The 115,343-nt window shown below is 64.9% G+C and carries 83 protein-coding genes and 4 tRNA genes (2 of these 87 cut by a window edge); 60 read left to right on the top strand and 27 right to left on the bottom strand.

Annotated elements, in window-relative coordinates:
• The 17 genes from ABV408_RS11245 to ABV408_RS11165 all read left to right on the top strand — a co-directional run.
• Positions 1-1,751 carry the 3' portion of a glycosyltransferase gene (locus ABV408_RS11245; RefSeq protein WP_353979043.1) on the top strand. Its footprint begins 3,490 nt before the window's first position, so only the last 1,751 of its 5,241 coding nucleotides appear in the window; its start codon lies off the left edge, out of view; its stop codon occupies positions 1,749-1,751.
• 108 nt (positions 1,752-1,859) lie between these two features.
• Positions 1,860-3,089, top strand: coding sequence for a hypothetical protein (locus ABV408_RS11240; RefSeq protein WP_353979042.1), 1,230 nt, complete (start codon positions 1,860-1,862; stop codon positions 3,087-3,089).
• 120 nt (positions 3,090-3,209) lie between these two features.
• Complete coding sequence (gene glmM / locus ABV408_RS11235) at positions 3,210-4,559, top strand: phosphoglucosamine mutase (RefSeq protein WP_353979041.1); 1,350 nt, start codon at positions 3,210-3,212, stop codon at positions 4,557-4,559.
• A gap of 113 nt (positions 4,560-4,672) precedes the next feature.
• Positions 4,673-6,499 (top strand): hypothetical protein, encoded by a 1,827-nt coding sequence (locus ABV408_RS11230; RefSeq protein WP_353979040.1) that lies wholly within the window; start codon positions 4,673-4,675, stop codon positions 6,497-6,499.
• Entirely contained in the window at positions 6,499-9,624 is a 3,126-nt protein-coding gene (locus tag ABV408_RS11225) for a glycosyltransferase (RefSeq protein ID WP_353979039.1), read from the top strand. Before ABV408_RS11230 ends, ABV408_RS11225 begins: the two co-directional genes overlap by 1 nt.
• An 82-nt stretch (positions 9,625-9,706) precedes the next feature.
• A complete protein-coding gene (locus ABV408_RS11220) occupies positions 9,707-12,076 on the top strand; it encodes a glycosyltransferase family 2 protein (protein WP_353979038.1) in 2,370 nt (789 codons plus the stop codon).
• On the top strand, positions 12,073-14,403 hold the full coding sequence (locus ABV408_RS11215) for a glycosyltransferase family 2 protein (RefSeq protein WP_353979037.1): 2,331 nt from the start codon (positions 12,073-12,075) through the stop codon (positions 14,401-14,403). The genes ABV408_RS11220 and ABV408_RS11215 overlap by 4 nt, the downstream gene beginning before the upstream one ends.
• Entirely contained in the window at positions 14,381-15,559 is a 1,179-nt protein-coding gene (locus ABV408_RS11210) for a glycosyltransferase (protein WP_353979036.1), read from the top strand. Before ABV408_RS11215 ends, ABV408_RS11210 begins: the two co-directional genes overlap by 23 nt.
• A gap of 153 nt (positions 15,560-15,712) precedes the next feature.
• Entirely contained in the window at positions 15,713-16,729 is a 1,017-nt protein-coding gene (locus ABV408_RS11205) for a phytanoyl-CoA dioxygenase family protein (protein WP_353979035.1), read from the top strand.
• Positions 16,730-17,066: 337 nt separating this feature from the next.
• Positions 17,067-18,065 carry a UDP-N-acetylglucosamine 4,6-dehydratase (inverting) gene (gene pseB, locus ABV408_RS11200; protein ID WP_353979034.1) on the top strand — a complete coding sequence of 333 codons (999 nt, stop codon included), beginning with the start codon at positions 17,067-17,069 and terminating at the stop codon, positions 18,063-18,065.
• Positions 18,065-19,222: a UDP-4-amino-4,6-dideoxy-N-acetyl-beta-L-altrosamine transaminase gene (pseC, locus tag ABV408_RS11195; protein ID WP_353979033.1), complete on the top strand. Its 1,158-nt coding sequence runs from the start codon at positions 18,065-18,067 to the stop codon at positions 19,220-19,222. The genes pseB and pseC overlap by 1 nt, the downstream gene beginning before the upstream one ends.
• On the top strand, positions 19,222-19,926 hold the full coding sequence (gene pseF / locus ABV408_RS11190) for a pseudaminic acid cytidylyltransferase (protein WP_353979032.1): 705 nt from the start codon (positions 19,222-19,224) through the stop codon (positions 19,924-19,926). The genes pseC and pseF overlap by 1 nt, the downstream gene beginning before the upstream one ends.
• The gene (pseG, locus tag ABV408_RS11185; RefSeq protein WP_353979031.1) at positions 19,926-21,029 is read left to right on the top strand and encodes a UDP-2,4-diacetamido-2,4,6-trideoxy-beta-L-altropyranose hydrolase; all 1,104 of its coding nucleotides are present in this window, start codon (positions 19,926-19,928) and stop codon (positions 21,027-21,029) included. The genes pseF and pseG overlap by 1 nt, the downstream gene beginning before the upstream one ends.
• Positions 21,030-21,049: 20 nt before the next feature.
• Positions 21,050-21,694, top strand: a complete 645-nt coding sequence (locus tag ABV408_RS11180) for a formyltransferase family protein (RefSeq protein WP_353979030.1) — start codon at positions 21,050-21,052, stop codon at positions 21,692-21,694.
• A 1-nt stretch (position 21,695) separates the two neighbouring features.
• Positions 21,696-22,760 carry a pseudaminic acid synthase gene (gene pseI, locus ABV408_RS11175; protein WP_353979029.1) on the top strand — a complete coding sequence of 355 codons (1,065 nt, stop codon included), beginning with the start codon at positions 21,696-21,698 and terminating at the stop codon, positions 22,758-22,760.
• A 272-nt stretch (positions 22,761-23,032) separates the two neighbouring features.
• Positions 23,033-23,605 (top strand): hypothetical protein, encoded by a 573-nt coding sequence (locus tag ABV408_RS11170; protein WP_353979028.1) that lies wholly within the window; start codon positions 23,033-23,035, stop codon positions 23,603-23,605.
• Between the two features lie 23 nt (positions 23,606-23,628).
• Positions 23,629-25,026: a PLP-dependent aminotransferase family protein gene (locus tag ABV408_RS11165; protein ID WP_353979027.1), complete on the top strand. Its 1,398-nt coding sequence runs from the start codon at positions 23,629-23,631 to the stop codon at positions 25,024-25,026.
• 253 nt (positions 25,027-25,279) lie between these two features.
• Here ABV408_RS11165 and ABV408_RS11160 read toward each other — a convergent pair whose 3' ends face one another.
• The 7 genes from ABV408_RS11160 to ABV408_RS11130 all read right to left on the bottom strand — a co-directional run bounded on the left by ABV408_RS11160 (position 25,280) and on the right by ABV408_RS11130 (position 41,757).
• A complete protein-coding gene (locus tag ABV408_RS11160; RefSeq protein ID WP_353979026.1) occupies positions 25,280-26,782 on the bottom strand; it encodes an autotransporter outer membrane beta-barrel domain-containing protein in 1,503 nt (500 codons plus the stop codon).
• A gap of 290 nt (positions 26,783-27,072) precedes the next feature.
• A complete protein-coding gene (locus ABV408_RS11155) occupies positions 27,073-28,410 on the bottom strand; it encodes an aminotransferase class I/II-fold pyridoxal phosphate-dependent enzyme (protein WP_353979025.1) in 1,338 nt (445 codons plus the stop codon).
• Positions 28,407-35,939: an SDR family NAD(P)-dependent oxidoreductase gene (locus ABV408_RS11150; RefSeq protein WP_353979024.1), complete on the bottom strand. Its 7,533-nt coding sequence runs from the start codon at positions 35,937-35,939 to the stop codon at positions 28,407-28,409. The genes ABV408_RS11155 and ABV408_RS11150 overlap by 4 nt, the downstream gene beginning before the upstream one ends.
• A gap of 188 nt (positions 35,940-36,127) precedes the next feature.
• Entirely contained in the window at positions 36,128-37,657 is a 1,530-nt protein-coding gene (locus ABV408_RS11145) for an LTA synthase family protein (RefSeq protein WP_353979023.1), read from the bottom strand.
• The gene (locus ABV408_RS11140; RefSeq protein ID WP_353979022.1) at positions 37,654-38,433 is read right to left on the bottom strand and encodes an SDR family NAD(P)-dependent oxidoreductase; all 780 of its coding nucleotides are present in this window, start codon (positions 38,431-38,433) and stop codon (positions 37,654-37,656) included. Before ABV408_RS11140 ends, ABV408_RS11145 begins: the two co-directional genes overlap by 4 nt.
• A complete protein-coding gene (locus ABV408_RS11135) occupies positions 38,430-39,677 on the bottom strand; it encodes a capsular biosynthesis protein (RefSeq protein ID WP_353979021.1) in 1,248 nt (415 codons plus the stop codon). Before ABV408_RS11135 ends, ABV408_RS11140 begins: the two co-directional genes overlap by 4 nt.
• A gap of 1 nt (position 39,678) precedes the next feature.
• Positions 39,679-41,757: a capsular polysaccharide biosynthesis protein gene (locus tag ABV408_RS11130; protein ID WP_353979020.1), complete on the bottom strand. Its 2,079-nt coding sequence runs from the start codon at positions 41,755-41,757 to the stop codon at positions 39,679-39,681.
• 835 nt (positions 41,758-42,592) lie between these two features.
• Here ABV408_RS11130 and cysD point away from each other — a divergent pair.
• The 18 genes from cysD (at position 42,593) to ABV408_RS11040 (ending at position 66,880) form a co-directional block, all read left to right on the top strand.
• Complete coding sequence (cysD, locus tag ABV408_RS11125; protein WP_353979019.1) at positions 42,593-43,510, top strand: sulfate adenylyltransferase subunit CysD; 918 nt, start codon at positions 42,593-42,595, stop codon at positions 43,508-43,510.
• A 106-nt stretch (positions 43,511-43,616) separates the two neighbouring features.
• Positions 43,617-45,509, top strand: a complete 1,893-nt coding sequence (gene cysN, locus ABV408_RS11120) for a sulfate adenylyltransferase subunit CysN (RefSeq protein ID WP_353979018.1) — start codon at positions 43,617-43,619, stop codon at positions 45,507-45,509.
• Positions 45,510-45,580: 71 nt separating this feature from the next.
• The gene (locus tag ABV408_RS11115) at positions 45,581-46,018 is read left to right on the top strand and encodes a DVU3141 family protein (protein ID WP_353979017.1); all 438 of its coding nucleotides are present in this window, start codon (positions 45,581-45,583) and stop codon (positions 46,016-46,018) included.
• Between the two features lie 149 nt (positions 46,019-46,167).
• Positions 46,168-47,898 carry a polysaccharide biosynthesis/export family protein gene (locus ABV408_RS11110; RefSeq protein ID WP_353979016.1) on the top strand — a complete coding sequence of 577 codons (1,731 nt, stop codon included), beginning with the start codon at positions 46,168-46,170 and terminating at the stop codon, positions 47,896-47,898.
• A gap of 27 nt (positions 47,899-47,925) precedes the next feature.
• Positions 47,926-48,741: an ABC transporter permease gene (locus ABV408_RS11105; RefSeq protein ID WP_233076450.1), complete on the top strand. Its 816-nt coding sequence runs from the start codon at positions 47,926-47,928 to the stop codon at positions 48,739-48,741.
• Between the two features lie 16 nt (positions 48,742-48,757).
• Entirely contained in the window at positions 48,758-49,735 is a 978-nt protein-coding gene (locus ABV408_RS11100) for an ABC transporter ATP-binding protein (protein ID WP_353979015.1), read from the top strand.
• Positions 49,732-50,829 (top strand): chain-length determining protein, encoded by a 1,098-nt coding sequence (locus tag ABV408_RS11095; RefSeq protein ID WP_353979014.1) that lies wholly within the window; start codon positions 49,732-49,734, stop codon positions 50,827-50,829. The genes ABV408_RS11100 and ABV408_RS11095 overlap by 4 nt, the downstream gene beginning before the upstream one ends.
• Before the next feature lie 120 nt (positions 50,830-50,949).
• Positions 50,950-52,053, top strand: a complete 1,104-nt coding sequence (gene rfbB, locus ABV408_RS11090) for a dTDP-glucose 4,6-dehydratase (RefSeq protein ID WP_353979013.1) — start codon at positions 50,950-50,952, stop codon at positions 52,051-52,053.
• On the top strand, positions 52,050-52,934 hold the full coding sequence (rfbD, locus tag ABV408_RS11085; protein ID WP_353979012.1) for a dTDP-4-dehydrorhamnose reductase: 885 nt from the start codon (positions 52,050-52,052) through the stop codon (positions 52,932-52,934). The genes rfbB and rfbD overlap by 4 nt, the downstream gene beginning before the upstream one ends.
• Before the next feature lie 113 nt (positions 52,935-53,047).
• Positions 53,048-53,941, top strand: a complete 894-nt coding sequence (gene rfbA, locus ABV408_RS11080; RefSeq protein ID WP_353979011.1) for a glucose-1-phosphate thymidylyltransferase RfbA — start codon at positions 53,048-53,050, stop codon at positions 53,939-53,941.
• A 142-nt stretch (positions 53,942-54,083) separates the two neighbouring features.
• Positions 54,084-54,629, top strand: coding sequence for a dTDP-4-dehydrorhamnose 3,5-epimerase (rfbC, locus tag ABV408_RS11075; RefSeq protein ID WP_353979010.1), 546 nt, complete (start codon positions 54,084-54,086; stop codon positions 54,627-54,629).
• Between the two features lie 224 nt (positions 54,630-54,853).
• Complete coding sequence (locus ABV408_RS11070; protein ID WP_353979009.1) at positions 54,854-56,200, top strand: UDP-glucose/GDP-mannose dehydrogenase family protein; 1,347 nt, start codon at positions 54,854-54,856, stop codon at positions 56,198-56,200.
• Positions 56,201-57,270: 1,070 nt separating this feature from the next.
• The gene (locus ABV408_RS11065; RefSeq protein WP_035471538.1) at positions 57,271-58,317 is read left to right on the top strand and encodes a hypothetical protein; all 1,047 of its coding nucleotides are present in this window, start codon (positions 57,271-57,273) and stop codon (positions 58,315-58,317) included.
• Between the two features lie 20 nt (positions 58,318-58,337).
• The gene (locus tag ABV408_RS11060) at positions 58,338-60,509 is read left to right on the top strand and encodes a rhamnan synthesis F family protein (protein ID WP_353979008.1); all 2,172 of its coding nucleotides are present in this window, start codon (positions 58,338-58,340) and stop codon (positions 60,507-60,509) included.
• Between the two features lie 54 nt (positions 60,510-60,563).
• The gene (locus tag ABV408_RS11055) at positions 60,564-62,405 is read left to right on the top strand and encodes a glycosyltransferase family 2 protein (protein WP_353979007.1); all 1,842 of its coding nucleotides are present in this window, start codon (positions 60,564-60,566) and stop codon (positions 62,403-62,405) included.
• Positions 62,405-64,711: a glycosyltransferase family 2 protein gene (locus ABV408_RS11050; protein WP_353982232.1), complete on the top strand. Its 2,307-nt coding sequence runs from the start codon at positions 62,405-62,407 to the stop codon at positions 64,709-64,711. The genes ABV408_RS11055 and ABV408_RS11050 overlap by 1 nt, the downstream gene beginning before the upstream one ends.
• Before the next feature lie 119 nt (positions 64,712-64,830).
• On the top strand, positions 64,831-65,781 hold the full coding sequence (locus ABV408_RS11045; RefSeq protein WP_353979006.1) for a glycosyltransferase family 2 protein: 951 nt from the start codon (positions 64,831-64,833) through the stop codon (positions 65,779-65,781).
• A gap of 73 nt (positions 65,782-65,854) precedes the next feature.
• The gene (locus tag ABV408_RS11040) at positions 65,855-66,880 is read left to right on the top strand and encodes a glycosyltransferase (protein ID WP_353979005.1); all 1,026 of its coding nucleotides are present in this window, start codon (positions 65,855-65,857) and stop codon (positions 66,878-66,880) included.
• A 118-nt stretch (positions 66,881-66,998) separates the two neighbouring features.
• Here ABV408_RS11040 and ABV408_RS11035 read toward each other — a convergent pair whose 3' ends face one another.
• Both ABV408_RS11035 and ABV408_RS11030 read right to left on the bottom strand, forming a co-directional pair.
• Positions 66,999-68,165 carry a hypothetical protein gene (locus ABV408_RS11035; RefSeq protein WP_353979004.1) on the bottom strand — a complete coding sequence of 389 codons (1,167 nt, stop codon included), beginning with the start codon at positions 68,163-68,165 and terminating at the stop codon, positions 66,999-67,001.
• Positions 68,166-68,492: 327 nt separating this feature from the next.
• Entirely contained in the window at positions 68,493-70,601 is a 2,109-nt protein-coding gene (locus ABV408_RS11030; RefSeq protein ID WP_353979003.1) for a carboxy terminal-processing peptidase, read from the bottom strand.
• A 186-nt stretch (positions 70,602-70,787) separates the two neighbouring features.
• On the opposite strand from ABV408_RS11030, the gene ABV408_RS11025 reads away from it, so the two are divergent.
• Together ABV408_RS11025 and dgcA are read left to right on the top strand one after the other, a co-directional pair.
• Positions 70,788-72,128, top strand: coding sequence for a M18 family aminopeptidase (locus ABV408_RS11025; protein WP_353979002.1), 1,341 nt, complete (start codon positions 70,788-70,790; stop codon positions 72,126-72,128).
• Positions 72,129-72,358: 230 nt separating this feature from the next.
• A complete protein-coding gene (dgcA, locus tag ABV408_RS11020) occupies positions 72,359-73,339 on the top strand; it encodes an N-acetyl-D-Glu racemase DgcA (protein WP_353979001.1) in 981 nt (326 codons plus the stop codon).
• A gap of 104 nt (positions 73,340-73,443) precedes the next feature.
• Here dgcA and ABV408_RS11015 read toward each other — a convergent pair.
• From ABV408_RS11015 to ABV408_RS10975, 9 genes are all read right to left on the bottom strand, one after another.
• Positions 73,444-73,520: transfer RNA gene (locus ABV408_RS11015), tRNA-Met, on the bottom strand.
• 138 nt (positions 73,521-73,658) lie between these two features.
• Complete coding sequence (ychF, locus tag ABV408_RS11010) at positions 73,659-74,750, bottom strand: redox-regulated ATPase YchF (protein WP_353979000.1); 1,092 nt, start codon at positions 74,748-74,750, stop codon at positions 73,659-73,661.
• A 112-nt stretch (positions 74,751-74,862) separates the two neighbouring features.
• On the bottom strand, positions 74,863-75,447 hold the full coding sequence (gene pth, locus ABV408_RS11005; protein WP_353978999.1) for an aminoacyl-tRNA hydrolase: 585 nt from the start codon (positions 75,445-75,447) through the stop codon (positions 74,863-74,865).
• Between the two features lie 33 nt (positions 75,448-75,480).
• Positions 75,481-76,128 (bottom strand): 50S ribosomal protein L25/general stress protein Ctc, encoded by a 648-nt coding sequence (locus ABV408_RS11000; protein ID WP_353978998.1) that lies wholly within the window; start codon positions 76,126-76,128, stop codon positions 75,481-75,483.
• Positions 76,129-76,259: 131 nt separating this feature from the next.
• Positions 76,260-77,201 (bottom strand): ribose-phosphate pyrophosphokinase, encoded by a 942-nt coding sequence (locus tag ABV408_RS10995; protein ID WP_207036021.1) that lies wholly within the window; start codon positions 77,199-77,201, stop codon positions 76,260-76,262.
• A gap of 270 nt (positions 77,202-77,471) precedes the next feature.
• Positions 77,472-77,546: transfer RNA gene (locus ABV408_RS10990), tRNA-Gln, on the bottom strand.
• 123 nt (positions 77,547-77,669) lie between these two features.
• On the bottom strand, positions 77,670-78,533 hold the full coding sequence (ispE, locus tag ABV408_RS10985) for a 4-(cytidine 5'-diphospho)-2-C-methyl-D-erythritol kinase (RefSeq protein ID WP_353978997.1): 864 nt from the start codon (positions 78,531-78,533) through the stop codon (positions 77,670-77,672).
• Entirely contained in the window at positions 78,530-79,222 is a 693-nt protein-coding gene (lolB, locus tag ABV408_RS10980; RefSeq protein WP_353978996.1) for a lipoprotein insertase outer membrane protein LolB, read from the bottom strand. Before lolB ends, ispE begins: the two co-directional genes overlap by 4 nt.
• The gene (locus ABV408_RS10975) at positions 79,197-80,960 is read right to left on the bottom strand and encodes a tetratricopeptide repeat protein (RefSeq protein ID WP_353978995.1); all 1,764 of its coding nucleotides are present in this window, start codon (positions 80,958-80,960) and stop codon (positions 79,197-79,199) included. The genes lolB and ABV408_RS10975 overlap by 26 nt, the downstream gene beginning before the upstream one ends.
• 304 nt (positions 80,961-81,264) lie before the next feature.
• On the opposite strand from ABV408_RS10975, the gene hemA reads away from it, so the two are divergent.
• The 5 genes from hemA to ABV408_RS10950 all read left to right on the top strand — a co-directional run bounded on the left by hemA (position 81,265) and on the right by ABV408_RS10950 (position 86,184).
• Positions 81,265-82,539, top strand: a complete 1,275-nt coding sequence (gene hemA, locus ABV408_RS10970) for a glutamyl-tRNA reductase (RefSeq protein ID WP_353978994.1) — start codon at positions 81,265-81,267, stop codon at positions 82,537-82,539.
• The gene (gene prfA / locus ABV408_RS10965; protein WP_353978993.1) at positions 82,536-83,624 is read left to right on the top strand and encodes a peptide chain release factor 1; all 1,089 of its coding nucleotides are present in this window, start codon (positions 82,536-82,538) and stop codon (positions 83,622-83,624) included. Before hemA ends, prfA begins: the two co-directional genes overlap by 4 nt.
• The gene (gene prmC / locus ABV408_RS10960; protein WP_353978992.1) at positions 83,621-84,451 is read left to right on the top strand and encodes a peptide chain release factor N(5)-glutamine methyltransferase; all 831 of its coding nucleotides are present in this window, start codon (positions 83,621-83,623) and stop codon (positions 84,449-84,451) included. Before prfA ends, prmC begins: the two co-directional genes overlap by 4 nt.
• A 449-nt stretch (positions 84,452-84,900) precedes the next feature.
• Positions 84,901-85,401, top strand: a complete 501-nt coding sequence (locus ABV408_RS10955) for an Lrp/AsnC ligand binding domain-containing protein (protein ID WP_035471562.1) — start codon at positions 84,901-84,903, stop codon at positions 85,399-85,401.
• A gap of 39 nt (positions 85,402-85,440) precedes the next feature.
• A complete protein-coding gene (locus tag ABV408_RS10950) occupies positions 85,441-86,184 on the top strand; it encodes a HesA/MoeB/ThiF family protein (RefSeq protein ID WP_353978991.1) in 744 nt (247 codons plus the stop codon).
• Between the two features lie 11 nt (positions 86,185-86,195).
• Here the strand turns inward: ABV408_RS10950 and ABV408_RS10945 are convergent, their stop codons facing one another.
• Positions 86,196-86,957, bottom strand: coding sequence for a lipopolysaccharide kinase InaA family protein (locus ABV408_RS10945; protein WP_353978990.1), 762 nt, complete (start codon positions 86,955-86,957; stop codon positions 86,196-86,198).
• Positions 86,958-87,099: 142 nt separating this feature from the next.
• On the opposite strand from ABV408_RS10945, the gene ABV408_RS10940 reads away from it, so the two are divergent.
• Positions 87,100-88,467 carry an FAD-dependent oxidoreductase gene (locus ABV408_RS10940; protein WP_353978989.1) on the top strand — a complete coding sequence of 456 codons (1,368 nt, stop codon included), beginning with the start codon at positions 87,100-87,102 and terminating at the stop codon, positions 88,465-88,467.
• Positions 88,468-88,562: 95 nt separating this feature from the next.
• On the opposite strand, the gene ABV408_RS10935 is transcribed toward ABV408_RS10940, so the two are convergent.
• Positions 88,563-89,537, bottom strand: a complete 975-nt coding sequence (locus ABV408_RS10935; protein WP_353978988.1) for a LysR substrate-binding domain-containing protein — start codon at positions 89,535-89,537, stop codon at positions 88,563-88,565.
• 131 nt (positions 89,538-89,668) lie between these two features.
• Between ABV408_RS10935 and ABV408_RS10930 the strand changes: the two genes are divergently transcribed.
• The 5 genes from ABV408_RS10930 to ABV408_RS10910 all read left to right on the top strand — a co-directional run bounded on the left by ABV408_RS10930 (position 89,669) and on the right by ABV408_RS10910 (position 96,903).
• Positions 89,669-90,775, top strand: a complete 1,107-nt coding sequence (locus tag ABV408_RS10930; RefSeq protein ID WP_353978987.1) for an aldose epimerase family protein — start codon at positions 89,669-89,671, stop codon at positions 90,773-90,775.
• Between the two features lie 335 nt (positions 90,776-91,110).
• Complete coding sequence (locus ABV408_RS10925) at positions 91,111-92,100, top strand: arabinose ABC transporter substrate-binding protein (protein ID WP_353978986.1); 990 nt, start codon at positions 91,111-91,113, stop codon at positions 92,098-92,100.
• 110 nt (positions 92,101-92,210) lie between these two features.
• Complete coding sequence (araG, locus tag ABV408_RS10920) at positions 92,211-93,710, top strand: L-arabinose ABC transporter ATP-binding protein AraG (protein ID WP_353978985.1); 1,500 nt, start codon at positions 92,211-92,213, stop codon at positions 93,708-93,710.
• Between the two features lie 69 nt (positions 93,711-93,779).
• Positions 93,780-94,781 carry an L-arabinose ABC transporter permease AraH gene (gene araH / locus ABV408_RS10915; protein ID WP_353978984.1) on the top strand — a complete coding sequence of 334 codons (1,002 nt, stop codon included), beginning with the start codon at positions 93,780-93,782 and terminating at the stop codon, positions 94,779-94,781.
• 358 nt (positions 94,782-95,139) lie between these two features.
• The gene (locus tag ABV408_RS10910) at positions 95,140-96,903 is read left to right on the top strand and encodes an IlvD/Edd family dehydratase (RefSeq protein WP_353978983.1); all 1,764 of its coding nucleotides are present in this window, start codon (positions 95,140-95,142) and stop codon (positions 96,901-96,903) included.
• 18 nt (positions 96,904-96,921) lie between these two features.
• Here the strand turns inward: ABV408_RS10910 and ABV408_RS10905 are convergent, their stop codons facing one another.
• Positions 96,922-97,341 (bottom strand): secondary thiamine-phosphate synthase enzyme YjbQ, encoded by a 420-nt coding sequence (locus tag ABV408_RS10905; RefSeq protein WP_353978982.1) that lies wholly within the window; start codon positions 97,339-97,341, stop codon positions 96,922-96,924.
• Between the two features lie 186 nt (positions 97,342-97,527).
• Between ABV408_RS10905 and attM the strand changes: the two genes are divergently transcribed.
• From attM to ABV408_RS10890, 3 genes are all read left to right on the top strand, one after another.
• Positions 97,528-98,313 carry an N-acyl homoserine lactonase AttM gene (attM, locus tag ABV408_RS10900; RefSeq protein ID WP_353978981.1) on the top strand — a complete coding sequence of 262 codons (786 nt, stop codon included), beginning with the start codon at positions 97,528-97,530 and terminating at the stop codon, positions 98,311-98,313.
• Positions 98,314-98,461: 148 nt separating this feature from the next.
• Entirely contained in the window at positions 98,462-99,589 is a 1,128-nt protein-coding gene (locus ABV408_RS10895; RefSeq protein ID WP_353978980.1) for a zinc-dependent alcohol dehydrogenase family protein, read from the top strand.
• A gap of 234 nt (positions 99,590-99,823) precedes the next feature.
• Positions 99,824-101,203 (top strand): class II fumarate hydratase, encoded by a 1,380-nt coding sequence (locus tag ABV408_RS10890; protein WP_353978979.1) that lies wholly within the window; start codon positions 99,824-99,826, stop codon positions 101,201-101,203.
• Positions 101,204-101,276: 73 nt separating this feature from the next.
• On the opposite strand, the gene ABV408_RS10885 is transcribed toward ABV408_RS10890, so the two are convergent.
• The 3 genes from ABV408_RS10885 to ABV408_RS10875 all read right to left on the bottom strand — a co-directional run bounded on the left by ABV408_RS10885 (position 101,277) and on the right by ABV408_RS10875 (position 105,050).
• On the bottom strand, positions 101,277-102,350 hold the full coding sequence (locus ABV408_RS10885) for an endonuclease/exonuclease/phosphatase family protein (RefSeq protein ID WP_353978978.1): 1,074 nt from the start codon (positions 102,348-102,350) through the stop codon (positions 101,277-101,279).
• A 117-nt stretch (positions 102,351-102,467) separates the two neighbouring features.
• On the bottom strand, positions 102,468-104,000 hold the full coding sequence (gene glpD / locus ABV408_RS10880) for a glycerol-3-phosphate dehydrogenase (RefSeq protein WP_353978977.1): 1,533 nt from the start codon (positions 103,998-104,000) through the stop codon (positions 102,468-102,470).
• 258 nt (positions 104,001-104,258) lie between these two features.
• The gene (locus ABV408_RS10875; RefSeq protein WP_353978976.1) at positions 104,259-105,050 is read right to left on the bottom strand and encodes a DeoR/GlpR family transcriptional regulator; all 792 of its coding nucleotides are present in this window, start codon (positions 105,048-105,050) and stop codon (positions 104,259-104,261) included.
• A 664-nt stretch (positions 105,051-105,714) separates the two neighbouring features.
• Between ABV408_RS10875 and ABV408_RS10870 the strand changes: the two genes are divergently transcribed.
• The 9 genes from ABV408_RS10870 to ABV408_RS10830 all read left to right on the top strand — a co-directional run bounded on the left by ABV408_RS10870 (position 105,715) and on the right by ABV408_RS10830 (position 113,342).
• Positions 105,715-105,791, top strand: a tRNA-Val gene (locus ABV408_RS10870).
• A 25-nt stretch (positions 105,792-105,816) separates the two neighbouring features.
• Positions 105,817-105,893, top strand: a tRNA-Val gene (locus ABV408_RS10865).
• A gap of 357 nt (positions 105,894-106,250) precedes the next feature.
• Positions 106,251-107,348: an ABC transporter ATP-binding protein gene (locus ABV408_RS10860; protein ID WP_353978975.1), complete on the top strand. Its 1,098-nt coding sequence runs from the start codon at positions 106,251-106,253 to the stop codon at positions 107,346-107,348.
• A 10-nt stretch (positions 107,349-107,358) separates the two neighbouring features.
• Entirely contained in the window at positions 107,359-108,471 is a 1,113-nt protein-coding gene (locus ABV408_RS10855) for an ABC transporter ATP-binding protein (protein WP_353978974.1), read from the top strand.
• On the top strand, positions 108,458-109,321 hold the full coding sequence (locus tag ABV408_RS10850) for a carbohydrate ABC transporter permease (RefSeq protein WP_035471596.1): 864 nt from the start codon (positions 108,458-108,460) through the stop codon (positions 109,319-109,321). Before ABV408_RS10855 ends, ABV408_RS10850 begins: the two co-directional genes overlap by 14 nt.
• A gap of 6 nt (positions 109,322-109,327) precedes the next feature.
• Complete coding sequence (locus ABV408_RS10845) at positions 109,328-110,128, top strand: carbohydrate ABC transporter permease (protein ID WP_035471598.1); 801 nt, start codon at positions 109,328-109,330, stop codon at positions 110,126-110,128.
• A gap of 44 nt (positions 110,129-110,172) precedes the next feature.
• Positions 110,173-110,445 carry a DUF2160 domain-containing protein gene (locus ABV408_RS10840; RefSeq protein ID WP_035471599.1) on the top strand — a complete coding sequence of 91 codons (273 nt, stop codon included), beginning with the start codon at positions 110,173-110,175 and terminating at the stop codon, positions 110,443-110,445.
• A gap of 116 nt (positions 110,446-110,561) precedes the next feature.
• On the top strand, positions 110,562-112,295 hold the full coding sequence (locus ABV408_RS10835) for an ABC transporter substrate-binding protein (protein ID WP_353978973.1): 1,734 nt from the start codon (positions 110,562-110,564) through the stop codon (positions 112,293-112,295).
• A 207-nt stretch (positions 112,296-112,502) separates the two neighbouring features.
• Positions 112,503-113,342 carry an HDOD domain-containing protein gene (locus ABV408_RS10830; RefSeq protein ID WP_353978972.1) on the top strand — a complete coding sequence of 280 codons (840 nt, stop codon included), beginning with the start codon at positions 112,503-112,505 and terminating at the stop codon, positions 113,340-113,342.
• 16 nt (positions 113,343-113,358) lie between these two features.
• Here ABV408_RS10830 and ABV408_RS10825 read toward each other — a convergent pair whose 3' ends face one another.
• The 3 genes from ABV408_RS10825 to ABV408_RS10815 all read right to left on the bottom strand — a co-directional run.
• Positions 113,359-113,832 carry a GAF domain-containing protein gene (locus ABV408_RS10825; protein WP_353978971.1) on the bottom strand — a complete coding sequence of 158 codons (474 nt, stop codon included), beginning with the start codon at positions 113,830-113,832 and terminating at the stop codon, positions 113,359-113,361.
• 108 nt (positions 113,833-113,940) lie between these two features.
• Positions 113,941-114,741: a MetQ/NlpA family ABC transporter substrate-binding protein gene (locus ABV408_RS10820; RefSeq protein WP_353978970.1), complete on the bottom strand. Its 801-nt coding sequence runs from the start codon at positions 114,739-114,741 to the stop codon at positions 113,941-113,943.
• Positions 114,742-114,914: 173 nt separating this feature from the next.
• A protein-coding gene (locus ABV408_RS10815; RefSeq protein ID WP_353978969.1) for a methionine ABC transporter permease crosses the window boundary here: on the bottom strand, positions 114,915-115,343 show its 3' portion. Its footprint extends 225 nt past the window's final position; only the last 429 of its 654 coding nucleotides appear in the window; its start codon lies beyond the right edge, outside the window — the gene reads right to left on this strand; its stop codon occupies positions 114,915-114,917.

The following is a 115,343-nucleotide window of genomic DNA, read 5'->3' as shown; positions in this document are numbered from 1 at the left end:
TCAACGTCAATTCGGTGTTGGATTCTCCAACAATGTTTTCGAGGCGTGTTATCGAGGCTGCTGCCTGTGGTGCGCCGTTGATTTCCGGACCAGCGCTGGGTATGAACCGATATCTTGAGGGTGCTGGGCATATCGTGCGAACAGAAAGCGATGCTGCTCAAGCACTGGAGAACTTGCTTCAGCATCCTGCTTATCGATGGCGTAGCGCGCTTAAAGGGGCGCGTGCGGTGATGCGTTCCCACACGACTGAGTTGCGCCTATGCCAAATGCTACGTACTGCTGGGTTCGAAATTGAAGCCCCTCAGCCGCCTGAAGTAGGGGTGATAGCATCGAAAGTCACATTGGTTGCTGCGAAAGGAATCTTGACCCAAACGTTACGACCAACAATGGTGTTCGCTGAGCAGTGGGAACCCAATGCCAGAGAGCTTTTGCTAGAGATGGGTATCGAGTGTGCGACCTCTGCGGATCAAACCATTGACTATAATAGTTTGTGGGTTTTGAGTAAGACCCGAGAATTGGAATACTTAGAACCAGAAGATTTTGAAGACCTAGCATGGCCCACATTCTATGCGTCGCAAAAACGTATTGGCTTTATTCGCGATCCAATTTTGGCAGAAGGTCAGTGGCCAGGTGTGGCTTTGAAAGGAGGCGAGATTGATGATGGACTACAGTTGGTTGTTGCTCCTTCCAAAATCAGGATATTTGCGCTAAAACAATGGGCTGGAAAACAGAGCTCTTTTGCTATTCGTAAGCCTGATGCCTCACATGATACTCCTCCTAACGTTGTGCCAGTCAAAACAGTCGTCATCGCGGGGCACGATCTAAAATTTATCAGGCCATTTTACCCTTATTTTACCAATGCGGGGTTTAGACTTCTTTTAGATTTTTGGTCCGGCCACAACTATCATAACGAAATCAGTAGCAAACGTCTGGTTAAACAGGCCGATACGATCTTTTGCGAATGGATGCTGGGTAATGCGATTTGGTATGCTAAAAATAAACTCGACTCTCAAGCCCTGTTTGGAAGGCTGCATGCACAAGAGTTAAGGAGCCCTTTGTTCGAAAAGATTCAGTTTGATCGTTTTGATAAGGTGGTTTTTGTTGGTCCCCATATGCTACGGAATGCGCAGAAACGTAATGCCAGTTTAAGTAATAATGCTATATTAGTATATAATGGCGTGGATGTAGAGAAACTGAGATCTGTTCCAAGAAAAAAAATGGACGCTAAAGTGCTCGGTTTGGTAGGAATGGTTCCGCGCAGTAAACGTTTGGATCTTGCATTAGATGTCTTGAGGGAATTGCGTAGAGAAGATCGTGGGTATGTTTTGAAAGTCAAGGGTAAGCGTCCTGAAGACTATCCCTGGATGGCTAATAGATTAGATGAAATGGAGTGGTATAGGGAGCAGTACCGTCGTCTAAATGAGGATCCTTTGCTCAAGGACTCCGTGATTTTTGATCCTCATGGCGATGACATGCCTCAGTGGTATTCTGAAGTGGATTACATACTTTCTGTTAGCGACCATGAGAGCTTTCACCTTGCGATAGCTGAAGGTGCATCTGCTGGTTGTTATCCCTTAACTCTTCCTTGGGAGGGTGCTGATGAAATCTATCCGAAGAATTGGATATTTAAGAGCACTCAGGCAATGGTTTCGGCTATTTTGAACGCTGATCTCAGTAGCCCAGGAAATGAAGTTTCTATTTTTAGTATTGACGCGGTGGCAAATGATCTTATCGGGATTCTTGGCAGCTGATTGGCAGTGTGATATTTAATGTGTTGCCGTTGATTAGGTTTGTTGCTCTACTGTAAACTAGCTTGTCGGAATTGATTTTTGAACTTTCGGGACTCTTTAGGAGCGCATGTGAATAAAGCCAATATCCTTAATGATTTATTCTTGAAGTTGCAGTTGAGTGATATGCCTTGGAAGGAAGCTGCTCGTCTTGTTCAAGAGCACAAGGAGTGCTTGGAAAATGATAATATCGACGATGTTTATTTCTCTCTTTTTGTTGGTGGTAATGAGCTAAAGATACCTGAGTGGAAAAATAAAACCCTTCTGTCGTGCGTTCTTTTGTACTTGGTTTGGTATAGGCTTGCAAGAAGATCAGTTTCTTGGCATGAGGGCGGCGAGATTTTGATGCCCAAAATAGCTGCTGTTTCCAAATTGGAAGTAGTGGTGGGGAGGTGTGCAAGATGCTTCAGGGAGGGGGGCGACGCAGTCTACGAAATGGTTCTGGCTATTCTTTTTTTTGCCAAGGGTGACTATAAAGAAGCTTCTAAGGTTTGTGCTAGGGTCAGGCTTAAGGGGTATCCTGTTGATGCTCCGTTTCGTTCCTTTTTTTCTGGAGTTAATACGTTTTTTTATGACGATTTTTATTCTTCGGCTGCTGTTTCCAATGAGGAGTTCGCGTTTGATCGTGCAAGCCTTTTGGAAGTTGTGTCTTCGGTTTCGGTCTGCTTGGTTTCTTGTGATCAGGGTTATTTTGAGAAATTTTCCGGGGAGTTCTTGTCCACCATGAGGAGTACATCACTTCGTTTTCCTGTAATATTTTTTGTTATTGGTGAAAGAGATGGATGGGAAGAATTGGGTAATGGAGGTTATGTCTTCTATGTTCGACCTTCATACTCACTAGAGCCAGCATTATATGCATCGTTTAGGTATTTGGTTGCTCAGTTTATAATTGATAATTCCGAGGCCAATGTTTTTGTCTTTGATATTGACTTTTTGTTCACTGAGGAGATCTCTGACAACATGGAGCTGATGGTTTCCAATTCAGATTTGTCTTTAACAATGCATGGCTATGGTGTGAGGTCAATAACTCCTTGGACAAGAGTTTCCGCTCCGCTCTCTTATTTTTCAAATTCACTTTGCTCCAGCGTGTTTTTAAGCAACTATGTTGGTTATTGGAGATCGGCTTGGCTTAAGTCTGATTTTAAGTGGTGGATAGATCAGAATGCACTTTTTTCGTCTTATTTGTATGTCTCTCGTTGTTTTCCGTCGGCTAAGGTTATGAATGTTTTTGATGTCGCGAATCGTGGTGTTTCTAATAACAGGGATGGCGTCTTGGAATATAAATTAAAGCATAGGGTGTGATTTTTTTATTGCGTGTTTTTGTGTTGGTGTATTTATGTCTACCTCGGCTCTGTAAGCTCCTGCCTCGGATGGGTAGTTGTTCGTGGTGCTTGGGGGTGATTTTTATATGGAGTGGTGAAGATGCGCAGTTATTTTGGAACAGATGGTGTTCGAGGTCGGGTCGGTGAATTTCCTATGACCCCCAATTTTGCTATGAAATTGGGCTGGGCTGCTGGACAGGTGCTTGGTGCAGAAGGGGTTCGCGAGGTTTTGATTGGTAAAGATACCCGCGCCAGTGGATATCTGCTCGAGTCCTCTCTTGAGGCTGGTTTCTCTGCGGCGGGGGTTAATATTGCCTTGGTCGGGCCATTACCGACGCCCGCTATTGCCTATTTGACGTCGACATTCCGTGCGGATGCCGGCCTGGTCATCAGTGCATCGCATAATCCTTACTACGATAACGGCATCAAGATATTCGGTCGTGGTGGGCTCAAGCTCAATGACGCCCAAGAGCGCGAAATCGAACATTACCTGCAGGTGGCTCTCGACGGAGGAATGACCTGTGTATCCTCCGAGAAACTCGGCAAGGCACGGCGCATCGAAGATGCATCTGGCCGTTATACCGAATACTGCAAAGCGACCCTGCCGAGCCACTTGAGTCTGGATGGGCTCAAGATTGTCGTCGATTGCGCCAATGGTGCGGGCTATAAGGTCGCTCCTGCTGTTTATCGCGAGTTGGGTGCCTGCGTGGTGGCGATCCATGCAACACCAGATGGTTTCAATATTAACGAGCAGTGTGGCGCCACAGCCATGCACAGCTTGTGTGATGCTGTAAAAGCGGAAGGCGCAGACCTCGGTATCGCCCTCGACGGTGATGCAGACCGATTGATGATGGTAGATCACACTGGCGCTGTGGTGGACGGTGATGAACTGCTGTATTTGCTTACACGCCAAGCCAGAGCTGCCGGTTATCAGGGTGGAGTTGTAGGGACTCAAATGAGTAATCTAGGGTTGGCTCACGCGCTTGAATCGCTAGGTGTGCCTTTCATCCGTGCCAAGGTCGGCGACCGCTACGTCATGCAGCAGCTCGAAGAGCACGGCTGGCGCATCGGTGGGGAAACTTCCGGCCATTTGATCAATTTGGATCATGCCCCAACGGGCGATGCCATCGTGGCCTCCCTACAGGTGCTTGCCTGCTTGCTCGACCAGGGCGCTAGCTTGCATGAGGCCAAGCAGGGGCTGCACAAGCTACCACAGACCTTGATCAACGTTCGTTATCAGGCCCAGTCGGGGATAGACCCTGTCAAAGAGCCAGAAGTGCGAGATCTCGTCGAGAGTGTCACGAATGATTTGGGTCAAGAAGGGCGTGTATTACTGCGTAAATCCGGCACCGAGCCGCTCATCCGAGTGATGGTCGAAGCCATGGATGCAGCCACCGCCAAGAAGGCTGCAGAGCGTATCGCAGACAGCATCCGGCAGGTTGTCAATTGATCAGGTGCGCTCCCTCTGTCTTCATCTCTATCGAATTAGATGAACTTTCTTTTTGTCGCGCCACAAAGTGAATTTTTGAATCTGATGCGAGCAATAAGCACGGTAAAGGGATTATGTTAATTACTGGAAAGCGGCCCCGCGCAGTTGCCACTGCACCGCTGCAGAGCCTGGCTCAGGGGGCCATGTTTTGGCGGCCGGATCAAATCGAAGATTCGGCGTGGCTTGATCATTTGCCTTGGATTTTTTGGCTACTGGAAGCGTCACAACCGCAGCGCTGCGTCACGTTGGGCGCGCGGTTTGGTAGCCCGCATGCCGCGTTTTGCCAAGGCCTTGGTCGTTTGGGTTTGTCCGCCGAAAGCTTGCTTGTGGCTGAAGGCCCGCAGGCGGAAGAGCTCCAAGCCAAGGCGGATCGTCGCTATGGTGGTTTTGCGCGGCATCTGCAGATGCCCCCCCACCGCGCCGCGAAACAGATAGAAGCGGATAGCGTCGATATTTTGGCGCTGGACCTGGAGCCGACGGACCCGGACATGGATGAGCTGCTGGAGCGTTGGATACCCCGGCTTTCTCATCAAGGCGTCGTGTTGATTCCGGGCATCAGTCGTCACGAATCAGGGTGTCTCGCTCATCACTACTATGCGGGGCTTCAGAACCGCTATCGCTCCGTGACTTTCCACCATGGTGATGGCCTGGGTGTGTTGGTGGTGGGTGAGGCGCCGGCTGAGCTGGTAGAGACGCTGCTCAATCGTTGGGCTGCGCCCACGGCTGCGCGTACCGTGCGTGAGGTCTTCGCCAGGTTGGGGAGGGGATGCGTCGACCAGGCTTTGGCGGAAAAGCAGGCTCAACGGCTGCGCGAGACGGCCTCACGCTTGGATCATGTGGCTAGGGAGCGTGAAGAGCAGAGTGCCAATCTGAGCAACCTGCAACAAACCCTGCGCGAACGCGAAGAGGCGCTTGCTGAGCTGGAAGCCGATAAGCTGCATTTGGCCGAAAATGTGTCCGATACCCACGGCCAGCTTCAGGCGCTGCAGCTCGAGCTCACGCAGGCGCAAACAGATTTATACGATGTTGAGCAAAAACTGACGGCGTCCGAGGGGCAACGTCAAACACTCGAACGGACTCTGGCTCAGAAAGAGAATCAACTCCAGAAGCGCTTTGAAGAGTTAGCGGCGCTGACGGCTGTGGCGGAGAAGCGCGATGCCGAGTGTCAGGAGCTGAAAACGGCTTTGGAGCATGCCAAGCTCAAGGCAAATCATAAAACTGTCGATCAAACGGCTCGTATCACTGCGCTCGAAGCTGAGCTGCGCCAGAAAGACGAAAATATCGCGACGCGCTTCAACGAGCTGGCAATACTGACTCGGATGCTGGAATCTCGCGATAGTGAAATCGCCAGCCTCAATGCTGCACTAGCGGAAGCCAAGCGCGCTGCTAATCGGAATGCGCGCCCAGCTGAGGCTGCGCCAGCGGTCTCGTCAAGAGAGAAAGCTATTCCTAGTGTCGTTGAGCCTGTGGCTGTCAAGCCGGAACCTGAGCCCATGGCGTCAGCCAAACCGTCTCCGCAGCCGGGTGTCAGGGCGGCAAGCGCCGCCTCGCGATGGGCCATTGGCCACTTCCCCTTTGGTGCCGAGCGGGATAAGCGCAAAGAGCGCAGGAGACTACGCCGTAAGCGTCTTGAGGCAGTGGCGGAGATCGAGGCGAGTGAATGGTTCGATGCCCAGTGGTATCTCGAACGATATCCGGATATCGCTCGAGATCCAGATTATGGTAAGAACCCTGCGTTGCACTATCTGAAGTTTGGCGGTTTTGAAGGCCGAAACCCCTCGCCATATTTTGATAGCGCCGCCTATCTGGAAGTTTATCCAGACGTCGAGATGACGGGCATTAATCCGCTATTGCACTTCATCCGTGATGGCATCAAGGAAAACCGTGAGCCAATGCCCTGATGCCTAATCCGATCAAGCGGGCAGCGCTGCGATTGGGGCTTATGCGGCGCAGGTCAGAGCCTGAGCTGGCGCTGATTGTCGAGTCGTCGTGGTTCGATGCGGGGTGGTATCGAACGCAGACTGAAGCCCTTGGCGTATTTGACAGCGAAGAGAAAGCTGCCGCGCACTATCTCTCGAGTGGTTGGCATCAGGGGCTTTCTCCGGGCCCGCTGTTCGATAGTGCCTGGTATCTGTCCGCCTACCCGGATGTTGCGGCTGCCGGGCTCAACCCGCTGGTGCATTTCCTCAAGTTTGGCCGTCACGAAGGGCGCTTGCCCAGGCGCAACCGTGCACTGGCCAGAGATTTCCATCTCTGGCGCGGGGCCGGCGGCGCCATGGTCGCTCGACTAGAGGCGCTGATTGACGCGCCGGATGCGAGCGAAGAAGAGTGTGACCATGCCCGCTGGGCATTGGCGCGCTGGCACGCGGTCCATGCCGAGCCGGCTCGGGCCGCCAATTATCTGCTGCCCGAAGGTCGCTTGATCACTTGGCCTGATGGCCCGGCGCCGGGTTTGCTGGCGCAGGGGTGCCTTCATAAGGTTGGTGCAGCCGCGGAAACGCTCGATCATGTGCTGGATACGCTGGTCTCTCGTTGGCCCCGTGACTTCAATGTTGCGCTGGCCCAGGCCAATTTCTCTATCTGGCGTGGGGCGCCCGACGAGCAGGTGCTGGCGTCTCTCAATGCGGCTTGGCAGGCCAGAGGTTTGGCCACATTGATTGCCGAGCCCGGCGCTTTGCCGTTGATGGATCGTCTACGGCCGTCTGCGGAGAACCCTCCTGCCACTGAAAGCGCGGCACTCGCCAGTGTTATCCTGCCGATCTTCAACGCGTCGGCTAGCGTGGCGACTGCCATCCGCAGCCTGTTCGCCCAGCGCGGGTGCCGGCTTGAAATCATCGCGGTCGATGATGCCAGCAGTGATGACACCCTAGCGATTCTCGAGCGTTTAGCGGCTGAGTGCCCGCTGCACGTGACCTATCGAATTATCCCTCTGCCCTATAATCAGGGCACTTACGCGGCGCGTAACGCGGGGCTGGCAGCGGCAACGGGAGAGTTGATCACCACTCACGATGGTGATGATTGGTCTCATCCTGATAAATTGAGGCTTCAGATCGCGGCGCTGGAGCAGTCGCGACACGATGGAGGCTTGGCCGTGGCCTCCATCAGCCATTGGTCCCGTGCCACGCCGGCACTGGTCTGCCAACGATGGCTGGTAGAAGCAGAGGGATGGATTCATCGCAATATTTCATCGCTGATGTTTCGCCGTAGCGTGTTTGAGCGTTTGGGGTACTGGGATGAGTTGCGAGCCAATGCTGACTCCGAATACCTGGACCGTGTCCAAGCCGCGTTCGGAGCCGAGTTATTGGTCGATGTCGAACCTGGCATGCCTTTGGCGTTTGGGCGTTTCAGCGAGATGTCGTTGAGCCAACACAACGAAACTCACTTCCGTACGCAGTTCGTAGGCGTGCGGGCGTTGCACATACGTGCCGCGCGGCGTTGGTACGAGCGAGCTATAGGTCGTGGCGAGAGGTTCTTCTTACCCCGCGCTGCCTCGCCGCGGCCTTTTCCGGTGCCGGAAGCCTTGTTGAGGCAGGCGGTACCTGTAGTGGATCAGGATGAACGCGACCGAATCGAGATGTCGAGCTTGTTCGATGGCGGCTGGTATCTCCGGCGCTATCCGCAACTCCACGATACCCGGGTCGAGGCTTTTGACCATTACTGGCGTGAAGGCCGCTTTCTGGGGATGGACCCGGGGCCCAACTTCAGCCAGAGCGGCTACGGGCATCAGCTGGATGATGAGCTCTCCATCGCGCAGGCGCTTTCGCACTATCTAGAAATAGGGCGCGCGCAGGGTCTATCGCCATTGCCCGAGCTTTCTGGCCGGCAGGCGGCGCGCCCGGGCGCAAAAACGTTGCTGCTTTGCGGGCATCAGGCGGGGGAACGGATCTATGGGGCCGAGCGTAGTCTTATCGATGTCGCTAGCGGGTTGAATGAGCTGGGCTATCGGCTGATCCTCGCCTTGCCGGAAGCTATCAATACAGAGTACGTGGAGCGGCTTCGTGAGCTTTGTCACCGGCTGGTGATCATTCCCTATGGGTGGCTTCAGAGAGGGCGTGAGCCTGAAGAAGAGACCATTGGGCACTTCGTCGCGTTGATTCAGCGACTGGGCATCGATGCGGTGGCGACCAATAGCCTGGTTCTGCAGGAGCCCTTGAGCGCAGCCAGGAGCTGTGGCTTGCCGACCGCTATTCACCTTCGCGAGTTGCCGCGGGGTGATGCCGCCCTTTGCGAGACACTGAACGCCGATGCTGCCTGGATCATCGATAAGACCCAGGGGGCCGCGGATCTGCTGATCGCCAATTCCCGGTTTACCCGCGATGAATTCCTTACGTTATCGCTGAGTAGCGAAGGCGGGGGGGCTGTGGCAGAGGGTAACCAAACTTCGGTTGCCCTGGCGGTGGTTCCCAATACCATCGATATGGCGCCGTTGCTGGCAATGGCGCCGCCTGTGTTCGAGGCGGTGGCTGATGTTTCTCGCCCGCTGCGAGTGGGTATCCTCTCCAGCGGCCACGTCAAGAAAGGGCTGTCAGATCTCGAGGCGTTGGCGTCTGCTCTGGAGGCGCATGGGGTCGCTATGCACTTCGTTGTGTTCGGCACTGCGAGTGCGGAGTTCGAGGCGATGGCGCAGCGGATCGCTGAGCAGGCCGGGCGATGTCAGGTCGAGCTTGCGGGCTATGTACCATCGCCGCATGAGGCCTTGGCGCGGGTCTCGGTCGTATTGAGCCTTTCCCATTTTCAGGAGTCGTTCGGGAGAACGGCGCTGGAGGCGATGGCCGCCTCCAGGGCTTTTGTCGGCTATCGTCACGGCGCGCTGCCTGAAGTGGTGGAGGGCTGTGGTACCTTGGTCGAACTGGGTGATATCGAGGCCCTGGCGGATGCCCTAGGCACGCTTGCCGCTTCGCCAGAGCGGCTGGTGCGGTTGGGGGAGATGGGGCGAAAGCGCGCCATGGACCGTTTCGGCCGAGCATCTTTTGTGGCCTCATTGGGTGAGGCCTATTCAAGGCTTTTTGCCAGTTCGGCAGGTTGAGCGCTGGGCCGTGGCCGTTCGAGAGCATGAACGTGGCCTGGGGCTCCCGGAGTAGGCAAAAGCGACTGTATTGGAGTCTTTGGTGAAGCTGGCGATTGCGGCGATTGTAAAAGATGAGATGGATTCACTGGCGGAGTGGGTGGCTTATCACCGGGTCATCGGTGCCGACCACTTCCTGATTGCAGACAACGGCAGTACGGATGGAACGCGCGAGTGGTTGATGTCGCTCGATCAGGAAGCCTGGTTGCAGCACGTCGATGTCGCGACACCGCCGGAGACACCGCCTCAGTTGGTCGCCTACGACAAGCTGATGTCGATATGTCCTCCCGATGTGGATCTGGTCTGCTTCATAGATGCTGACGAGTACGTCATGCCCATGAACGAGCAGAGCACGGAACAGGATCCCAAGGCCTGCCTTCACGGCTGGCTGGAATCCAGATTCCAGAATAGTAGTGTGAGTGCTGTCGTCATCAACTGGGCCTGTTTTGGCTCTTCTGGGCATAAGTTCAGGCAGGAAGGCCTGGTCATCGAGCGCTTCCAGATGCGGGCCAAGAAGGAATTTCCCCCCAATCATCACTACAAGACGATTGTCAGACGTTCGGCTTTCTCGAGAATGGTCAATCCACATCACCCTGAGGTGACCAGTGGCGATATCGTCGACGCCAACGGCGAAGCGTTCGATTTCTACCAATTTCGGAATGGTTCCCGCAAGCCGGGGCTGTCCCAGAAGGTGATTTGGGAACCTGTCAGAATCAATCACTACCTGACAAAATCTGTCGAAGAGTTCGTGCTAAAGAAGTCGCGTCGCGGTAGTGCTGCCCGAGTAGGATATGAGAAGAGCAGGAAGTATTTCGAGAGCCATGACCGTAACGATGAGCGTTGCGATTTGTCCTTGGCCTTGGCGTCGGCGGTCAGCGAAGAGATGCGCGAGCTGGCGCGTAGGTTCGAGATGGCCCAAGTGCTGGGGGCCCAAGAAGTAGCACCTGCCAAGCCGCGTTTTATGTTTTCTCGCAAGCGTGAAAAAGCCGAGACTCCGGTGCAGCGCCTGGTCGTGGATTACCCAAGCAAAGGCGCGAAGGCCAAAGTCGAGGATGGGCAAGTTCTGGTGCAGGGGTGGCTATTCCTCAAGGAGTCGTATGCCGAGTTTAACTCCTTGGCTCGTCTCGTCATACGTTGGCAGCCGGAGTTCGAACTCAAGAGGGCTCTGACCGAGCAACGGCCGGATGTGCTGGCGCATTTCGGCTACAAGCGCTTTGACGACCATCCTCAATTACGCTGTGGGTTTCGCTTCTTCCTGCCCGTGGGTATCTCTCGGTTCGATATAGCGCTGGAACTCGGGCAGCAGCGGTGGCCGCTGGACACCATCGCTGTCGACAGCCAGGGCCTGAGCGTAAACGATGTCGATAAAGTGCGCCCGGGTAAGTCGGGTTGGCTCTTTCTCAAGTCAGACAGCAACATGAGCCTGGAGCAGCATCAAGGGGCTTTGATGTTGACGGAGATCGGCCTTGAGCGCTGGGGTGCTTATTTTGGTGCGCTGGAGGAGGCGCTGAAAGCCCATTTGGCCCACGGGCGGTTTTTTATCACGCCCTCCAAGGAAGCCGTTCTCGAAGCTCAGTATGGCACGCCTCGGGCAAAGCAAACCGCCGTCGAACAGATACTGAGCATTGCACCGACAGAAGTCATTCATCCGCTCTCGGCCTTGAAAGGGCTGGGCGGAGATGCCTTTTGCCAGACCGATACTCACTGGACGCATACCGCGGCCATGCAGGCCTCTATCGAGTTGGCTGTATCCTGGGGCTTGAGTCGGGAGGAGGTGGAGGCGCTATTCAAGGATGACACTTATAAAGAAGTCGCACTAAAGGGCGACCTGGGTGGGAAACTGGCCCCTGCCGTGTCGAAACCCGTCAAGGTGCTTTTTTCCTTTTCCAATGCCCGGTTGAAGGTCTACGACAATGCCGTACCGAATTTCGGCCGTCTCGTGGTCTTCGAAAACGCAGAGGCGTTGGTCGACAGTACTCTATTGGTCTGTGGCAGCTCCTGCAGCGCGGCGTTCTTCAATTTCCTGCCGCGGATTTTCTCTCGGATGGTATTCGCTCATACCACGGGGAATCTGGATAAATCCCTTCTCGAGGCGTTTTCGCCGGGCTACGTGCTGATGGAGACGACGGCTCGGTTTGCCATTCGCCCTCCCACGAGCGACTTTTCAGTCGCTTCTTCCATTCGAGAAAAAATGCTCTCCCTGGATGCCGCTGCGCTGGCTGAGATAGAGCGTAAGCGTGTGGTGCGCCCCATGGGCAAACAGGATGAGTCCGATACTGAATCTCAGCGCCAGGACACTAACCAGCACCAGGCCAAGAAAGAGGAAGACTGGCAGCCCTGGGAGGCGCTCTATCAGACTCTGCGTGCTGAAGCGTTGGCCACAATGAATACTGCCGAGCGGGAGGCACCATGAAGCCGAACCGCGGTCTTGCTCTGCGGGCTCGTCGCTGGCGTCTGGCGTATCCGCGTTTCCGTGTCTCGCCATCATTCATGCCCATGGGGGAGATGCACCCCGTCGCTGAATCGGAGCCAAGCAACTTCACCTGGCACGCTGCGGACAAGGAGGCGCACTTTATCCTCCTGGGCGACAAGCCCACGGCGGGGTGGAACATGATCGAGCTGGGCGTCAGCCACGATAGGCGTGCGGCGGCGGCCTGTCTCACTTTCGATATGGGGCGGGGCTTCGAACGCAGGCACAGTATTTTCCTGGTCGTCAGAAGCGGCAAGATTTCCAAGCGGGTCTGCTTCGTGCCTTATGGCGCTCGTCGCATTCGGCTGGAGCCTCTGGTGGGCCAGGAAGGGCAGTTCCGTATCGATCATTTCAATATTGTCTGGCTGACATCGCGTTTTGCCTATACGCGGATGATCAATCGAATCGGTTACGCCGATAAGCGCTTCCAGGGCGTGAGCGAAAAGACCATCGTTCGTTCGCTCAAACGCGAAGGCAAGGAAGAGGGAATCAACTGGAAGCGGATACTGAGCGCCTATTACGAGGCGACTTTTACGCACTGTGCCCCGGAGACGAGTTACGAATACTGGCAGGAACACATTGAGATCCTGCGCGAGCCTTCTGCCAACAAGGTTGCGCGGGTTCAATCGCAGTTTGCGGAGCGCCCTCGTTTTGCCATCGTGTTGACCCAGGGCGAGGCGCCTTCCACGCCTGAAGCAGTGCGTGAAACGCTGAATTCGGTACTCGGGCAGCGTTTCGCGGACTGGCGGCTGTATTTGCCGGCGCCCGTGGATAAGGGCATGGATGACACCGCCGACGCTGAGTCGGTTACGGAATCTGCCCCTCGTCTGGACACGACACAGGCTGACTGGCTCGGGGAGAAGGCGCGGGACGATACGCGCATCCGGCCGGTGGAGGGTGATCTGGCAGCGGCGCTGGCACAGGCGCTGGAAGATCCCGCCAACGATTACGTGCTGTTTCTGCGCTGTGGCGACCAGCTCGCGCCCAGTGCGCTGTTCCATTTCGCTAACCATCGGCAGGTCCATGCCGATGCAGCGGTCATCTATGGTGACGATGACAGTCTGGATGCTAACGGCGAACGCACCGCACCAAACTTCAAGCCGCAATGGAACCCGGATCTGCTGCTCTCGACCAACTACATTGGCCATGCGGTGGCGTTCGGGGCGAACGTGCTGCGCGCGCTCGACGCCCCGATTGTCGACGGGCCACTGCTCGATATGCACCGCTTGCTGCTCGCAGTTTCACGCTCGGTGCCTGCCGCAAGCATTCATCATGTGCCTTTCGTGGTCCATCACAAGGCCCCTGAAACACCTGTGGTAAGCGCTCGCCGGGCCGAGCGCAGCCGTCACGCGGTGGAGGATCATCTCCAGCGTCTGGGTAGTCACGCGACGGTCGAAATCGCCGGCGACGACATTGTCAGAATCGGATGGGCCGTTCCTGAGCCCGAGCCGCTGGTCTCGCTGTTGATCCCCACTCGGGACCGCGTGGAGATACTCAAGCCGTGTGTGGATACGCTGCTTGCGATCACCCGCTACCCAAACTACGAGGTGATCATCCTCGATAATGAATCGAGCTGCCCGGAGACGCTGGCCTACATGGAGGCCATTCAGGCGGATACTCGGGTGCGCGTGCTGCGCTGGAACGCCCCGTTCAACTACTCCGCGATCAACAACTTCGGGGCGCGGCACGCGCGCGGTTCGATCCTTGGTCTGGTCAATAACGACATCGAGCCCATCAACCCTGAGTGGCTGACGGAGATGGTGGCCCATGCCTGCCGGCCGGAGATCGGCTGTGTCGGGGCCAAGCTCTATTATCCCGACGATACCGTTCAGCACGGCGGTGTGATCCTGGGGCTCGGCGGCGTAGCGGGGCACGCGCATCGCTTCTTCCCGCGGGCGCACCCGGGCTATCAGAATCGGCTCAATCTGGTGCAGAATCTTTCTGCGGTCACAGCGGCTTGCCTGCTGTTGCGGCGTGAGGTCTTCGATGCCGTGCAGGGGCTCAACGAGACCGAGCTGACCGTCGCCTACAACGATGTCGATCTGTGCCTCAAAGTGCGCGAACAGGGGTATCGCAACCTGTGGACCCCCTTCGCCGAACTCTATCATCATGAGTCGATCTCTCGTGGCGCCGACGATAACCCGGTCAAGCAGGCGCGGGCCAAACGTGAGGTGGACTACATGCGTCAGCGCTGGCGTGAGGCGCTGCAGCAGGACCCCGCCTACAACCCCAATCTCACGCTGAGCTATGAAGACTTCTCCCTGCGCTGAGCCCAATACGGCGCTGAGCTCGGGAGTGCGAGCTTCCAGAACGGCGCGAGAACAAACGCCGCTGACGCCGCGGGCCAAGAAGGCCAGGCGCAAGCGGCTGGCGGCACTGCGTGAGACACCGCGCCGCCCTTATCAGGCTTGCCGCTGGTTGGTATTGAGCGATGGCGCCCACCCGACCGAGGATATCTATTTTCGTGGGCTGATCCCTCGGCTGGCCCAGGTCGGGCAGCGCACCGTCTACCTGGATACGCGGGCCCGGTCCCCCTGGCGCTACTGGCCTTTACAGGCCTATGCCTGGCGGGGCGCGAATGTGGTCATCACGCGTTCCCTGAGTGCATCCTGGCTCGACTGGCTGACGCGCTTTCGAGGCTGGTTCGGTGAGATCTACTACCTGCTCGACGACGATCTGCTGGCCGCCGCACGCGACCTGAGTTTGCCGGAGGAGTATCGGCTGCGCATGCAGGCACTGGTCTGCGAGATACAGCCTCGCCTCTTCGCACTCGCCGATGAGGTCGTGGTTTGCAGCGAGAATCTGGCGACGACGACAAGGCAGCATCATCGGCGGGTTTCGGTACTCCCGCCTTCGTTGATCTCGCCGCTGCCTGATTATTCGCATCACCGCGGAAAGCGGGTCGAGATCGGTTTTCATGGCACGCGCGCGCATCTCGCCGATCTAGAGGCGCTCCTGCCGGCCATCCGTGCGGTACACGATGTCCGGTCTGAAAGTGACTTCGAGATCATGCTGGGGGCCAACGCGCCCGAGACTTTGAGCCGGCTCGATCGGGTCTCTTGCCCTGATGCCAGGATGTGGGCGGATTTTCTGACCTACCAGCGTCAGCGCCGGCTGCACATCGGCCTGGCGCCGCTCTTGCCCACCCCGTTCAACCGTGGCAAATCCTGGATCAAACTGCTGGATATCGCCGTTATGGGTGGTGTCGGGCTATATAGTGCCCGCGCGCCTTATTCGCAGGTCATTACTGATGGTGTCGACGGGCTTCTGGTCGAGGACGACGCCAAAGCTTGGGAAGAGGCGCTGCGCCGGCTCATCCAATACCCCGATGAGCGGGAAAGCATGGCCCGTGCCGCTGGGCGGAGAGCGCGAGAAGTTGGCGATCCGGCCATTGCCGAGATGTTCTGGCGCCAGCGGGGCGAGTGATAGTGTTAGAGAGATCTGGGTTTTCCGGTAAGCCAGCGAAACCGATTCTAGGTACTGGCTGTGTGGCATTCATCGAACGCGCCGATCAAGGGCGTCTCGAGCAAGGGAAGGCTGATCAAAGATGATGACTGCGATGTCGGGAGGTTGCCACGTATGAAATCCTGGACTCGGTATCCGATCTGGCTCGGTGAACTGTTCACCGGCGCCAAGTCGTTCAAGGGCAACCCGGTGCTCGGCAGCGAGCGGCTCAACCGCTGGGGGCTGCACGTGGCCAGGGTGTGGCTGGCCTACTGGATTTCGCGTCTGCGCATGGCGATGTTCGCGCCCGGCGTGCCCAAAGCGGATCGGGTCGCGTTCCAGCGCGAGGGCTATGTGCTCAAGGAGAACTACCTGCCGCCAGCGCAGTTCGAAGCGCTGGTGGCGGCGGTGCGCGCTTACGAGGGAGAGATCCGCGAGTGCTGCCAGGGCGACACCGACACCCACCGCATCCTGCTGGCACCGGAGGTGGTCGCGCAGTTGCCCGAGGTGAAAGCGGTACTGGAAGACCCGGCCTTGAAGCGGCTGTTCCGCTACTGCGCGGGGCACGCGCGCCTGCCGATCTGCCATATCGAGAACGTGCACAACGGAGATCGCCCGGAGGAGCACAAGCGCGACCCGCAGAAGAATCTGCACGTGGATACCTTCCAACCGACCATGAAGTTCTGGCTCTACCTGGAAGATGTCACCGACCACAACGGGCCTTTCGTGTTCGTGCCGGGTTCGAACCGGCCGCACCGGGAGCGGCTGAAGTGGGAGTATGAGATGAGCGTGCGCGCGCGCCAGCATGCGGACAGCTACACCGCGCGAGGTTCGTTCCGGGTCAGTCCCGAAGAGGCGCAGCGCCTGGGCCAGGGCGGCCCACAGGCGTTCTGGGTCAACGGCAACACCTTGCTGATCGCCAATACTTTTGGCGTTCATGCGCGGGGCGAGGCCGAACCCGGCAGCTCGCGCCTGGCGCTGTGGGGAATGAGCCGAACCAACCCCTTCGTCCCCCTGCCGGGGCTGGGATTCGACTACTTCAACCGGTTGCAGTATCGCGTGCTCCAGCGCATGCGCCTGAAGGAGGATGCCAGGGCCGCGGCAAAGGGTGGTCGTTCTTCGTGGCATGTGATCCCGCGCAAGCGTATTTGAGTCTTAGCCCGCCTGGCGTTGGGGTGGGTAGCAGTAAACATCATCGACAGATCGTCCAAAGAGCCTTTCACGACCGGGGAGACCCGGCACCGGAAAGGCTCTTTTTCGTTCGGCGTTCCGATGATTTTTCGCGGGCGAAGCTCGCTTCTACAGGGGGGATTCGGGCGGAGGTATTGGAGCGGCGCGGGGTCACTTGGTCGCGAAAGGTGGGTTTGTTCCCTTGCGGGTGGCTTGTTTGCCGCTTTGAACGCTGTGCCAGGCAGTAGCATGAGCGCAAGATGCCGATACCTGCATGAGCGGGAGCGGCGCGTGGCGAAGCGGCCCGAGGTAAAAATGGATGTTCAATGATTCTGTGATCCTGGTCACTGGCGGTACCGGCTCCTTCGGTCACAAGTTCCTGCATATGGTGCTGAGCCAGTACAACCCCCGCAAGGTCATCGTCTATTCGCGTGACGAGATGAAGCAGTGGGAGATGGCCAAGCTGTTCGCGGGTGACGAGCGGGTGCGTTTTTTCATCGGTGATGTCAGAGACAGAGACCGCATCTATCGCGCCCTGGACGGTGTGGACTATGTCGTCCATGCGGCCGCCACCAAGATCGTGCCTACCGCCGAGTACAACCCCTTCGAGTGCGTCAAGACGAACGTCCTGGGCGCCATGAACCTCATTGATGCGTGTATCGACAAGGGAGTGAAGCGGGTGGTGGCGCTCTCCACGGACAAGGCGAGCAGCCCGGTGAACCTCTACGGGGCGACCAAGCTGACCTCCGACAAGCTGTTCGTCGCGGGCAACTCTTATGCCGGTGGTCACGAGACGCGCTTCTCCGTGGTGCGCTACGGTAATGTCATGGGCTCCCGCGGCTCGGTCATCCCGTTCTTTCTCTCGATGCGCGACAAGGGCGTGTTGCCGATCACCGACCCGCGCATGACTCGCTTCATGATCTCGCTGGAAGAGGGCGTCGAGCTGGTCTGGCACGCATTCGAGGATATGGAGGGCGGCGAGATCTACGTCAAGAAGATCCCTTCGATGAAGGTGACCGATCTGGCACGTGTCGTGGCCCCCGACGCGCGCCAGGAGATCGTCGGTATCCGCCCTGGTGAGAAGCTGCACGAGCAGATGATCGGTGAGGAGGATGCGCTGCACACCTACGAGTACCCTGACCACTACAAGATCCTGCCCGCGATCAACAAGTGGGATCAGGATGTGAACCGGATCAAGGGGGGAACCCGGGTGGCGGAGGACTTCAACTACTCGAGCCACAACAACGCCGAGTGGATGAGCGACGCGCAGCTACAGGCGTGGATCGAGCGCAACTGGGACAAGATCGGAGCCATCTGATGATTCCTTATGGTCGGCAGGCGATCGAGCAGGCGGATATCGATGCCGTTCTCTCGGTGCTGCAGTCGGACTTTCTGACCCAGGGGCCACAGGTGCCGCTGTTCGAGCGCACTCTAGCCGCCCATGTGGGTGCCCGGCACGCGCTGGCGGTCAACAGCGCCACCTCGGCGCTGCATATTGCCTGCCTGGCGCTGGGCCTGGGGGAGGGCGACTGGCTCTGGACCAGCCCGGTGACCTTCGTCGCGTCGGCCAACTGCGGCCTATACTGCGGTGCCAGTGTCGATTTCGTCGATATCGACCCCAGAACCTACAACCTCTGCCCCAAGGCGCTGGAGTCCAAACTGCTGGAGGCTGAGCGCCAGGGCCGCTTGCCCAAGGTGGTGGTCGCCGTGCATCTGTGCGGCCAGCCCTGCGAAATGCAGGCTATCCATGCGCTGGGCAAGCGCTTCGGCTTTCGGATCATCGAAGATGCCTCGCATGCGGTCGGCGGCAAGTATCAGGGAGAGTTCATCGGCAGCGGTCGCTACAGCGATATCACCGTCTTCAGCTTTCATCCGGTCAAGATCATCACCACCGCCGAAGGCGGCATGGCGCTGACCAACGACGATAGTCTGGCCGAAAAAATGGCGCTGCTGCGCAGCCACGGCATCACGCGTGATCCGGCTGCCATGACCCATGAGGCCGACGGGCCCTGGTACTACCAGCAGATCGAGCTGGGCTTCAATTACCGCATGACCGAGCTACAGGCCGCGTTGGGGGTCTCCCAGTCTAAGCGGCTGGATCACTACGTGGCCGAGCGGCACCATCTGGCGGCGCGCTACGACGCTGAGCTGGCCGAGTTGCCGGTGGTGACACCCTGGCAGCATCCGGATAGCTACTCCGGGCGCCATCTTTATGTCATCCGGCTAGAGCTGGAGCGAATCTCGGCCTCTCACCGCGAGGCGTTCGAGGCACTGCGCGCGCGAGGTGTCGGTGTCAATCTGCACTATATCCCGGTGCATACCCAGCCCTATTACCGCGCACTTGGGTTTGGAGACGGAGACTTCCCCCAGGCAGAGCGCTACTACGCCGAGGCGATTAGTCTGCCGCTGTTCCCGACCCTGAGCGAGTCGCAGCAGGACGCGGTGATTCGTGCGCTCTCTGAGGTGCTGATGTGATGCGGCTGGCAGTGATTCCGGCGCGGGGCGGTAGCAAGCGGATTCCGCGCAAGAACATCAAAGCCTTTTGCGGTAAACCGATGATCGCATGGTCCATCCAGGCGGCGCTGGCGAGCCGCTGTTTCGATCTCGTCATCGTCTCGACCGACGATGACGAGATCGCCGCGGTGGCCAGGGAGTGGGGCGCGCAGACGCCCTTCATGCGCCCGGCGGCGCTAGCGGATGATCATACCGGTACGGTGCCGGTCATTGCCCACGCCATCACGGAGATTCAGCAGGCGGGCGTCTCTCTCGAGGCGGTCTGCTGCCTTTATGCCACGGCGCCCTTTGTTGCTGCCGGTGATCTGATCGCGGGGCTCGATTGCCTTGAGGGCGAGGACGTCGACTATGCCTTTTCAGTGACCAGCTACGCCTTCCCGATTCAGCGGGCGCTACGCATGACACCCGAAGGGCGGGTGGCGATGTTCGAGCCGCAACATCTCAACACCCGTTCCCAGGACCTGGAAGAGGCGTGGCACGACGCCGGCCAGTTCTACTGGGGCCGCCCGGAGGCCTGGCTGGCGGGCCGTCCGCTGTTCTCGGCGCGTGCGGTGCCGGTCAAGCTGCCGCGCCATCGGGTTCAGGATATCGACACGCCAGAAGATTGGCAGCGCGGCGAATGGCTGTTCAAGGCCTGGCAGGCGGCATCGGGAGAGAGTGTCTGATGGCATGCGTGGCTTTCCGCGTCGATGCCTCGCTCGAGATTGGTACCGGCCACGTCATGCGTTGCCTGACGCTGGCGACGGCGCTGCGCGAGCATCATGCGGCGCGATGCTGCTTCCTGTGTCGTGAGCTTCCCGGCCATCTGATCGCGCGTATCGAAGCCGAGGGATTCGAGGTCTTGCGCCTGGCGGCGCCCGTGGAGGAAGGGACGTCGTTGTCTGGAGGGCAAGCCGAGGGGCCTGCCCACGCGGCCTGGTTGGGCGTCGACTGGTCGCAGGATGCCCACGAGAGCGCGGACCTGCTCGAGTCGCTCGCCCCGGACTGGCTGGTGGTGGATCACTATGCGCTGGATGCGCGCTGGGAGTTGGCAGCGCGTCCGTCGGGCACGCGGATGCTGGTCATCGATGATCTCGCTGATCGTGAGCACGTCGCCGACCTGCTGCTGGATCAGAACCTGGGCAGGCTGGTAGAGGATTACGCCGACCTGGTGCCGGCAAGCTGCCGGCTGATGATTGGACCGGATTACGCTCTGCTTCGCCCGGAGTTCGCCGAGTGGCGCCGGACGAGTCTGGAAAGGCGCGCAACCCGACAGGCGCTTTCTCAGCTGCTGATCAGCCTGGGCGGCGTAGACAAGGACAATGTCACCGCTGAGGTGCTGCAGGCTCTGCGCCATGCCGAGCTGCCGCGAACCTGCCGGATCACGGTAGTGATGGGCGCCACCGCGCCTTGGATCGAGGTGGTGAAGAGCGTGGCGGGCACCCTCGAACAGCCTACCGAGGTCGTCACCAATGTCAGCGACATGGCGCGACGCATGGCCGAGGCTGATCTGGCGATCGGTGCGGCGGGCAGTACCTCGTGGGAGCGCTGCTGCCTGGGCCTGCCGACCTTGATTCTGGTGCTGGCGGAGAATCAGCGTGATATCGCTGCGGCCCTGGAGAGCGCCGGGGCCGCTATCCGTCTCGACTCAGGCGCGCTCGGCGAAGATCTCTCCTCGGTGTTGGCGCGCGTCATGGGTGCCCGATACCTGTCGAGGATGAGCGAGCGCGCCGCTCGGCTCGTCGACGGCGAGGGCGTCAAGCGTCTGACCGCTGCGCTAGCGCCATAACACCTTCGGCTGGATGCCCTATGCAGATCACCTTGCTATGTACCAGTGAAAGCCACCCGGTCAATCGATGGCTTCGAGTCTGGCGCGAAGAACGTGCCGATGAGCATGAGATTCAACTTTGTCGGGATCGTGCCGAGTTGACCGGGGGAGACATTCTCTTCCTGGTCTCCTGCAGCCAGATCATCGATGCTGAGGTGAGAAGTCGCTACTGTCATACGCTGGTGCTGCATGCCAGCGACTTGCCCTTGGGCCGGGGTTGGAGCCCGCATATATGGGCGCTGCTGGAAGGCGCGCGGGGAGTGACCGTGTCACTGCTGGAAGCCGAAGATGAAGTCGATACTGGTGCCATCTGGGCCAAGCGCTCCTTCGCCGTGGCGGCCGACGCGCTGCACGATGAAGTCGACCGGCTACTGTTCGATGCCGAGCTGTGGCTGATGGATGAAGCCCTGCGCTTGATCGCCCACGGTGCGCAGCCCACGCCGCAGTCTGCGCAGATTACCCCGAGCTACTATCGCCGACGTACGCCCTCCGACAGCGAGATCGATCCGTATCAGCCGCTGGCTGATCTGTTCAACAAGATCCGGCTGATGGATCCCGAGCGTTATCCGGCCTTTTTTGCCTTACATGGCCATGTCTATACCATCAGCCTCAAGAAGGTGAAGTGAGATGAGCGCTGTTTCCACGAGTTCTTTTTCCATCGCGGGCCGACAGGTCGGCCCGGGATACGAGCCCTACGTGATCGCCGAGGTTTCCGCCAACCATAACGGAGATATCGAGAAGGCCAAGCGCATCATCACCCAGGCCCGGCAGGCCGGGGCCGATGCAGTCAAGATTCAGACTTACCGCCCCGATACCATTACCCTGGAGAGCGATCTGGCGGACTTCCGGATCGTCGATGGACTGTGGGCGGGGCGCACGCTCTATGAGCTGTACGAGTGGGCCCATACGCCCTGGGAGTGGCACCCGGAACTCTTCGCCCATGCGCGCAAGGAGGGCATTACGCTGTTCAGCTCTCCCTTCGACAGCACGGCGGTCGACCTGCTCGAGGAGCTGGGCGCCCCGGCATACAAGATCGCCTCCTTCGAGGCGGTCGATATCCCGTTGATCGAGTACGTGGCGAGTAAGGGCAAGCCGATGATCATCTCCACCGGCATGGCGGATGCGGCGGAAATTCAGGAAGCCGTCGATGCCGCCAGAGGGGCAGGCTGCGAGCAGCTGGCTATTCTGCACTGCGTCAGCGGCTATCCCGCGCCGGCTGAGGATTACAACCTGCGCACCATCCCCGACATGATCGGGCGATTTGGTCTGGTGACCGGGCTTTCCGATCATACGCTCGACAATACGACGGCAATCACCAGTATCGCGCTGGGCGCCAGCCTCATCGAGAAGCATGTCACGCTGGATCGTAGCGGCGGCGGGCCTGATGACAGCTTCTCCCTGGAGCCCGCTGAGCTGGCAGCGCTCTGTCGCGATACTAAAACGGCCTGGCGTTCGCTAGGGGGTATCGATTACGGACGCAAGTCGAGTGAGCAGGGCAATGTGAAATTTCGCCGTTCACTCTATTTCGTCAAGGCGTTGCGGGCTGGGGATGTCATCACCGAGGACGCGGTGCGCAGCGTGCGGCCGGGTTACGGGCTGACGCCCAAGTACCTGCACGCGATCCTGGGCAAGACGGTCAAGGTCGATGTCGATATGCATACACCGGTCAAGGCCGAACTGATCGCTGATTGAGTTATCTGTCGGCTGATCGATGGCTGGCGTCTTACAGGGCGCCTGACCATTCGCGAGCAAAGCTCTCTCCTGCACGGCCCACTCATACGGGCATACATTTCACCTCAATTCATATCACCTCAATGCATACAATTAATAGTTGTATGCATTCATCCCTGTATTGAGTGGTTTTTGTATGACTGCTACCATTCCGATGTCTATGAGACCCGGGTGGCGTCCGCTGCGATTCTCCCCGGTATGAGTGATGGCGAGATGAGAGTGAGGAGCGCGTTATGATCCAGACAATGCTGATACTGGCGGTGATCTTTATCGGGGTGGCGTTCGCTGTCTATCAGGTTTATGACATCTACTACGCGCAGAACGTCGGCGACGACGAAGCGCTGGCGGTACGTGAAGGGGCGGGCCGTGCTTCCGCGTCAGAGAGTGCCTTTGCGGCGCTGCGCGGGGTCTTTCCCGAGCGGTTGGTGAGCGCGGCACAGCGTGACGAGACGCTGTCGCGCAACCCCGAGCCGCTGCTGCGCCGGCGCAAGAGCATCGTGCTGGAGCAGGGGGTGAAGATTCGCTATCTGTCGCTGTGGACCGGCCGTCCTGTGGCGCACGACTGGCGCAAGGCGCTGCTGATCGTGGTGCTGGTCGATTGCCTGATCGCCATGTTCCTGGGCGGCCTGAGCCTTTATACCGTTGCTTACGAAGTGCCCGGCGCCACCTTTGCCTGGATGAACGACCCCGTGGTGATCCTGGTGCTGCTGGCGCTGGTGATCCTTTTGACCCACGCGGTGGCCAAGCTGGATCTCTACCTGCACGATCTCTATCGCATTGGTCGTCTCAACCGGTATCTCGCCTGATGCCGGTCTGGGCCGAGGACGCTATGCCGTGGTTGCCGCGACTCTCGCTGGCGACGCGTCCGCTCTATCGTGCGATTGCCGATGCGATTGCCGAGGATATCGCCAATGGCCGTCTGATGCCGAACCAGCAGTTACCGACCCAGCGCCAGCTCGCCGAGCATCTCGGGATCAACTTCACCACCGTGACCCGTGCCTATAACGAGGCGCGGGAGCGTGGCCTGATCGAAGCTCGGGTGGGCAGTGGCAGCTACGTGCGGGGCGAGTCACGCCCCGTCAGGCCGAGTGAGCCGCTGCCACCGCCGGAAGTTCGGCGCGGTGCGGACATGAGCATGAACCTGCCGCCGGAACCGGCGGATACTGCTCTGGCGGCGCAGATGCAGGCCGGGCTGGCAGCTTTGCAGCCGCGTCTGCCCGAGCTGCTGCGCTACCAGGAGTTCGGTGGCTCGCTACGTGACCGCGAGGCCGGCGCGGAATGGCTGTCGCGGCACTGGCCGGAGGTGCCCGTGGCCAGGCTGCAGGTCTGTCCCGGCGCCCAGAGCGCGCTGCTCTCCATTCTGACGCTGCTGAAGGCGACTGAGCCGAATGCCGTGGTGTGCTGTGCCGCGCTCACCTATCCCGGTCTGCGTGCCGTAGCCGGGCAACTGGGCATCCGGCTGATCGGCTTGCCGGTCGATGAGGCGGGAGTCGATCCCGAGGCTTTCGCCGCGGCCTGTGCTCGCTACTCGCCGCGCGCGCTCTACTGCAACCCGACCCTACACAATCCCACCACCTACACGATGCCGCTCGCCCGGCGTGAGGCGATCACCGAGGTGGCGCGGCACTACCAGGTGCCGATCATCGAAGACGACGCCTACGCCGCGCTGCCGCGCCAACCGGTGACACCACTGGCGAGCTATGCGCCGGAGCTGACCTACTACATCGCCGGGCTCGCCAAGTGTCTGGGTGCGGGCCTGAGGCTGGCTTATGTGGTGGCGCCGGGGCAGGCCGAGGCCCGACGCCTGGCCGGTGCCCTGCGCGCGACCACGGTGATGGCGTCTCCGTTGAATGCGGCGCTGGCCACCGAGTGGATCGAGAGTGGTGTCGCCGTGCGCTGGCTGGAGGCGATACGTAACGAGACCCGCGCCCGCTACGCGCTGGTCGACGAGTGGCTGCCCCAGGGTAGCTTTCGTGGGCAGCCGGATGCCTTCCATATCTGGATACCCCTGGCATCGCACTGGAGCCGGGCGGCCTTCGCCCATCGTCTGGGCAGCTTCGATATCAGCGTCGTGCCCAGCGATGCCTTCACTGTCTCCGGGCAGGCGCCGGAAGCGGTGCGAGTTTGCCTGGGGGGCACCATCAGCCGCCAGTCGCTGGCGGTGGCACTGGGTGATATCGCCCAGACTCTGCAGAGCCGCCCGGATCAGCATATCGGGGTGATTTGACACCCGATCTCGCTATGCTCTGCACGAAAACTACCTGCGCTCGGCAATCCAGCGTTAAAAATCGGCTGGATCGCCAGCCCGGTCAAAATGCTCATTTATACCCCGTAAACTCCGCCTTATCGCCGATTTTTGCCTTAGCTACGCGCCCCGGTCTGGCCTTCGCTCGCTGACTTTTCGTACAGAACCTAGCGCTGCACGTTTCAGACGCACTCAAGAATTTCTCGTACTTTTCCCCGGTAGTCACTTCAAGTACCTAGAGGCGATAGGCCAGGGTCGCCTGCAGCTTGCGATAGCGGGTGTCGCTGCTGCCGACGACGGCGACGCCTGCAAAGTCGACGTTCCAGCGCTGCCCCAGTTCGTGCGACAGTCCCAACTTCAGCTGCTCGCGGCTGGGGTCGTCCTTCTCGATGAGATTGACCCGGCTGTCCACATGCGCGGTGATGTTGTGATAGTGCAGGGCGCTGGCGTAGAGCTGCCCGTTGGGCAGGTCGTAGCCCAGCTTGAACCCGCCGAAGAGCTCGCCGAGTTCGACCCCGTAATCGCTCTGTGTGCCCAGATAGCGCCCCTGCAGCTTGTCGTTGAGATAGGAGCCGCCGGCAGTCACCCCGATCTGCCAACGAGCCAGACGCGGCAGATAATAGGTCGTCGAGCCGCGCGCACCCCAGCGCTCGCCGTCGAGATTCACATCGCCGGCCAGATAGCGGTTGCGGCTGCGGCCATCCAGCGACTGATAGAGCCCGATCGCATCGAGCACCCAGCGGCCATCGTCGACGGCCACAGCGGCATAGGGAGCGATCACGTCGCCGCCCAGATCGACACGCGCGACCTGGTTGTGAGTGGTGATATCGACAGAGCTGTGCCCGGCAGCGAGCCCCAGTAGCCAGCCTTTGCGCTTCCAGTCGAGGCCGACGAACGCCGCCTTGCCTTCGCCATCATAGGCGGTGGTGTTGGCACGCCCCTCCAGGTCGCTCGCTTCGCTCGCCACCCAGACGTTGAGGCCGCGCCCGGCGGCGAATCGCTGCCCCTGGCTTGGCGCGGACGCGCGGCCGGGCTGCATGGCGCTGTCGATCTGGCTGGAGAGAATGCCGAAGTTCTGCGCCATTGCCTGTTTCTGGGCGCCGCGTAGCGCCATGTCGGTATCCAGCATCCCCAGGCGCGCGGCGAGTTGCAGCAGGCGTTTTGGCGAGAGGGCGTTGAGCGACTGACCATCGATCAGCGGATTGCCGTTGGCGTCCAGTAGGGTGATCGGCGTCGATCCCTTGAAATCGTCCAGCGTCTGGTCGTCGGGCAGGACCAGCGTGACCGGCTGACCGTTGAGGGTGGCGGATAGACGGTTGGCGCTGGCGAGCGAATCGGGCGTCCCCTCCCAGCTCAGGGTCAGTGGCCGTGAGTCCACCACGCTGGAGATTGAGTAGACCGCCGCTTGATCGCCCTTGTCGTACCCGGTCTCGAAGCTTGCGGCCGTGGTCGAAAAGTCGACCCTGTTGCCGTTGACGTCCAGTGTCACGCGGTCGCCCTTGATCAGGTTGGCCAGCGAGGTCTGCCCATCGGGTGAGCTGATGGTGAATGTGCGGCCGTTGTTCAACTTCAGGCTGGCCCGGGTGTCATCCTTCGAGATGTCGCCCTGAGTCTGGGCATCGGGTAGCGCCTGGCCGAGCTGGATCAGCTCGGCGAGACCGAAGCCGGCGGCAGCCACGCCGGGACAGACGGCAAGTGCGCCAAGGCCAAGCACGGCCGCCTTGAGATCGATCCGCATGAATTGCGTTCCCCGTTGCTGTCTATGAGTTTTGTCATCGGCAAATAGCGATAAAAGTTCAGCCTATAGAATGATAAATAAAATAAAAATCTAATATTCAGGTTCGAATCGATACGGGGGGGGCGATGTTCATGCGACGGGGTGGCGACGGCAAAACGTAGAGATGCTGCATTCGCAAGCGACGCTCGCGCCCATAGGTAGCGTCTGGTGAGTGGGGTGGCGTCTGCGGGGTGAGGTGGCGATAGATGAGCGACCGCGGCGTGGCGTCGCGGTCACGGGGAGGAGCTGGCTTACTTGTAACCGGCTTGCTCGGTGCGGGCTTGCCACTCGGTCTGCAGGGCGTCCAGAGTGCGGTCGATCTGTTCGCGGGTGTGCTCGCAGTTGAGGAAGAAGCGTAGACGGGCGCTTTTTTCCGGTACCGCTGGATGAAGGATCGGCTGCACGTTGATATCGTGCTTTAGCAGGGCGTCGGAGAGACCGGCGGCGAGCACCGAGCTGCCGACGATGATCGGCACCACGGCGACGCCGATGCTGTCGCCGATGTCGAAACCGCGCGCCTTGGCCTGCTCCAGGAAGTAGCCCGAGATGGTGTGCAGGTCACGCAGACGCTGCGGCTCCTCTTTCATCACCGCAAGCGCGGCCAGCGACGGCGCGGCGACCTGGGCCGGCATGCCCACGCTGTAGAGAAAGCCGGGTGCGAAGTAGCGCAGCATCTCGACCAGTTCGCGACAGCCGGCGATATAACCTCCGCAGCCGGACATCGTCTTGGAGAGCGTGCCCATCCAGATATCGACGTCGGTGGAGGCGACCTGGCAGTGCTCGCGCAGCCCCAGGCCGGTGTCGCCCATCACTGCGAAGGAGTGCGCCTCGTCGACCATCAGCCACGCCTGGTGGCGCTCTTTGATCTCGACGAAGCGCTTCAGATCGGGGGCGTCGCCATCCATGCTGTAGAGCCCTTCGATCACCACCAGCACGCGCTCGAACTGCCCGCGGTGGCGTGCCAGCAGGGCTTCCAGTGCCGCCGGATCGTTGTGGGCGAAACTCATCCGCCGCGCGCCGGAGAGCTGCGCGCCCACCAGGGTGCTGTTGTGGATGTACTCGTCGTGCAGCACCAGGTCCTTGGGCCCGAGCAGGTACCCGAGGGTCGAGACGTTGGTGGCGTGGCCGCTGACGAACACCACCGCGTCCTCGACCTCGTAGGTCTCGGCGATGGCGCGCTCCAGTTCGTGGTGGATGGGGCGCTCACCGGAGACCGGGCGGCTCGCCGAGACCGAGCTGCCGTAGCGCTGGAGTGCCTCGATGCCGGCCTGGATCACCTTGGGGTGGTGGGCCAGCCCGAGATAGTTGTAGCTGGCGAAGTTGATGCACTCGCGCCCGCCGATGGTGGTGGTGGCCCCGGCGGTGCCTTCGTGAACCTTGAAGAAGGGGTCGGGAATACCCAGCCGCTGACCACCTTCGCGCATCAGCTTCAACTGCTGATAACCGGGGTGGCGGTCGAAGCGGGTAAAGCGTTCGTTCACCCCGGCGCCCGCGGCGCGCGTGTTGGGTGCGTCACCCGCCGGGCGCTGCTGGCGCCGCTGGCGGGCCTGGTCGAGCAGGCGCTGCTTGAGCGTGTCGGACTGACTCACGGTGTGCTCTCTCCGGCTGCTTGCCCATCCTGCAGCTCGCTGACCCCGTGGCGGGCCGCGAGACTGCTGATCGATTCGTCTTCACTCTCGCTGTCGCTGCCTTCGCCGCGCAGCTTGTGCATCAGATAGTCGCACAGCTTGGCCAGGGTGCCTGCCTCGCTGAGTACCATCACCGGCACCTGAATGCCCAGGCGTGACTCCAGCGCGGTGACCAGCTCGACCCCCATCAGCGAATCGAAGCCCATGTCGTAGACCGACTTGTGGATGTCGATCTTCTCTTCATCGATCAACAGAATCTTGGCGAGTTCCTTGCTGAGAACACCGATCAGGGTGTCGTAGAGCGCTTCCGGCTCCAGACTGGCGAGCAGCTGCTGCAGGTCGTCGTCGCCTTCGTTGCTGCTGTCGTCGCTGGCGCTGCGCGCGATCTCGCGGTAGCGCGGCGTCTCCGCCGTGGGCAGGAAGCGTGCCAGCGCGCGCCACTCCAGCTCGAGCACGCCGAGCGCGGCGACATCGGCCACCAGCATGCGTTCGAGCACGTCGAGGGCATCACGCGAGGTGAGCGCTTCGCCGCCCAGGCGCTCCTGCAGGCTGTCGCGGGTCTGGGTATGCCGTGCCAGGAAGCCGACATCCTCGATAGCGCCCCAGCGCACCACGGTAGCGGGACGGCCCTGGGCGCGTCGCTGTGCGCCGAACGCTTCCAGCCAGTGGTTGGCGGCTACGTAGCTGGCCTGGCCGGGGTTGCCGAACAGCGTGGTCGCGGAGGAGTAGACCACGAAGAAGTCGAGCGGGTCATCGGCGGTCAGCGCATCCAGATGGCGCGCGCCGTCGAGCTTGGGTGCCATCGCCCGGCGCACCCGCTCGGCGTCGAGATTGCGGATCAGGCCGTCGTCGATCACCGTGGCGGCGTGCACGATACCCTTGATCGGGCCCAGGGCGTCGCGGGCGGTGTCGAGCACCGCACGCAGGGCTTCGGCATCGGTCACGTCGCAGGCTTCGGCGCGTACGCTTACGCCCGCGGTCTGCAGGCGTGTCACACCGGCCTGGGCCTCTTCGGTGGTGGCGCCGCGGCGGCCCAGCAGCAGCAGCTTGCGCGCTCCCTTGGCGGCCAGCCACTCGGCGGTGGCGAGGCCGAAGCCACCCAGCCCACCGGTGACCACGTAGGTCGCGGCGGCATCCAGGCTGAGCGTGAGATCCTCGCCGGGCGTCGGGGCGATCTGCGGCGGGCGCTCGTAGGTGACCACCACCTTTCCGATCTGACGCGCCTGCTGCATGTAGCGGAAGGCCTCGACCACCCGATCGCTGCCGAAGGCGGTGTAGGGCAGCGGGGCCAGAGTGCCGTCGGCGAACAGTGCCATCATCTCGCCGAACAGTTCGCCGGTCAGGCGTGGCAGCTCGCGCATCAGCTGGTCGGAGTCGACCCCGAAGTAGCTCAGGTTGTTGCGGAACGGACGCAGCCCGACCTTGGTGTTCTCGTAGAAGTCGCGTTTACCCAGTTCGATGAAACGGCCGAACGGATTGAGTACGCGCAGGTTCTGGTTGATCGCTTCGCCGGCCAGCGAATTGAGCACCACGTCGACCCCGCGGCCATCACCGCCGTTGTCTATCGAAAGATCGTGCAGGATCTCTTCGGCGAAGGTCAGGCTGCGGGAATCGTAGAGCCGCTCTACGCCCAACAGACGCAGGAAGTCGCGTTTTTCCGCCGAACCGACCGTGGCGTAGATCTCGGCGCCCAGCCAGCGGCCGATCTGGATCGCGGCCAGGCCCACGCCGCCGGCGGCACCGTGGATCAGCAGGCGCTCGCCCGGCTGCACGCGAGCCAGATGCTTGAGCGAGTAGTAGACGGTGAAGAACGTGGTGGGGATGGTCGCCGCGGCAGCGTAGCCGATCTCTGCTGGAATCGCGGCGACGGCGTTAGCGTCGGCGATCAGGCGGTCGCTGAAGCTCGCCGGACCGAAGCCGACCACGGCGTCGCCGGGTTTGAGCGGGCTGTCGGCATCGCCGACCCGTACCACCTCGCCGGCGAACTCCAGCCCCAGAGTGGGGCCGGCGAAGCCGTTCTCGATCGCCTCGTCCGAGAGCAGGCCGAGGGCATACATCACGTCGCGGAAATTGAGCCCGGTAGCCTTGACCGCTACCTCGACCTGACCCGCCTGGGGCGCGGCCAGCGTATGCGGCTGCCAGCGCAGATGGCGCAGCTGGCCGGGCAGTTCGAAGCCCAGGCTGACCGCATGGCCGGCGCCGATTTCGCGCTGCTCGGCTTCGTTGACGCTGCCGGGCGCGGGCTCGAGGCCGAGACGCGGCACCCAGCGTGCGCCCTCGGCGCCGAGTACGATCTCGCTCTCGGCATCCGGCATTTCCAGCTCGAACAGCAGGGCATCGAGCAGCGCTTCGCTGGTCGCTGCGTTGGCCGGCAGATCGAGTAATCGCACCTGGCGGCTGCCGGCCTCGTTCTGCAAGGAGCGGCCGAAGCCCCACAATGCCGCGTCTTCGGGCGTCCTGGACCGACCTGCCGCGTCTTCGGGCGGCATGAAACGACCTGCCGCGTCTTCGGACGGCGTGGCGCTAAGGGTATCCATCGCGCCCAGCGTGGGGCCGACGCCCTGGGTGATCAGCCACAGTGACGCCTCGCTGCCACTGGCTTCGAGACTCTGCAACCACTGCATGGCTAGCACACAGCGTGTCTCGGCGTTGCTGCCGAGGCCGCGCAGATCGACCACCTGGGTCGCGACGACCTCGGCGAGCAGTGCCGCCGGTTCACCATCGTCGCGTCTTGAAACCGTCTCTTCGAGGGTGTTCAGGCGCGCTTCCAGCGCGCTGGCGAGAGGCCGCGAGGCGGCGTCTTCCAGGATCAGCCAGTGCGCCGGCGCGTGCTCACTGCGCTCGCCACTGTCATCACTCGGCGTGGCGCTGGCCAGCGGTGGCTGGGCGGTCAGCAGCACCAGCCCGCCATGATCGCTCTCCAGCGTATGCGTGGCGATCCCGCGGTAGCCGAGCATGTCGAGCTGCTCGCGCACCTCGGTGAGCGCGGCCGGCAGGGTGTCGTCTTCCAGGGCCAGCGACAGGAAGCTGCGCCAGTCGCTGTCGTCCTGGGCCAGCAGTGCGATCTGCGCATCGTCCGCGAGCTGCTGCGGCAGCGTACGCAGCAGGGCGGCGGTCTCCTCGCGCGTGCCGTCGAGGGTGATCAGTGCCACCGTCGCCCCGATATCGGCGGTGGCCGCGTCGCTGGCGATCAGCTCGACCCGCGCATCCTGTTCGGCCAGCGCCTCGGCTTCCTGTCGCGCACTGTCGCGCAGCGGAAGGAAGCGGAACGCCGCGCGATCACCGGGGATACCCTGGAGCAGGCGCTCGCCCAGCTGCGGTCGCGATGCCGCTGCCTCGAGCACGATCAGCCGCTGCTGCGGTGGCAGCAGCTGCAGCGAGAGCTGGTACTGCGCCTGCCAGGTGTCGGCCAGCGCGAACCAGCCGCGTTCACCCACGCTGGCCTGGAACAGCCGGGTCATGCGTGCGCTGTCCAGACCCAGGCTCTCGGCGTCGAGCTGACCGTCGAGCCACTCGGCCAGATGCAGGCCGAGCCGGCCGACGCTGTGGGTCAGGGCGGCGTAGTCGGGGTAGTCGCGGATCAGCAGATTCCAGATCGTGGCGGCGTCGATCTCCTCCGCCTCGCGCAGCTGCCAGCCGGCATCGGTCTGGTTGACCACGCCGCTGGTCACGGCAAGCTCGATTAGCCGCTGGCGGCGCTGGCGCAGATCGGCCGCGCCGCTGTCGAAGCGGGCCTCGGGTAGCTGGCCGTCGGCATCGGCATGCGGGCGCAGCGCCTGATCGAGAAAGCTCGCGACCAGCGTATCGAGCAGCGGCGCGACCTCGTCGGCGTAGCGGCCGCCGGTCACTTCGCGGTAGCGCATCTTCAACTCGTTCAGGGCGAGCTCGGCGCTGGCATCATCCAGCGGCAGGCTGGCGGCTTCCCGCGGCGCCGGCACCAGGCGGTGATCGAGATAGCTCAACCGATGCTGGGGCGCATGGCGCAGGCGTGCGGCCTTGAATCGCGCGCCCTCGACCACGGCGATGGCCTGGCCGTCGGCGGCGTAGAGCACGACTTCGGCGCACAGCGAGTGCGGCGCCCGGCTGGTGAGGTGCACCTCCATCCACGCCGGCGGTGCGCCGTCGAGGCGCAGCTGCAGCCGCTCCAGGCGCACCGGTACGAAGGCCATGCCGCCGGCGGCGGCGAGTTCGTCGGCCAGCAGCGGGATGAACAGCTGGAAGGCGCTGTCGAGAATCCCCGGCGCGAGCAGGCAGTCGCGCTGCCCCTCGGCGATCGCCGGCGGCAGGTCGATGCGACCCAGGGCGCGGTCATCCTCGAGCCAGATGGCATCGATGGCCTGGAAGCCGGGGCCGTAGTCGAGCCCGACATGGGCCGCCATCGCCAGGTGGTGTTCGCGGCTGATGTCCGGGGCTCGCTGGGGCAGGCCGGCGCCGCGACGGCTCAGCAGCAGGCCGCGGGTCTGGGCGGCGATACGCACGCGGGCGTTGAGGGCCCAGGCATCGTCACTGGCAGGCTCGCGGGTCTGCATGGTGAGGCTGCCATCGCCTTCGTCGAGCTCGAGCAGCAGCTTCTTGCCGTGGCTAGCGTCGAGCAGCAGCGGGCTCAGGATCTCGAGCGCCTCGATATCCAGCAGCGGGCTGGCCTTACAGGCACTGGCGGCAGCCAGCGCCAGCTCGGCGAAGCCGGCACCCGGGAACACCGTGGCCTCGCCGACTCGGTGATCGGCCAGCCATGGCAGGCGCCGGGTATCGAGCTGACTCTCCCAGGCCCAGCCCTGGCGGGCGAGACGGTAGCCGAGCAGCGGGTGTTCGTAGTGGCGTGCCATCAGGCCCTGGGCATCGCCGGTGGGGCTGACCCAGTAGCGCTCACGCTGCCAGGGGTAGTGGGGCAGGTCGACGAAGCGGCCGACCACCGGGAACCAGGGGCGCGGTGACACGCTGCCGCTGGCGAGCAGTCCGGCGAGGCTGGCTTCGACGGCGCTGAAGCCATCGTCGCCGCGGGCCAGCGTGCCGAGCACGCAACCCGGCTGGGCGTCGGTGGCAAGGGCGTCGCTGAGATAGCGGCGCAGGATCGGCTGGGCGCCGATCTCGACGAAAGTACGCGCGCCGTCGGCGATCAGGGCGTCGATGGCGGGGGCGAACTGCACCGGTTCGCGGATATTGCGCCACCAGTAGTCGGCGCCCAGCTCGCGGCCGGGCAGCAGCGTGCCTGAGACGGTGGAGTAGAACGGCAGCTCGCCATCATGGGGTGTCAGGTGTGCCAGGGCATCGATCAGCGGGGCGCGAATCGGGTCCATCGCCGGGCTGTGGAAGGCATAGTCCAGCGGCAGGCGCTTGGCGAAGATGCGTTCGGCGGTCAGCGCGCTCTCCAGGCGTGTCAGTGCCTCGGCAGGGCCGGCCAGGGTCACGCCCTTGGCGCTGTTGACCCCGGCGATCACGATCTCGGCGTACTCGGGGGCGTCGAGCCAGCTCTGCATCGCCTCCGCGCCGAGGCCCACGGCGCTCATTTCGCCGCTGCCACGGGTGCGGCCCTGGCCGGCGCTGCGGTGGAAGATCACGCTGACCGCGGTCTCCAGCGTCAGCGCGCCGCATGCCCAGGCGGCGGCGACTTCGCCCACGCTGTGCCCGGTGACCGCCGCCGGGTGCACGCCCTCGGCGGCCAGCAGCCGCGTCAGCCCGACCTGCAGCGCGAACAGCGCCGGCTGGGCGATCTCGGTGCGCGCCAGGCGATCCTCACCTGAGCTATCGCGGGCCTGATTGGTGCCTTCGAGTTCCTCGCGCAGGGAGAAGTCGGCATGGCGCTGAAACAGCGCATCCACCTCGTCGATGGCGGCGGCGAATACCGCTGATTCCGCCAGCAGCGTCTGCCCCATGCGCTCCCACTGACAGCCGTTGCCGGTATACACGAACACCGGACCGTGGCTGTCGGTGACGCGCTCGACGCTGGCGCTGCCGGGGACACTCTCGCCGGCGGCCAGAGCGTCCAGGCGGGCGATCGCGTCTTCCGCGCTGGCGCTGAACAGCACCGCTGCGTGAGGGTGGGCCTCGCGGCGGAAAGCCAGGCTATAGGCGGTGTCGTAGAAGACCTCGGGCTGGCTGGCCAGGGTGGCGCTCAGACGGCTGGCGAATTCGCACAGCGCCTCGGGGCTGCGCGCACTCAGACACAGCGGCAGCCGGCGAGCGGCGCTATCGGCGGCCGCCGGCTGCGCCGGTGTGGGTGCCGACTGCAGCAGCACATGGGCGTTGGCGCCACCGAAGCCGAACGAGTTGACGCCAATGGTCAACGTGCCCTCGGCCTTGAGGCGGCGGGGCTTGTCGACGATCTCCAGGTTCCAGCCGTCGAGATCGATGCGCGGGTTGACCTGGCGGATACCGATGGTCGCCGGGACCTCGCGCTCGCGCAGGGCGTAGATCGCCTTGGCCAGGCCGGCGACCCCAGACGCAGTCTCCAGGTGGCCGAGGTTCGACTTGACCGAGCCGATGGGCAGCGGCTCGCGCCGCTGCTGGCCGATCGCCGCACCGATGGCGCGGGTCTCCAATGGATCGCCGACCGCGGTGCCGGTGCCGTGGGCCTCGAGGTAGTCGATATCGTCCGGGGTGAGGCCGGCACGCGCCAGGGTATGGCGCATCAGCGCCACCTGGGCGTCGGCATTGGGCACGGTCAGGCCCTTCTTGTAGCCGTCGGTATTGACCCCGCTGCCGGCGACCACGGCGAGAATGCGATCGCCGTCGGCCACCGCCTTGTCATAATCCTTGAGCAGGAAGACGCCGCCGCCTTCGGAGCGCACGTAGCCATCGCCGTTGGCGTCGAAGACCTGACAGCGTCCGGTGGGCGAGAGCATGCTCGCCTTGGAGAAGATGATGAAGCCGAACGGATGCAGGTGCAGGCTGATCCCGCCGGCCAGGGCGATTTCGGTCTCGCCGCTGCGGATCGACTGGCAGGCCTGGTGGAAGGCCACCAGCGACGACGAGCAGGCGGTATCCATCGACATGCTCGGCCCGTGGAGGTCGAACAGATAGGAGATACGGTTGGAGGCGATGCTCGAGGTGTTGCCGGTGGCGGTCGACGTATCGATCGCCGACATGTCGTCGGCCATGCGATAGGAGTAGTCGAGACTGGCGACGCCGATGAACACCCCGCACTGGCTGCCACGCAGGCGCTGCGGGGGAATGCCGGCGTCCTCCATCGCTTCCCAGGTCATCTCCAGCAGCAGGCGCTGCTGCGGGTCCATCTGCGCGGCTTCGCGCGGGGAGATGCCGAAGAACGTCGCATCGAAGCCGGAGACGTCGCCCAGGCTGCCGGCGGCGAAGGTATAGCTGGTGCCGGGGTGGTGCTTGTCGGGGTGGCGATAGACCTCATGGTCCCAGCGGTCCGCGGCAACCGTGGTGACCAGGTCTTCGCCGCTCTTGAGCGCTTGCCAGAAACGTTCTGAAGTCGGGGCGCTCGGGAAACGATGAGCCGCGCCGATGATGGCAACGCGTTGGGTCATTGGGACTCCTTTCTCCGTAGCCTGGGGCTACGCCTTGCTATTGTTGCGTCATCGCCGGGGCACTGCTTGCGCTATCGTGGTGTTCGCGATAGTCAGAGACAGCGCCCCTTGTTGGGGCATCCAGGTTCTTGGCGCAGCGCTGCGCCCGATTGGCGTTTCGCCGCCATGATTGCCTGTCAATTGCCTGCTTATCTGCGCTCGATGATGGTCTGATAAAGGGTGGCGCCCAGCTTATCCGCTGATAGTGTCTTGCGCACCTTATCGCTTGGCTCGGCGTCGGTCTGCCAGATGAAATAGTTCGTCAAACCATCCGGTTCGCCATGGTCGGCATACACGCCCGGCATGATCGGTACGTGGTCGCCGTAGAACGCCAGCATGCCGGGCCTGTCGGCCGCCTTCAGCAGTTCCTTGAGGCGCGCGAGCATCTTGTCGCCGTTGTGCAGGTGGCGCAGATAGACCGCCAGGTCGCTATGCCCTTCGGGCAGCTCGCCTTCGAGCCAATCGGCGGCGGTGCGAGCATCGGGCGTTTCCAGATGCAGCGGGCCATGGTTCTCCATGCTGATCAAGAACACGAACAGCGGCTGCGTCGGGCCCGTGGCGAGCATTTCGCGCACCTTCCCCGCGAGGGCCAGGTCGCCGGTGTACTGGCCGTCACGATCGCTCTCGTCGAAGGCGCGGATATCGATGAAGTCATCGAAGCCGAGCTGCGGATAGACCCGGTCGCGCAGATAGAAGCTGGCCGGGTAGGGGTGCACGCAGACCGTACGATAGCCCAGCGCCTTGAGCGCACCGGCGAGGTTGCGTACCGGCATCCGCGCCAGCTGATGGTAGGGGTTGAAGCGGTGGCCGCCGAGGGCTTCCGGGGTCAAGCCGGTGAGCACCGCGCACTCGGTGCGCACGGTGTTGGCGCCCCAGGCGGGCACCTCGAGACGGCCCGCCGCCAGCGCCTGCTCGCTCAGGGTGTCGAACTCGCGCAGAATCTCTGGGCGAATGCCGGGATACCAGCGGCGCGGATCGAAGAACGACTCGCTCTGCACCAGCACCAGGTGTGGCAGGGTGATCTTTGCCGGCGGCGTGGTGGTCTCGGGGAACGCCGCGGCGTTGCCACCCGCTGCCAGTGGTTGGCGCAGTAGTCTGCCGTAGGCCCACAGGTAGGGGTAGAGGCCCAGCTCGACCAGGTCGCGGTTGGGCTCGAGGGTGCAGGCTGGCAGGCGCGGCAACGCCAGCCACAGGGTGAGCGCGCTGGCGGCGCTCAGCGCTAGGATGAGTAGCAGGCTCCAGGGCGCATCGGGGCGGGCGAACAGCGAGGGTTCGAGCCAGAACCCGGCAGCGATGGCCAGGGCGCCGGCACTGCTGGCGGCGATGGTCAAGCCGATACCGAAGAACGGGATATAGAGACGCGGGTGCTTGACCGCATCGACGAAGTACTCGAAGTCCTGGCACAGAAACGGCTCGCGCAGTGACGCCGACTTGGTGTTGTTGACCTGGACGATCACCATCTGCAGCGAGCCGGCGATCACCACCGCGAACCACGGCCGCTGCACGATCAGCAGCCACAGGGTGAAGTGAAGCAGGGCCGTGGCAGCGTGGACGCCGATCACCGCCGCCGGACGCTGCCATAGCGGGCTGGGGCGCGGGGCGAGCAGCAGCTCGAACAGCGACGTGAGCAGCAGCGTGGCCATTGCGGCGCTTAGGGTGTGAGCGATACCGGCACTCATGACTTCGAGCCCTCGGCGTAGTCGAGCCACTTGAGCAGGCGCTGGGAGATCGCCGCCGGCAGCACCGCCAGCCACCAGCAGCCGAAGTCGAGCGGGAACGGAAAGCTGACCCGGGCGCGATTGCGCGCCACGCCGGCGGCGATGCGTCGGGCGGCCCGCTCCGGCTGCCACAGAAACGGCTTCGGCCCGGGCATTTCATGGCACATCTGTGAGCTGACGTAGCCCGGCATGATCACGCTGACGCCGACGCCGTAGGGCGCCAGCCAGCCGCGCAGGGCCTCACCGTAGGCCTTCACGCCGGCCTTGCTGGCGCTGTAGCTGGGGGTGACCGGTAGCCCGTGGTAGGCGGCCAGCGAGCTCATGAAGACCAGCTGGCCACGACGCGAGGCGCGCATTTGCTTGCCCAGGAAATTGCCCATCGCCATGGGTACGCGCAGGTTGATCGCCAGCAGGCGGCTGGCGTCGTCCCAGGCTTCGCCCTGATTGTCGGCGCCGATATCGATGTTCATACCGGCGTTGACGATGACCAGGTCGGGCGGCGTCGGCGCGCACAGCGACTCGAGCCAGGCGAACAGGGCGGTGTCGTCGTCGAGGTCGACGCGGCTGGTCTCGACCTCGGCACCCAGCCGCCGGCAGGTGCCGGCGACCTCGTCGAGCACATCGCAGCGCCGCCCATGCAGCACCAGCCGACAGCCCTGTGCATACGCTTCGGCGTAGTGCCTGGCCAGGGCGGCGCCGATGGCACCGGTGGCGCCAGTGATGACGATATGTCTCATGAAGCAATCTCGTCCTTGAGTTGTTGCAGCGGCGAGCGGTCGCGTTCCATGACCTGCAGGGCATGCCCGGCCGCCAGCTCGATACCCGGGCGGCAGTAGAACCCGCCGTTGATCTGGACCGTCTGCGCCACGGTTCGGCGATAGGCTCGAAACAGTGCCGCATCCGGCTGCGGCCTATTCTGCCAGAAATGGTCCAGCTTGCCCTGATGGGTGAGTCCGGGCATGTCGTAGATCGGCGAAGCCAGGGTGTGGGTGGGGCAGCCGAAGCCGAGCGAGACGTTGCCGGCGGTACTGTTGACGGTGACCAATCCACTGGCGCGCTTGAGCAGCGCCTCCAAATTGCCGCCCTCGAGATAGACCAGGCGGCCCGCCAGGTCGTACTCCTTCATCAGTACCTTGATCAGCCGGGCGTAGTGGGCCAGGCCCATGTCCAGCGGGTGGTTCTTGATCACCAGGCGGGCGCCGGCGGGGGCGTGATAGGCAAACGAGGCGGCCACCTTGCCGATCACCTCCTGCATGTTCTTGAAGTCGGAGTGATAGCGAATCTGGGCATCGCTCTTGAGCTGCAGCGGCAGCAGAAAGAACGGGTGGTCTTCGCTCAGCAGCGTGTGCATACGCTCGTCGTCGCGCCGCGTCAGATAGGGCATGCGCGCCTTGCGCAGCAGAAACCCGGCGTATTCCACCGGCGCGGTGACCAGCGCGTGATTGCGGTAGTGCGGATGCAGAAACGGGTTGGCCACCCCGGCCAGGTGATAGAGCACGTCGTGGCGGGCGCGGGTGCTGAACTGATTGGGAAACGGCTTGGGCTTGCCGGCGCTGGGCAGGCGTCGGCCCGCCTCGCGGTACCACTCCGGGTCCCGTGGCAGCAGCGAGTGGGCATTGACGCCCTCGCGCTCCAGGGTGACCCAGTAGGGGCGAAAGTAGCCCTCTTCGAACACGTGATTGCGGATGCCGCGTTCACGCGCGGCGAGAATCGCGCGCCGATGCACCGGGCGGCGGTCGCCGAACACCACCTGATCGGTCACCGCGTGGCGCTCCCAGATCCGCGCCAGATAGGCGGGAACCCGCTCGGCGTGGCCGCGGTAGACATAGGTATTGCCGTGGTGCCAGTAGAGACTGTCGCCGACGGTGAAGTTGACCTTGATCACGCGATGCCCTGCCGCAAGGAGCTGTTCGCCGAGCCGGTCGAAGAACGGCGAGCAGACACCTTGCAGCAGCAGGAAACACTTGCGGGACGTCGTCAACTCATTGCCTTTTGGAAAACAGGTTGCGGTAGAGGCGATAGGCGCGGGTGCGCAGGGAGAGTCCCCGGCGCACGCTGCGCTGCTGGCGCATCAGCTCGATGGCGGTGTCGGCATTGCAGTAGTCTCCGCTCTGCGGGTCGACATAGGTCGGATAGAGCAGCAGCGCCCCGGCGATCAGCTCGTCGAGGCTCAGGCGGCGCGTGCGCCGGGGGCTGTGCAGACGGTCGTGGGTCAGCCCCCAGCCGGCATAGAACGGCAGCCCGTAGGTATGCACCGCGACGCCGCGCATCAGCCCCTCGAAGCCGGTCAGCGAGCACATGGTGTGAATTTCGTCGGCCAGGTCGATGAGATCGATGATGTCACAGTCGACCAGCTCGAGGTCGAACAGGCCCTCGGCCTGGCGGTCGATCAGTCCGACCCGCGCCCCCGAGGTCACGTCGGGATGCGGCTTGTAGATGATGAAGGCATTCGGTCGGCGCTCGCGCACGGCCGCCAGTAGCTGCTGGTTGGTCTTGATCTCCGGCGAGCCCTGGGCGATCGACGCGTCGGTCTCGACCTGGCCCGGCACCAGTACGATGGGCCGCGTACCGATCGCCTCGCGCGGCAGCGCCGGCAGGTTGCGCCCGGCGACGTTGTACTTCGACAGCTTGAGGTCGATCAGCCGCTGGCGCAGACCCGCCGCCCGCGCCAACAGGGCGGCATCGAAGGGGGTGTGCTCCAGCAGCTGCTCGAGATCGCTGGTGTGATTGGCGTCGTAGTAGAGGCCGCGGGCGTCGAAGGCGAGCGAGAGCGGCCGGGTCAGGTCCACCCCGAGCCCCACCGAGCGCACGAAGCCATCCTCCATGCGCCACAGGCGCACCCCGTGCGTCTGGCACAGCGTCTTGATCTCCGGGGTGAGTTTCTGCCCCCACACCACCAGGCTGTCGCAGGTCGCGAGTTGTGCCGCCAGCGGTGTCTTCTCGTGGCTGAACTGCACAGTGGCTGCCGGGCCCAGGAAATCCCTGACGAAGCCGCGCTTCCAGTTGGAGAAACCCAGTGCCAGCCAGCGACCTGCCAGGCGGTCGCGCTGGCGCTTCTGGTCGGCGAGCAGATCGAGGGTCTCCTCCAGGGTCGAGGGCATGCCCGTGTAGGGGTTGGCGTAGCGGCAGTAGCGTAGATAGGCCGCTGCGAAAAGCTCTTCCAGCGAACGTCGACGCTGCCGCCGCGGGCACGCCTGGGCATCCCGGGTGAGCCCCCAGCCGGAATAGAAGGGGACACCGAAGCAGTGCACCGGCCTGCCCGCCATCAGCGCTTCGAACCCGAGCTGGCTGGTGACCACGTAGACCGCCTCCACCGCATCCATCAGCGCCCAGGGGTTGATGTCCTCGCCCATCAGGCGGCAGCGCGGCTGGGTCGCCGCCGCGGTGAGATAGCCGCGCTTGCGCCCGGCGATCACATCGGGATGGGTCTTGATCAGGATCTCCGCCTCGGGGTGATCGGCCAGCGCCTGCTCGAGCATCCGCGTGAAGGCGTCTGCATCGGCCATGCCGTGGGTGATCGAGGCGTCGTCGCGGGTCTGATCCACCACCAGCACGCGCGGGCGCTCGGCCGGGGGCAGCGGGCGATCCGGGGCGTGGTTGTACTTGGACAGGCGCAGCTCGCGCAGACGCTGCATGGCGCGCGCCGCACGGTCGAGTTCGGCGGCATCGAACTCGGCGTGGTTGAGCCAGCGCTCGAGATCGGAGGGCCGCGTGGCGTCGTAATAGATGCCGCTGAAATCGACCACCAGGCTGTGCGGCTGGGCGTGATCGACCCCCAGCCCCAGCGAGCGCAGGAAACCATCCTCGATCGCCACGTAGGGCAGGTCACGTCTGGCGGCGAGGCGGCGTGCCCGGGCTGCGGTGGGCTTGAGCCCCCAGCCGACGATCGCATCCAGCGGTCGCCGGCTGCGCGGGCCGACACGCTCGAGCTGCGGATACTCCGGCAGCAGACACCCCACGATGCGCCAGCGCGCCAGCCCGCGGGAGAGATAGCCGGCCACACGGCCGCCCGCAGCCCCGGGCAGTGAAGAAGACGACGAGACTGTCGGATCGTTGTTCATATTGCGAGAAAAAGGCCAGACCGTCATCAAAATGGATCGCCACGCTACGCAACTTCCCTGCATTAGGCAATCGCCAGCGGCATACGAGAAGGGTGCGCGCAGTGTAGCGCATCGGAGGGCGTATTTGGGGCGTTTTCAGCCTTGGGATGGCAGGCAAAATCTGGCGTTTCAATGTGTATCGATTAACGCGCTAATCGAAGGCGCAAGTGTAATCGAGGTTTTCTCATGGAAAAGGCGAGCCACGCAGGTGTGAGGACATTCATGTTATGGCGTGGCCGGCTCTCCGTTTTATTTCATAGTCGTTCTGGCTTTGATGTCTGACTTCCTCATGAAAAGCAGAGTATGGCGCCCATTCGACGCCGGGATAAGCGCGTTTTTGGTGCGCCAATAGTATCCGGGGCTAACTTGGATGATCTTTAAAAACATCTATAAAACAGTGGCTTGTGTTGGTTTAGAAAATCTCAATGCTCACGGTTAGTTTGTTGGTCGGGAAGTCTAATTATTCATGTCTTCGATCAATAATGTGCATTTACAAAAAGAAACGTTGGCGTTTTTTGACGTTTGACTCGCCGATGGGTTTCACCGAAAAAGAGCGCGAGATCGTCCGTTGAAGAGTGCCGGCGATATCACTGATTACCCCCTCGTTCGCTGCCGTGTAGCGAAACGTCAACAGCGATCGGCTCTCGCCGGAGTTACCCGTGATTACAGGACTTGATATGGCTGCGTCTGCCAGCACCAGCGGTGTACATGATTGGGAGGCCAAAGGCACCCCCGCAGGCGCCAGCCCAGGTCGCTTTGCCGCTGCGCCGGAGTGGTGTCGATCGGAGTCATGTGCATGAGCGCACTTGCGACGCTGGGTCAGACCCATCTCAGACAGCTCGAGGCTGAGTCGATGCACATCATCCGCGAGGTGGTAGCCGAGTTTCGCCACCCGGTGATGCTCTACTCGATCGGCAAGGACTCCTCGGTGATGCTGCATCTGGCGCGCAAGGCGTTCTATCCGGGCACGCCGCCGTTTCCGCTCCTGCACGTCAATACCACCTGGAAGTTCAAGGAGATGATCGCCTTTCGCGACCGCGTCCTGGCCCAGGTCGGCATGCCGTTGATCGAGCACATCAATGAAGAGGGGCGCGCCACGGGCATCAACCCCTTCGATCATGGCAGCGCCAGATACACCGACGTCATGAAGACCCAGGCGCTCAAGCAGGCGCTGGATGCCCACGGCTTCGATGCCGCCTTCGGCGGCGCGCGGCGCGACGAGGAAGCCTCCCGCGCCAAGGAGCGGGTCTACTCCTTCCGTGACAGGTACCACCGCTGGGACCCCAGGAACCAGCGCCCGGAACTGTGGAATCTCTACAACGGCAGGATTGGCCCGGGTGAGTCGATCCGTGTCTTCCCGCTCTCGAACTGGACCGAGCTGGATATCTGGCAATACATCCACCTCGAGTCGATCCCCATCGTGCCGCTCTATTACGCCGCGCCGCGCCCGGTGGTGGTACGCGATGGCCGGCTGATCATGGTCGATGACGAGCGTCTGCCGCTGGCCCCGGGCGAGATGCCCGAGGAGCGCTGGGTGCGCTTCCGCACCCTCGGCTGTTACCCGCTCACCGGCGCGGTCTCGTCCCGCGCCGCGACGCTGCCCGCGATCATCCAGGAGATGCTGCTGACCCGCACCAGCGAACGCTTCGGGCGTGCCATCGACCACGACCAGGCGGGGTCGATGGAGAAGAAAAAACGCGAAGGGTACTTCTGAGACGGCCATGTCTGAACCAGCCGCGTCCGCGTCGATCGAGAACTGCCGGCTGGCGCCTGGGCGCCGCATGCCACCGAGAGGGAACACTGTGTCACACGCGTCAGCCATGATCACCGACAACATCGAAGCCTACCTGAGGGTGCACGAGCACAAGGGGCTTCTGCGCTTCATCACCTGCGGCAGCGTCGACGATGGCAAGTCGACCCTGATCGGGCGGCTGCTGCACGACGCCAGGATGATCTTCGAGGATCAGCTGGCGGCGGTGGCGCGTGACTCCAAGCGCTGTGGCACCACTGGTGAGCGCATGGATCTGGCGCTGCTGGTCGATGGCCTGCAGGCCGAGCGTGAGCAGGGCATCACCATCGATGTCGCCTACCGTTTCTTCTCCACCGACAAGCGCAAGTTCATCATCGCCGACACCCCGGGACACGAGCAGTACACCCGCAACATGGTCACCGGGGCCTCTACCGCCGACCTCGCGGTGATCCTGATCGATGCCCGTCTCGGGGTTCAGGCGCAGACCCGGCGGCACAGCTATCTGTGCGACCTGCTGGGCATTCGCCATCTGGTGGTGGCGGTCAACAAGATGGATCTGGTCGGCTATTCGCGCGAGCGCTTCGAGGAGATCGTCGCGGCGTACCGCCACTTCGCCACGCGGCTGACGGCTACAGACATCCGCTTCGTGCCGCTGTCCGCGCTGGAGGGTGACAACGTCGTCGACCCCAGCGAACGCATGCCGTGGTATCAGCTCGGTGGCCAGCGAGGGCCGGCGTTGCTGTCGCTACTCGAGCAGATCGATGTCGCCTCCCCGGCGCCGTTCGAGGCGCTGCGCTTTCCGGTGCAGTACGTCAACCGCCCCAACCCCCACTTCCGTGGCTACTGCGGCACCCTGGCCGCCGGCAGCCTGCGCCCAGGGGACGCAGTGCGGGTACTGCCGTCGCGGCGCTGCGCCAGGGTGGCGCGTCTGGTCACCAACGACGGCGACCTCGAGATCGCCTATCCGGGGCAGTCGATCACCGTGACCCTCGACACCGAAATCGACATCTCTCGCGGCGACATGCTGGTGGCGGAGGCGTCGGAGCTGACCCCGTGCAGCGCCTTCAGCGCGGATCTGGTGTGGCTGCACGAAACGCCGTTGGCACTGGGCCACGAGTACGAACTCAAGGCGGCGACCCGCAGCGTCTGCGCGCGGGTGGTGCGGCTGGTGCATCAGGTCGATGTCGACACCCTGGCGCATACGCCTACGCAGCGGCTCGCGCTCAACGGGATCGCGCGCTGCCAGATCGAAGTGGACCAGCCGCTGGTGCTGGATAGCTATCGGCGCTCTCCGGGTACCGGCGCCTTCGTGCTGATCGATCGCTTCAATCATCTGACGGTTGCCGCCGGCATGGTCGTCGACACCCTGAGCGCGGCCAACCTGGTGTGGCACGACATGGCGGTGACCCAGCGTCGGCGCGCCGAGCGTCACCGCCAGAAGCCCTGCGTGGTGTGGTTCACCGGGCTTTCAGGGGCCGGCAAGTCGAGCGTCGCCGATGCGCTCGAGCGCCAGCTCTTCGGTATGGGCCACAGCACCTATCTGCTCGATGGCGACAACCTGCGCCACGGGCTATGCAGCGATCTGGGCTTCGGCGACCGCGAGCGCCAGGAAAACATGCGCCGGGTCGGCGAGGTGGCTCGTCTGATGGTCGACGCCGGCATGATCGTGCTGGTCGCACTCATCTCTCCCTTCCGTCAGGAGCGCCAGCGGGTGCGCGAGCGCATGGCGCCGGGCGAGTTCATCGAAGTGTTCGTCAATACCCCGCTTGCGGTGTGCGAGCGACGTGACCCCAAGGGGCTCTACCGTCGCGCCCGGGCGGGGGAGATCGCCCAGTTCACCGGTATCAGCTCGCCCTACGAAGCGCCCCAGCACCCCGAGATCGAGATCGATACCTCGCACGACGACCTGGCGTTGACGGTCGCCGGGCTGATCGCCGCGCTGCGACGAGTGGGTGTCATTTGAACCGTTTTCGACGTGAACCCGCTGGCCGGGCGGCCGGCGGGCCAGGCAGCACAAGCAGGAGGATAACCCGCATGCAGCACACACAACACGTACGCAGACCCCAGGCGCTAGCCCGCAGCCAGACGCGGGCCCGCAGAGACAAGCCGGTGTGGCTGGCAGCCACTCTGGTGCTGGCCGCCGGTCTGAGCGGCTGTGCCGCGCCGGGCGGCCAGCCCGGCGCCGCCGACACCCTGTCCATGGCGGATGCCACGCCGGCCGGCCCGGCCCTGAGCGCCTTTCTCGAGCGCGCGCCGGATGGCGCCGTGACCACGCTGGCGGCGTCGCCCTGGGGCGGCAATGTCACCGTCTACGCCCGCGAGCGCTACTTCGCCGCCAGCGGCCATGAGTGCCTGCGGCTCGACGTGAGCCGAGGGGCGGTACCGGCGGCACTGGGCAGCGGCGAGGTGGCGTGCCGTGTCGCCGCCCGTGGCTGGTACACCCAGCGGCTGGTGACCGAGGTGGTGCGCTAGCCAGCGCCGCCGCCGCCGCAGCCGCCGCCGCCGCCGCAGCGAGCCGCCGCCACCGGCCGCGGTCACGCTGCGCGGCCAATAACCGAGCCGTAGCCGGGCGCTTTGAGCCCCCGCGCCGGCCGACAACGAGTCTAGGGCAGGAACACAACATGAAGCGCGCAGCATGGATTTCCCGGGCAATGTGCCTGGTGGCGGTAGCGTGGCTGAACGCCGGCGCGGTCCACGCGCAGTCGATCGGCGTCGATAGCAGCTCGCTGCTCGGCAGCGATGCCGAGGCGCAGCCGCTGACCGCGGATTCGAGCGAGGCCGGGGTCGAGGAGATTCCGCGGGCCGACTGGGACAGCGGCACCTATGGGCCGGTCGATCCGCGCACCCAGGCGCCGGTCGATCCGGAGTCGCTGCCGCCGTTCGGCGCCAACCTGTTCACCGGGGGCTTTCGCGGCACCATGGCCGATGGCCTCAACCCGGCCTACCTGATCAAACCGGGCGACCAAATCACCATCCGGGTGTGGGGCGGGGTGGAGCTCGACCGGGTGCTGGTGGTGGACGCCCAGGGCAACATCTTCCTGCCGCGGATCGGGCCGCTGCAGGTCCAGGGTATCTCCAATGCTCAGCTCAACGCCAAGGTGCGCGGCGCGATCCAGTCGGTCTACCCCGAGAACGTCAGCGTCTACACCAATCTGCAGGGCGTACAGCCGGTCGGCGTGTTCGTGACCGGCTACGTCAATAGCCCCGGCCGCTACTCGGGCACCCCCAACGACTCGGTGCTCTATTTCCTCGACCAGGCCGGTGGCATCGATCAGGCGCTGGGCAGCTATCGCCGGGTGCTGATCAAGCGCGGCAGCCGGGTGATCGGCGTGGTCGATCTGTATGACTTCCTGCTCGACGGTGAGATCGCGCGGCCGCAGTTCCGCGACGGCGACACCCTGGTGGTGGAGGCGCGCGGCCCGGCGATCAGCGTGGTCGGGGACGTGCAGAAGGACTATCGCTACGAGCTGGTGGGCGACAGCCTGACCGGACAGGACGTGCTCGACCTGGCGCGGCTCAAGGCTGGTGTCTCGCACGTGCTGCTGCGTGGCAGCCGGCCCGAGGGTCCGCTGTCGCGCTACCTGCCGCTGGCGGCGTTCCGGGCCGCCGAGGTTCGGCGCGGTGACGAGGTGCTGTTCAGCGCCGATCAGCGCGACGAGACCATCGTGGTGCAGGTCGAAGGCAGCTACTACGGCCCCTCGCGCTATGCGCTGCCGCGCAACGCCAAGCTGGGCGAGCTGCTCAACGCGATCAGCGTGCCCCGCGATATGACCAGCTATCGGGATGTCTCGATCCGGCGGATCAGCGTCGCCCGCCAGCAGGCGGCATCGCTCAAGGAGAGCCTGCGCCGGCTCGAGACCACCTACCTCGGCTACCCCTCGCGGACCGCCAAGGAGGGCGAGATCCAGGTGCGCCAGGCGGAGCTGATCGAGCGTTTCGTGCAGAAGGCGGCCCAGGTCAAGCCCAATGGCCGGCTGGTGGTGGCGCGTGACAGCGGGGTCGCCGATATCCGCCTGCAGGATGGCGATATCGTCACCATCCCCGAGAGCACCGATTCCGTGCTGCTCAGCGGCGAGGTGGTGATTCCGCAGGCGCTGGTGTTCACCCCGGGGATGAACGCCGACGACTATATCCGCCTGGCCGGTGGCTTCACCCCGCGTGCCGACGAGGACCAGGTGCTGGTGGTGCATCGCAACGGTGCGGTGATGCATGCCGGCCAGACCCGCATGCGCGCCGGCGACGAGATCATCGTGCTGCCCGCGGCGCCGACCAGCAACATCGAACTGGCGGCGAGCATTACCCAGATCCTCTACCAGGTCGCGGTAGCGACCAAAGTGGCGCTCGACCTATGAGCGCCGCAGCGAGAGGAGGGCGAGCCCATGGCTGACTCCATGCTCCCGATCGCCGGGGCGCGCCCGCGCGGTGCCTGGCGGGTGGCCCGCAGCGTGTGGTTCGCGATGTTCATGCGTGAAGCGATCTCGCGCACCATGGCCGACCGCATGGGCTGGTTCTGGATGATCTTCGAGCCGCTGGCGATCATCGGCGTGATGGTCTCGATCCGCGGGCTGTTCATGTCCGGCAGCGAGATTTCCGGCGCCGATCACGTGCCGTGGATGATCGTCGGGCTGATGGGCTTCGGGCTGTTCCGCGAGAACATGATGCGCGCGCTGGGGGCGATCGACGCCAACAAGGGGCTGTTCGCCTACCGCCAGGTCAAGCCGGTCGATACCGTGCTGGTGCGCTGCTTCCTGGAGGGCATGCTCAAGTCCTTCCTGTTTCTGATGTTCATGCTGATCGGCGACCTGCTGAAGTTCGAGCTGATGCCGGATCATCCCCTCGGCGTACTACTCGACTGGCTGTCGCTGTGGGCGCTGGGTTGGGGCGCGGGGCTGACGGTTTCGGTGCTCGGCGACCTGGTGCCGGAGTTCGGCCGCGTGGTGCGCATCCTCAACCTGCCGCTGCTGCTGCTCTCGGGCGTGATCCTGCCGGTGATGTACGTGCCTTACCCCTACCGCGACTACCTGCTGTGGAACCCGCTGGTCCACGGTCTGGAGAGCATGCGGGTCGCGTTCTTCCCCGGCTATCACACCCTCAACGATATCGACATGACCTACCTCTGGTTCTGGGCGCTGTCGCTGCTGGCGCTGGGCCTGCTGCTGCACATCCGTTTCGCCGCCAGGTTGAAAGCGCACTAGCGCGGAGGAGCGAGCCATGATCGATATCCGTCATCTCTACAAGCGCTATCACAACCACCACGGCAGCCAGTGGGTGCTCGAGGACATCAATCTGAGCATCCCCGCCGGGGTCAGCGTCGGCCTGCTGGGGCGTAACGGCGCCGGCAAGTCGACCCTGCTGCGCCTGATCGGCGGCATGGATACCCCGGATCGCGGCGAGATCGTGCGCGCCAGTCGAGTCTCCTGGCCGATCGGCCTGGCCGGGGGCTTCCAGGGCTCGATGACCGGGCGTCAGAACGTCAAGTTCGTCGCCCGGATCCACGGCGCCGACGACGAGATCGAGGAGATCATCGCGGCGGTGGAGAGCTTCGCCGACATCGGCCGGGCCTTCGACGAGCCGATCAAGACCTACTCCTCGGGGATGCGCTCGCGGCTCGCCTTCGGGCTATCGCTGGCCTTCGACTTCGACGTCTACCTCTCCGACGAGGCCACGGCGGTGGGCGACCGCCACTTCAAGCAGAAGGCGAGCGAAGCGTTCAAGGCGCGCATCGGCCGCGCCAGCCTGATCATGGTCTCCCACGGTGAGGGCGTGCTGCGCGAGTTCTGTCAGGCCGGGATTCTGCTCGATCGCGGCCGCGCGTTCTGGTTCGACGAGATAGAGGACGCCATCGAGGCCTACCACAGCGCCGGTGACGGCTACACACCGCCGCGGCCGGCCACACCCCGCAATCTGGAGGAGGCCAAGCGGGCGCTGGCCGAGGCCAATGCGCGCTTCGACGCCGCCCGAGAAGCCCTCGATGCCGTCGGCGACAGTGCCGCGGAAACCGCAGCACCCCCCGAGGAGACCCTGCGCTGGCGCCTCGACGATGCCCGCGAACGGGTCCATGAGGCGCGCCGTCAGGTGCAGCAGTTCACCGCCCGCAAGGGGCGCAAAGGTGGCCCCCGGGGCCAGGAAAGGCCCACGGCCAACAACACGTCCCCCGACAAGACCTCAGCAAAGGCGAAACGGTCATGAAGAAGCCGCTCTCTGTACGCAACTACCTGCACTGGATCTTGTGCTTCGTGGCGATCGCCGTGGTCTCCGCCTACTGGGCGCTATGGGCCAGCGACCGCTATGTCTCCCACGCCAACGTGGTGCTCGAGAGCCCGCAGATCGCTGCTCCCACACTCAGTTTCAGCTCGCTGCTCAGCGGCAGCGGCGCCGCCAACACCGCCGACATGCTGCTGCTGCGTGACTACCTGCGCTCGGTGGACATGCTCAAGCTGCTGATCACCCAGGCCGACTTCCGCCAGCACTACGCCAACGCCGGCGCCGACGTCTTCAGTGCCCTGGACGATGAGAACGCGCCGCTGGAGGAGCTCCACGACTACTACCTCAAGCGGGTCTCGGTGGAGCTCGACGACTATGCCGGGGTGCTGCGCATCGACGTCGAGGCGTTCACGCCGCAGGAGGCCCATCGCATCGCCGAGCTGCTGCTGGAGGACGGCGAGCGCCACATGAACGAGATGGGGCAGCGCCTGGCCCAGGAGCAGGTCAAGTTCCTGGAGAAGCAGGTGGCGGTGCTGGAGAAGCAGTTCCAACAGACTCGTAACGACCTGCTCGACTACCAGAACGTCAACGGCCTGGTGTCGCCCACCGGTACCGTGGAGAGCCTGGAGTCGGTGGTCTCGGGGCTGGAGGGGCAGCTCGCCATCGCCAAGGCGCGCAAGCGCGCGCTGGCCAGCTATCAGAGCACGCGCTCGCCGGAGATGGTGCGCATCGAGAGCGAGATATCCGCGCTCGACAACCAGATCGTTCAGGAGCGCGAGCGCCTGGCGCGCCAATCCGGCACGGCCCTGAACCGTATCTCCTCCGAGTACCAGACCCTGCTGCTCAAGGCGCAGTTCGCCCAGGACAGCTACTCCGGTGCGCTGGCGGCGCTGGAGAACACGCGCATCGAAGCGGCACGCAAGCTCAAGCAGGTCTCGGTGCTGCAGGAGCCGACCCTGCCGGAGTACCCCGAACAGCCCGAGCGGCTCTACAACTCGGTGGTGTTCGCGGTGATCGCCCTGTTCCTCACTTTGATTCTCAACATGCTGATTCTGATCGTGAAAGACCATCGCGACTGATGCCGCACGCGCTCCCGGCGGGCGTCGCCGGTGGCCGTCACGCACTTCCTGGCACCTGAACGGCACCCACAGACAGCGCCGATCGCCACAGACGGCGCCCATGAGAACGAGAACACGACCATGAACGACTACACCGACACGACCTCTGCCAAGACATTTCTGGTCACCGGCGGCGCCGGCTTCATCGGCTCCGCGGTGATCCGCGAGCTGATCCGCGAGACCCCGCACCGCGTCGTCAACGTCGACAAGCTGACCTATGCCGGCAACCCGGAGTCGCTGGCGCCGGTCGATGACAGCGAGCGCTACGAGTTCCGGCTCGGCGATATCTGCGATGCCAAGGTGATGGCACGGCTGTTCCGCGAGCTGGCCCCGGACGTGGTCATGCACCTGGCCGCGGAGAGCCATGTCGACCGCTCCATCGACGGCCCCGCGGCATTCATCGAGACCAACGTGGTGGGCACCTACACGCTGCTGGAGACCGCGCGCCAGTACTGGAAGGAGCTCAAGACGCGCGATCCGGCCAAGGCGGCGGCGTTCCGCTTCCACCACATCTCCACCGACGAGGTCTACGGCGACCTGCACGGCGTCGACGATCTGTTCACCGAGCGCACCCCCTACGCGCCGAGCTCGCCCTATTCGGCCAGCAAGGCGAGCTCCGATCACCTGGTGCGGGCGTGGCAGCGCACCTTCGACCTGCCCACGCTGGTCACCAACTGCTCCAACAACTACGGGCCCTATCACTTCCCCGAGAAGCTGATCCCGCTGACCATCCTCAACGCCCTCGCCGGACGCCCGCTGCCGGTCTACGGCAATGGCCTGCAGGTGCGCGACTGGCTCTACGTCGAGGATCACGCCCGGGCGCTGATCCAGGTGGCGACCGAAGGGGCGGTGGGCGAGACCTACAACATCGGTGGGCACAACGAGAAGACCAACATCGAGGTGGTGCGCACGATCTGCGCGCTGCTCGAGGAGCTGGCGCCGGCCAAGCCGGCGGGGGTGGCGCACTACGCGGATCTGATCACCTTCGTCAGCGATCGCCCCGGGCATGACCAGCGCTACGCCATCGATGCCAGCAAGATCCAGCGTGAACTGGGTTGGCAGCCCCGCGAAACCTTCGACAGTGGGCTGCGCAAGACGGTGCGCTGGTTCCTCGACAACGAGGTCTGGTGGCGGCGAGTCCAGAACGGCAGCTATCAGGGCGAACGCCTGGGGGAGACCGCATGACACTGCTGATCCTGGGGGGTAGCGGCCAGGTCGGTTTCGAGCTGTGCCGGCAGCTGGCGCCGCTGGGCGAGATCGTCGCCCCGAGCCGGGCCGAGCTCGATCTGATGAGCGCAGCCAAGGTCGCCGCGGCCCTCGATACCCTGCGTCCGACGGTGATCGTCAATGCCGCCGCCTGGACAGCGGTCGACGCCGCCGAAAAAGAGCGTGATGCGGCGCAGCGGCTCAACGCCGAGCTGCCGGCCCAGCTGGCGGACTTCGCCGCCGGCGGTGGCTGCGAACTGCTGCACTACAGCTCCGATTACGTCTATCCCGGCAGCGGCGAAGCTCCCTGGCAGGAGACCAGCGCCACCGGCCCGCTCGGCCACTACGGCGCGACCAAGCTGGCCGGCGACCAGGCGCTGCTGACGGCCGCGCCGGAGGCGCTGATCCTGCGCACCAGTTGGGTCTATGCCGCCCGTGGGCGCAACTTCCTCGACACCATGCTGCGTCTGGGCGCCGAGCGCGAGCGGCTCGGCGTGGTCGCCGACCAGATCGGTGCGCCGACACCGGCGCGGCTGATCGCCACGCTGTCGCTGCTGGCGCTGCGGGCGCGCCTGGCCGGGCGGCTCGCGGGCGGGGTCTACCACCTGGCCACCCGTGGCGAGACCAGCTGGCACGGTTTCGCCTGCGAGATCTTCGCCCAGGCCCGTGCCCGCGGCGTGCCCCTGGCGCTGGCTGACGACCAGGCGGTGGCCGCCATTGCCACCGCCGACTACCCGACACCCGCCCGGCGTCCGCTCAATTCGCGTCTGGCGCTCGACAAGCTGGAGCGCGCGCTCGGCGTGCGCCTGCCGGACTGGCGCACGCAGCTGGCCCTGACGCTCGACGAGCGCCTGGGCTGAAGCGGCGCGCGCTTCAACGGTCTTTTCGATGCCGCTGACCCCGGTATCACGCGGGCACCGGCGTCACGGTGCGATCCAACGATTCGTCGGCCATACCGACAGGGAGTTCTACCATGGCACGCAAGGGCATCATTCTCGCCGGCGGCTCCGGCACGCGGCTGCACCCGATCACGCAGGGTATCTCCAAGCAGCTGCTGCCGGTCTATGACAAGCCGATGATCTACTACCCGATCTCGGTGCTGATGCTGGCCGGCATCCGCGACATCCTGATCATCTCGACCCCGGACGATCTGCCCCAGTACCGCAACTTGCTGGGTAACGGCGAGCAGTTCGGCGTGCGCTTCGACTACGCCGTGCAGCCCTCGCCGGACGGCCTGGCGCAGGCATTCCTGATCGGCGAGACCTTCATCGGCGACGACCCGGTGTGTCTGGTGCTCGGCGACAACCTGTTCCACGGCCAGCACTTTTCGGATCAGTTGAAGCGTGCCTCGGCGCGGGAGCGCGGTGCCACCGTGTTCGGCTATCTGGTCAAGGACCCGGAGCGCTTCGGCGTGGTCGAGTTCGATGCCGACGGCCGGGCGCTGTCGATCGAGGAGAAGCCGATCCGGCCGCGCTCGCCCTACGCGGTGACCGGGCTCTATTTCTACGACAACGACATCGTCGAGATCGCCAAGAGCGTCAAGCCCTCGGCCCGCGGCGAACTCGAGATCACCTGCGTCAACAACGCCTATCTCGAGCGCGGCGATCTACAGGTCGAGCGTCTTGGCCGCGGCTTCGCCTGGCTGGATACCGGCACCCACGACAGCCTGCTCGAAGCGGGGCAGTACGTGCAGACCATCGAGCACCGTCAGGGGCTGAAGGTGGCCTGTCTCGAAGAGATTGCCTGGAACCAGGGTTGGATCGACGAGCGCCAGCTGGCGGCGCGCGCCGAGGCACTGAAGAAGACCGGCTATGGCCAGTATCTGATGCAGCGCCTGGCGGATGCACAGCCGGGGTCGGTGGCTTAGTTGCCAGGTTCATTCCCGAAAACCGAAAGCCGATTTCCGCGGTCCAGTGCCTCAGGGCTGACCGCGGGGCCCGCGCCGGATTCGTCGTTCACCGATCGCCATCCATCGATGGCCATGTCTATAGAAGAGGGGAGTGCGCACCATGATCTATGAGCGCCTGGCGATTCCCGATGTCGTGCTGATGACGCCGCAGGTATTCGGCGACTCACGCGGCTTCTTTCTCGAGTCCTTCCGCCATAGCGAGTTCGTGACCCACTGCGGCGACTACCGCTTCGTGCAGGACAACCACAGCTGCTCCGGCCGCGGCATCCTGCGCGGCCTGCACTATCAGCTCGAGCACCCGCAGGGCAAGCTGGTGCGTGTCACCCGCGGCGAGGTGTTCGATGTCGCGGTGGATCTGCGCCGCAGCTCGCCCACCTTCGGGCGCTGGGTCGGAGCGCTGCTGAGCGCTGACAACAAGCAGCAGCTGTGGGTGCCGCCGGGTTTCGCCCATGGCTTCTACGTCACCACCGAGGTGGCGGAATTCCAGTACAAGTGCACCGACTACTACGCCCCCGGCGATGAGCATGGCCTGGCCTGGAACGATCCGGCGCTGGCCATCGATTGGCCACTGGTGGATGCCGCGCCGGTGCTCTCGGCCAAGGATGCCGAGGCCCGCTCGCTCGCCGAGGCGCCTACCTTCGCTTGATCGGGCGGTGCGCTCGTCGCCCCCTCGTTGCTCACGCTTTGCCCCGGGATGCTGGGCCTGTCATGTCGATATCAACGCCGACATCACCGTCCACACCATGCCGCCCGCCGTGCGGGCCGCTGTGCTACGGCTGGCAGGCCTGTCTGCGGGGTGGCTCCCTTTCGCGTCTCTTGCCTGACCGTCTTACCCGCGCTTTGCGCATTTTTCCAAGAGGATAGATGTCGATGAAAATTACCGTATTCGGCACCGGCTACGTTGGCCTGGTGACCGGCGCCTGTCTCGCCGACGTGGGCCACAGCGTGGTCTGTGTGGATATCGACGAGGACAAGATCGCACGCCTGCGCCGCGGCGAGATCCCGATCTACGAGCCCGGGCTGGAGTCGATGGTGCTGCGCAACGTCGAAGCCGAGCGGCTCGCCTTCACCACCGATGCCGCCGAGGCGGTGAGCCACGGGGTGCTGCAGTTCATCGCCGTGGGCACGCCGCCGGACGAGGATGGCAGCGCCGACCTGCAGTACGTGCTGGCGGTGGCCGCGACCATCGGCCGCCATATGGAGGGGTACAAGGTGGTGGTCGACAAGTCGACCGTACCGGTGGGCACCGCCGACCGCGTGCAGGCGCGCATCGGCAGCGTGCTCGCCGAGCGTGGCGTCGAGCTGGCGTTCGACGTCTGCTCCAATCCGGAGTTTTTGAAAGAGGGCTCGGCGCTGGAGGACTTCACCCGCGGCGCGCGGATCGTGGTCGGCTCGGCCTCGCCCAGGGTCGATGAACTGATGCGCGAGTGCTACGCCCCCTATAACCGCAACCGCGAAAAGATGATGTTCATGAGCGTACGCGCGGCGGAGCTGACCAAGTACGCCGCCAACGCCATGCTGGCGACCAAGATCAGCTTCATGAACGAGATCGCCAATCTGGCCGAACGCCTGGGGGCGGATATCGAGGACGTGCGCCGCGGCATCGGCTCGGACCCGCGCATCGGCTACCACTTCATCTATCCCGGCTGCGGTTACGGGGGCTCCTGCTTCCCCAAGGACGTGCAGGCGCTGTCGCGCACCGCGGCCAAGGTCGGCTACAGCGCCGAGCTGCTGGAGGCGGTGGAGGCGGTCAATCGGCGCCAGAAAACGACCCTGTTCGACAAGCTCTCCGCAGCGTTCGGTGGCGATCTGCAGGGCAAGACCATCGCCCTCTGGGGGCTCGCCTTCAAGCCGGAAACCGATGACATGCGCGACGCGCCCAGCCGTACGCTGATGGAGTCGCTGTGGGCGGCCGGCGCGGTGGTGCAGGCCTACGATCCGGAGGCGATGCGCGAGTGCCGACGGATCTACGGCGAGCGCGACGACCTGATCCTGGTGGCCGATCGGGTACAGGCGGTCCGAAAAGCCGATGCGCTGGTGATCTGCACCGAGTGGAAGGAGTTCCGTACCCTGGACGCGGCCTGGATTCGTGACCAGCTGCGCCACCCGGTGGTGGTCGATGGCCGCAACCTCTACGAGCCTGAGGTCATGCTCGACGCGGGTATCGACTACTACGCGGTCGGCCGGGGCAAGACTCTCGCCGAAGTGACGGCATGAGCGGGGCCCGCGCCGGCGGGCCCCTTGGTTCTGTACGAAAACTACCTGCGCTCGGCGCTACGGCGTCTTCTCATCTGGCGAGTGTGAGTTCGCCTGATCCGCACTTCGCGGATATCGATGAGTAAAACCATCTTCTACTCGATCGGGCGCGAGATTATTCTGAAAGCCATGAAGTAGCACGTCTCCTTGATGGCGAAAATGCCACCTTGGGTGAATGACGAGCATAAGCGATTGTCGGTTGCCGATAGAATATCCAGAATGCCATCGCCTGTTGCTGTGGGAATGCATGACATCGGATAGATGTTATCCTTTAGTGAAGATTTTTGGCATGTTGTGGAAGTCGCCAGGGACATGTTTTTCAGTAACAGTTGTCGCAGCCGTGTCTAGAAAATTGCTGGAAAGTACCAGGAATAGCTGGCGGCGAGCAGGTGAGACTTGCATGACGGTCTGAATACGGAGCGATGACGGCGCCATCAGTGCGTTGTCGCCAAACGCTTGCCTGTCGTTTGTTTTTTGTTTTCAAATAATTGAATATAAAGACTTTTTATTTTTCCGGAAGTCGATTGGGCGTGTGGGTGAGCGGCGACTGGGAAGTGGTCGAGCGCGGCTGAAGCCATCGCCAGGGTGCGCTCATCGGATCTTTTATTACCCTGGTGTCGCGGCGGATGCGCTCCTCGCCAATTGTCAGTCGATGGCGACTTATTGGGCGACGTTATCCAGGTGAGGCGAGGTGAGAAGGGCGATCGCTTGCAGGCCGCGGAACTGACGATGGGCTGCATAAAAGATTCGCCCATACGGATCTATGTTCGAGATCGCTGACGTCACGAATAAACGTCTGGGTGACTGCAATTAGTGCGCATGAATTGTCTCTTTCAGCAACGGGAAGTGCTCTTGTTCCTGCGGGTAGTGTGTCTTTTCTAGCGCAGCAAAGCTGCCTTTATCAACGCAGAAACGTACCAGTAAAACCAGTAGCAAGAGTTTGATGAAACTCATCGCCGTGACGCTGTGATCAGCGGCCCGGCGGGATCGAACGACGACGCACCATGCGGGCGACGCCAAGGGGATAGTTCATGCAAGCCAAGAGTCGGGCACTCCACGACTTCGGATCGACCTTTCTCGGTCCGGCACTCCACTGCTACGCGGAGTCCATCGAGGCCGAAGCGGAAGGGCACCTGCCGGTCTGCCTGGCGCGGGAGGGGTGGTGTTTCTACCGCTTGCTGCAGCGCCTCGAGCGGGCCTCGCTGATCTCGCTGCCGCATGCGCCGATCTACCTGCGCGTCTCCCGCACGCTGCTGTTCCGCGCCATGCTCGGCGACCCCGCAATCATGCCGATGGCGCTGGGCAATGACTTCAGCGGCAGCGTACTCGATCTGATGCGCAAGCGCTTCGGTCTGCAACTGCACGAGATCTTCTCCACGCTACCGATCGAACTGCTGCGTTTCACCTGCGAGCTGCCGCGCGATCAGGCGCTGGTGCAGCAGTGGCTGGCGCCGCACTTGGCCGGTCTGGCCCGGCTGGTGGAACCGACCCGCGAGGCGCTGCGCGCCTACCTGACGCAGTGCGGGCTCGATGCGCCCGACAAGCGTCCGCTGATGCTCGACCTGGGCTACTCGGGGACGATCCAGAAGGTGCTCACGCATGTGCTGGGGCGCGATACCTCGGGGCTCTACTTCATCGCCACCAAGCCGGGCGACGCGGCAGTGGGTACCCACCATGCCCATCTGAAAGGGGTCTTCCACGAAGGCGTGGGCTGGCGCAACGGTTGCGTGATGCTCGACCGCTCGCTGCTGTTCGAGTCGCTGCTGACCGCGCCGCACGGCCAGATGGTCGATATCCGCCAGAAGCACGACGGCGGCTTCGAGTACTTCTATGGCCGCGAGGCCGCCACCCAGCGCCACTTCCAGGATCTCAAGATGGTCTTCGATGGCGCGATCGATCATGTCATCGACTGTCGCCGCCACGGGGTGAGCTACACCCGGCGCGACGTCCAGGACCTCTACGAAGTCTTCGCCACGCGGCCCAACTGCATTCCGCACGACGTCTGGCACCTGTTCAGCGTCGATGACGACATTACCGGCAACGGCATCATCAATCCGATGCAAATGTTCGCGATCTGAACCAGGGCAAGGGGCATCTCATGAAACCAGAGGGAAAAGTGACGGCGCTGTTGCCATGGCTGTTCCAGGCGCATCTGCTGGGACGCGCGCGCCGGCGGCAGCCCGTTCTCGAGGACCCGGAGCGGGCGGCCGAGTCGCCGACGCTGGAGCCTGATCCAGTGCTGGTCGACATGGTGACGTCGATAGCCAGCGGTGACGTGGTCCCGGTGGATGCGGTGGCTGCCACCAGCGCCGAGGATGCCGAAGCGCTGACCGAGCGCCAGCCGGCCAACGAGGAGCTGCCGCTGGGCCAGGCCGGCGGCGACGGCCACGCCGCGCTGATCAGCCAGGCCTTCATCGATGCGCTGAGCACCGGGCTGTTCGACCCCAAGTGGTATCAGGCCACCTACGGTCTGCGTTTCGCCACTCAGCGTGAAGCCTTCGATGACTATCTGCGCAAGTCGCGCTTCGCGCCGGTGAACCCGTCGCCGCGCTTCGACAGCGAGACCTACCACCGCATGTACATGGACGTGTTCCACGCCCAGCAGAGCCCGCTGCAGCACTATCTGCTGCACGGCCGCGGCGAGGGGCGCCAGCACGTGCCGGCGACGGTGCGCTGGTACCCGCGCGAGGTCGTGACGCCCAGCGTGGTGCTGGGGGAGGCGGCGTCGACGCTCAAGGTGGCGCTGTGCCTGCACGTCTTCTATGCCGATTTCCTCGACCGCTTCGCCGAGGCGATCGCGCGCTTCCCGCTCGAGGTGGACGTGTTCCTGACGCTGGCGGCGGCGGAGCACGAGGAGAAGGCGCAGGCGGCATTCGCCGAGCATCCTCGGGTGCGCGCGCTGTACACCCGGGTCGTGCCCAATCGTGGGCGCAACTTCGGTCCGATGCTGGTGGAGTTCGGCCCGCAGCTGGGGGAGTACGACCTGCTGTGCCACCTGCACTCGAAGAAGTCGCTCTACTCCGGCAAGGAGCAGACCCAGTGGGCGGAGTATCTGATCGAGTATCTGCTGCGTGATGTCTCGGTGATCACGCGCCTGCTCAACGCCTTCGCCGAAGACGAGAGCCTGGGGCTCTACTATCCGACCACCTTCTGGATGATGCCGGCCTGGGTCAATCACCAGACCATGAACAAGGGCTTCATGCAGACGTGGCAGCGCGAGCTGGGGCTGGGGCCGATCCCCGATTTTCTCAGCTATCCCGCCGGCGGCATGTTCTGGGCACGCCCGCAGGCTCTGCACGGGGTGATCGACCGCGGCTGGACCTACGACGACTTCCCGCCGGAACCGCTGCCCAACGACAACTCGATGCTGCATGCGCTGGAGCGGGTGCTCGGTCCACTGGTCGAGCACCGGGGCTATCGCCAGCTCTTCTTTTACCCTCCGACCGGGCAGTTCACCACTGATTCGGGCTACATCACCGCCAGCTACCACGGGCGGCTGAGCAACCACCTGGCGAGCATCCAGGCCCACTCCTACATCAGCTTCGATGTCTTCGACACCCTGGTGCGGCGCGAATACATGGTGGCCGACTACGCCAAGCTCAAGCTCGGCAAGCGGCTCGCCGAGCAGGGCCGGGTCGCCTCGGCGCGGGCCTTCGTCAAGCTGCGCAACGAGGCCGAGGCGAGCCTGCGCCAGCGCGCCAATTTCCAGGGTGATGTCGACATCGTGTCGATCTACGACGAGCTCGCCGAGCGCCTGGAGGTCTCGCCGGCCCAGGCCCAGGCGTGGATGCGCCAGGAGTTCGAACTCGATCTGGAGATGATCCGGCCCAAGGACGAGATGGTCGAGCTGTTCAACCATCTGGCGGCATCCGGCCATGTGCTGTGGGTGATCTCGGATACCTACTACACCCGCGACCAGGTCGGCCTGATGCTGCGCAAGGCCGGCGTCTCCGCAGCCTACCGGCTGATGGTGTCGAGCGCAGAGCAGGCGCGCAAGGACAACGGCAGCCTCTGGCACCGGGTCAAGCAGGACCTGGCCGCCGAGGGTGTCCAGCGCCATCTGCACATCGGCGACAACGTGGTCGCGGACGCCCAGATGCCGGGCGATCTGGGCCTGACGACCTTCCATATCCTGCATCCCCGCGACAAGTGGCGCGCGCTCGGCTTCCCCGAGGTGCTCATCGGTGACGAGGCGCTGGACGAGGGCGAGATCCTCAAGTGGGGCCGACTGATCAGTGAAGTCGGCCGCAACCCTTTCATCGGTGAGTGAGCACCCCGGGCCGGGGTGACCCGGCCCGACGCTGGACGGAGGTTCATGGTTGAGATGATGGCACGCAGAGACCCGGCGCTGAGCTACCGCCTTGCGATGGTGGCGATCGTCAAGAACGAGCGCGACTACCTGCCCGAGTGGGTCGCCTACCACCGCATGATCGGCGTCGAGCACTTCTACATCGCCGACAACGGCAGCGATGATGGCACCGATCTGCTGCTGGCGAGCTGGCAGCGGCTGGGTCTGGTGACCACCTGTAGCTGGACGCCGGAGGACAAGGCCCAGACCAGCTGGTACGCGCATGTCCTGGAGACCTGGGGACGCGAGACGGAGTTCATGGCGTTTCTCGACGCCGACGAGTTCCTGGTCCATCCCCACTGCGACCGGCCGCTGGAGTGGCTGGCCCCGGTGCTGGCGCCGGCGGACGTGGGCGCGGTGGCGATCAACTGGCGCATTTTCGGCTCCTCGCACATGCAGCGACGCCAGCCCGGCGGCGTGCTGGAGCGGTTCACCCAGGCCAGCGTCGAGGCGCATGCCGTCAACTGTCACTTCAAGTCGATCGTCAGGCCGCAGCGGGTCAAGGCGATGACCGCGCATGCGGCGACTCTCGAGCCGGGCTATCGCTACGTCAACGCCAACGGCGATCCGGTGACGTTTCTCGACGATCAACCGCGCTCGGGACGGACCCGGGAAGTGATCGCCACGCCGCTGAAGGTCTATCACTACAACATCAAGTCGCGTCAGGAGTTCATCGACACCAAGCTCAACCGCGGGCGTGCCAACATGCCCGCCGGCCATACCCGCGACATGCAGTATTTCCGCAATCACGACCTCAACCAGGAGCGCCTGGGCTTCTCGTCGGAGCTGCTGGCACGCCTGCGCGAAGAGATCCGACCGCTGCTGCCGGTAGTGAGCCCGCCGTCGCCGCCGCGCTTCTTCGTGCATATCCCCAAGACCGCCGGCACCAGCTTCCGCCTGGGTGCCCGTCACCATCTGGGCAGCGCGGGCGTGTGGCACGACTACGGCGAGAAACAGCGCGAGACCGCCCCCGAGGTGGCGCTGTGGGCGCACCAGCGGCGTGACAGCTGGCAGCTCTGGCAGTGTCTGCGCGAGCGACAGGTGCGCCTGCTGGCAGGCCATGTGGGCATGGACAAGTACGGTCATCTGGCCGGCCTGCGCGATAGCTTCACCTTCGTGCGCGAACCGCTGCAGCGGATCGCCTCGGAGTATCACCACTTCGTGCGTCACCATCAGTACCGTGACAGCTTCCAGGCCTTCTACCGTCGCCAGGACATGATCAATCGCCAGGCGCGCTTTCTCGAGTCGACGCGACTCGAAGCGCTGGGCATGGTCGGCATCACCGAGCGCTATGCCGACTCGCTATCGCTGATCAATGACCGCTACGGCTGGCAGATACCGGACTTGGCAGAGAATCTGGGCCACGACTCGGTAAGCCACGTCTATTCCATCGACCCCGCCGACGAAGCCGCGCTGCGTGAACTCAACGCGAGCGACTTCAGCCTCTATGCCCAGGCCCTGGCGCTGTTCGAGACGCGTCTGGCGCTATGGCGCGAGGGCCGACCCTATGCCCATGGCGGCATACAGCAGTGTCAGCCGGACCGCGTGGTGGGCTGGGCCTGGTGGGCGGTCGATGACTATCCGGTCGAGGTGGAGGTGCGCGTCAACGACACGCGTGTCGGCTGCTGCGTGGCCAGTGGGCTGCGCCCGGGCTTCCTGCGCTGGGGCGCGCCGCGCGCCGCCCAGGTCGGTTTTCATCTGCCGCTCAAGGCGGCCCCCGGTGACCGCGTGGAGTGCCGGGTACTGCTGACCGGCCAGTCGCTGGGGCGCTGTCAGATCGCGGTCGATGAACGCCTGTCGCAGGCGCTGGCGCCGTGATGCTGCGCCCGCTGACCTCGCCGCCACCCCTGACTCCGCTTCCGGGCTCCTGGGGCTGGCTCAAGCACACCACGCGCCTGGTCTGCCAGCCGCGCTTGCTGCCACTGGCCGGGCTCGAGGCGTTGACGGCTCCGGGGTCACGCTACGCCTGGCGGGCGCTCGATGACGACCCCCAGTTCCTGTGGCGGCGCCAACTGCCGCTGCCCGGTTGGCACATGCTCGAAGTGCGCCTGGATCACGCTGGCGCCAGTGCCGCGGTCAAGCTCTATTTCGATACCGGCGACGGCTTCGACGAGGCGCACAGTCTCTATCTGGCGCTACGCGCCGGGCGCGTCTCCAAGCGGTTGTGCTATATCCCGCCGACGCTGCGCGCGATCCGCTTCGATCCGCTGGAGAGCACCGGGGAGTTCAGCGTCGAGCATCTGCGTCTGGTCTGGCTGACGCCGGGATTTGCCCATGAGCGGCTCGCCCAGCGGCTGACCAACCTGCACCCGGACTGGCTGCAGACGCCCCGGCAGCAGCTGATCACCTCACTCAAGCGGCGCGCGCGCGAGCGCGGGTTGGCCTGGCGCGAGCTGGCACTGGCGCAGTACGAGGCGACCTTCGCCCGGACCTGCCCCAGTGCCAGTTACCGGGCGTGGCTCGACCGTCACCCCACGCCGCCGGCGGTGGTGATCGCCGCGCGTCTGGCCGCCTTCGACTGGACCCCGACGATCTCGATCCTGCTGCCGACGCATGACACCGAGCCCGCGTATCTGACGCGCTGTCTCGACTCGGTGCTCGCGCAGAGCTACCCCCACTGGCAGCTGTGCATCGCCGACGACGCCTCGCGCGACCCTCAGGTGATGCAGACGCTGTCGCGCTACGCTGCCGCGGATACGCGCATCGCGCTGGTACAGCGGGAGCACAACGGGCATATCTGCGCCGCCAGCAACAGTGCCCTCGAGCTGGCCCGGGGCGAGTTCGTGGCGCTGCTCGACCACGATGACGAGCTGGCCCGGGATGCGCTCTTTCACGTGGTCGAGGCCCTGCAGCGACAGCCCGACGCCGAGGTGCTCTACAGCGACGAGGACAAGATCGATGAGCGCGGTGAGCGCTTCGATCCCCACTTCAAGCCGGCATGGAACCCGGATCTGCTGCTGGGCCAGAATTATCTGTCGCATCTGAGCGTCTACCGCACCGCTGGGGTGCGGGCGCTGGGCGGGTTCCGGCTCGGCCTGGAGGGGAGTCAGGATCATGATCTGGCGTTGCGCTGCACCCGCGGGCTGAGCGCCGAACGCATCGTGCATATTCCCCAGGTGCTCTATCACTGGCGCGCCGCCGGTACCTCGACCGCTGGCGCGGCCGCGGCCAAGGCCTATACCGGTGTCGCCGGGCTGCGCGCGGTGCGCGAGCATCTGGCCATCGAGGCTCCCGCGGCGCGGGTCGAGGCGGGGCGCTTTCCCAACACCTACCGGGTCCATTGGCCGTTGCCGCAGCCGGCGCCGCTGGTCAGCCTGCTGGTGCCCACCCGCGACCGGGTCGAGCTGCTCGAACCCTGCGTGCGTGCGCTGCTGGAGCGTACGGCCTATCCCAACCTCGAGCTGCTGATCCTCGACAACGATTCGCGCGATCCCGCCACCCTCGACTTCTTCACCGCGATCGCCGCCGACCCAAGGGTGCGTGTGCTGCGCTGGCCGGGGCCCTTCAACTACTCGGCGCTCAACAACTTCGGTGCGGCCCAGGCCCGCGGCACGGTCCTGGGGCTGGTCAACAACGATATCGAGCCGATGCATCCGGAGTGGCTCACGGAGATGGTCGCCCACGCCTGCCGCCCTGAGATCGGCTGTGTCGGCGCCAAGCTCTACTACCCGAACGGCACCATCCAGCACGCCGGCGTGGTGCTTGGTGTGGGCGGTGTGGCGGGGCATGCGCACAAATACTTCAGCGGGCATCAGCCGGGCTACTTCTCACGCCTGCATCTGGCCCAGAACTACTCCGCGGTGACCGCCGCCTGCCTGGTGGTGCGCCGTGAGATCTTCACTGCCGTCGGCGGCCTCGACGCAGCCCACCTGGCGGTGGCGTTCAACGATGTCGACTTCTGCCTGCGGGTGCGTGACGCCGGTTACCGCAACCTGTGGACGCCGTTTGCCGAGCTCTACCACCACGAGTCGGTCTCGCGCGGCAGCGACGACACCCAGGCCAAGCGCGCGCGGGCCGCCAGCGAGGCCCAGTACATGCGCCGCCGCTGGGGGGCGAGCCTGTTCACCGACCCGGCCTACCACCCGCATCTGACCCTGACCCATGAGGATTTTTCGCTGCGCTGAATCAGGCCACCCGCGTGGCCGAGAAGGCGAGCGAATACCGTTTCTTCTTCACGCCGAGACGACGTCGACTCCGGTCTCGTCGCCGCTGATCTTTCCACCCTGACGACAGGAAGCCGAACATGCATACCGAGTTCACCGCCATCACCATGGTCAGAGGCGAGGAGGACGTGGTCTATGCCGCCTGCCTGCATCACCTGCGCCTGGGGTTCGACCGCCTGGTCGTGCTCAGCCATGTCGAGCACGCCTTTCTACGCGAGTGTGTGGCGCGTCTGCGGGCGCAGTTCCCCGAGCGTGAGATCGGCTTCGTCGAGATCGAGGACGAGCAGGGCTTCTCCAAGCGCAAGGCCGACTATATCCAGGGGGCGCTGGAGATCTATCTCAAGCGTGACTGCCACAACGTGGTCTACGGCTTCGACGCCGACGAGTTCCTGACCTTCAACCACGGGCGCGGGGTGAAGGCGTTCTTCGATGCCTTCTGTCAGCGCTTCCCCGGCGAGGAGAACCTCAAGCGGTTCTACTTCCGAGTGCCCTGGATCAACGTGATCTGCAAGACGCCGATTCCGCCGCAGCCCGATCTTCAGGGCCGGCTGCTGGACGCCGAGTACTGGTCACTGGGCGAGCAGGCGTCGGATACCAAGGCGCTGTGTCTCTATCGCCAGTCCCACCGCCTGCACATGGGCTACCACTGGCTGATGGCCAAGAGCGACCAGAGCGTGCTCGAACCGGATGCCGAGGCGACTGCCTTTGCCCGCGAGTGGGAGGCGTGCGTCTACCACCTGCCGCTGCGCAACGTCGAGCAGTTCTTCGCGCGGATCGGTAACTACGTCGCCAGCGCCGCCAAGCAGGAGAAGCACAACCGGCTGAGCCGCTTCTTCCTCGACAACCCTCACGTCAATCGTCAGCACTTCTTCGAGATGTGCGTGGCCCCGGAGCCGAGCTTCAAGGATTACGACGAGCTCAAGCGCCACCTCGGCGCGGGGATCGACGAGATGGTGCTGATGGCCTTCACCAAGCTGATGGTCAAGCCGCGCCAGGACATTGGCCGCGCGCTGCTCGCGCCGCCGGCCTGAACCGCAACCGGCGCGGCCACGGGACCGCCGCCGGGCATGCGTTGCCACCGCCAATCCGAGAGGGGACCCGATCATGCGCTATCCACGTTGGGTGGTACTGAGCGACGGCTGCTGTCCGACCGAGGATATCTATTTCCTGGGGTCAGCGGCACCCTGGCTGCAGGCTCGGGGCATCGAGGTCAGGCGTATCGACACCAGCTACTGGCGGCTGCCGATCATGTGCATGCCGTGGCTGGTCGGGGAGATGCGCCATGCCCATGTCCTGGTCTGCCGCTCACTCAACACTTACTGGCTATCCTGGCTCGAGGCCAACCGCGAGCGGCTGGCGACGATCCGCTACCTGGTCGACGACGACATCCCGGCGGCAGCCGAGGACCCGCGTTTGCCGGCGAGCTATCGCCGGCGCATGCGCCATGTCGCCACGCATCTGCAGCCGCGGCTGTTCGCGCTGGCCGATGAGGTGATCGCCAGTAGCGCTGCGCTGGGCCGGCAGCTGCGTCGCCACCATCCGGCGGTGGCGGTGCTGACCCCACCGCTGATCGGCGAGCCGGTGGCGACCACGCCGCCACCAGCGCTGACGCGGATCGGGTTCTACGGCTCGCGTGCGCATCTGGGCGATCTCGAGGCGATCACCCCGGCGCTGGTGGCACTGCACCAACGACATAGCGACCTCTCTTTCGAGATCATGCTCGGCGATCACACGCCGCGGGCGCTGCAGGGGCTCGCCCGGGTGCAGACGCCGCGGGCATTGAACTGGCGCGCCTTCCAGCGTTACCGCGGCCAGCATAGTGCGGACATCGGACTGACGCCGATGGTCGATACGCCGTTCAATGCCGGCAAGTCGCACATCAAGTTTCTCGACAACGCGCTGATGGGGAGCGTGGGCATCTATAGCCGCTGTTCTCCCTACCGCGATGTGGTCGAGGATGGGGTCGACGGGCTGCTGGTGGATAATGCTGAAGTGGCGTGGTGCGAGGCCGTGCAGCGGTTGGTGCAGCAGCCCGGGGAGGCACGGGCGATGGCCCGCCGAGCCGCACACAAGGCGCGTGAACTCGGCGACCCGGCGCGGGCGCGGGCGTTCTGGTGGGCGCGGCGCTGAGAAGTCGCGTTTGATGCCGACAGCGTCATCGAGAAGAGACCGCCCGCCCGGGGATACCCGGGCGGGCGGTTGACGTTTCAGGGCGGGTGTCAGCGGCGCGCAGGCTCGCCGGTCCGGTTCAGGAGGCGACTCGGGCGCGGGAGGCGTGGAGCAGGCGCTCGATCGGCGAGATATTCGCGGTGAGTCGCTCGGCGGCTTCCATCACGGCGCGATCGCGGCCGGCGCTGACGTAGAAGTCACCCTCCAGTTGGGTGGCGTGGATCAGCACCCGGCGGAAGGCACGGTAGAGGTCGGCCTCGGGCGCGCGCGGATAGCGCCAGAACAGTTCCAGATCGTCGCTTTCTGCCAGCCCCGGCAGGCAGTAGTGGGCGTCGCTGAGAGCGAACAGAGGACAGCCTTCGGCCAGGGCCAGGTGGGCTTCGGGTTCGCCCTGGCCGACCCAGCCACTGGCGTGGGGCAGCAGTCGCGCCAGTTGGGTGGGGGCGAGAAAGTCGAGGCGTTGCCCCAGTGCCAGCCGCCGTGCCAGGCGTACCGCCCAGCGGCGCGGCGGGTGCCGATGGCGATCGGCCGCGGTCGGCAGCAGCAGCAGGCGACAGCGGGACGGGGCGACGCGGGCAAAACCGGCGATCACGCGTTCTATGTGGTGGCGCTGGGGAGCATGGCCGTTGCGGCCCAGCTGGCCGCCGCTGGAGAGAATGAAAAAGGGCGTATTGACGTCAGCGGCTCGTGCCCTGGGCGCTGTCGGTGACGGCGTAACGGGCCAGAGGGGTGGCCGGCGCCCGGGGTCCAGCCGATAGCGTGCGGGCATCAGCCGTGCCAGGGCCCCGGGGGCCGGCCAGGCGACCGGCGGGGCGGGCTCGCAGAGCCCCTCGGCGGCGGCATGGAACCACCACGGGTCACGCGGCAGCAGTGAGCGTGCGCCGCTGCCTTCACGCTCCAGCGTGATGCGCCCCGGCCCCAGGTAGCCGTGGTCGAAGAGGTGATTGCGGATGCCGTAGCGTCGGGCGAGTGGAACCGCCAGACCATGCGCGGGCGTTTGCGCCTGGAACAGCACCTGATCGGTCACGTGGTGCTGACGCCACAGCTCGCCGAGCACATGGGGCAGCATCGCCAGTGGATGACGAAAGCTCAGCGCGCCGGGGTGGTGCCAGTAGAGACGCTCACCGAGATGGAAGTGCAGCTTGACCACGCGATGCCCATCGTCCAGCAGGCGCTGGGCCAGCTGGCTGAAGAAAGGAGAGGCGGGGCCTTCCAGGAACAGATAGGTGCGTTGGGGAAAGAACATGGCGGCGGGTCCGGCGTGTCAGGGCCGGTGTGTGCGTGCCCGTGATAATGCCCGTAAAGAGCGCGCGGGAACGCGATGCCGGCGGGGTATTCTGACTCTAGCCACGACGTTGCGCCGTGGCATGACCCGATCGCATGAATCTGGCGCTGGCTTATATCAGCGTTTTCGCTTCCTCAGGACCGAGATATCTCAGTCCGGCAGGGCGCCGGCGGCGGACCGTGGGGGAGGAGAGAGCTGGGCCGAAATGCCAGACGCCCCATGCAGGGATGGGGCGTCTGGTAGTCGCTGGTGCGCGTGGCCCGTGGTGACAGGCCGGCGTGCGGTCGCTCAGTTGGCGGGGGGCTTCTGCATCAGCTGGGCGTAGTCGAGCAGGATCTGCGAGGTCTCCTGCAGCTCGGCGCGGTCAATCGGCTCGACGTCGTCGGCCTTGTCGCCTTTATCGTCCTGCTGGCCCTTGGCGCTCTTGTCTTTCGCGGTGCCACTGTCACTCGCGTTCGACTGGCCGTCGTCGGCATCCGCTGAGCGATCGCGGGCGTCGACCCAGCTCTTCAGCGGCTCCAGGCCCAGCGCGCGGCGACGCTGATTCTCCAGTGCCAGCTGCTCGGTCTCCTGAGCTTCCATCTCGCGTTTGCGCTGCTCGGCGTTGAGGCTGATGCTGGTCTGCTGTTCGCGCAGACGCTTGATCAACTGCGCCTGCTTCTCCAGATAGACGAAGTCCGGATCGTTGGCGACACGCTTGTCATGACGGTCCTGCAGGCTCTCCAGGTAGCGCCAGGGCTGGCCATAGAGCCGGTACTGCACCGGGCGCACGCGGTCCCAGGGCAGGGCGTTGTCGAGCGCGCTTTCACCGATCTCGTCGGGGTCGATCAGGCTGGGGAAGAGAATGTCGGGCTCGACACCGCGGTTCTGAGTGCTCTCACCGGAGATGCGGTAGAACTTGGCACGGGTGAGCTTGATCTGGCCGTGGCTCAGATCGCTCAGGGTCTGCACCGTGCCCTTGCCGAAGGTGCGGCTACCGATCACCAGGCCGCGACCGTAATCCTGGATCGCGCCGGCGAAGATCTCCGAGGCCGAGGCGGAGAGACGGTTGACCAGCACCGCCAGCGGGCCGTCGTAGGCGACGCCAGCGTCGGTGTCGCCATACAGGTTGATGCGCCCGCGGGCGTCGCGCACCTGCACCGTGGGGCCGCGGTCGATGAACAGACCGATCATCGAATTAGCCTCCTGCAGGGCGCCGCCGCCGTCGTTGCGCAGGTCGAGCACGATACCCTCGACGCTCTGCGCCTTGAGCTTGGCGATCTCCTTGGCCACGTCGCGGGTGGTGCTGCGGTAGTCGGTCTCGCCCGCCTGCCAGGCGTCGAAGTCGACGTAGAAGGCGGGGACGGTGATGATCCCGATCTTGTGGGTTTGACCGCCGCGCTGGATCTCCTCGACCTTGCTGTGGGCAGCCTGATCCTCGAGCTTGACCGTGTCGCGGGTGATCTTGACCTGCTGGGTGCGGGTGACGTCGACCGCCTTGGCCGGGATGATGTCGAGGCGCACGGTAGAGCCCTTGGGCCCGCGAATCAGCTCGACCACCTGATCCAGACGCATGCCAACCACATTGACCATGTCGCCGTCGTTGCCCTGGCCGACCGCGACGATGCGATCCGCCGGCTGCAGCACGCCGCTCTTGTCCGCCGGCCCGCCGGGCACCAGGCTGGAGACCTTGACGTATTCGCCATCGTTCTGGAGCAGCGCGCCGATCCCTTCGAGCGACAGCCGCATCTGGATGTCGAACGACTCTCCCTGCTGCGGCGAGAGATATTCGGTATGCGGGTCGACGGTGCCGGTGACTGCGGCCATCAGCAGCACCAGCACGTCCTCGGCGTTGGTCTGACGCACCCGGTTGAGCTGGTTGGTGTAGCGATCGTGCAGCGTCTTCTGGATCTGCGCCGGCGTCTGGTCGTTGAGCGACAGCGTCAGCGCCGCGTTCTCGAGGCGCTTGCTCCAGAGCGCGTCGAGCGACGCCTCGCTGCCGGCCCAGGGCGAGTCCTTGCGGTCGAGCGCCAGGCGCTCGTTACCGGTATAGGTGTAGTCGATGCCGTGATCGACCCGCGCCACCAGCCACTGCAGGCGTGCTTCGACACGCTCCTGGTAACGTGAATAGAAGGCATAGACGCGGTCCAGATCGCCATCCTCGACGGCGTCATCGAGCGTGGTGTCGAGGTCGCTGAAGTCGTCGACGTCGCGCTGCAGCAGATAGGCGCGCTGATCGTCGAGCACGTCGAGCAGGCGCTTGAAGGCGCGCTTCGACCAGGCATTGTCGAGGCTGACTTCGGCATAGGAGCCGTACTGAATCGCCTCCGCCACTTCCGTCGCCGCCTGGCGCTGTGCATCGGTTGGGGTAGGACCGGCCAGCGCCACGACGCTCCATGCCAGCAGTAGCAAACACATGGCCGCGTGCCGAGCGGCGACAGTCAGGGTTATCAATGAAGCACTCCCGGTTTCCTGTACACTCTGTTCCCTTTAAGACTACCGGCTGTTCCCTTTCAGACCACCGGATCCATGAATCTTTTTCAGGTCCAAAATCCATTGTAGCAGTCGTATCGACTGCCGACCGACCGCCGTTCGAGGAACCTCATGTCCGACCCCGTCGTCGCCGATGCCATTTCCGACACCGCCGTCATCGATCGTCTGATCGATTTCCTCGCCAGCTCGCCGTCGCCCTGGCATGCAACGGCCAATCTCGTCGAGCGTCTCGAAGCCGCCGGCTATCGTCGGCTGCGCGAGACCGACAGTTGGCAGCTGACGCCGGGCGACAAGGTCTACGTCACGCGCAACGACAGCTCGCTGATTGCGCTACAGCTACCGGCCACGCCGCTGCGCGCGCTGCGCATGGTTGGGGCGCATACCGATAGCCCGGCGCTCAGGCTCAAACCGCAGCCGGCGGTGGTCAACAAGGGGTGGCTGCAGCTGGGCGTACAGGTCTACGGCGGGGCGCTGCTGGCGCCCTGGTTCGACCGTGATCTGGGACTCTCCGGCCGGGTGCATGTTCGTCGAGCCGACGGTCGACTGCAAGGGTTATTGATCAATGTTTCCGAACCCGTGGCTATCATCCCCAGTCTAGCGATCCATCTCGATCGCGAGGCCAACAGCGGCCGTGCCGTGAACGCCCAGACCCAGATGGCGCCGGTGTTTCTGCAGGGCGGCCAGGCAGACGACGTGACGCGCCTGCTGCAGCAGTGGATCGCCGCCGAGCATGGCATCCAGGACGCCGAGATCGTCGACTTCGAACTGGGCTTCCACGACGTACAGCCGCCGGCGCGGGTCGGGGTCGCGGGGGAGCTTTTGGCCAGCGCCCGGCTCGACAATCTGCTCTCCTGTTTCATCGGCCTCGAGGCGCTGCTCGGCTGCGACGGCAGCCAGGGGGCGGTACTGGTCGCCAACGACCATGAGGAGGTCGGCAGCGCCAGCGCCTGCGGCGCCCAGGGGCCGTTTCTGGCCGATGTGCTGCGCCGGGTCAATGCGGCGCTGGGCGAGGCCGGTGACGAGGGCTTCGTACGCCTGATCCAGCGTTCGCTGATGATCTCCTGCGACAACGCCCATGCGCTGCACCCCAACTTCGCCGACAAGCACGACCCTAACCATGGTCCGGCGATCAACGCCGGCCCGGTGATCAAGGTCAACGCCAGCCAGCGCTACGCCACCAATAGCGCCACCGCTGCGCTGTTCCACGATCTCTGCCGCGAGGCCGAGGTGCCGGTACAGCAGTTCGTGACCCGCGCCGACATGGGCTGCGGCAGCACCATCGGGCCGATCACCGCCACCGAGCTGGGCGTGCCCACGATCGATGTCGGCGTGCCGCAGTGGGGCATGCACTCTATCCGCGAGACCGCCGGCACCCGCGACCCTGGCTATCTGATCCGCGCGCTGATCGCGTTCTACAATCGGGCGACGCTCGACCCGGCGCACGATGCCTAAGGGTTGTACGACACTAGGGGGTTGTACGAAAAGAGAAGCCTCTTGGCCCCCACTCCCAATCCTCTAACGAGGGGCGCGGGGGCCGGGCAAAGCGAGGGTCCTTTGCCAGGGATGGCAAAGGTAGCGCCCAGGGAAGGGTTCACAGCGCCCTCGCGACGCCCTGCCGTCGCGTTCTCCAGCGGTTGTGAAAGGCGCTCTTGGGAGATTCTCTAGGCCCTAGGAGGAACAGCATGGCGACACTGAAGGTGGAGGAGACGCGCTTCGCACTGGCCGAGCGCTTCACCATCTCGCGCGGGGCGCGCAGCGAAGCGCGGGTGGTGACGGTGAGCCTGAGCGACGCCGGCCACGTGGGTCATGGCGAGTGCGTGCCCTACGCCCACTATGGCGAGTCGGTGGCGAGCGTCATCGCACAGATCGAATCGCTGCGGGAAGATCTCGCCAGCGGGCTGGGTCGTGAGGCGCTGCAGACTCGGCTGCCGGCCGGCGCGGCGCGCAATGCGGTGGACTGTGCGCTATGGGATCTGGAGGCCAAGCGGCGTGCCACGCCGGTGTGGGCGCTGGCCGGACTGACGCTGCCGCAGGCCCAGGTATGCGCCTATACGCTGTCGCTGGATACGCCGGCTGCCATGCGCGACAAGGCCCAGCGCCATGCCGCGCGCCCGCTGCTCAAGCTCAAGCTGGGCGGGGAGGGGGATCTCGAACGCCTGCGCGCGGTGCGCGAAGGGGCGCCGCGGGCGCGGCTCATCGTCGATGCCAACGAGGGCTGGGACCTGCCCACCTACCAGCATCTGGCGCCGCGGCTGGTCGAGCTGGGTATCGAGATGGTCGAGCAGCCGCTGCCCGCCTCTGACGACGCCTCACTGGCGCAGATCGAGCGGCGCTTGCCGGTGTGTGCCGATGAGGCCTGTCATGATCGCAGCTCACTGGCAGCGCTGGTGGGGCGCTACGACATGATCAATATCAAGCTCGACAAGAGCGGCGGCCTGACCGAAGCCTTGGCGCTCAAGCGCGAGGCGCAGGCCTTGGGGTTCGGGGTGATGGTGGGCTGCATGGTGGGGTCGTCGCTGTCGATGGCGCCGGCACTGCTGGTGGCTCAGGGCGCCGCGGTGGTCGATCTCGACGGGCCGCTGCTGCTGGCCCGGGATCGCGCCCCCGGACTGCACTACGATGCGATGGGGGTGCATCCCGCGCCGCCGACGCTCTGGGGTTGAGCCCCGCCTGGCTCACCGATCCGACAGGTTTATCGAGAGGATAGGCAAGACGATGACCTGCAAAAACGCCAAAGCCCACGCGAGGTGGGCTTTGGCGTCGTGTCTGGTGGCTACGCCCTGATTCGAACAGGGGACCCCATCATTATGAGTGATGTGCTCTAACCAGCTGAGCTACGTAGCCGTCGTGGTCACGCTCGATGTGTGACAACGGAGGCGAATACTAGCATAACCCGATGAAACGTCAACGCTTTTTTGCATGAATCCGGCTGTCGGACGCTACCGGGGCGCACTACTGTCGGGCCCCGGCGGATGGCGGCGCTCAGACGTTGAAGCGGAAGTGCATGACGTCGCCGTCCTGGACCACGTAGGCCTTGCCTTCCAGGCGCCACTTGCCGGCTTCCTTGGCGCCGTTCTCGCCGCCCAGGGCGACGAAATCGTCATAGCTGACCACTTCGGCGCGAATGAAACCCTTCTCGAAGTCGGTGTGGATCACGCCCGCCGCCTGCGGAGCGGTGGCGCCGACCTTGACCGTCCAGGCTCGGACTTCCTTCACGCCTGCGGTGAAGTAGGTCTGCAGGCCCAGCAGCCCATAGCCGGCACGGATGACACGATCGAGCCCGGGCTCTTCCATGCCCATCTCATCGAGGAACATGGCGCGCTCCTCGTCCTCGAGCTCGGCGATCTCCGCTTCCAGCTTGTTGCATACCGGCACCACGACGGCATTCTCGCTGGCGGCGATGCGGCGTACCGTATCGAGATGGGGATTGTTCTCGAAGCCGTCTTCGTTGACGTTGGCGATGTACATCGTCGGCTTGAGCGTCAGGAAACCGAAGCTGCGCAGCTGGCGCTGCTCATCCTCGTCCAGACCGAAGCTGCGCAGCGGCTGGCCCTCGGCGAGATGCGGCTGGATGCGATCGAGAATGGCTTTGGTGGCGATCGCTTCCTTGTCGCCGCCCTTGACCACGCGGGTCAGGCGCTGGATCGAGCGCTCCACCGCATCGAGATCGGCCAGTGCGAGCTCGAGGTTGATGGTCTCGATATCGGCCGTGGGGTCGACCTGGTTGGCGACGTGGATGACGTTGTCGTCATCGAAGCAGCGCACCACATGGGCGATCGCGTCGGTCTCGCGGATGTTGGCCAGGAACTGGTTGCCGAGGCCTTCGCCCTTGGAGGCGCCCTCGACCAGGCCGGCGATATCGACGAACTCCATGGTCGTGGGCACGACCTTCTCCGGCTTGACGATCTCGGACAGCTTGTCGAGCCGCGGGTCCGGCATCGGCACGATGCCGGTGTTCGGCTCGATGGTGCAGAAGGGAAAGTTCTCGGCGTCGATGCCGGAGCGTGTCAAGGCGTTGAAGAGCGTCGACTTGCCGACGTTGGGCAGACCGACGATGCCGCAGTTGAATCCCATGAGCGCTTCCTGGAAAGAGAGTTCGTGACGCGTGAAAGATCGCTATTCTACTCGACCCGTGGCGCCGGCGATAACACGTGTATGGCGCGGGGTAGGCTGACGGGGGCGTGGCTCAGGCGGAAAAGGCGTGCAGGCGATTCATCGCCTTGGCCCAGTGGCCGTCGAGCGCGTCGGGCAGGGTGACGACGATCTCGTCGAGCGCTGCGTCGATGGCTTCGCGCTCCGTCTTGCCGGGGCGGCCGAGCACGTAGTTGGTCACCAGCTTGGCGCTGCCCGGGTGGCCGATACCGACTCTCAGCCGATGAAAGCCGTTGTGGTTGCCGAACGCGCTGATGATGTCGCGCAGGCCGTTATGGCCGCCATGACCGCCGCCGGTCTTGTAGCGCGCCGTACCCGGGGCGATGTCGAGCTCGTCGTGAGCCACGATCACCTCGTCCGGGGCAATCTTGAAGAACTGGCACAGCGCGGCCACGGAGGCACCGCTGCGGTTCATGAAGGTGGTGGGGTTGAGCAGATGCAGGTCGTGCCCGCCCAGGCGGATCTTGGCATATAGACCCAGAAACTTGCGCTCGGGACGCAGCGTCTGCGCTGCGTCCCTCGCGAGGCGTTCGACCAGCCAGGCGCCGGCATTGTGGCGAGTGTCTTCGTACTCCGGTCCCGGGTTGCCGAGACCGATGATCGCTTTCACGTCGCCCATGCCGTCGCCTGCTCTCGTCGCGTGCCGTGAAGCTTACGCTTCGCCTTTCGGTTCGCCGTCTTCGTCGACGCCTTCGCCGGCCACTTCGTCGTCACGTGCCACGGTCGGGTGAGTCACGCTGACGACGCCGGCATCGTGCTCTTCGCCGTGGGTCAGTTCGACCAGGGTCACACCTTCCGGCAGCTTGAGGTCGGACAGGTGAATGGTCTCGCCGAGGCCCAGATTGGCGACGTCGACTTCGAGGTATTCCGGCAGCTTGGACGGCAGGCAGCTGATCTGGACGTCGTTATTGAGGACGTGGATCACACCACCTTCGTCCTTGACGCCCTTGCAGCTCTCTTCGTTGAGGAAGTGCAGCGGGACGTTCAGGGTCAGCTCATGGGTCGCATCGACGCGCATGAAGTCAGCGTGGGTCACCAGGGCCTTGTACGGATGGCGCTGGAGATCACGGATGACGACCTGCTCGCTCTTGCCGTCGATCTGGATGTCGATGACCGAAGAGAAGAAAGATTCGTCTTCGATCGCCTTGTAGAAGGCCGGCTTGTCGATGGTGATCGGCTGCGGGGCGGCTTCGCCACCGTAGATGATCGCGGCGACCTGTTCGTTCTTGCGGCGCAGGCGGCGGCTCGCACCTTTCCCCAGCTCCGTACGAACATTGGCTGTCAGGGTGTAATGGGACATGAGTTGTCACCTCTATCGATAGAAAAGGAGTACGGCACCGCCCGCGACCAGGCCGTGCCGTCTCCATTGGCGCGACTGCCCTCACGGCAGTCGCCTGTGTGTCGGCGCGCGTTACTGACCGTAGTTGCCGATCAGTGGAACATCGCGCTGACGGATTCCTCGTTGCTGACACGGCGAATGGCTTCGGCGATCAGGCCGGCGACCGTCAGCTGACGGATCTTGCCACTGCGACGCGCAGGTTCGGAGAGCGGTATGGTATCGGCAACCACGAGTTCGTCAAGCACCGAGCCACTAATATTGTCGACCGCGGGGCCGGAGAGGATCGGGTGGGTGGCGTAGGCGACCACCCGACGCGCACCGTGATCCTTGAGCGCCTCGGCGGCCTTGCACAGGGTGCCGGCGGTGTCGACCATGTCGTCGACCACCACGCAGGTACGATCCTGGATATCGCCGATGATGTGCATCACCTGGGCCTGGTTGGCCTGCGGGCGGCGCTTGTCGATGATCGCCAGGTCGACATTGAGCTGCTTGGCGATGGCGCGGGCGCGGACCACGCCGCCGACGTCGGGGGAGACCACCACCAGGTCGTCGTAGTTCTGGCGCTCGATGTCGTCGAGCAGAATCGGCGAGCCGTAGACGTTGTCCACCGGCACGTCGAAGAAGCCCTGGATCTGGTCGGCGTGCAGATCCATGGTCATGACGCGGTCGACGCCGGCCTTGACCATCATGTCGGCGACCACCTTGGCCGAGATCGGCACGCGCGCCGAGCGCACGCGGCGATCCTGGCGGGCATAGCCGAAGTAGGGTACGACGGCGGTGATTCGGGTTGCCGAGGCGCGGCGCAGCGCGTCGACCATCAGAATCAGCTCCATCAGGTTGTCGTTGGTCGGCGCGCAGGTCGACTGCAGAATGAAGACATCCTTGCCGCGCACGTTCTCATTGATCTCGACGGCGATCTCACCGTCGCTGAACTGGCCGACCGTGGCGTGGCCGAGCCGGTTATCGAGGCACTCGGCCACTTTCGCCGCCAGGGCAGCGTTGGCGTTACCGGTGAAAACCATCAATTTAGACACGCGCGGCCACCTTTGAGAGCTGTTTGAAGGTCAGTTGGGACATTCGATTGGAGCAGAGACGGGCAAGACTGCAGTGGGAAGACGAGCGCTGATGGAGAGTGCCGAGAAGCCGGCGATATGGCGTCACGCACGACGGCGCCAGACGCTCGGGGCGCAGGGCGGCAGTCATGGGACGACAGGAGAAGCAGCAGCGCCGGTAGGGAAGTCGTGTGGGCAGAGTGGCCATCGCGTCCCGGTTTCCGTAGGCAGGCTTGCAAAGAGTCAAGGAAGTGGCTGGGGTACCAGGATTCGAACCTGGGAATGCCGGTACCAGAAACCGGTGCCTTACCACTTGGCGATACCCCAGCAATCGTCGGCAGCGCATATTATGCGTAAAAGCGCCGACCGTTGGCTAGCCGTGGATCAAAAACCACGCTCAATAGTGCTTCAGGCATGATAACCCTGCACTGCGGCGCGTGACTTTCGTCGTCAGGCCGACAGGATCTCCAGAGCGCGATGCAGCGGGGAGCGAGCCACGCCGCGGGCCTTGAAGATCTGCCACCCGTCGGGTGCATCGGCGATGACCGCATCGGCCGAGGCTTCATCCGCGACAGGGCAGAAGACGCAGGCGCCGGTCCCGGTGAGGAGCGCGTCACCGTGGCTCGAAAGCCAGGCGAGGGCGCGGTCGACCTCGGGATAGAGCGCGCGGACGACGCTTTCGCAGTCGTTGCGCCACACCGTCTCGGGGGTGGCCCCGTCGAGTGCGAGGCGCATACTAATGGCGGTGCTGTCACGTGTCAAACCGGGATGCCCAAACACCGCCGCGGTGGAGACCGCGACCCCCGGATGAACCACCACGAACCAGCGCTCGGCCAGCGCCACCGGGATCAGGCGTTCGCCCACGCCCTCGGCCCAGGCGCTGTCGCCGCGCACGAATACCGGCACGTCGGCGCCCAGGCCCAGGCCGAGCGCGGCGAGCCTGTCGTGCCCCAGGTCGAGCTGCCACAGCCGGTCCAGCGCGACTAGGGTGGTGGCGGCGTCGGAGCTGCCGCCACCCAGCCCGCCGCCCATCGGCAGGCGCTTGTCGAGCACGATATCGACCCCGGCACGGCAGCCGGTCTCGCGCTGTAGCAGGCGCGCCGCACGCACGATCAGATTCTCCTCCGCGCTGACCCCATCGAGCGCCGGGCTCAGGGTGACGACGCCGTCGTCGCGCGGGGTGAAGCTGAGGGTGTCGCCGTGGTCGAGCAGCTGGAACAGGGTCTGCAGCTCGTGATAGCCGTCGGCGCGGCGTCCGGTGATGCGCAGCAGCAGGTTGAGCTTGGCCGGGGCCGGCAGAACCCAGGGCGTCATGGCGTGGTGTCCGCCTGCCCCGGCTGCCACTCGTTGACCACCAGCAGGGCGCGAATGTCGTCATAGGTCATGACCAGACGCCGCGGCAGCCACAGCCCGCCGGCGTAGGTCCAGTCGCGGTAGGCGATGGTCCAGCCGGCCTGACGCAGCTGCGCCGGGAAGCCCAGGTCGTCGCGGGTCTCGTCGTGTGCCGCACCCGGGGCCGGCAGGCCGCGCACCCAGTAGTCGAGCGCCGAGATCGGCAGCGACCAGCCGAGCTGCTGCTGCATCAGCGCCTCCGGCGAGCTGGCATGGAAGGTGCCGTCACCGGTGGTCAGCTCGACCGCGCCGGCGTGCCCTTCGAGCACGCTGCGTCCGGTGCCGAAGGGGCCGCTGATGAGCATGCGGTAGTGCTGCGGCGTCTGGGTCCAGTCGAGGTTGGCGCTGGTGCTGTCACGTGGGGTGCGCAAGCCTACCTTGCCCGCCACGGTCCAGGTGTCGAGCGCCTCGAGCCGGCTCTGCTGGCGCTGCCAGTCGTCGGCCTGGCGCGGCGCGCTGGGGGCGGTGGTCTGGCCGGCGCAGCCCGCCAGCCATAGGCTCAGGGTGGCGGCGCCCAGCAGGCGCCAGTGGCGCGATACGAATGTCGAGAGAGATAACGGGGCCGCACGTGACGTGCTGGCCCGGTCAGGGGTTGGGTACGCTGGTGTCATCGGGACGTCCTGTCGAATCCGAAGCGGGTGAAGGGGTCAATCGGGGGTAGCGGCTCAGCAGCGCGTCGATATCCGGATGCTCGTCGCTGGCGGCCAGGGCGCGGGCAACGAGCGCTTTGGCCTCGTCGTCGAGACCCTTGGCGGCGAGGACTTCGGCCAGGTGCGCGGCGACCTCCTGGTCGGGCTGGCCGGCGTAGGCGCGGCGCAGATAGCCCAGCGCCTTGTCGTTGTCGCCGCGCTTGAAGTGGACCCAGCCGAGGCTGTCGAGGATCGCCGGATTCTGCGGTTCCAACTGGTGCGCGCGCTGGATCAGGCCGAAGGCCTCGTCGTAGCGGTCGCTGTCGGTGGCGAGCGTGTAGCCGAGGGCATTGAGCGCGGCGGCGTTGTCCGGCTCGCGGGCGATGATATCGCGCAGGGTAGCGATCATGCCGTCGACATCACCCTTGGCGTAGTCGCGCATCGCCCGGCTGTAGAGCAGGTCACTGTTGTCGGGATCGCGCTCGAGGCTGTCGGCGAGCAGGGCGTCGGCACGCGCGCTGTCATCGGCGGCGTCCAGCGCCTGCACGCCGATCTGGGTCAGCAGCGCGCGCTGACGCGGATGGCGCAGGCTCTCGATGCGCACGAAGTTCTCGGCGTCGTCGAGGCGCCCGGCCGCGACCAGCATCTGTATCGCCAGTGCCCGGGACTCGGCGAAGCCGGGCCCCGGCGGTACCTGACGGTAGTAGAGCAGGGCATTGTCGGGCTCGTCCTGGGAGTCGGCGATGGTGCCCAGCAGCAGATAAGCGGCCGGCGGTGTGGCGTCGCGGTCGAGCAGTGGCAGCAGCAAGCGTTTCGCCGGGTCGAGGGCGCCGGCCTCGAGATAGAGCTGGGCCAGCCCCAGGCGCAGACTGGGGGTGTTGTCGTGCTCGGCCAGCAGCCGATTCACTTGGGTTTCGGCGGCGTCGAGATCGCCGGCGGCGATCTCGGCCTGGGCCAGGGCCAGCACGAAGCGGGCGTCGTCCGGTGCCAGGGTCTGGCCGCGTCGGGCCAGCGCTGCGGCTTGGGCATTGTCGCCGGCCTCGATGGCGATCTGGGCGCGGGTCAGCCATAGCTCTGGCTCGCTGGCGTGCGTGCGGGTCAGCCGGGCCAGGCGTTGCTGGGCCACATCGGGCTCGCCGCTGGCCGCCTCCAGCCGTGCCATGGCCAGCTGGGCATCGAGCTGGGTCGGATGCGTGGCGAGAAATGCTTGCAACTGTTCGCGCAGCGGTGACAGCGGGGTGCGCGCCTCGATCGCCAGCTCGACCAGTTCGAGCAGGCGCGCCGGCTGGCCGTCGCGGGCCAGCTCGAGGCGATGGCTCAGCGCCCCGGGCCAGTCGCCGCGATCGATGGCAATGCCCGAGAGTAGCTCTTCCGGGGCGCTGTCATCAGGGGCGTACTGCTGCCAGCGCGAGGCCGTGGTGGCGAGCAGGGCAGTGTCGTCGGTGTAGCGCGCGGCGAGCGTGGCGCGCTCGGCCAGCGCCGCACTGCGATAGCGTTCGGCCGCGGCCAGGTAGCCGGTGGCCGCGCGGTGAAAGTCGCCGCGCTGCCCGGCCATCTCCGACAGCAGCACCTGCGAAAGACCGGCGGCATCGAAACCACGGGTGATCGGCGGCGCCGAGGCCATGGGGTCGGCAGCGGGGGCAGCGGGGTCGGCCGGCATGCTCTGGCAGCCGGCCAGCAGAGCCGCGCAGCCAGCGGCGTATAACAGACGTTTGGGCATGCCGTCCTCGGGGTCAGTCGATCGCCTCAGCATAACGGCTGGCGGTCGCGGGTCAATCTCGATGCATCGCCCTGGCCCGGGGGCGTGCGGCAATGACGCAGGGTGCACGGACAGGTTGCCTGCTAAGTGTCGTTAGGCTGTGCTAAAATGGCGCAGCCGTCGACGGCCGCGGGCAGGATATACCGAACTGCGGCAAGCGCGTGGGCCGCGACCTGACATCGCCGGATCCGCTCACCCGCCCGCTGGCCTGCGATGACAGGTGGCGATGGCGCCTCGACCCTTGCAAGATTTTGACCGTGATTTCATGACGCTGCTAGCTCTGGGTATCAATCACAAGACCGCCGCGGTCGACGTGCGCGAGCGCGTGGCCTTTTCGCCGGCGCAGCTCGAATCCGCGCTGACGCAGCTGCGGGCGCTGCCTGACGTGCGCGAAGCGGCGGTGCTGTCGACCTGCAACCGTACCGAGCTCTACTGCATCACCGTGGACGACGGCGAGCGTCAACTAGTGGAGTGGCTCGGTGACTTCCACGGTATGCCGGCCAAGGATCTGCTGAGCTGCGCCTACCACTATCACGAGCGCGAGGCCGCACGTCATCTGATGCGGGTCGCCGCGGGTCTCGATTCGATGGTGCTGGGCGAGCCCCAGATTCTCGGTCAGCTCAAGGATGCCTACCAGATCGCGCGCCAGCACGCCGGGCTCGGCAGCGAACTGGAGCGGCTGTTCCAGCAGACCTTCTCGATCGCCAAGCAGGTGCGCACCGAGACCTCGATCGGTGAGAACCCGGTATCGGTGGCCTACGCCGCGGTCAGCCTGGCGAGCCGCATCTTCGATGACTTCGGCCGCGCCCGGGCGCTACTGATCGGCGCCGGCGAGACCATCGAGCTGGTCGCCCGGCACCTGCGCGAGGCGGGGATCATGGGGCTGACCGTGGCCAACCGCACCCTGCCGCGGGCACAGGCGCTGGCCGAGACCTGCGGCGCGCGGGCGATCGAGTTGAGCGACATTCCCCAGGCGCTGGAGCAGGCCGACATCGTCATCGCCTCCACCGCCAGCGAGCTGCCGATCCTGGGCAAAGGGATGGTCGAGCGCGCGCTCAAGGTGCGCCGCCATCGCCCCATGTTCATGGTCGACATCGCGGTACCTCGGGACATCGAGCCGGAGGTGGGCGATCTCGCCGATGTCTTCCTCTACAGCGTCGACGACCTGCAGCAGGTGATCGCCGAGAACCGGCGTCACCGCGAGGTGGCGGCGCGTCAGGCCGAGGCGCTGATCGAGCACGGCGTGGAGCAGTGGCTGCACGAGCGCCGAGTGCGCGGTGCCGGCGATCTGATCCGGCGCTACCGCCAGCACGGCGAATCGCTGCGCGAGGCCGCCGAGCGCGAGGCGCTGGCCCAGTTGGCCCGCGGCGAAGACCCGGAAGCGGTGATCAAGCGTCTCTCGCACCAGCTCGCCAACAAGCTGATGCACGGCCCCACGCTGCGTCTGCGTGAAGCCTCCGGGCAGTCCCGTCACGATATCATTCAGGCCGCCGATAGCTTGCTGATCGGCGCCCCCGCCACGACACAGGATTCTGCATGAAAGCGTCTCTGCGCGAACGACTGGACGCCTTCCGTGACCGTTTCGAAGAACTCTCCGCGCTGCTCTCCGAGCCCGAGGTGATCGCCGATCAGCCGCGCTTTCGCGACTACTCCCGCGAGTACGCCGAGCTCGAGCCGCTGGTCGAGGCTTGGCGCGACTACTGTCGCACCGAGGGTGACCTCGAGGCGGCGGAGCAGATGCTCAAGGACAGTGACCCCGAGATGCGCGAACTGGCCGAGGAGGAGTGGCACGCCGCGCGTGCCAGCCTCGCCGCCCAGGAGGAGACGCTCAAGCGGCTGCTGGTGCCCAAGGACCCGGATGACGGCAGCGATGTCTTCCTCGAAATCCGCGCCGGCACCGGTGGCGACGAGGCAGCACTGTTCGCCGGTGATCTGTTCCGCATGTACTCGCGCTACGCCGAGCGCCGCGGCTGGCGCATCGAGGTGGTCAGCGCCAGCCACGGCGAGCAGGGCGGTTACAAGGAGCTGATCGCCCGGGTCAAGGGCGACAGCGTCTACGCCGTGCTCAAGTTCGAGTCCGGCGCGCACCGCGTGCAGCGGGTGCCGGCGACCGAGTCCCAGGGGCGCATCCACACCTCCGCCTGCACCGTGGCGGTGATGCCGGAGGCCGACGCGGTCGGTGACGTCGATATCAACGCCAACGACCTGCGCGTGGACACCTTCCGCTCCAGCGGTGCCGGTGGCCAGCACGTCAACACCACCGATTCGGCGATCCGCATCACCCACCTGCCCACGGGGCTGGTGGTGGAGTGCCAGGAGGAGCGCAGCCAGCACAAGAACCGGGCCAAGGCGATGTCGCTGCTGGCGGCGCGGCTCAAGCAGGCGGCGGTCGACTCCCAGCGCCAGCAGCAGGCCGATACCCGGCGCTCGCTGGTGGGCTCGGGGGATCGCAGCGAGCGCATCCGCACCTACAACTTCCCCCAGGGCCGGCTCACCGACCACCGCATCAATCTGACGCTCTACAAGCTGGGTGAGGTGATGGCCGGCGATCTCGACGAGGTGGTGCAGCCGCTGGTCAACGAGTATCAGGCCGACCAGCTGGCGGCACTGCAGGGCGAGGCGTGACCGCCGACGAGGCGCTGCGTCAGGCGGCCCGGCGGCTGAGCGCCTCGCCCAGCGCGCGCCTGGATGCCGAGGTGCTGCTGATGCACGCCCATGGGGTGGATCGCACCTGGCTCTACACCTGGGGGGATCGCGAGCTGCCGGCCGAGAGTGCGGCGCGCTTCGAGGCGCTGATCGAACGTCGCGCGGCGGGCTGGCCGGTCGCCTATCTGACCGGGCGGCGCGAATTCTGGGGGCTCGAGCTGGATACCTCGCCGGTCACGCTGATTCCGCGTCCGGATACCGAGAGGCTGGTCGAGGCGGCGCTGGCGGTGGCGGCGCCAACCCAGGGCACGCTGCTCGATCTCGGCACCGGCACCGGCGCGGTGGCGCTAGCCTTTGCCAGCGAGCGCCCCGACTGGCACGTGCTGGGGGCCGACGTCGAGCCCCAGGCGGTGGCACTGGCCAGCGCCAACGGCGCGCGCCTGGGGCTGACCAATGCGCGTTTCGTCGAGAGCGACTGGTTCGGTGCGCTGGCAGGGGAGCGCTTCGCGATCATCGTTGCCAACCCGCCCTATATCGATGCCGATGACCCCCATCTGGGTCGCGACGATGTGCGCTTCGAACCGCGCCGGGCGCTGGTCGCCGCGGAAGCGGGCCTGGCCGATCTGCGCGCGCTGGTGGCGAGTGCGCCGGCTTTTCTCGAGCCCGGCGGCTGGCTCTGGCTGGAGCATGGCCATACCCAGGCCGGTGCGGTGCGTGCGCTGCTCGGCGACGCGGGCTACGCCCAGATCGCGTCGCTCACCGACCTGGGGGGGCACGAGCGCGTCAGCGGCGGCCGCTGGGGCTGAAATCGGGCGGTGCGCCGAACGCTTTCGCGTCTCACAGGCCCGGTCTTTCACCTCGAGCGCTCGCTTGGGTCGCTCACTGTCGCTCCTCACTTCCCATCCTACGATGATCCGTATCTCCGAGCGCTGCTGATACAGCGTTTTCTCAATTGTGGCGCGTGCCTAGAGGTCCGACGTGACATCGTGTTAGTAATAATCCCCCCTTACCCGTGGGGAAGCGCTGCATCAATGCCTGCACGGACTCGGCGTCCCCAGCGCATGGCTACGTTGCGCGGTACTCGAAGGCTCGCCTAATCCCATGTTATGTCTCGCCTTCTGCGTTCCGTGCGCGTTGCCCTTGATCTCGTTCGGCGATTCATTCAGCGCTTCCCGAGCGCCTGCCGGCCGTTGCCGCTCGCGGTGGGTGGGGGCTCGTCACGCTTATCTTTCACCGGCTTGGAACAACGACAGCAATGAAAGCCAAATCACGATCGCTGGACCGGATCGATCTCAATATTCTGCGCTGCCTGCAGGAGAATGCGCGCATCTCCTACGTCGACCTGGCGGCCCAGGTGGGGCTTTCCACCACGCCCTGCCTGGAGCGGGTCAAGCGGCTGGAGAAGGCGGGTATCATCCGCGGCTACAAGGCGGTGCTCGACCCCGCGGCCCTGCGCGCCAATCTGCTGGTGTTCGTCGAGATCAGCCTGACCACGCAGTCACCCGCGGTGTTCGACGAGTTTCGTCGCGCGGTGGCCAAGCTGCCGCAGATCCAGGAGTGTCATCTCGTCTCCGGGCAGTTCGACTACATTCTCAAGTGCCGTATTCCCGAGATGTCGGCCTACCGCCAGCTGCTGGGCGATGTGGTGCTGACCCTGCCCGGCGTGAAAGAATCCAAGAGCTACGTGGTCATGGAAGAGGTCAAGGAGGAGCTGGCACTGCCGATCCCCGACCTCGACCGGCTGGAAGAGAAGTAGCCCGTCCGCTGGCGCGGCACGGGCGCCAGGGGATGAACGATGAACGATGAAGCACTGCTGCGTTACAGCCGCCATATCATGCTCGACGAGATCGACCTCGAGGGGCAGCAGCGTCTGCTCGATGCCCATGTGCTGATCGTGGGGGCCGGCGGGCTGGGGTCGCCGGCGGCGCTCTACCTGGCCAGCGCCGGCGTGGGACGACTGAGCATCGCCGATGACGACCACGTCGAACTCTCCAACCTGCAGCGTCAGATCGCGCATACCCAGGCCAGTCTGGGCGAGTCCAAGGCCCGCTCTGCGTGCGCCGCGGCGCGCGCGCTCAATCCGGACTGCCAGGCGCAGCCGCTGACCACGCGCTTGAGCGGCGAGGCGCTGCTCGCCGCGGTCACCGAGGCCGACCTGGTGCTCGACTGCACCGACCGCTTCAGCAGCCGCTTCGCTATCAACCGCGCCTGCGTGGCGAGCCGTACCCCGCTGATCAGTGGTGCCGCGATCCGCTTTTCGGGCCAGCTGGTGCTGTTCGACCACGCCGACGACAGCCCCTGCTATGCCTGCCTCTACGGCGAACAGGGGGACGACGAGGCGCTGAGCTGTGCCGAGAGTGGGGTCATCGCGCCGCTGGTCGGGGTCATCGGCAGCTTCCAGGCGCTGGAGGCGCTCAAGTGGTTGAGCGGTGCCGGCCGAGCGCACCGCGGACTCTCCACCTTCGATGCGCTGAACGGCGAGTGGCGCCACTTCGCGCTGCCGCGGGACCCGGCCTGTCCGGTCTGCGCGCCGCGCTGAGGGCGGGGCTCTCAGCGGTTGGGCAGGGTCAGCGCGCCGAGCCTGCGCTCGACCTCGGCACTCTCGGCCGGGCGCTGAAGATAGCGGCCGAGGAAGCGGCGCCAGGTGGCGCTGCGCCACTGCGGCAGACGGCGGGCGAAGACCTCGAGATCGCGGCGCTTCTCGCGGCTGGCGTTGAGCAGCGGGCGTGACTTCTCCAGGTCGATGAAGCGGGCCTCGAAGCCGGTGGCCGCGTCGGCTGCCGGGCGCAGAAAGACGTGCTTGGCATACAGGCTGCCGTGGCGCCAGCGGCGGCCGTGCAGGGTGGCGAGCAGGTCGGCGCAGGTGTCGACGATGGCGTCGCGGGTTGCCGCCTTGAGCGTCTCCCAGTGGGCATGATGCTCGATCATGTCGGTGTAGCCGCTCAGCGCCGGGGTCACCAGAATCGCCTGCCAGCGTCCTTCGCGGCGGCGCTCCTCGAAGTAGGCGCTCTCCAGCGCGGGAATACCGAGGCGGTGGAAGGCCGCGATATTACGCGCCTCGCGGGCGAAGGTGGGCTCGCCCCAGGGGCGGCTCAGGCTGCGCCCGAGATGATTGGTCTGGCGCTTGAGGAAGAAGTCCCGTGGCGCCAGGCCGGGGGCCTCCAGGGTCATGCGGCACACCTCCGAGTGGCCGCCACGCTCCAGATTGGGCGCGTCCACCGGCGTCAGCGACAGCGACCACAGGGCGTCGAAGTCTTCGAGTTCGTTGGCGGCGAAATAGGGGCGGGCGTCGGCGGAGAGGAAGCGTTTCACGGGCATTCTCGAACTTGTGGCCAGGGCGGGGCGTGGTATCGTCGATGGCGCGACGACGGCACGCGATGTAACCCGATCTTAACATTTCGGTTAAGCGGCGCTTAATCTTTCGTGCCTCTCGATACTGATGCGCGAGTCGTCGATGCGAGACCGTATAGATGCCTGTGCGGGCCGCGGCGCGACGCTTTCCTTCCCACCGGCGGAGTTCGATGTCCCGATGACAGCCCAGACCACGGCCCAGGCGCCGCTTTCCTACTACCGGGCGAGTCGCCAGGTCGATCTCGCCCCCACCGCGCCGCTTCGAGGCGAGGTCAAGGCGGATGTCTGCGTGATCGGCGGCGGCGTCACCGGCTGCTCGGCGGCGCTGCATCTGGCCGAGCGTGGCTACCGGGTGGTGCTGCTCGAGGCGGGGGAGATCGGCCACGGTGCCTCGGGGCGCAGCGGCGGCCAGATCCTGCCCGGCTTCGGCACCGAGATGCCGGTGATCGACAAGGCGGTGGGGCGTGATGCGGCGCGGCGGCTGTGGGCGATGAGCTGCGAGGCGGTGCGCCTGACCCAGACGCTGATCGAGACGCATGCCATCCCCTGCGATCTGCGCTGGGGGTACGTGCATGCGGCGGTCAAGCCGCGCCACCTGAAGGCGATGCGCGAGCACGCCGACTACATGGAGCAGACCTTCGACTACCACGGCGAGCAGTGGCTCGACCGCGAAGCCCTGGCCGCCCACGTGCGCACCCCGCGCTATCTGGGCGGGCTCTACGATGCCGGTGGCGGCCACCTCCACCCGCTCAACTACACCCTGGGTCTGGCCCGTGCCGCCCAGCGCGCCGGCGCCGAGCTGCACCCCGACAGTCGTGCCCTCGATGTGATCCAGGGCGACCGGCCGCGGGTCACCACTGCGGCCGGCGAGGTGCGGTGCGATGCCGTGGTGGTCGCCGGCAATGCGTATCTGGGCAACCTGGTACCGGCGCTGACCGGGCGCGTCATGCGGGTGGCCAACTACATCATCGCTACCGAGCCGCTGGGAGAGACCCGGGCGGCGAGCCTGATGCCTAGCGATGCCGCGGTCTCGGATGCCAACTTCGTGCTCGACTACTACCGCCTCTCCGCCGATCGACGGCTGCTCTACGGCGGCGAGGTGAGCTACACCGGGCGCGAGCCGCGCGGGCTCGATCGGCGCATGCGTGACAAGATGCAGGCGCTGTTTCCAGCGCTGCGCGGCGTGGGTATCGACTATCGCTGGGGCGGGGACGTCGGCATCACGCTCAATCGTGCCCCGGACCTGGGCCGAATCGGCCACAACCTCTACTACGCCCAGGGGTACTCCGGCCACGGCATGGCCCTGGCCGGCCTCGCCGGGCAGATCCTGGCCGAGGCGATCGGCGGACAGTTCGAGCGTTTCGATGATTTCGCCGCCATCCGCCATCGCCACTTCCCCGGCGGCGAGCGCTGGCGGGTGCCGCTGCTGGCGCTGGCGACGACTTTCTACCGGCTGCGCGACCGTCTCTGAGGGTGCCGCTGAGAGGGGGCCGCTGAGAGGCTCCCGCCGGGCGGTCGCAGACGGCGCTCGGCTGGGCTGGCCTCGAATGGCGTGTGCGGGTCTCGTCAGCGCTTGCCGGGGTCGGTGCGGTAGTCGCGGATCATCAGATGCAGCACATGCATCAGCCTTGCCGCACCCGGCGAGAGGCGGCGCTCGCGCAGGCTGATCAGGCCGTAGGGTTGTACGCTCAGCGCTTCGGGCAAGGGCAGGGTCGCGAAGCGCGGCTGGGCGCAGAGCAGCTCGGCGACCTCCTGGGTCGTCACCGTGATCGCCTCCGACTTGTCGACCATCGCCAGCGCCATGTAGATGTCCGGGGTATTGATGATGCGCTCGGGGGGCGCGACACCGAAGTGCAGAAACAGGTGCTCCACCCGCTGACGCATGAGTGAGCCGGTCGGCTGCAGCACCCAGGGGTAGTCGCGCATGGCGGTCAGGGCCGGCGCCTCGACGCGGGCCAGCGGATGGTCATGGCGGCAGATGAAGCGCAGCGCCTCCTCGCCGATCTCCTCGAATACGAAGTCGCCGGCGGGCAGGGCGCTGGGAATGCGCGCGATGGCGAAATCGAACTCGCCGTCGCGCAGTCGCGGCACCAGATTGTGGCTGACATCGACATCGATGTTGACCTGCAAATGCGGGCTGTCGCGATGTACGCGCTCGACTGCGCTGGCGAGCAGGGTGACCGCCGGTGCCAGCACCGTGCCCACCGAAACCGTACCGGCGTTGCCGGCGCTGAAGGCATTGAGCTCGTCGCCGGCCTGGGCCAGCGAGGTGAACATGCTGCGGGCGTGGCGGATCAGGATCTCACCGTACCAGTTGGGCGTCACGCCGCGGGCGTGGCGCTCGAACAGGCTCACCCCGAGCTGGCCTTCGATATCCCCCAGGAGCTTGGAGGCAGCGGGTTGGCTCATGCCCAGCTGTGCCGCCGCGCGATGCAGGTTGCGGCACTCGTCGAGTGTCACGAACAGCTGCAGGTGGCGGAACTTGAGCCGTGCTTTGAGGAACCAGTCGGCGGGCAGCGGGGCCTCGGGTCGGGATTTCATGCGCTGGGTGATGCCTCCATTCGACGTTTTACCGATAGCGATCGCCGCCTGGCCCAGGCTCAATCGGCGCGACAACCCGTCAGCGGCCCCGGTCGCCACGGACTGCCTCTGCCAAAGGAGTCTCAGCCCCCATGTCTTTGCCCGCCAATATCCAGCGCAGCGATTTCGGCACCCTGCCCGATGGGCGCCCGGTCAGCTGCTATCGGATCACCAACGAAAGCGGCACCGAGCTGCGGGTGATCGACTACGGCGGCATCATCCTCTCGCTGAAGACACCGGACCGTGATGGGCGGCTCGACGATATCGTGCTCGGCTTCGATTCGCTGGCCGATTATCTCTCGCCGGCCTACCGTCAGGCCAACCCCTACTTTGGTGCCCTGATCGGACGTTACGCCAATCGCATCGGTGGCGCCGAATTCAGCCTGGCGGGCCAGCGCTACCGGCTGGCCAGCAACGATGGCGACAACTCGCTGCATGGTGGCGACCCGGGATTCGATCGTTGCCTGTGGCAGGCCGAGACCTTCACCGAGGCCCGCGGCAGCGGCCTGGTGCTGAGCCGTGTCAGTGACGATGGCGAGGCGGGCTATCCGGGGCGACTGAGTGTGCGGGTCAGCTATCTGCTGGGCGATGACGACAGCCTCGAGATCACCTACCACGCCGAGACCACCCGGGCGACCCCGGTCAATCTGACCCAGCACAGCTACTTCAACCTGCGCGGCGAGGGCAACGGCGATGTACTCGCCCACCGCCTGATGCTGGCGGCAAGCGCCTTTACCCCGGTCGATGAGCAGCTGATTCCCAGCGGCGAGATCGCGCCGGTGGCGGGCACACCTTTAGATTTCACCACGCCGACGGCGATCGGCGCGCGCTCACGCCAGCGGCATCCACAGCTGGTCCGGGCCGGCGGCTATGATCACAATTTCGTACTCGATGGCGGGGAGTCCGACGACCAGGGGCTCAGGCTCGCCGCGCGGGTGACCGAGCCCGAGAGTGGCCGGGTGCTCGAAGTCGCCACCAGCGAGCCGGGCCTGCAGTTCTACGCGGGGAATGCGCTCGATGGCACGCTGACAGGCAAGGCCGGCCAGCCTTACCGGCAGCATGCCGGGCTGGCGCTGGAGACCCAGCACTTTCCCGACTCACCGCACCAGCCGGACTTCCCCGATACGATCCTGCAGCCGGGTGAGGTCTACCGCTCGCGCACCCGCTATCGCTTCTCCTGCCTTGCCGCTTCCGTCTGAGGGGGAGCGGCGCGACGCTTCGTCGGCCCGCGGCGACCTGAACGAGCGCCGGCGGGGCGCTGCGATCCGCACCGGGCGGGGTCTCTCGGCGTTAGTTGACACTGTTAACGAAAGTCGCGGAAGACTTTAGTCTGGCGCCATCGACCCTGTGCAGAGGGCGGCCCCGTGCCGCGTCTCGTCTCTCTCCCGCTGGATACTCTTTTGCGTATCGCAAATTGCGCTCCTCGTTATTAGTTGGTTATTGCGGCAGCGCTTATCGTCGAGCGCGTATGGCGCCGGCTCCCGGCTCGCCAAGAATGACAACCACGCGCCCACGAGGGCAGGGAGAGAGTCGCATGAATCGCAAGGTCATACCGTCGCTGCTGGCGCTGGGCGTCAGCCTGAGCCTGTGTCTCACGCCTGCGCTGGCGCAGGACGAGGTCAAGATCGGCTTCATCGTCAAGAAACCGGAACAGGCGTGGTTCATCAACGAACAGGATGCGGCGACCAAGCTCGGCCAGGAGAAGGGCTTCGAGGTGGTGCGGCTGGCCGGCGAGGATGGCCAGCAGGTGCTGAGCGCGATCGACAATCTCAACTCCCAGGGCGCCCAGGGGTTCGTGATCTGCCCGCCGGACGTGCGCCTGGGGCCGGCGATCGCCAACCGTGCCAAGCAGTACGGCATGAAGGTGGTGACCGTCGACGACCAGTTCCTGGGCGCCGACGGCAAGCCGATGGCGGATGTGCCCCACCTGGGCATGTCGGGCTACAAGATCGGGCGCCAGGTGGGCGAGGCGATCGCCGCCGAGATGAAGCGGCGCGGCTGGGACCCGCAGGAGGTAGCGGCGCTGCGTATCAGCAACAACGAGTTGCCCACCGCCAAGGCACGCACCGACGGCGCCACCGACGCGCTGCTCGATGCCGGCTTCGTCGAGCAGAACATCTTCGATGCGCCGCAGCAGAACACCGACACCAGCAGCGCCTTCGCTGCGGCCTCGCCGGTGTTCTCCAAGAACGGGCGCTTCGAGCACTGGGTGATCTACGCCCTCAACGAAGAGAGCGTGCTCGGCGGCGTGCGCGCCAGTGAACAGTATGGCCTCTCTCCGGAGCAGGTGATCGGCGTCGGCATCAACGGCTCGGGGGCGGCCTTCGCCGAGTTCTCGCGCCAGAAACCGACCGGCTTCTACGGCACCGTGGCGGTGAGTTCGACCATGCATGGGCGCCAGAGCGCCGACAATCTCTACACCTGGATCACCCAGGACAAGAAACCCCCGGCCAATACCGAAACCACCGGCACGCTGATGACCCGCGACAACTGGCAGCAGGTGCGCGCAGACCTGGGGCTCTGAGCGCTTGCCTTGGCGGTGCCATCGGGCACCGCCAAGGCTGCTGGGAGCGATCCCTGCACTGTCTTCAGCGTTCACCCCCGCGGCCGATGGCCGCGACCAGGAGAGTCGAGATGGCGAATTCCCCAGCCTATCTGCGCGTCGAGGGCGTCACGGTGACCTTTCCCGGGGTCAAGGCCCTCGATGCGGTCAGCTTCGAGGCCCGCCGTGGTGAAGTGCACGCGCTGATGGGCGAGAACGGCGCGGGCAAGTCGACCCTGCTCAAGGTGCTCAGCGGCGTCAACCGGGTCACCGACGGTGCCCTGTGGATCGACGGCCAGCGCCACGTGTTCGCCAACGCCCGCGAGGCGCTAGCCCGCGGGGTGGCGATCATCTACCAGGAACTGACGCTGTCGCCCAACCTCTCGGTGGCCGAGAACCTGCTGCTGGGCCAGCTGCCGGTACGCTACGGCATGGTCGACCGGCGCGCCTTGCGCAAGCGAGCGCTGGCCATTCTCGAAGAGCTGGGCGAGGGCGCCATTCACCCTGCGACCAAGGTGCGCGAGCTCTCCATCGGCCAGCAGCAGATGATCGAGATCGGCCGCGCGCTGCTGCGCGATTCGCGCATCATCGCCTTCGACGAGCCCACCAGCTCGTTGTCGGTGCAGGAGACGCGTCATCTCAAGCGCATCGTGGCGCGGCTGCGCGACGAGGGGCGGGTGGTGCTCTACGTCACCCATCGCATGGAGGAGGTGTTCGAGATGTGCGATGCGGTCACGGTGTTCCGTGACGGGCGCCATATTCGGACCCATCCGACCCTCGAGGGGCTCGACCATGACACCTTGGTCAGCGAGATGGTGGGGCGCGAGATCGAGGACGTCTACGGCTATCGCCCGCGTCATCAGGGCGAGGTGCTGATGCGCCTGGAGGGGCTCGCGGGCCGCGGGGTGCGCGCGCCGGTGTCGCTGGAGATTCATCGTGGCGAGGTGCTCGGTCTGTTCGGGCTGGTGGGCGCCGGGCGCAGCGAGCTGATGCGCCTGGTCTGCGGTGCCGAGCGCGCCTCGGCGGGGCAGGTGGTGTTCGCCGGCGAGGCGCGGCGTTTCGCCAGCGCCCAGGCGGCGATTCGCGCCGGCATCGCGATGTGCCCCGAGGATCGCAAGTCCCAGGGTATCTTTCCGGTCGCCAGCGTCGCCGACAACCTCAATATCAGCTGCCGGCGCTTCTTCCGCCGCTGGGGCGTGTTCCGCCATGTCGCCCGCGAGACCGAGAACGCACGTCACTATATTCGAAAGCTACGGATCAAGACGCCCGGGCCGCGTACGCCGATCGCCAATCTCTCCGGTGGCAACCAGCAGAAGGTGATCCTGGCACGCTGGCTGGCGGAGCAGATCGAGCTGTTCGTGATGGACGAGCCGACCCGCGGCATCGATGTCGGCGCCCGACGCGATATCTACGCGCTGCTCTACGATCTCGCCGAGCAGGGCAAGAGCGTGCTGGTGATCTCCAGCGATCTCGCCGAGGTGAGCTCGATCTGCGACCGCATCGGGGTGATGCGCGACGGTGAATTGATCGAGGTGATCCCGCGCGACGAGGCCACCCCCGAGCGCCTGCTCGGCCTGGCGCTGCCGGCGTGAGGCGCTGTCCAGCTAAGTACGCCACTGGCGATCTCCAAAGACCTTTTCCGTTCCAGAGGATGACCCCGCATGTCCAGTGACAAACTCGTCTCCCAGGCAGCCCCGGCCGCGGTGGGCCGGCGCGGGCTGCCCAAGCCGCTGCGCACCCTGCTCGACACCTCGGGGCTGATCGCGGTGTTCGTGCTGCTGTTCATCGGCCTCTCGGTGCTGGTGCCGGACTTCCTGACCGGGCGCAACATTGTCGGCCTGCTGCTCTCGGTGACCCTGATCGGCACCATCGCCACCACCATGATGATGGTGCTGGCGCTGGGCGAGGTGGATCTGTCGGTCGCCTCGATCGTCGCCTTTGCCGGCGTGGTGGCGGCAATGGTCACCTCCAATACCGGCAGCGTCACCATCGGGGTGCTAGTGGGGGTTGCCGCCGGCGCCGCAGTGGGTGCCTTCAACGGCTTCGTGGTGGCGCGTTTCGGCATCAATTCGCTGATCGCCACCCTGGCGGCGATGGAGTTCGTGCGCGGTCTGGCCTACATCACCTCCGGCGGCGACGCGGTGATGATCACCGTGCCCGGCTTCTTCGACCTCGGCAGTGCCGCCTTCCTCGGCCTGACCCTGCCGGTGTGGACCATGATCGCCTGCTTCGTGGTGTTCGGCGTGGTGCTCAACCTGACCGCTTTTGGCCGCAACACCCTGGCCACCGGGGGCAACGCCGAAGCCGCGGCGCTGGCCGGGGTCAACGTACGCCGACTCAAGATCACCGTGTTCGCGCTGCAGGGGCTGGTGGCCGGTATCGCCGGTGTCCTGCTCACCTCGCGCATGGGTCTGGGCGATCCCAACACCTCCCAGGGGCTGGAGCTGGCGGTGATCTCGGCCTGCGTACTGGGCGGGGTCTCGCTCTCCGGCGGGGTTGCCTCGATCACCGGGGTGCTGGTGGGGGTATTGATCATGGGCTGCGTGCAGAACGCCATGGGGCTGCTCAATGTGCCGACCTTCTATCAATACCTGGTACGCGGCGCGATCCTGCTGCTGGCGGTGATGTTCGACCGCTGGAAGCAGGCGCGGCGAGCCGGCTGAGAGTCGACACGATGACGACTCGGCCTACGACTTTGGTCTCCGGTATCTCGACTTTGGTCTAGGTAGTCAACTGCGCGGCGGCGTGTTGCTTCTGGCAGCACGCGGGTTGTGTGATGTCGATATTCAAAAAAGTATCAATAAAACGACTTTTTGCTATTAGTTGGTTATTGGTCTTCGCCTTTACCGTGCAAGCACTTACCCGCGAGACCCGCGTCCTGATCGAGACCTGGGCCAATAGGTTAGACGCGATCGCGCTTTTCGCCCTGGTCGCCGTTCGCGGCGCCGTAGGCAGAAACCTGACACATACCAGACGCTACGGGGCCGCGCGGTCGGACCCGGCGGATCAAGGAGAGACGACATGAGCGATGCTGACGATACCGCCGACAAGACCCCGCGACTGCGCTCTGCGGAGTGGTTCGGCCGGGCCGATAAGAACGGCTTCATGTACCGTAGCTGGATGAAGAACCAGGGCATTCCGGACCACGAGTTCCAGGGCAAGCCGATCATCGGCATCTGCAACACTTGGTCGGAACTGACGCCCTGCAACGCCCACTTTCGCAAGCTCGCCGAGCACGTCAAGCAGGGGGTGCTCGAGGCGGGGGGGTATCCGGTGGAGTTCCCGGTGTTCTCCAACGGTGAGTCCAACCTGCGCCCGACGGCGATGTTCACCCGCAATCTGGCGAGCATGGATGTCGAGGAGGCGATCCGCGGCAATCCCATCGATGGCGTGGTGTTGCTGGTGGGCTGCGACAAGACCACCCCGGCGCTGCTGATGGGCGCGGCGAGCTGTGATATTCCGGCGATCGTGGTCACCGGCGGGCCGATGCTCAACGGCAAGCACCAGGGCAAGGATATCGGCTCCGGCACGGTGGTCTGGCAGCTCTCCGAGCAGGTCAAGGCGGGCCAGATCTCGATGCATGACTTCATGGCGGCAGAGGCGGGCATGTCGCGCTCGGCGGGCACCTGCAACACCATGGGTACGGCCTCGACGATGGCCTGCATGGCCGAGTCGCTGGGGGTGTCGCTGCCCCATAACGCCGCCATTCCGGCAGTGGACTCACGCCGCTACGTGCTCGCCCATCTCTCCGGCAACCGTATCGTCGAGATGGTCCACGAGGACCTCAAGCTGTCGAAGATCCTCACCCGTGAGGCGTTCGAGAACGCCATTCGCACCAATGCCGCCATTGGCGGCTCGACCAATGCGGTGATCCACCTCAAGGCGATCGCCGGGCGTATCGGGGTCGACCTGAGCCTCGACGACTGGACCCGGATGGGACGCGGCACGCCGACGATCGTCGACCTGCAGCCCTCCGGGCGCTATCTGATGGAGGAGTTCTACTATGCCGGCGGCCTGCCGGCGGTGCTCAAGCGTCTGGGCGATGCCGACCGCCTGCCGCACCCGGATGCGCTGACGGTCAATGGCCGCACGCTGTGGGAAAACGTGCGCGAGGCGCCGCTCTACAACGACGACGTGATCCGCCCGCTCGACAACCCGCTGCGCGACGACGGCGGGATGTGCATCCTGCGCGGCAACCTGGCGCCCAATGGTGCGGTGCTCAAGCCCTCGGCGGCGACCGCGGCGCTGATGAGCCATCGCGGGCGCGCGGTGGTGTTCGAGAACTTCGACGACTACAAGGCGCGCATCAACGATCCCGATCTGGAGGTCTCGCCGGACGACATCTTGGTGATGAAACACTGCGGTCCGCGGGGTTATCACGGCATGGCCGAAGTCGGCAACATGGGGCTGCCGCCTAAGATCCTGGCCCAGGGCATCACCGACATGGTGCGCATTTCGGATGCCCGCATGAGCGGCACCGCCTACGGCACCGTGGTGCTGCACGTGGCCCCGGAGGCGGCCGCCGGCGGCCCGCTGGCGGCGGTCGAGAACGGCGACTGGATCAGCCTGGACTGCGACAGCGGCAAGCTCGAGCTGGAGGTCGACGATGCCGAGATCGCACGCCGCCTGGCTGCCGCCGATCCCACCGCGGCGTCGAACCAGATCGCCAGCAGCGGCGGCTATCGCCAGCTCTATATCGAGCACGTGCTGCAGGCCGACGAGGGCTGTGACTTCGACTTCCTGCGCGGCTGCCGTGGCGCCGAGGTGCCGCGGCATTCGCACTGAGAGGCTGGTTCGGCGGAATCACTCGCCGCTCAGGGTGGCGGTGATCCGGCGCGCGCCGCCGTGCTGGCGGTGCTCGCCGAGCCAGATGCCCTGCCAGGTACCGCTGAGCAGGCGGCCGTTGTCCACCGCCAGGGTCAGCTGGGTGCCGAACAGGCTGGCGAGCACGTGGGCGGGCATGTCATCGGGGCCTTCGAGGGTGTGACGCAGGCCGTCGAGTCGCTCGGGGGCGATCCGGGCGGCGAACAGCGCCATGTCATGGCGCACGTCGGGGTCGGCGTTCTCGTTCAGGGTCAGCGAGGCCGAGGTGTGCATCAGTTGCAGATGGAGCAGGCCGGTCTGGATCTCTGCCAGTCGCGGCAGCGCCGCCAGGATCTCGTCGGTGACCAGGTGAAAGCCGCGCGGGCGCGCGGAGAGCGTGAATTGCTGACGGTGCCACATGGTTGAGACGTCTCCGTGAGTGTGCTGAGAGCGTGCATGCCTGGGACCAAAGTCCGCTGTTCATGCCGTTTGGCGGTGTCCTACTCTGACACGTCCGGTCGCCCGGCTGCGAGGGTCGATGCCGATAACCGAAGTGCTCACTTAGTGGGCAATGTCGTCTTCATAGGGCCAAACCAGGAGTGCGTCATGACTACCCCCCGCCTTTACATGTTCCAGACCGGCACGCTCAAGTGCCGGGTGTGCAATATCAAGATGAACGCGGGCCTGGATGAGTACGAGATTCCCGTGCCCTGGTATCTGATCACGCATCCGCAGGGCAACGTGGTCATCGACGGCGGTTGTGCCGTCGAGTGCGCCAGCGATCCGGAGAAGCACTGGGGCGATATCACCGCGGTCTATTGGCCCGTGATGCGTGAGGAAGAGGGGTGTGTACAGGCGCTGAAGGACTTCGGCATCGAGCCCGAGGACGTGCGCTATGTCCTGCACAGCCACCTGCACCTGGACCATACCGGCGCAACCGGGCGCTTTCCCAATGCCACGCATATCGTACGGCGGCGCGAATACGAGTATGCCATGGCGCCGGACTGGTTCTCCGCCGGTGGCTATATCCGCGCCGATTTCGATCGCCCCGGATTGAAATGGCATCTGCTCGAGGATGGCGACGACGGCTATGACGTCTTCGGCGACGGCAGCATCCGCTTCATCTTCACCCCGGGGCATGCCCCTGGCCATGCCAGCTTCCTGCTCCAGCTCCCCGAGACCGGCCCGGTGCTGCTGGCGGTGGATGCGGCCTATACCACTGACCACTGGGAGGAGAAGGCGCTACCGGGCTTTCTCGCCTCGACCGTGGATACGGTGCGCTCCGTGCGCAAGCTGCATGCGCTGGCCGAGAAGACCGGGGCGCTGGTGGTCACCGGCCACGACCCGGAGGCGTGGCCGACCTTCCGTCACGCGCCAGAATACTATTCCTGACAGCTCGGGTTTCCCCTGACAGCCCGAGTTTTTCTGATAGACCGAGTGTCGGGTCTGGCGTGTCGACCGCCGGGCCTGGCACATCAACGCCAGGCGCACTCGGCATGATGAGGCTTGCCGGGGCGATCCATCGAATAGGGAAGTCGCGATGAAAATGCATGCAGCCGTGATCCACGAGATGCAAAAGCCACGCCCGTACCGGGAGTCGCAGCCGCTGTCGATCGAGGAGGTCGAGCTCGACCCGCCCGGACGCGGCGAGGTGCTAGTGCGCATGCGCGCCGCCGGGCTGTGCCACTCCGATCTCTCCACCATCAACGGCGATCGGCCGCGGCCGCTGCCGATGGTGCTGGGGCACGAGGCCGCCGGCGAGGTGGTCGAGGTCGGCGAGGGTGTCGAGGATCTCGCGCCCGGCGATCATGTGGTGTTCTCATTTGCCCCCAGTTGCGGCGCCTGCGCCTCGTGTCTCTCCGGGCGCGCGGCGCTTTGTGCACCGGGGCAGGTGGCCAATGGCGCCGGGCACCTGCTGGGCGGCGGCATGCGCCTGCACCGGGGCGGGCAGCAGATCTATCACCACATCGGCGTCTCCGGTTTCGCCGAGTATGCGGTGGCCTCGCGACGCTCGCTGACGCGGATCGATGCCGATCTGCCGTTCCATATCGCGGCGCTGTTCGGCTGCGCCGTGCTCACCGGGGTCGGCGCGGTGGTCCACACTGCCGGCCTGCGCCTGGGGCAGTCGGTGCTGGTGGTCGGCCTTGGCGGGGTCGGGCTGGCGGCGGTGATGGGGGCTGCCGGGGGCGGCGCTCGCCAGGTGATCGCCGCCGATATCGCCGCGGACAAGCTGGAGACCGCCAAGGCGATGGGCGCCACCCATGTGGTCAACAGCGGCGATGCCGATGCCATCGAGCAGGTGCGCGAGATCAGCGGCGGTGGGGTGGATATCGCCGCCGAGTTCGCCGGTGTCTCCAAAGCGCTGGAGTTCGCCTACGAGTCTACCGCCCGCGGCGGTACCACGGTGACCTCGGGGCTACCGCATCCGGACGTGCGTTTCGCCATCAGCCCCACGCGGATGGTCGCCGAGGAGCGCACGCTCAAGGGCTCCTATCTGGGCGGGCACGTGCCGTCGCTGGACGTGCCGGAGTATATCGCGCTCTACCGTGCCGGCCGGCTGCCAGTGGAGCGGCTGCTGACCCACCGTCTGAAGCTGGACGAGATCAATCTGGGTTTCGACCGGCTTGCCAGCGGAGAAGCGATCCGCCAGATCATCGACTTCGATTGACCCACGGCCACGCGCCCGCTGTTGGAACTTCTCACCGCCCGCGCCCCTTCGGCGCGGGCGGTGTCGTCTTGTGGATCGTGCTTGGGCCTCTGGCACCCGCCATGCGGAGGCGATGGTAGCAGCAACCAGCGCAGGGCCTGCTAGTCTTGAGTAAGTCACTTTGGCGCCGTCGCCGCCACGCAGCAGCGGTGCCTCATTTCATCGGCATTCATCCGCCATCGTCAGGAGGCAATCATGACCCAGCAGCGCATCGAACGTGACAGCATGGGCGAGCTCGAGGTGCCCGCCAGTGCGCGCTACGGCGCCCAGACCCAGCGCGCGGTGAACAACTTCCCGGTCAGCGGCCAGCCGCTGCCGGGCGAGTTCATTGCCGCGGTGGCACGAATCAAGCGCGCCGCCGCCGAGGTCAACCAGGCGTTGGGCCTGCTCGACGAGGCGCGCGCCAACGCCATCATCAGCGCCGCCGACGAGATCATCGCGGGGCAGCACGCCGATCAGTTCCCGGTGGATGTGTTCCAGACCGGCTCCGGCACCTCGACCAACATGAACGTCAACGAGGTGATCTCGCATCTGGCCAGCAGCGACTCGCTCACGGTGGGCCCCAACGATCACGTCAACATGGGGCAGTCGAGCAACGATGTGATCCCCACTGCGATCCATCTGGCCGCGGCGGTTCAGGTGCGTGAGCGGCTGCTGCCGGCGCTGCACTACCTACGCTCGAGCATCGACGACAAGGCGCAGAGTCTCGGCGACGTGGTCAAGACCGGCCGCACCCATCTGATGGACGCCATGCCGGTGCGCCTGAGCCAGGAGCTGGGCGGCTGGTCGAGCCAGATCGGGCAGGCGATCGAGCGGCTGGAGGATGGTCTCAAGCGGGTGACGCGCCTGGCACTGGGCGGCACCGCGGTGGGGACCGGGGTCAATGCTCATCCCGAGTTCGCCCAGCGGGTGGCGGAGCACCTGGCCCGCGATACCCATCTCGAGTTTCGGTCCAACGACAGCTTCTTCGCCAGCCTCGCCTCCCAGGATGCGGCGGTGGAGCTATCCGGGCATCTGCGCACCTACGCCTGCGCGGTGATGAAGATCGCCAACGATCTGCGCTGGATGAACTCCGGGCCGCTGGCGGGCCTGGGCGAGATCGAGCTGGAAGCGCTGCAGCCGGGCAGCTCGATCATGCCGGGCAAGGTCAATCCGGTGATTCCGGAGTCGGCGATCCAGGTGGCGGCTCAGGTGATCGGCAACGATACCGCGATCACCGTGGCGGGGCAGAGCGGCAATTTCCAGCTCAACGTGATGCTGCCACTGATCGCCCACAACCTGCTCGGATCGATCCGGCTATTGACCAACGTCAGCCGGCTGCTGGCGGATCGCGCCATCGCCACCTTCAACGTGCGTCGGGACAACATCGAGACGCCGCTGTCGAAGAATCCGATCCTGGTCACCGCGCTCAACTCGGTGATCGGCTACGATGCCGCCGCCGCCGTGGCCAAGAAAGCCTACCAGGGTGGCCGCCCGATCATCGACGTGGCCGAGGAGGAGACCGATCTTTCCCGCGAAGAGCTGGAACGTCTGCTCGACCCGGCCAAGCTGACCGAGGGCGGTATTCCCGAATAGGCGGTGGGTATACCTGCATACACCAGCGCCACCCTCCGGGGTGGCGCTGGTGTATCGGTAGCGGCGCGTCAGCTCACACCGGCGCTTCGCCGTGGCGCTCCTTGGCCTCTTCGATGGTGTCGTCGGCGTCGCGGCGCTCCTCGGCGTCGGCGGCTTCCGGCTCGTTCTCGTCGGCCCGGCTGGGATCGTGACGTAGGGTGACCAGCATCGGGAAGTGGTCCGAACCGATCTCCTTCAGGCGGCGCATCGACACCAGCGTGAACTGCTCGGAGACGAAGACGTGATCCAGCGGCCAGCGCATGAACGGATACTTGGCATGGAAGGTACTGTACTGACCGCGGCCGCGGCGTAGATCGAGCATGCCGCTGACCTTGCAGAACAGCTTGGTGGTGCGCGACCAGGCGACATCGTTGAGGTCGCCGGCCACCAGTGTCGCCCGCTCGTCCCCGACAATCGCCTCGCCCACCAACAGCAGCTCGGCATCGCGCCATAGTGACTCGTCGCTCTCGGACGGCGCGGGCGGGCGCGGGTGCAGTGCATGCAGCCGCACGCGCTTGCCGCTCTCCAGGCGCACCCAGGCGTGGATCGAGGGGATGTCATCCTGGATCAGCCACTTCACGTCGACCTCCTCGAGCGGAAGGCGCGAATAGAGGTGCATGCCGTAGAGATTGTCGAGCGGAATGCGCACCGCGTCAGGGAACTGTTCACCCAGCGCCTCGTCGAGGCGGTCTCCCCACCAGCGGTCGGATTCCAGCGTCAGCAGCAGGTCGGGTCGGTGCTGCTCGACCTGGGAGATCAGCTTGTGTGCCTGGCGGTTGGGAGTCAGCACGTTGGAGACCAGCAGCGTGATCTCGCGGCTGGCATCGCGCTCACGCGCTTTGACCACGGCGCAGCGGGCCAGTGGGGTCCAGGGGTAGATGCGTGCCCACTGTACGCCGGCGGCGATCAGGCTGGCGCCGACGCCGCACCAGTGCCACCAGGCGTGGGGTTGGCAGGCGAGCTGGAGCAGCGCCAGCGCGGTGGCGATGCAGGCGAGCTGCAGCAGGGGAAAGTCGAAGCTTCTCACGCTCCAGTGCCGAATCCGCAGATAGGGCACCAGGGTCACGATCAGCACCAGGCAGCCCAGCAGCGTGAACAGGAGTTGCAAAGCGGAGATCCTCGGAAAAGAGCAGCGGGTGCCTCCAGCGTAGCAGAGGGCCAGGAACACACCGCCGCTTTTGCCGGGCCCCCTGGACCGCGCCCGAGGCGAAGATCGCTGATGCGGTCAGACCTCTCCCATGGCGACCGCGGGGCTGGTTGCGGTCAGGCTGGGGTGGGTGGCGAGGTAGGCGTCCAGCGCCTCGACCTGGGCCGGCGTCAGCACTAGGCCCAGCTTGGTGCGCCGCCACAGGATGTCGTCACTGGCGCGGGCCCACTCGTGATCGATGAGATAGTCGACCTCTGCGCGGGTCAGCCCGCCACCGAACTCCTCGCCCAGCGTCTCAAGGCGTTTGACGCCATCGAGAAAGTGAAGGCACAGGCTGCCGTAGCTGGAGGCGAAGCGCTCTGTCCACGCCGTCGGCAGGAACGCGTAGTCGCGCTGGAGGCGGGCGGCGAACGCCTCGCGGCCATCGATGTCGCCGCCGGGCAGGGTGGCCTCGGCGGTCCATGCTGCGCGCATCTGCGGCAGCAGCGGCTTCAGCTTGTGCAGGGCCGCCTCGGCGAGCTTGCGATAGGTGGTGATCTTGCCACCGAAGATCGACAGCAGCGGGGCGCCGTGGGTGTCGAGATCCAGGGTGTAGTCGCGGGTCATTGCCGAGGGGTTTTCCGACTCATCGTCGCACAGCGGCCGCACGCCGGAGTAGGTGGCGATGACATCGTCGCGGCTGAGCTGACGCTGGAAGTGGCCATTGAGCACCTCGAGCAGATAGCCGATCTCCTCCTCGCTGATACCGACCTGGGACGGATCGCCCTGGTAGCGACGGTCAGTGGTGCCGATCAGGCTGTAGTGCTGCTGGTAGGGCAGCACGAAGACGATACGCCCATCCTGGTTCTGCAGAATGTAGGCGCGCTCGTCCTGGTTGAGCCGCGGCACGATCAGGTGGCTGCCCTGGATCATGCGGATACCGTAGCGTGACTGGCGCTGGGCGCTGCCCTTGACGAAGGACTCGACCCACGGGCCGCTGGCGTTGACCAGTACCTTGCCGCGTACCTGGCTGGTCTCGCCGGAGAGACGGTTCTCCAAGGTCACCCGCCAGCCGCCATTCTCCTCGCTCGCCGCGCTGCAGCGCGTGCGCAGGCGGATATCGGCGCCCTTGTCCTGGGCCTGGAGCGCGTTGAGCAGCACCAGGCGGGCGTCGTCCACCCAGCAGTCGGAGTACTCGAAGCCGCGCTTGATCTCCGGCACGAGGGGACCTTGGGCATCGAATGTCAGCCGCTTGGCGTTGGGCAGGCTGTCGCGGTGACTGAGGTGGTCATAGAGGAAGAGCCCGGCACGGATCATCCAGGCGGGGCGCAGGTGCGGCTGGTGGGGCAGGATGAAGCGCATCGGCCAGACGATATGCGGTGCCTTGCGCAGCATCACCTCACGCTCGCGCAGCGCTTCGCGGACCAGCCGAAACTCGCGGTGTTCGAGATAGCGCAGCCCACCATGGATCAGCTTGCTGCTGGCGGAAGATGTAGCGCTGGCCAGGTCGGCCTGTTCGCACAGCAGTACCGATAGACCGCGGCCGGCGGCATCGTTGGCGATACCGGTGCCATTGATGCCGCCGCCCACGACGATCATGTCGTAGGTCTTGTCTTGAGCCACCGTGCTCATGCCGTCTCCCCCCGCGTGGTGTGAGATGTCTTTTCGGAAACGAAAATAGATCAATCATTTTCGAACATCAACAGGCGGGACTCGCTTTCGCGGTGAAAATTGACGTTGAAGGCTAGATCATTGGTCGCAGGTGCGCTGGCCGCACCACGACAGGGGACGTGCTGGTTACCGCGCCGGAGCGACCTCGAGGACCCGGTGGCACCGTGGCGCCGCCTCGATCCGGGGTGGGACCAGGAGGGCGCGACGCCAGGCGCTGGCTCAATCCGATGCCGCTTGGCCCGCTCCCGGTTCGCCGGCGACATGCAGCTCGACGCCGTGCTCGTGCATCAGGCGGACCAGGGTATCCGGCGGCTGGCGGTCGGTGAAGAAGGCGTCGACCTGGCTCAGGTTGCCCTGGCGTACCACGGCGTTGCGCTGGAACTTGGAGTGGTCGGCGGCGAGATAGACCTGGCGCGAGTTGCGGATGATCGCCTGGGCCACGCGCACTTCCTGATAGTCGAACTCCAGCAGCGAGCCGTCGCGGTCGATGCCGCTGATGCCGATGATCCCGTAGTCGACCTTGAACTGATTGATGAAGTCGATCGTCGCCTCGCCGATGATGCCGCCGTCCCGGGAGCGCACCTGGCCACCGGCGACGATGACGTTGAAGTCGGTCTTGTGCTGCAGGATGGCGGCGACGTTGAGATTGTTGGTGATCACCTCGAGCCCGCTGTGCTGGCACAGCGCCTCGGCGATGAATTCGTTGCTGGTGCCGATGTTGATGAACAGCGACGCCGAGTCGGGGATCTGGGTGACCAGCAGCTCGGCGATGCGTCGCTTGGCCTCGAGATTGAGCGTCTTGCGGGTGTGGTAGGCAGTGTTGACGGTGCTCGATTCCAGCCCGGCACCGCCGTGGACTCGGCGTACCGCGCCCTCCTCGGCGAGCTGGTTGAGATCCCGGCGGATGGTCTGCGGGGTGACGCTGAACTCTGTCGCCAGCTGCTCGATGGCGGCGTAGCCCTGGCGCTTGACCAGGGCGATGATGGCGTCGTGGCGGTCCTGCTGAGTCATGTTGGGTCCTGGGGCGGCTGGCGACACGGTGACAACGCCGTTGCCGGGCCGGCTAAGCGCGAGCGTGGCGTTGTCCTGCCATGGCCGGCGAGCTGCACGGCCGATGTTGTGATCCGAATATTATCAGAAGGTGCCGCTCCCGCAGCCATATAAAAGGGGGCCGGGGCACCTTCTGCAGGGCCTTGTAGGGGTAGACCATGGTCTAGGTGTTGGGAAGCGAATTCATATTGTTGCCAATCGAAACTGAAAATGCGGTTGGAGGCCATGTCAATCATGCGGGCGAGCGCGTCGCGAGCCGAAGCGTCAAGGCGGAAGCGATGGCGACAAAACGTCAGTCCTCGAACCGTGGGCGAGCCGCGAAGGTTTCGAACGCAGCGGCAGACGCGCCAGGCCTGCTGTAGGGCGGTGGTCGCCCGGACCATCGAACACGGCGTGACGGCTTTCACCGTGGCCCGAGTGCCCGGGGCAGCTAGTATTTGCTTACCGGGGGCGATTAAAGTCAGGTCAGACAACGGCTTGGCGAATTTTTTTACACCTGAAGGGTTGCAATCCTCTGCGGCATGGGTAGAATTCGCTTCCGTTGTCACGGCGAGGCAGGCCGGATGACTCAGGCGCAGCAGCAGACGATGTCACACTTTGACGTCAGCGCCTTAGCGACACCAGCAGGACCGTAGCTCAGTTGGTTAGAGCGCCACGTTGACATCGTGGAGGTCAGCGGTTCAAATCCGCTCGGTCCTACCAGTCGCATTGACATGCCCCAGTTTGCAGGACCGTAGCTCAGTTGGTTAGAGCGCCACGTTGACATCGTGGAGGTCAGCGGTTCAAATCCGCTCGGTCCTACCATCTCGAAACCCCAGGCCCTTGGCCTGGGGTTTTGCGTTTGTGTCCCCTTCACGCTTTCCCTTTCTGGTTTCGTCCACGGCTTCCACCGTCACACCAGGTTTCTCCGCTGCACCGGGTATGTCATTTTTCGAAAAGACGAGCTTTTCGGAAGCCAACAAAAATAGCGACTTTAGTCGTAATAAAAGGACGGTTTTCGTCTCGTCCAATGGTCGCTGATACTAAGGTTCAATATTATATTAATCCTTATTAAACATGAGCTAAGCAATTTTCTGGCAGGGCCGTCTGGCGCACCCTATGGCTTTTTCGAATGGCTGTTTTACGATGCTCGGAAAAGAAAACAAAGGGGTTCTCCGGCCGATGTCATTACAACTCGAAAACGTGACGTTGAAGGTGCGCGGCGAGACTTATATCGACGAGGCCAATCTGCAGCTCGACAGCGGCTCGTTCAACGTCCTGCTCGGTCATACGCTGGCCGGCAAGACCACCCTGATGCGCCTGATGGCGGGGCTGGATACGCCCAGCCGTGGACGCGTATGGCTGGGCAGCCGCGACATGACCGATGTGCCGGTCCGTCAACGCAATGTGTCGATGGTGTATCAGCAATTCATAAACTATCCCACCCTGACTGTCTTCGACAATATCGCCTCGCCGCTCAAGCAGGCCAAGGTGGCGCGGAGCGAGATCCAGCGCCGGGTCGAGGAGACCGCCCACATGCTGGGCATCGACCATCTGCTCGGACGCTATCCGCAGGCGCTCTCCGGCGGCCAGCAGCAGCGTACGGCGATGGCACGGGCGCTGGTCAAGGACGCTGACCTGGTGCTGTTCGACGAGCCGCTGGTCAACCTCGACTACAAACTGCGTGAGTCGCTGCGAGTGGAGATGCGCAAGCTGTTCGCGTCGCGCGACACCCTGGCGGTCTACGCCACGACCGAACCCGCCGAAGCGCTCGCGTTGGGTGGCACCACGGTGCTGCTCAAGGAGGGGCGCATCGTCCAGAGCGGCCCTAGCGGGGAGGTCTATCGCCAGCCCTGCAACATGGAGGCCGCGAGCCTGTTCGGCGAGCCGCCGATCAATCTGATGGCGGCCGAGATCGCGGGCGGCGAGTGTCGTATCGGCCGCCAGCGGCTGCCGCTGCCGGCGGCCTGGCAGCGTCTGGCAGAGGGCCATTATCGCCTCGGCGTGCGGCCGCATCATGTGTCGCTGGCGCCGCTGTCCACGGTGGAAACGCTGTGCCTGCCGGTACAGGTGCGGGTGGCCGAGATCGGCGGTTCCGAGACCTTCCTGCATATGCATCACGACGAGATCGATCTGGTCGCGCATCTGGGCGGTATCCACGAGCTGGCGGTGGATCAGGCGCTCGAGATCCATCTGCCGTGCACCGAAATGTTCGTGTTCGAGCCGGGCGGGGAGCTGTTGCTCTCGCCGGCGTTCCCTGCCACCGCGGCGCGCGCCTGAGGAGACGATCATGGCAGAGATTCGCTTGGCCCAACTGGCGCACAGCTATCAGGACAATCCGAGCGCGCCAGAGGATTACGCCCTGCGGCGAATGGAGCACGTGTGGGAGCAGGGCGGCGCCTATGCGCTGCTGGGGCCCTCCGGGTGCGGCAAGAGCACGCTGCTCAACATCATGTCCGGGCTGCTGGCGCCGTCCGAGGGCGAGGTGCTGTTCGACGGCAAGGCGGTCAATGCGCTGAGCCCGCAGCAGCGCAACATCGCCCAGGTTTTTCAGTTCCCGGTGGTCTACGACACCATGACGGTGTTCGACAACCTGGCGTTCCCGCTGCGCAATCAGGGCAAGCCGAAGGCGACCGTGGAGGCGCGCGTGCGCGAGGTGGCGGCGGCGCTGGAGATCGAGCCGCTGCTGGCGCGCAAGGCGCGCAATCTCACCGCGGACGAGAAGCAGAAGGTGTCGATGGGGCGCGGACTGGTGCGGGACGATGTCGCCGCGATCCTGTTCGACGAGCCGCTCACGGTGATCGATCCGCAGCTCAAGTGGCGCCTGCGCCGCAAGCTCAAGGAGATCCATCAGCGTTTCAACGTGACCATGGTCTACGTCACCCATGATCAGCTCGAGGCGGCCACTTTCGCCGACAAGATCGCGGTGATGTACGGCGGCCAGATCGTGCAGTTCGGCACCCCGCGCGAACTGTTCGAGACGCCGCGCCACACCTTCGTCGGCTACTTCATCGGTAGCCCCGGGATGAACCTGCTCGAGCTGGAGATCGTGGCGGGGCGCGCTCACTGTCACGGCATCGAGCTGGCGCTGCCCGAGGCGTGGCACGTGCGCCTGGCCGCGCAAGAGGGCGCGCGACTGCAGCTGGGCATCCGCCCGGAGTTCGTCGAGCTGGTGCCGGCTGACGAGGCGACCCTGACCGGGCGCGTCGATCTGATCCAGGACCAGGGCTCGTTCAAGATCGTCGACGTGGCGCTCACCGCTGACTCGACCCAGCTCATCAAGGTGCGGGTCGACGAGTACACAAGCCTCGCCGAGGAGACGGTGGGGCTGCATCTGCCCGAGGCGTGGATGCGCTTCTACGCCAACGACCTGCTGCTGGAGATCTCCGATGAAGCCCTATAACAACAAGGCGTGGTGGCTGGTACTGCCGGTCTTCGTACTGGTTGCCTTCAGCGCCATCATTCCGATGATGACGGTGGTCAACTACTCGGTGCAGGACATCTTCGACCCGAGCACGCGCTACTTCGTCGGCACCGAGTGGTATCGCGAGATCCTCAGCGACCCGCGCCTGCACGATTCGCTGGTGCGTCAGTTCATCTACTCCTTCTGCGTGCTGGCGATCGAGATACCGCTGGGCATCATCGTGGCGCTGTCGATGCCGCGGCGCGGCCTCGGCGTCCCGGTCAGCCTGATTCTGCTGGCGTTGCCGCTGCTGGTGCCGTGGAACGTGGTGGGCACCATCTGGCAGATCATCGGACGCGAGGACATCGGCCTCTACGGGTCGCTGCTCAACGGCCTGGGGATCGACTACAACTACGCCTCCAGCCCGCGGGATGCGTGGATCACGGTGCTGATCATGGATGTCTGGCACTGGACCTCGTTGGTGGCGCTGCTGTGCTACTCGGGGCTGCGCTCGATACCCGACGTCTACTATCAGGCCGCGCGCATCGACCGCGCCTCGGCCTGGGCGGTGTTCCGCTACATCCAGCTGCCCAAGCTCAAGAACGTGCTGCTGATCGCGGTGATGCTGCGCTTCATGGACAGTTTCATGATCTACACCGAGCCTTTCGTGCTCACCGGCGGTGGGCCGGGCACGGCGACCACCTTCCTCAGCCAGACCCTGACCCAGATGGCGCTGGGGCAGTTCGATCTGGGCCGGGCAGCGGCGTTCTCGTTGATCTACTTCCTGATCATTCTGCTGGTGACCTGGGTGTTCTATACCGCCATGACCCACAACGACGACAAGGGGTGAGACGCCATGCACGTGCGCAAGAGTCTGGTGATGCTGCTCTATCTGGTATTCATCCTGGTGCCGATCTACTGGCTGATCAACATGTCGCTGAAGTCGAACCAGGAGATCCTGGGCGGGCTGACGCTGTGGCCGGTGGCGCCGACGCTGGACAACTATCGCGTCATTTTCACCGAGCCGAGCTGGTACACCAGCTATCTCAATTCGCTCACCTATGTATCGATGAACATGGCGATCTCGCTGCTGGTGGCGCTGCCGGCGGCCTACGCCTTCTCGCGCTATCGCTTCCTCGGCGACAAGCACATGTTCTTCTGGCTATTGACCAACCGCATGGCACCGCCGGCGGTGTTCCTGCTGCCGTTCTTCCAGCTCTACTCCGCGGTGGGGCTGTTCGATACCCCGATCGCGGTGGCACTGGCCCACTGCCTGTTCAATGTGCCGCTGGCGGTGTGGATTCTCGAGGGTTTCATGTCCGGGGTGCCCAAGGAGATCGACGAGACCGCCTATATCGATGGCTACAGTTTCCCGCGCTTCTTCGTCTTCATCTTCATTCCGATGATCCGTCCGGGGATCGGCGTGACGGCCTTCTTCTGCTTCATGTTCTCGTGGGTCGAGCTGCTGCTGGCTCGCACCCTGACCTCGGTCGACGCCAAGCCGATCGTGGCGCAGATGACGCGTACGGTCTCCGCCTCCGGGATCGACTGGGGCGTGCTGGCGGCCGCTGGCGTGGTCGCGCTGCTGCCGGGCATCGCGGTGATCTACTTCGTGCGCAACCACGTGGCCAAGGGCTTCGCCCTGGGGCGGGTGTGAGCCATGGCAATCGATTCGAGCCTTCGTGCTAGGGGGAAACGCTGATGAGCTGGATGGCCTGGACGCTGCCGACGGCGTCGTTCTTCGTGATTATCGCGCTGATGCTGGTGGGGATGTCGATCTGGCAGACGGTGTCGCCGGGACACCAGCGCAAGGGGTTCCTGCCGATCTCCACCACCCGTGGCGATCGCCTGTTCATCGGCCTGCTGGCCGCTGCCTATGCCCATCTGCTGGCACTGGCGCTGACCGGCTGGCCGCTGTGGATCGTCACGCTGGTATGCGTGGCGGGACTGATCGCACTGCTGAAATGGGGGTGAGACACCGCAAAATCGAGCTGGACGTCACTGGAGCACTCGCTGACGGAGTCACTCGCGCGGCCGTGGGTCGCCGCCTCCGTCAGGGCGCAGAACCACACAAAAACCGAGGTAACGCTATGTTCAGACAAGCCCACGCCAGCTATCGGCCGCTCACGCTCGGCCTGCTGAGCCTGATACTCGCCAGCGGTGCGGCCCAGGCCGACCAGTACCAGGATGCGGCCAAGCGCTGGCTGCAGGATGAATTCACCCCCTCGACCCTGAGCCCCGAGCAGCAGATGGCGGAGCTGCAGTGGTTCATCGATGCGGCCAAGCCGTTCCGCGGCATGCAGATCAACGTGGTATCGGAGACGCTGACCACCCACAAGTACGAGTCCGAGGTACTGGCCAAGGCGTTCAGCGAGATCACCGGGATTCAGCTGCATCACGATCTGCTGCAGGAAGGTGACGTGATCGAGAAGTTGCAGACCCAGATGCAGTCGGGGCGCAACATCTACGACGGCTACGTCAACGACTCCGATCTGATCGGGACCCACTCGCGCTACGGCAAGGTGGTTCCGATCTCCGACATGATCAAGGGCGATGCCGCTGCCGTGACCTCGCCGACGCTGGATCTCGACGACTTCATCGGGCTGTCGTTCACCACCGGCCCGGACGGCAAGATCTATCAGCTGCCCGACCAGCAGTTCGCCAACCTCTACTGGTTCCGCGCCGACTGGTTCGACGATCCCGATCTCAAGGCCAAGTTCAAGCAGAAGTACGGTTACGAACTCGGCGTGCCGGTCAACTGGTCGGCCTACGAGGATATCGCCAACTTCTTCACCAACGACGTCAAGGAGATCGACGGCAAGCGCGTCTACGGCCACATGGATTACGGCAAGAAGGATCCGTCGCTGGGCTGGCGCTTCACCGATGCCTGGTTCTCGATGGCCGGCGAGGGTGACAAGGGCCTGCCCAACGGTCTGCCGGTCGACGAGTGGGGCATCCGGGTCGAGAACTGTCACCCGGTGGGGTCGAGCATGTCGCGGGGCGGCGGTACCAACAGCCCGGCGGCGGTCTTTGCCACTCAGAAGTACATCGACTGGCTGCACGCCTATGCGCCGCCGGAAGCGCAGGGCATGACCTTCTCCGAAGCTGGCCCGGTACCCGCCCAGGGTAGCGTGGCGCAGCAGATCTTCTGGTACACCGCCTTCACCGCCGACATGACCAAGCCGGGGCTGCCGGTGGTCAACGCCGATGGCACGCCCAAGTGGCGCATGGCGCCTTCGCCGGTGGGGCCGTACTGGGAGAAGGGCATGAAGAAGGGCTACCAGGACGTGGGTTCATGGACCTTCATGAAGTCGACCCCGGAGAAGAACCGTCTGGCCGCCTGGCTGTATGCCCAGTTCGTGACTTCCAAGACGGTCTCGCTGAAGAAGACGCTGGTGGGGCTGACCCCGATCCGCGAGTCCGACATCCAGTCCCAGGCGATGACCGATGCCGCGCCCAAGCTGGGCGGGCTGGTAGAGTTCTATCGTAGCCCGGCGCGGCTGGAGTGGTCGCCGACCGGTACCAACGTGCCCGACTATCCGAAGCTGGCGCAGCTGTGGTGGCAGTACATCTCGCGCGCGGTCAGCGGCGAGACCAGCGTGCAGAATGCGCTCGATGGCCTGGCCGATGCCCAGGACCGGATCATGGAGCGTCTCGAACGCGCCAATGTCCAGCCGCAGTGCGGGCCCAAGCTCAACGAGCCGCGTGATGCGCAGTACTGGCTCGACCAGCCGGGCGCGCCCAAGCCCAAGCTCGAGAACGAGAAGCCGCAGGGCAAGACCGTTCCCTACGCCGAGATGGTCAAGTCTTGGCAGGAGAGCTGAGCGCGGAAAACGGTCGCTGACGACGACCAGCAGCGCTATCATGGCCCGCCCAACCCGGCGGGCCTTTTTGTTTGTCTTGCCGCTGCCTTCCCTGGCCGGGCGCCTGCAGGTGCCGTCACTCGGTCAGGTTGTGCACGACACGTCGGCGAGCGTAGGCAGTTCCTGTCGCAAGCCTTGCGTCGATGTCGGCCCAGAGGAGAGTCGTCGATGCGCTATCAACCGCTGTTCGAACATGTTCACCGTCTGCCCAGCATCCCTGGGGTGGTCGCCGAGCTGATCGCCAGTCTCGACGATGATCGCGCCAGCATTCAGCAGGTATCGGCCAACATCCGCAAGGACCCGGGGCTGAGTCTCAAGCTGCTACGTGCGGCCAATTCGGTACGCTACGGCGTCGGGCGCAACGTTGCCTCGATCGACGATGCGATCCTGCTGCTGGGGTTCGAGCGCGTGCGCACGCTGGTGATCGCCTCGGGCATGGTCGGGGTGATCGAGCACGTGCCAGGGCTGGATCGGCGCGCCTTCTGGAAGACCTCGTTCACGGTCGCCAATCTGGCCCGCGCGATCGTGCGCCACAGCCGGGTCGGGGGGCTGTCGCCGGAGACCGCCTTCACCTGCGGCATCCTGCACCACGTCGGCTCGGCGCTGATGCATATCGCTCACCCCGAGGTGATGGCGCGCATCGACTCGCTGGTCGCCCAGGGCGCGCCGCGCAGCGAGCTGGAGTCGAGCCAGTTCGGCTACACCTTCAGCGAGGTGGGAGCGGAGCTGGGGCGCCGCTGGCGTTTCCCCGAGACCATCTGCCGTGCGCTGACCTATCAGAGTACACCCCTGGAGGCCGAGCCGTTCTCGCCCTACGCCGCTGCCGTGCATCTCGCGATCGGCATCTATCGCGACGTCGCCAACGGCCAGCGCGAAGAGCATGCCCTGGGCGGGATGCCACGCGACGTGCGCCGGCCGCTATCCCTCGATCTGCTGGCGCTCTACGAAGAGAGCGTGTCGAGCCTGCGCGCCGATGACGAGCTCGAGGTGTTTCTGGGCAAGGCGTGAGGGCCACCCCTGGGGCTCAGGCGTCCAGATCGCTCGCCTCGACGAAGACCCGGCACAGACTTTCGATACCGGCCTGATCCGCGGCGCTGAAGCGTGCCGCCTGGGGGCTGTCGATGTCGAGAACGCCCCAAAGCCGATCCTCCACCACGATGGGTACCACCAGCTCCGAGCGCGAGGCGGCATCGCAGGCGATATGGTCCGGTACGGCGTGGACGTCGTCGATCCGTTGGGTGGTACGCGAACGCGCCGCGGCACCGCACACCCCGCGGCTGAAGGGGATCGGGTTGCATGCGGGTTGGCCCTGGAACGGACCCAGCACCAGAGTCTCTGGCTGGCGCTGCAGATAGAAGCCGACCCAGTTGAGCGCGTCGAGAGCGTGCATCAAGAAGGCGCTGGTCTGGGCGGCATTGGTGAGCCAGTCGCGGGTGTCGAGCAGAGCGTGCAGCTGGCGCGCCAGGCTGGCGTAGTCGGTATCGGTTCGAGCGGACATGCGCAAAGGCGCTCCTGGGTGTGAGTGAAGGGGGCGGCGGGCCGGATGCGGCGCCGCAACGAAAGAACCAGCGCCGGGGCGCTGGTTCTCAGATGGCGTTCGCGGGGGTCATTTCCAACCGGGAACGGCACCGCCCTTGAACATGTCTTCGGCTTTCTGCTCGACCGCGTCGGACTGGTAGGCCTTGACCAGCTCCTGCACCGCCTTGTCGTTCTGATGACCGTCACGCACCACGATCAGGTTGACGTAGGGCGACTCCGCCCCCTCCTTGATCAGCGCGTCGTCCAGTGTCAGGCCAGCCGGCTGGGTGAAGGTCGAGTTGATGAAGGCCATGTCGACGTCCGGCAGGATGCGTGGCATCTGCGCGGCCTCGATCTCCTTGAACGAGTAGTCGTGGGGGTTGTCGACGATATCGATCGGTGTGGCCTCGAGATTGCTCGGGTCGTCGAGTTTGATCAGTCCCTTGTTGTGCAGAAGAATCAGCGCCCGGCCTTCGTTGGTGGGGTCGTTGGGCAGGGCGATGGTGGCGCCGTCTGGCAGGTCGTCGATGCTGTCGTACTTGGCCGAGTAGGCGCCGATCGGATAGACGAAGGTCTTGCCGGCAATGGCGAAGTCGTAGCCGCGATCCTTCATCATCGCACGCAGGTAGGGCTCGTGCTGATAGGCGTTGGCATCCAGGCTGCCGTCGGCCAGCGCCGCGTTGGGGGTGACGTAGTCGGTGAACTCGACGATCTCGACGTCGAGGCCGTACTTCTCCTTGGCGACCTGCTTGGCGGCCTGCATGACATCGCTTTCCGGACCGGCCATGGTGCCGACCTTGATGGTGTCGTCAGCCGCGTGAGCGGTACCGGTGATCAGCCCCAGGCCGAGAACGGTGGCGCCGAGTGCGCGCGTGAGTGAAATCGGCATTGACGAAACTCTCCCTGATCGATGAGGCGAATGGCGGCCGGTAGCCGGCCGCGCGTGACCGAATCAATATAACGGAATAACCGCGCTCTTGGTAATGCATTCTGGTTATGAAGGCTAATGGTCAGCATCATCGGACCGGGTCGACTCGCGCCCCACGGCGCCAGCGCCACGATTCACTTGTGGTCGCTCTTGCGCACCAGATAGTCGCCCAGGCTCTGGAACAGCTGCACCATCACCACCAGCACCACCACCGTGATCAGCATCACGGTGGGGTTGAAGCGGTTGTAGCCGTAGCGGATACCGAGATCGCCGAGGCCGCCGCCGCCCACTGCGCCGGCCATGGCGGAGTAGCTCACCAGTGCCACCACGGTGATGGTGAGGCCGTTGATGATGCCGCCGCGGGCCTCCGGCAGCAGCACCTTGAGGATGATCTGCATCGGCGTGGCGCCCATCGACTGTGCCGCCTCGACCAGCCCCGGCGAGACCTCGTTGAGCGCGCCCTCGACCAGGCGGGCCACGAACGGGATGGCGGCGATGGTCAGCGGCACGGCGGCGGCATTGGTGCCGATCGAGCTGCCCACGATCATCCGCGTGAAGGGGAT

This window comes from Salinicola endophyticus (genome assembly GCF_040536835.1).
Classification (GTDB): domain Bacteria; phylum Pseudomonadota; class Gammaproteobacteria; order Pseudomonadales; family Halomonadaceae; genus Salinicola; species Salinicola endophyticus_A.
This window is presented reverse-complemented; position numbering and strand designations above follow the sequence as displayed.

Excerpts from the sequence above, each read along its gene's own strand:
- rfbD (WP_353979012.1), top strand. The coding sequence starts at position 52,050 with ATGACACTGCTGATCCTGGGGGGTAGCGGCCAGGTCGGTTTCGAGCTG.
- ABV408_RS11070 (WP_353979009.1), top strand. The coding sequence starts at position 54,854 with ATGAAAATTACCGTATTCGGCACCGGCTACGTTGGCCTGGTGACCGGC.
- ABV408_RS10975 (WP_353978995.1), bottom strand. The coding sequence starts at position 80,960 with ATGCCCAAACGTCTGTTATACGCCGCTGGCTGCGCGGCTCTGCTGGCC.
- ABV408_RS10890 (WP_353978979.1), top strand. The coding sequence starts at position 99,824 with ATGACCCAGCAGCGCATCGAACGTGACAGCATGGGCGAGCTCGAGGTG.
- araG (WP_353978985.1), top strand. The coding sequence starts at position 92,211 with ATGGCGAATTCCCCAGCCTATCTGCGCGTCGAGGGCGTCACGGTGACC.
- pseB (WP_353979034.1), top strand. The coding sequence starts at position 17,067 with ATGTTCAATGATTCTGTGATCCTGGTCACTGGCGGTACCGGCTCCTTC.
- hemA (WP_353978994.1), top strand. The coding sequence starts at position 81,265 with ATGACGCTGCTAGCTCTGGGTATCAATCACAAGACCGCCGCGGTCGAC.
- ABV408_RS11030 (WP_353979003.1), bottom strand. The coding sequence starts at position 70,601 with ATGTGTTTGCTACTGCTGGCATGGAGCGTCGTGGCGCTGGCCGGTCCT.
- ABV408_RS11095 (WP_353979014.1), top strand. The coding sequence starts at position 49,732 with ATGAAGAAGCCGCTCTCTGTACGCAACTACCTGCACTGGATCTTGTGC.
- araH (WP_353978984.1), top strand. The coding sequence starts at position 93,780 with ATGTCCAGTGACAAACTCGTCTCCCAGGCAGCCCCGGCCGCGGTGGGC.
- ABV408_RS11170 (WP_353979028.1), top strand. The coding sequence starts at position 23,033 with ATGATCCAGACAATGCTGATACTGGCGGTGATCTTTATCGGGGTGGCG.
- pseF (WP_353979032.1), top strand. The coding sequence starts at position 19,222 with ATGCGGCTGGCAGTGATTCCGGCGCGGGGCGGTAGCAAGCGGATTCCG.
- ABV408_RS11025 (WP_353979002.1), top strand. The coding sequence starts at position 70,788 with ATGTCCGACCCCGTCGTCGCCGATGCCATTTCCGACACCGCCGTCATC.
- ABV408_RS11160 (WP_353979026.1), bottom strand. The coding sequence starts at position 26,782 with ATGCGGATCGATCTCAAGGCGGCCGTGCTTGGCCTTGGCGCACTTGCC.
- ABV408_RS10930 (WP_353978987.1), top strand. The coding sequence starts at position 89,669 with ATGTCTTTGCCCGCCAATATCCAGCGCAGCGATTTCGGCACCCTGCCC.
- ABV408_RS10820 (WP_353978970.1), bottom strand. The coding sequence starts at position 114,741 with ATGCCGATTTCACTCACGCGCGCACTCGGCGCCACCGTTCTCGGCCTG.
- rfbB (WP_353979013.1), top strand. The coding sequence starts at position 50,950 with ATGAACGACTACACCGACACGACCTCTGCCAAGACATTTCTGGTCACC.
- rfbA (WP_353979011.1), top strand. The coding sequence starts at position 53,048 with ATGGCACGCAAGGGCATCATTCTCGCCGGCGGCTCCGGCACGCGGCTG.
- ABV408_RS10830 (WP_353978972.1), top strand. The coding sequence starts at position 112,503 with ATGCGCTATCAACCGCTGTTCGAACATGTTCACCGTCTGCCCAGCATC.
- cysD (WP_353979019.1), top strand. The coding sequence starts at position 42,593 with ATGAGCGCACTTGCGACGCTGGGTCAGACCCATCTCAGACAGCTCGAG.
- ABV408_RS11205 (WP_353979035.1), top strand. The coding sequence starts at position 15,713 with ATGAAATCCTGGACTCGGTATCCGATCTGGCTCGGTGAACTGTTCACC.
- pseI (WP_353979029.1), top strand. The coding sequence starts at position 21,696 with ATGAGCGCTGTTTCCACGAGTTCTTTTTCCATCGCGGGCCGACAGGTC.
- ABV408_RS10845 (WP_035471598.1), top strand. The coding sequence starts at position 109,328 with ATGCACGTGCGCAAGAGTCTGGTGATGCTGCTCTATCTGGTATTCATC.
- ABV408_RS11130 (WP_353979020.1), bottom strand. The coding sequence starts at position 41,757 with ATGAACAACGATCCGACAGTCTCGTCGTCTTCTTCACTGCCCGGGGCT.
- ABV408_RS10925 (WP_353978986.1), top strand. The coding sequence starts at position 91,111 with ATGAATCGCAAGGTCATACCGTCGCTGCTGGCGCTGGGCGTCAGCCTG.
- ABV408_RS11065 (WP_035471538.1), top strand. The coding sequence starts at position 57,271 with ATGCAAGCCAAGAGTCGGGCACTCCACGACTTCGGATCGACCTTTCTC.
- ABV408_RS11165 (WP_353979027.1), top strand. The coding sequence starts at position 23,629 with ATGCCGTGGTTGCCGCGACTCTCGCTGGCGACGCGTCCGCTCTATCGT.
- ABV408_RS11060 (WP_353979008.1), top strand. The coding sequence starts at position 58,338 with ATGAAACCAGAGGGAAAAGTGACGGCGCTGTTGCCATGGCTGTTCCAG.
- ABV408_RS11145 (WP_353979023.1), bottom strand. The coding sequence starts at position 37,657 with ATGAGTGCCGGTATCGCTCACACCCTAAGCGCCGCAATGGCCACGCTG.
- pseG (WP_353979031.1), top strand. The coding sequence starts at position 19,926 with ATGGCATGCGTGGCTTTCCGCGTCGATGCCTCGCTCGAGATTGGTACC.
- ABV408_RS10935 (WP_353978988.1), bottom strand. The coding sequence starts at position 89,537 with ATGAAATCCCGACCCGAGGCCCCGCTGCCCGCCGACTGGTTCCTCAAA.
- ychF (WP_353979000.1), bottom strand. The coding sequence starts at position 74,750 with ATGGGATTCAACTGCGGCATCGTCGGTCTGCCCAACGTCGGCAAGTCG.
- ABV408_RS11040 (WP_353979005.1), top strand. The coding sequence starts at position 65,855 with ATGCGCTATCCACGTTGGGTGGTACTGAGCGACGGCTGCTGTCCGACC.
- ABV408_RS11110 (WP_353979016.1), top strand. The coding sequence starts at position 46,168 with ATGAAGCGCGCAGCATGGATTTCCCGGGCAATGTGCCTGGTGGCGGTA.
- glmM (WP_353979041.1), top strand. The coding sequence starts at position 3,210 with ATGCGCAGTTATTTTGGAACAGATGGTGTTCGAGGTCGGGTCGGTGAA.
- ABV408_RS10855 (WP_353978974.1), top strand. The coding sequence starts at position 107,359 with ATGGCAGAGATTCGCTTGGCCCAACTGGCGCACAGCTATCAGGACAAT.
- pseC (WP_353979033.1), top strand. The coding sequence starts at position 18,065 with ATGATTCCTTATGGTCGGCAGGCGATCGAGCAGGCGGATATCGATGCC.
- ABV408_RS10835 (WP_353978973.1), top strand. The coding sequence starts at position 110,562 with ATGTTCAGACAAGCCCACGCCAGCTATCGGCCGCTCACGCTCGGCCTG.
- ABV408_RS11215 (WP_353979037.1), top strand. The coding sequence starts at position 12,073 with ATGAAGCCGAACCGCGGTCTTGCTCTGCGGGCTCGTCGCTGGCGTCTG.
- ABV408_RS10875 (WP_353978976.1), bottom strand. The coding sequence starts at position 105,050 with ATGACTCAGCAGGACCGCCACGACGCCATCATCGCCCTGGTCAAGCGC.
- ABV408_RS11150 (WP_353979024.1), bottom strand. The coding sequence starts at position 35,939 with ATGACCCAACGCGTTGCCATCATCGGCGCGGCTCATCGTTTCCCGAGC.
- ABV408_RS10950 (WP_353978991.1), top strand. The coding sequence starts at position 85,441 with ATGAACGATGAAGCACTGCTGCGTTACAGCCGCCATATCATGCTCGAC.
- ABV408_RS11230 (WP_353979040.1), top strand. The coding sequence starts at position 4,673 with ATGTTAATTACTGGAAAGCGGCCCCGCGCAGTTGCCACTGCACCGCTG.
- ABV408_RS11050 (WP_353982232.1), top strand. The coding sequence starts at position 62,405 with ATGCTGCGCCCGCTGACCTCGCCGCCACCCCTGACTCCGCTTCCGGGC.
- ABV408_RS11225 (WP_353979039.1), top strand. The coding sequence starts at position 6,499 with ATGCCTAATCCGATCAAGCGGGCAGCGCTGCGATTGGGGCTTATGCGG.
- ABV408_RS11180 (WP_353979030.1), top strand. The coding sequence starts at position 21,050 with ATGCAGATCACCTTGCTATGTACCAGTGAAAGCCACCCGGTCAATCGA.
- glpD (WP_353978977.1), bottom strand. The coding sequence starts at position 104,000 with ATGAGCACGGTGGCTCAAGACAAGACCTACGACATGATCGTCGTGGGC.
- ABV408_RS11210 (WP_353979036.1), top strand. The coding sequence starts at position 14,381 with ATGAAGACTTCTCCCTGCGCTGAGCCCAATACGGCGCTGAGCTCGGGA.
- ABV408_RS10910 (WP_353978983.1), top strand. The coding sequence starts at position 95,140 with ATGAGCGATGCTGACGATACCGCCGACAAGACCCCGCGACTGCGCTCT.
- ispE (WP_353978997.1), bottom strand. The coding sequence starts at position 78,533 with ATGACGCCCTGGGTTCTGCCGGCCCCGGCCAAGCTCAACCTGCTGCTG.
- ABV408_RS10895 (WP_353978980.1), top strand. The coding sequence starts at position 98,462 with ATGAAAATGCATGCAGCCGTGATCCACGAGATGCAAAAGCCACGCCCG.
- ABV408_RS11100 (WP_353979015.1), top strand. The coding sequence starts at position 48,758 with ATGATCGATATCCGTCATCTCTACAAGCGCTATCACAACCACCACGGC.
- rfbC (WP_353979010.1), top strand. The coding sequence starts at position 54,084 with ATGATCTATGAGCGCCTGGCGATTCCCGATGTCGTGCTGATGACGCCG.
- ABV408_RS11055 (WP_353979007.1), top strand. The coding sequence starts at position 60,564 with ATGATGGCACGCAGAGACCCGGCGCTGAGCTACCGCCTTGCGATGGTG.
- ABV408_RS10840 (WP_035471599.1), top strand. The coding sequence starts at position 110,173 with ATGAGCTGGATGGCCTGGACGCTGCCGACGGCGTCGTTCTTCGTGATT.
- dgcA (WP_353979001.1), top strand. The coding sequence starts at position 72,359 with ATGGCGACACTGAAGGTGGAGGAGACGCGCTTCGCACTGGCCGAGCGC.
- ABV408_RS10955 (WP_035471562.1), top strand. The coding sequence starts at position 84,901 with ATGAAAGCCAAATCACGATCGCTGGACCGGATCGATCTCAATATTCTG.
- ABV408_RS10905 (WP_353978982.1), bottom strand. The coding sequence starts at position 97,341 with ATGTGGCACCGTCAGCAATTCACGCTCTCCGCGCGCCCGCGCGGCTTT.
- attM (WP_353978981.1), top strand. The coding sequence starts at position 97,528 with ATGACTACCCCCCGCCTTTACATGTTCCAGACCGGCACGCTCAAGTGC.
- ABV408_RS11045 (WP_353979006.1), top strand. The coding sequence starts at position 64,831 with ATGCATACCGAGTTCACCGCCATCACCATGGTCAGAGGCGAGGAGGAC.
- ABV408_RS10940 (WP_353978989.1), top strand. The coding sequence starts at position 87,100 with ATGCGAGACCGTATAGATGCCTGTGCGGGCCGCGGCGCGACGCTTTCC.
- prfA (WP_353978993.1), top strand. The coding sequence starts at position 82,536 with ATGAAAGCGTCTCTGCGCGAACGACTGGACGCCTTCCGTGACCGTTTC.
- pth (WP_353978999.1), bottom strand. The coding sequence starts at position 75,447 with ATGGGCGACGTGAAAGCGATCATCGGTCTCGGCAACCCGGGACCGGAG.
- ABV408_RS11000 (WP_353978998.1), bottom strand. The coding sequence starts at position 76,128 with ATGTCCCATTACACCCTGACAGCCAATGTTCGTACGGAGCTGGGGAAA.
- ABV408_RS11115 (WP_353979017.1), top strand. The coding sequence starts at position 45,581 with ATGCAGCACACACAACACGTACGCAGACCCCAGGCGCTAGCCCGCAGC.
- ABV408_RS11140 (WP_353979022.1), bottom strand. The coding sequence starts at position 38,433 with ATGAGACATATCGTCATCACTGGCGCCACCGGTGCCATCGGCGCCGCC.
- ABV408_RS11035 (WP_353979004.1), bottom strand. The coding sequence starts at position 68,165 with ATGTTCTTTCCCCAACGCACCTATCTGTTCCTGGAAGGCCCCGCCTCT.
- ABV408_RS11105 (WP_233076450.1), top strand. The coding sequence starts at position 47,926 with ATGGCTGACTCCATGCTCCCGATCGCCGGGGCGCGCCCGCGCGGTGCC.
- lolB (WP_353978996.1), bottom strand. The coding sequence starts at position 79,222 with ATGACACCAGCGTACCCAACCCCTGACCGGGCCAGCACGTCACGTGCG.
- cysN (WP_353979018.1), top strand. The coding sequence starts at position 43,617 with ATGATCACCGACAACATCGAAGCCTACCTGAGGGTGCACGAGCACAAG.
- ABV408_RS10825 (WP_353978971.1), bottom strand. The coding sequence starts at position 113,832 with ATGTCCGCTCGAACCGATACCGACTACGCCAGCCTGGCGCGCCAGCTG.
- ABV408_RS10850 (WP_035471596.1), top strand. The coding sequence starts at position 108,458 with ATGAAGCCCTATAACAACAAGGCGTGGTGGCTGGTACTGCCGGTCTTC.
- ABV408_RS10860 (WP_353978975.1), top strand. The coding sequence starts at position 106,251 with ATGTCATTACAACTCGAAAACGTGACGTTGAAGGTGCGCGGCGAGACT.